Origin of the sequence: Psychrosphaera aquimarina (assembly GCF_032461525.1) — a bacterium.
GTDB classification, from domain to species: domain Bacteria; phylum Pseudomonadota; class Gammaproteobacteria; order Enterobacterales; family Alteromonadaceae; genus Psychrosphaera; species Psychrosphaera aquimarina.
Map to the genome: position 1 here is coordinate 403700 of NZ_JAWCUA010000001.1, position 115343 is coordinate 519042.

99 protein-coding genes, 3 tRNA genes, 4 pseudogenes and 1 riboswitch (2 of these 107 running past the window's edge) are annotated in these 115343 nt (G+C 36.3%); of the genes and pseudogenes, 38 read left to right on the plus strand and 68 right to left on the minus strand.

Annotated features, from left to right (window positions below; all coding sequences use genetic code 11):
* The 7 genes from RT723_RS01850 to RT723_RS01880 all read right to left on the minus strand — a co-directional run.
* Window positions 1-172, minus strand: partial view of a PDDEXK-like family protein gene (locus RT723_RS01850; protein ID WP_315945662.1) — the beginning only. 1136 nt of this gene lie to the left of the window's left edge; the window shows 172 of its 1308 coding nt (coding positions 1-172); its start codon is at window positions 170-172; its stop codon lies off the left edge, out of view.
* The gene (locus RT723_RS01855) at window positions 162-905 is read right to left on the minus strand and encodes a DUF2779 domain-containing protein (RefSeq protein WP_315945663.1); all 744 of its coding nucleotides are present in this window, start codon (window positions 903-905) and stop codon (window positions 162-164) included. Before RT723_RS01855 ends, RT723_RS01850 begins: the two co-directional genes overlap by 11 nt.
* Window positions 902-1633 carry a hypothetical protein gene (locus RT723_RS01860; RefSeq protein WP_315945664.1) on the minus strand — a complete coding sequence of 244 codons (732 nt, stop codon included), beginning with the start codon at window positions 1631-1633 and terminating at the stop codon, window positions 902-904. The genes RT723_RS01855 and RT723_RS01860 overlap by 4 nt, the downstream gene beginning before the upstream one ends.
* Before the next feature lie 14 nt (window positions 1634-1647).
* A complete protein-coding gene (locus RT723_RS01865; protein ID WP_315945665.1) occupies window positions 1648-2340 on the minus strand; it encodes a 3'-5' exonuclease in 693 nt (230 codons plus the stop codon).
* Window positions 2341-2348: 8 nt separating this feature from the next.
* Window positions 2349-3602, minus strand: a complete 1254-nt coding sequence (locus tag RT723_RS01870; RefSeq protein WP_315945666.1) for a hypothetical protein — start codon at window positions 3600-3602, stop codon at window positions 2349-2351.
* 1183 nt (window positions 3603-4785) lie between these two features.
* The gene (locus tag RT723_RS01875; RefSeq protein WP_315945667.1) at window positions 4786-5292 is read right to left on the minus strand and encodes a hypothetical protein; all 507 of its coding nucleotides are present in this window, start codon (window positions 5290-5292) and stop codon (window positions 4786-4788) included.
* Window positions 5293-5480: 188 nt separating this feature from the next.
* Complete coding sequence (locus tag RT723_RS01880) at window positions 5481-7370, minus strand: methyl-accepting chemotaxis protein (RefSeq protein ID WP_315945668.1); 1890 nt, start codon at window positions 7368-7370, stop codon at window positions 5481-5483.
* A 306-nt stretch (window positions 7371-7676) separates the two neighbouring features.
* On the opposite strand from RT723_RS01880, the gene RT723_RS01885 reads away from it, so the two are divergent.
* Together RT723_RS01885 and RT723_RS01890 are read left to right on the plus strand one after the other, a co-directional pair.
* Window positions 7677-9134, plus strand: a complete 1458-nt coding sequence (locus RT723_RS01885) for a flavin-containing monooxygenase (protein ID WP_315945669.1) — start codon at window positions 7677-7679, stop codon at window positions 9132-9134.
* A 35-nt stretch (window positions 9135-9169) separates the two neighbouring features.
* Window positions 9170-10066 (plus strand): alpha/beta fold hydrolase, encoded by an 897-nt coding sequence (locus tag RT723_RS01890; RefSeq protein ID WP_315945670.1) that lies wholly within the window; start codon window positions 9170-9172, stop codon window positions 10064-10066.
* A 9-nt stretch (window positions 10067-10075) separates the two neighbouring features.
* Here RT723_RS01890 and pyrF read toward each other — a convergent pair whose 3' ends face one another.
* The 7 genes from pyrF to RT723_RS01920 form a co-directional block, all read right to left on the minus strand.
* Window positions 10076-10774: an orotidine-5'-phosphate decarboxylase gene (pyrF, locus tag RT723_RS01895; protein WP_315945671.1), complete on the minus strand. Its 699-nt coding sequence runs from the start codon at window positions 10772-10774 to the stop codon at window positions 10076-10078.
* A 24-nt stretch (window positions 10775-10798) separates the two neighbouring features.
* Entirely contained in the window at window positions 10799-11950 is a 1152-nt protein-coding gene (locus RT723_RS01900; protein WP_315945672.1) for a hypothetical protein, read from the minus strand.
* Window positions 11943-12155 carry a LapA family protein gene (locus RT723_RS18060; RefSeq protein ID WP_371819997.1) on the minus strand — a complete coding sequence of 71 codons (213 nt, stop codon included), beginning with the start codon at window positions 12153-12155 and terminating at the stop codon, window positions 11943-11945. The genes RT723_RS01900 and RT723_RS18060 overlap by 8 nt, the downstream gene beginning before the upstream one ends.
* A gap of 54 nt (window positions 12156-12209) precedes the next feature.
* The gene (locus tag RT723_RS01905; RefSeq protein ID WP_216056001.1) at window positions 12210-12497 is read right to left on the minus strand and encodes an integration host factor subunit beta; all 288 of its coding nucleotides are present in this window, start codon (window positions 12495-12497) and stop codon (window positions 12210-12212) included.
* 261 nt (window positions 12498-12758) lie between these two features.
* Entirely contained in the window at window positions 12759-16541 is a 3783-nt protein-coding gene (putA, locus tag RT723_RS01910) for a bifunctional proline dehydrogenase/L-glutamate gamma-semialdehyde dehydrogenase PutA (protein WP_315945673.1), read from the minus strand.
* A 355-nt stretch (window positions 16542-16896) separates the two neighbouring features.
* On the minus strand, window positions 16897-17448 hold the full coding sequence (locus tag RT723_RS01915; protein ID WP_315945674.1) for an NAD(P)H nitroreductase: 552 nt from the start codon (window positions 17446-17448) through the stop codon (window positions 16897-16899).
* A gap of 68 nt (window positions 17449-17516) precedes the next feature.
* Entirely contained in the window at window positions 17517-18158 is a 642-nt protein-coding gene (locus RT723_RS01920) for an HvfX family Cu-binding RiPP maturation protein (protein WP_315945675.1), read from the minus strand.
* Window positions 18159-18235: 77 nt separating this feature from the next.
* Between RT723_RS01920 and RT723_RS01925 the strand changes: the two genes are divergently transcribed.
* Window positions 18236-18433 (plus strand): hypothetical protein, encoded by a 198-nt coding sequence (locus RT723_RS01925; RefSeq protein WP_315945676.1) that lies wholly within the window; start codon window positions 18236-18238, stop codon window positions 18431-18433.
* Here the strand turns inward: RT723_RS01925 and RT723_RS01930 are convergent.
* Window positions 18430-19561 (minus strand): annotated as a pseudogene (locus RT723_RS01930) (DUF3083 family protein). The gene RT723_RS01925 and the pseudogene RT723_RS01930 sit on opposite strands and share 4 nt — an antisense overlap.
* 94 nt (window positions 19562-19655) lie before the next feature.
* On the minus strand, window positions 19656-19922 hold the full coding sequence (locus RT723_RS01940; RefSeq protein WP_315945679.1) for an acylphosphatase: 267 nt from the start codon (window positions 19920-19922) through the stop codon (window positions 19656-19658).
* Window positions 19923-20125: 203 nt separating this feature from the next.
* Between RT723_RS01940 and RT723_RS01945 the strand changes: the two genes are divergently transcribed.
* Window positions 20126-21307, plus strand: a complete 1182-nt coding sequence (locus RT723_RS01945) for a class I SAM-dependent methyltransferase (protein WP_315945680.1) — start codon at window positions 20126-20128, stop codon at window positions 21305-21307.
* Between the two features lie 102 nt (window positions 21308-21409).
* Here the strand turns inward: RT723_RS01945 and RT723_RS01950 are convergent, their stop codons facing one another.
* The 3 genes from RT723_RS01950 to RT723_RS01960 all read right to left on the minus strand — a co-directional run bounded on the left by RT723_RS01950 (window position 21410) and on the right by RT723_RS01960 (window position 25339).
* Window positions 21410-23326, minus strand: coding sequence for a metallophosphoesterase family protein (locus RT723_RS01950; protein ID WP_315945681.1), 1917 nt, complete (start codon window positions 23324-23326; stop codon window positions 21410-21412).
* Between the two features lie 454 nt (window positions 23327-23780).
* Window positions 23781-24449: a dienelactone hydrolase family protein gene (locus tag RT723_RS01955; protein WP_315945682.1), complete on the minus strand. Its 669-nt coding sequence runs from the start codon at window positions 24447-24449 to the stop codon at window positions 23781-23783.
* Window positions 24450-24502: 53 nt separating this feature from the next.
* Window positions 24503-25339: a pirin family protein gene (locus RT723_RS01960; protein WP_315945683.1), complete on the minus strand. Its 837-nt coding sequence runs from the start codon at window positions 25337-25339 to the stop codon at window positions 24503-24505.
* A gap of 171 nt (window positions 25340-25510) precedes the next feature.
* Between RT723_RS01960 and RT723_RS01965 the strand changes: the two genes are divergently transcribed.
* Window positions 25511-26491 carry an ion channel gene (locus RT723_RS01965; RefSeq protein ID WP_315945684.1) on the plus strand — a complete coding sequence of 327 codons (981 nt, stop codon included), beginning with the start codon at window positions 25511-25513 and terminating at the stop codon, window positions 26489-26491.
* A 34-nt stretch (window positions 26492-26525) separates the two neighbouring features.
* Here RT723_RS01965 and recD read toward each other — a convergent pair whose 3' ends face one another.
* The 9 genes from recD to RT723_RS02010 all read right to left on the minus strand — a co-directional run bounded on the left by recD (window position 26526) and on the right by RT723_RS02010 (window position 40609).
* The gene (gene recD, locus RT723_RS01970; RefSeq protein WP_315945685.1) at window positions 26526-28709 is read right to left on the minus strand and encodes an exodeoxyribonuclease V subunit alpha; all 2184 of its coding nucleotides are present in this window, start codon (window positions 28707-28709) and stop codon (window positions 26526-26528) included.
* Window positions 28702-30948: a 3'-5' exonuclease gene (locus RT723_RS01975; RefSeq protein WP_315945833.1), complete on the minus strand. Its 2247-nt coding sequence runs from the start codon at window positions 30946-30948 to the stop codon at window positions 28702-28704. Before RT723_RS01975 ends, recD begins: the two co-directional genes overlap by 8 nt.
* Before the next feature lie 9 nt (window positions 30949-30957).
* The gene (locus RT723_RS01980; RefSeq protein WP_315945686.1) at window positions 30958-32811 is read right to left on the minus strand and encodes a UvrD-helicase domain-containing protein; all 1854 of its coding nucleotides are present in this window, start codon (window positions 32809-32811) and stop codon (window positions 30958-30960) included.
* Window positions 32808-36566, minus strand: coding sequence for an exodeoxyribonuclease V subunit gamma (gene recC / locus RT723_RS01985; RefSeq protein WP_315945687.1), 3759 nt, complete (start codon window positions 36564-36566; stop codon window positions 32808-32810). Before recC ends, RT723_RS01980 begins: the two co-directional genes overlap by 4 nt.
* Before the next feature lie 216 nt (window positions 36567-36782).
* Window positions 36783-37040, minus strand: coding sequence for a hypothetical protein (locus RT723_RS01990; RefSeq protein WP_315945688.1), 258 nt, complete (start codon window positions 37038-37040; stop codon window positions 36783-36785).
* A 376-nt stretch (window positions 37041-37416) separates the two neighbouring features.
* A complete protein-coding gene (locus tag RT723_RS01995; RefSeq protein ID WP_315945689.1) occupies window positions 37417-38634 on the minus strand; it encodes a multidrug effflux MFS transporter in 1218 nt (405 codons plus the stop codon).
* A 207-nt stretch (window positions 38635-38841) separates the two neighbouring features.
* A complete protein-coding gene (gene gloA2, locus RT723_RS02000; RefSeq protein ID WP_315945690.1) occupies window positions 38842-39228 on the minus strand; it encodes an SMU1112c/YaeR family gloxylase I-like metalloprotein in 387 nt (128 codons plus the stop codon).
* Window positions 39229-39275: 47 nt separating this feature from the next.
* Entirely contained in the window at window positions 39276-39950 is a 675-nt protein-coding gene (locus RT723_RS02005; protein WP_252731780.1) for a 2OG-Fe(II) oxygenase, read from the minus strand.
* A gap of 332 nt (window positions 39951-40282) precedes the next feature.
* Window positions 40283-40609 carry a hypothetical protein gene (locus tag RT723_RS02010; protein ID WP_315945691.1) on the minus strand — a complete coding sequence of 109 codons (327 nt, stop codon included), beginning with the start codon at window positions 40607-40609 and terminating at the stop codon, window positions 40283-40285.
* 166 nt (window positions 40610-40775) lie between these two features.
* On the opposite strand from RT723_RS02010, the gene RT723_RS02015 reads away from it, so the two are divergent.
* Entirely contained in the window at window positions 40776-41594 is an 819-nt protein-coding gene (locus RT723_RS02015) for a PhzF family phenazine biosynthesis protein (RefSeq protein WP_315945692.1), read from the plus strand.
* Between the two features lie 17 nt (window positions 41595-41611).
* On the opposite strand, the gene RT723_RS02020 is transcribed toward RT723_RS02015, so the two are convergent.
* Window positions 41612-41926: a DUF6122 family protein gene (locus tag RT723_RS02020; RefSeq protein WP_252731781.1), complete on the minus strand. Its 315-nt coding sequence runs from the start codon at window positions 41924-41926 to the stop codon at window positions 41612-41614.
* A 196-nt stretch (window positions 41927-42122) separates the two neighbouring features.
* On the opposite strand from RT723_RS02020, the gene dbpA reads away from it, so the two are divergent.
* Window positions 42123-43508 carry an ATP-dependent RNA helicase DbpA gene (dbpA, locus tag RT723_RS02025; RefSeq protein WP_315945693.1) on the plus strand — a complete coding sequence of 462 codons (1386 nt, stop codon included), beginning with the start codon at window positions 42123-42125 and terminating at the stop codon, window positions 43506-43508.
* Between the two features lie 44 nt (window positions 43509-43552).
* Here the strand turns inward: dbpA and RT723_RS02030 are convergent, their stop codons facing one another.
* Window positions 43553-44095 (minus strand): hypothetical protein, encoded by a 543-nt coding sequence (locus tag RT723_RS02030; RefSeq protein ID WP_315945694.1) that lies wholly within the window; start codon window positions 44093-44095, stop codon window positions 43553-43555.
* Between the two features lie 322 nt (window positions 44096-44417).
* Here RT723_RS02030 and RT723_RS02035 point away from each other — a divergent pair, with 322 nt between their 5' ends.
* Window positions 44418-46022: an ABC-F family ATPase gene (locus RT723_RS02035; RefSeq protein WP_315945695.1), complete on the plus strand. Its 1605-nt coding sequence runs from the start codon at window positions 44418-44420 to the stop codon at window positions 46020-46022.
* An 83-nt stretch (window positions 46023-46105) separates the two neighbouring features.
* Here RT723_RS02035 and murI read toward each other — a convergent pair whose 3' ends face one another.
* A complete protein-coding gene (murI, locus tag RT723_RS02040) occupies window positions 46106-46966 on the minus strand; it encodes a glutamate racemase (RefSeq protein ID WP_315945696.1) in 861 nt (286 codons plus the stop codon).
* Between the two features lie 235 nt (window positions 46967-47201).
* Between murI and xthA the strand changes: the two genes are divergently transcribed.
* Both xthA and RT723_RS02050 read left to right on the plus strand, forming a co-directional pair.
* The gene (xthA, locus tag RT723_RS02045; RefSeq protein ID WP_315945697.1) at window positions 47202-48023 is read left to right on the plus strand and encodes an exodeoxyribonuclease III; all 822 of its coding nucleotides are present in this window, start codon (window positions 47202-47204) and stop codon (window positions 48021-48023) included.
* A gap of 17 nt (window positions 48024-48040) precedes the next feature.
* Entirely contained in the window at window positions 48041-48634 is a 594-nt protein-coding gene (locus RT723_RS02050; protein WP_315945698.1) for a YceI family protein, read from the plus strand.
* 152 nt (window positions 48635-48786) lie between these two features.
* Here RT723_RS02050 and RT723_RS02055 read toward each other — a convergent pair whose 3' ends face one another.
* From RT723_RS02055 to RT723_RS02080, 6 genes are all read right to left on the minus strand, one after another.
* Window positions 48787-49101, minus strand: a complete 315-nt coding sequence (locus RT723_RS02055; RefSeq protein WP_315945699.1) for a DUF4144 domain-containing protein — start codon at window positions 49099-49101, stop codon at window positions 48787-48789.
* A gap of 193 nt (window positions 49102-49294) precedes the next feature.
* A complete protein-coding gene (locus tag RT723_RS02060; RefSeq protein ID WP_315945700.1) occupies window positions 49295-49777 on the minus strand; it encodes a hypothetical protein in 483 nt (160 codons plus the stop codon).
* Window positions 49778-49888: 111 nt separating this feature from the next.
* Window positions 49889-50803, minus strand: a complete 915-nt coding sequence (locus tag RT723_RS02065; protein WP_315945701.1) for a hypothetical protein — start codon at window positions 50801-50803, stop codon at window positions 49889-49891.
* Between the two features lie 133 nt (window positions 50804-50936).
* The gene (locus tag RT723_RS02070; RefSeq protein ID WP_315945702.1) at window positions 50937-51491 is read right to left on the minus strand and encodes a hypothetical protein; all 555 of its coding nucleotides are present in this window, start codon (window positions 51489-51491) and stop codon (window positions 50937-50939) included.
* Between the two features lie 11 nt (window positions 51492-51502).
* The gene (locus tag RT723_RS02075; protein ID WP_315945703.1) at window positions 51503-52669 is read right to left on the minus strand and encodes a hypothetical protein; all 1167 of its coding nucleotides are present in this window, start codon (window positions 52667-52669) and stop codon (window positions 51503-51505) included.
* Between the two features lie 623 nt (window positions 52670-53292).
* Window positions 53293-53733, minus strand: coding sequence for a DUF412 family protein (locus RT723_RS02080; protein WP_315945704.1), 441 nt, complete (start codon window positions 53731-53733; stop codon window positions 53293-53295).
* Between the two features lie 144 nt (window positions 53734-53877).
* Between RT723_RS02080 and RT723_RS02085 the strand changes: the two genes are divergently transcribed.
* The 9 genes from RT723_RS02085 to RT723_RS02125 all read left to right on the plus strand — a co-directional run bounded on the left by RT723_RS02085 (window position 53878) and on the right by RT723_RS02125 (window position 63464).
* The gene (locus tag RT723_RS02085) at window positions 53878-55092 is read left to right on the plus strand and encodes an acetate kinase (RefSeq protein ID WP_315945705.1); all 1215 of its coding nucleotides are present in this window, start codon (window positions 53878-53880) and stop codon (window positions 55090-55092) included.
* Between the two features lies 1 nt (window position 55093).
* Complete coding sequence (gene pta, locus RT723_RS02090; RefSeq protein ID WP_315945706.1) at window positions 55094-57229, plus strand: phosphate acetyltransferase; 2136 nt, start codon at window positions 55094-55096, stop codon at window positions 57227-57229.
* 364 nt (window positions 57230-57593) lie between these two features.
* A complete protein-coding gene (locus tag RT723_RS02095) occupies window positions 57594-57986 on the plus strand; it encodes an ACT domain-containing protein (RefSeq protein ID WP_315945707.1) in 393 nt (130 codons plus the stop codon).
* Window positions 57987-57996: 10 nt separating this feature from the next.
* Window positions 57997-58530, plus strand: coding sequence for a PTS glucose transporter subunit IIA (locus RT723_RS02100; RefSeq protein ID WP_315945708.1), 534 nt, complete (start codon window positions 57997-57999; stop codon window positions 58528-58530).
* Between the two features lie 5 nt (window positions 58531-58535).
* Entirely contained in the window at window positions 58536-58883 is a 348-nt protein-coding gene (locus RT723_RS02105; RefSeq protein WP_216055795.1) for an ArsC family reductase, read from the plus strand.
* Between the two features lie 11 nt (window positions 58884-58894).
* The gene (gene dapE, locus RT723_RS02110; protein ID WP_315945709.1) at window positions 58895-60031 is read left to right on the plus strand and encodes a succinyl-diaminopimelate desuccinylase; all 1137 of its coding nucleotides are present in this window, start codon (window positions 58895-58897) and stop codon (window positions 60029-60031) included.
* Between the two features lie 72 nt (window positions 60032-60103).
* Window positions 60104-60805 (plus strand): M15 family metallopeptidase, encoded by a 702-nt coding sequence (locus tag RT723_RS02115; RefSeq protein ID WP_315945710.1) that lies wholly within the window; start codon window positions 60104-60106, stop codon window positions 60803-60805.
* A complete protein-coding gene (locus tag RT723_RS02120) occupies window positions 60802-60969 on the plus strand; it encodes a DUF2897 family protein (RefSeq protein WP_315945711.1) in 168 nt (55 codons plus the stop codon). Before RT723_RS02115 ends, RT723_RS02120 begins: the two co-directional genes overlap by 4 nt.
* A gap of 170 nt (window positions 60970-61139) precedes the next feature.
* Window positions 61140-63464 (plus strand): methyl-accepting chemotaxis protein, encoded by a 2325-nt coding sequence (locus RT723_RS02125; protein ID WP_315945712.1) that lies wholly within the window; start codon window positions 61140-61142, stop codon window positions 63462-63464.
* A gap of 56 nt (window positions 63465-63520) precedes the next feature.
* Here RT723_RS02125 and RT723_RS02130 read toward each other — a convergent pair whose 3' ends face one another.
* The 7 genes from RT723_RS02130 to bioB all read right to left on the minus strand — a co-directional run bounded on the left by RT723_RS02130 (window position 63521) and on the right by bioB (window position 69824).
* Window positions 63521-64162 (minus strand): hypothetical protein, encoded by a 642-nt coding sequence (locus tag RT723_RS02130; protein ID WP_315945713.1) that lies wholly within the window; start codon window positions 64160-64162, stop codon window positions 63521-63523.
* Between the two features lie 133 nt (window positions 64163-64295).
* Window positions 64296-65333: a ribosome small subunit-dependent GTPase A gene (rsgA, locus tag RT723_RS02135; protein ID WP_315945714.1), complete on the minus strand. Its 1038-nt coding sequence runs from the start codon at window positions 65331-65333 to the stop codon at window positions 64296-64298.
* Window positions 65330-65866 (minus strand): YaeQ family protein, encoded by a 537-nt coding sequence (locus tag RT723_RS02140; protein WP_216055802.1) that lies wholly within the window; start codon window positions 65864-65866, stop codon window positions 65330-65332. The genes rsgA and RT723_RS02140 overlap by 4 nt, the downstream gene beginning before the upstream one ends.
* A 144-nt stretch (window positions 65867-66010) precedes the next feature.
* On the minus strand, window positions 66011-66691 hold the full coding sequence (bioD, locus tag RT723_RS02145) for a dethiobiotin synthase (protein ID WP_315945715.1): 681 nt from the start codon (window positions 66689-66691) through the stop codon (window positions 66011-66013).
* The gene (locus RT723_RS02150) at window positions 66691-67563 is read right to left on the minus strand and encodes a methyltransferase domain-containing protein (RefSeq protein ID WP_315945716.1); all 873 of its coding nucleotides are present in this window, start codon (window positions 67561-67563) and stop codon (window positions 66691-66693) included. Before RT723_RS02150 ends, bioD begins: the two co-directional genes overlap by 1 nt.
* Window positions 67560-68759, minus strand: a complete 1200-nt coding sequence (locus tag RT723_RS02155) for an aminotransferase class I/II-fold pyridoxal phosphate-dependent enzyme (protein WP_315945717.1) — start codon at window positions 68757-68759, stop codon at window positions 67560-67562. The genes RT723_RS02150 and RT723_RS02155 overlap by 4 nt, the downstream gene beginning before the upstream one ends.
* A gap of 18 nt (window positions 68760-68777) precedes the next feature.
* The gene (gene bioB / locus RT723_RS02160; protein ID WP_315945718.1) at window positions 68778-69824 is read right to left on the minus strand and encodes a biotin synthase BioB; all 1047 of its coding nucleotides are present in this window, start codon (window positions 69822-69824) and stop codon (window positions 68778-68780) included.
* 148 nt (window positions 69825-69972) lie between these two features.
* Here bioB and bioA point away from each other — a divergent pair, with 148 nt between their 5' ends.
* A complete protein-coding gene (gene bioA, locus RT723_RS02165; RefSeq protein WP_315945719.1) occupies window positions 69973-71253 on the plus strand; it encodes an adenosylmethionine--8-amino-7-oxononanoate transaminase in 1281 nt (426 codons plus the stop codon).
* Window positions 71254-71416: 163 nt separating this feature from the next.
* Here the strand turns inward: bioA and RT723_RS02170 are convergent, their stop codons facing one another.
* Entirely contained in the window at window positions 71417-71662 is a 246-nt protein-coding gene (locus tag RT723_RS02170) for a hypothetical protein (protein ID WP_315945720.1), read from the minus strand.
* A 182-nt stretch (window positions 71663-71844) separates the two neighbouring features.
* On the opposite strand from RT723_RS02170, the gene asnS reads away from it, so the two are divergent.
* On the plus strand, window positions 71845-73242 hold the full coding sequence (gene asnS / locus RT723_RS02175) for an asparagine--tRNA ligase (protein ID WP_216055809.1): 1398 nt from the start codon (window positions 71845-71847) through the stop codon (window positions 73240-73242).
* A gap of 74 nt (window positions 73243-73316) precedes the next feature.
* Window positions 73317-73745, plus strand: coding sequence for a DUF3010 family protein (locus tag RT723_RS02180; RefSeq protein ID WP_315945721.1), 429 nt, complete (start codon window positions 73317-73319; stop codon window positions 73743-73745).
* 88 nt (window positions 73746-73833) lie between these two features.
* Here RT723_RS02180 and RT723_RS02185 read toward each other — a convergent pair whose 3' ends face one another.
* From RT723_RS02185 to RT723_RS02195, 3 genes are all read right to left on the minus strand, one after another.
* On the minus strand, window positions 73834-74517 hold the full coding sequence (locus RT723_RS02185; RefSeq protein WP_315945722.1) for a substrate-binding periplasmic protein: 684 nt from the start codon (window positions 74515-74517) through the stop codon (window positions 73834-73836).
* 204 nt (window positions 74518-74721) lie between these two features.
* On the minus strand, window positions 74722-75255 hold the full coding sequence (locus RT723_RS02190; RefSeq protein WP_315945723.1) for an RNA methyltransferase: 534 nt from the start codon (window positions 75253-75255) through the stop codon (window positions 74722-74724).
* A gap of 101 nt (window positions 75256-75356) precedes the next feature.
* Entirely contained in the window at window positions 75357-77372 is a 2016-nt protein-coding gene (locus tag RT723_RS02195; protein WP_315945724.1) for an oxidoreductase, read from the minus strand.
* Window positions 77373-77528: 156 nt separating this feature from the next.
* On the opposite strand from RT723_RS02195, the gene sppA reads away from it, so the two are divergent.
* Both sppA and ansA read left to right on the plus strand, forming a co-directional pair.
* Window positions 77529-79382 (plus strand): signal peptide peptidase SppA, encoded by a 1854-nt coding sequence (sppA, locus tag RT723_RS02200; RefSeq protein ID WP_315945725.1) that lies wholly within the window; start codon window positions 77529-77531, stop codon window positions 79380-79382.
* A gap of 99 nt (window positions 79383-79481) precedes the next feature.
* Window positions 79482-80516: an asparaginase gene (gene ansA / locus RT723_RS02205; RefSeq protein WP_315945726.1), complete on the plus strand. Its 1035-nt coding sequence runs from the start codon at window positions 79482-79484 to the stop codon at window positions 80514-80516.
* A gap of 30 nt (window positions 80517-80546) precedes the next feature.
* On the opposite strand, the gene RT723_RS02210 is transcribed toward ansA, so the two are convergent.
* Window positions 80547-80798 (minus strand): hypothetical protein, encoded by a 252-nt coding sequence (locus RT723_RS02210; RefSeq protein ID WP_216055815.1) that lies wholly within the window; start codon window positions 80796-80798, stop codon window positions 80547-80549.
* A 92-nt stretch (window positions 80799-80890) separates the two neighbouring features.
* Here RT723_RS02210 and fabA point away from each other — a divergent pair, with 92 nt between their 5' ends.
* A complete protein-coding gene (gene fabA, locus RT723_RS02215) occupies window positions 80891-81406 on the plus strand; it encodes a bifunctional 3-hydroxydecanoyl-ACP dehydratase/trans-2-decenoyl-ACP isomerase (protein WP_216055816.1) in 516 nt (171 codons plus the stop codon).
* 68 nt (window positions 81407-81474) lie between these two features.
* On the opposite strand, the gene rmf is transcribed toward fabA, so the two are convergent.
* The 5 genes from rmf to rlmKL all read right to left on the minus strand — a co-directional run bounded on the left by rmf (window position 81475) and on the right by rlmKL (window position 87756).
* A complete protein-coding gene (rmf, locus tag RT723_RS02220) occupies window positions 81475-81648 on the minus strand; it encodes a ribosome modulation factor (RefSeq protein WP_216055817.1) in 174 nt (57 codons plus the stop codon).
* 166 nt (window positions 81649-81814) lie between these two features.
* On the minus strand, window positions 81815-83473 hold the full coding sequence (locus RT723_RS02225) for a DUF3466 family protein (protein WP_315945727.1): 1659 nt from the start codon (window positions 83471-83473) through the stop codon (window positions 81815-81817).
* Window positions 83474-83489: 16 nt separating this feature from the next.
* Window positions 83490-85397: an ATP-binding cassette ATPase Uup gene (gene uup, locus RT723_RS02230; protein WP_315945728.1), complete on the minus strand. Its 1908-nt coding sequence runs from the start codon at window positions 85395-85397 to the stop codon at window positions 83490-83492.
* Window positions 85384-85626, minus strand: a complete 243-nt coding sequence (locus tag RT723_RS02235) for a glutaredoxin family protein (protein ID WP_216055820.1) — start codon at window positions 85624-85626, stop codon at window positions 85384-85386. The genes uup and RT723_RS02235 overlap by 14 nt, the downstream gene beginning before the upstream one ends.
* Window positions 85627-85635: 9 nt before the next feature.
* The gene (rlmKL, locus tag RT723_RS02240) at window positions 85636-87756 is read right to left on the minus strand and encodes a bifunctional 23S rRNA (guanine(2069)-N(7))-methyltransferase RlmK/23S rRNA (guanine(2445)-N(2))-methyltransferase RlmL (protein ID WP_315945729.1); all 2121 of its coding nucleotides are present in this window, start codon (window positions 87754-87756) and stop codon (window positions 85636-85638) included.
* Between the two features lie 189 nt (window positions 87757-87945).
* Between rlmKL and RT723_RS02245 the strand changes: the two genes are divergently transcribed.
* The 3 genes from RT723_RS02245 (at window position 87946) to RT723_RS02255 (ending at window position 88590) form a co-directional block, all read left to right on the plus strand.
* Window positions 87946-88022, plus strand: a tRNA-Met gene (locus tag RT723_RS02245).
* A 64-nt stretch (window positions 88023-88086) separates the two neighbouring features.
* Window positions 88087-88163 (plus strand) — tRNA-Met (locus tag RT723_RS02250).
* 350 nt (window positions 88164-88513) lie between these two features.
* Window positions 88514-88590: transfer RNA gene (locus RT723_RS02255), tRNA-Met, on the plus strand.
* Window positions 88591-89227: 637 nt separating this feature from the next.
* On the opposite strand, the gene RT723_RS02260 is transcribed toward RT723_RS02255, so the two are convergent.
* On the minus strand, window positions 89228-89359 hold the full coding sequence (locus RT723_RS02260; RefSeq protein ID WP_315945730.1) for a hypothetical protein: 132 nt from the start codon (window positions 89357-89359) through the stop codon (window positions 89228-89230).
* Window positions 89360-89611: 252 nt separating this feature from the next.
* Between RT723_RS02260 and RT723_RS02265 the strand changes: the two genes are divergently transcribed.
* The 4 genes from RT723_RS02265 (at window position 89612) to RT723_RS02280 (ending at window position 94313) form a co-directional block, all read left to right on the plus strand.
* A complete protein-coding gene (locus RT723_RS02265) occupies window positions 89612-90055 on the plus strand; it encodes a hypothetical protein (protein WP_315945731.1) in 444 nt (147 codons plus the stop codon).
* Window positions 90056-90246: 191 nt separating this feature from the next.
* On the plus strand, window positions 90247-90966 hold the full coding sequence (locus RT723_RS02270) for a substrate-binding periplasmic protein (protein WP_315945732.1): 720 nt from the start codon (window positions 90247-90249) through the stop codon (window positions 90964-90966).
* Between the two features lie 140 nt (window positions 90967-91106).
* The gene (locus tag RT723_RS02275; RefSeq protein ID WP_315945733.1) at window positions 91107-93422 is read left to right on the plus strand and encodes a carbohydrate binding family 9 domain-containing protein; all 2316 of its coding nucleotides are present in this window, start codon (window positions 91107-91109) and stop codon (window positions 93420-93422) included.
* Between the two features lie 159 nt (window positions 93423-93581).
* Complete coding sequence (locus tag RT723_RS02280; protein WP_315945734.1) at window positions 93582-94313, plus strand: TrmH family RNA methyltransferase; 732 nt, start codon at window positions 93582-93584, stop codon at window positions 94311-94313.
* Between the two features lie 39 nt (window positions 94314-94352).
* Here the strand turns inward: RT723_RS02280 and fdxA are convergent, their stop codons facing one another.
* On the minus strand, window positions 94353-94676 hold the full coding sequence (gene fdxA, locus RT723_RS02285) for a ferredoxin FdxA (RefSeq protein WP_315945735.1): 324 nt from the start codon (window positions 94674-94676) through the stop codon (window positions 94353-94355).
* Window positions 94677-94909: 233 nt separating this feature from the next.
* Between fdxA and RT723_RS02290 the strand changes: the two genes are divergently transcribed.
* Together RT723_RS02290 and RT723_RS02295 are read left to right on the plus strand one after the other, a co-directional pair.
* Window positions 94910-96526, plus strand: a complete 1617-nt coding sequence (locus RT723_RS02290; RefSeq protein ID WP_315945736.1) for an NAD(P)/FAD-dependent oxidoreductase — start codon at window positions 94910-94912, stop codon at window positions 96524-96526.
* A gap of 141 nt (window positions 96527-96667) precedes the next feature.
* Window positions 96668-96943 (plus strand): annotated as a pseudogene (locus RT723_RS02295) (transposase); the annotation flags it as partial.
* A gap of 30 nt (window positions 96944-96973) precedes the next feature.
* Here RT723_RS02295 and RT723_RS02300 read toward each other — a convergent pair.
* From RT723_RS02300 to RT723_RS02310, 3 genes are all read right to left on the minus strand, one after another.
* Window positions 96974-97609: a hypothetical protein gene (locus RT723_RS02300; protein ID WP_315945737.1), complete on the minus strand. Its 636-nt coding sequence runs from the start codon at window positions 97607-97609 to the stop codon at window positions 96974-96976.
* A gap of 109 nt (window positions 97610-97718) precedes the next feature.
* Window positions 97719-98366, minus strand: a complete 648-nt coding sequence (locus RT723_RS02305) for a YkgJ family cysteine cluster protein (RefSeq protein WP_315945738.1) — start codon at window positions 98364-98366, stop codon at window positions 97719-97721.
* A gap of 860 nt (window positions 98367-99226) precedes the next feature.
* Window positions 99227-100099, minus strand: a complete 873-nt coding sequence (locus RT723_RS02310; protein ID WP_315945739.1) for an NAD(P)-dependent oxidoreductase — start codon at window positions 100097-100099, stop codon at window positions 99227-99229.
* A gap of 136 nt (window positions 100100-100235) precedes the next feature.
* On the opposite strand from RT723_RS02310, the gene RT723_RS02315 reads away from it, so the two are divergent.
* Both RT723_RS02315 and RT723_RS02320 read left to right on the plus strand, forming a co-directional pair.
* Window positions 100236-101225 (plus strand): 2-hydroxyacid dehydrogenase, encoded by a 990-nt coding sequence (locus RT723_RS02315; RefSeq protein ID WP_315945834.1) that lies wholly within the window; start codon window positions 100236-100238, stop codon window positions 101223-101225.
* Window positions 101226-101364: 139 nt separating this feature from the next.
* A complete protein-coding gene (locus RT723_RS02320) occupies window positions 101365-103176 on the plus strand; it encodes an acyl-CoA dehydrogenase C-terminal domain-containing protein (RefSeq protein WP_315945740.1) in 1812 nt (603 codons plus the stop codon).
* Between the two features lie 157 nt (window positions 103177-103333).
* On the opposite strand, the gene RT723_RS02325 is transcribed toward RT723_RS02320, so the two are convergent.
* The 3 genes and pseudogenes from RT723_RS02325 to RT723_RS02335 form a co-directional block, all read right to left on the minus strand.
* Window positions 103334-104494, minus strand: coding sequence for a biotin/lipoyl-containing protein (locus tag RT723_RS02325; RefSeq protein WP_315945741.1), 1161 nt, complete (start codon window positions 104492-104494; stop codon window positions 103334-103336).
* A gap of 22 nt (window positions 104495-104516) precedes the next feature.
* Window positions 104517-105890, minus strand: coding sequence for a lysine-sensitive aspartokinase 3 (gene lysC, locus RT723_RS02330; protein ID WP_315945742.1), 1374 nt, complete (start codon window positions 105888-105890; stop codon window positions 104517-104519).
* 106 nt (window positions 105891-105996) lie between these two features.
* Window positions 105997-106206: riboswitch (Lysine riboswitch) on the minus strand.
* 214 nt (window positions 106207-106420) lie between these two features.
* Window positions 106421-106671: pseudogene (locus RT723_RS02335) on the minus strand (hypothetical protein).
* Between the two features lie 284 nt (window positions 106672-106955).
* Between RT723_RS02335 and RT723_RS02340 the strand changes: the two are divergent.
* Both RT723_RS02340 and RT723_RS02345 read left to right on the plus strand, forming a co-directional pair.
* On the plus strand, window positions 106956-108416 hold the full coding sequence (locus tag RT723_RS02340; protein ID WP_315945743.1) for a bifunctional metallophosphatase/5'-nucleotidase: 1461 nt from the start codon (window positions 106956-106958) through the stop codon (window positions 108414-108416).
* A 5-nt stretch (window positions 108417-108421) separates the two neighbouring features.
* Complete coding sequence (locus RT723_RS02345; protein ID WP_315945744.1) at window positions 108422-110074, plus strand: diguanylate cyclase; 1653 nt, start codon at window positions 108422-108424, stop codon at window positions 110072-110074.
* A 59-nt stretch (window positions 110075-110133) separates the two neighbouring features.
* Here RT723_RS02345 and RT723_RS02350 read toward each other — a convergent pair.
* From RT723_RS02350 to RT723_RS02375, 6 genes and pseudogenes are all read right to left on the minus strand, one after another.
* A pseudogene (locus tag RT723_RS02350) lies at window positions 110134-111359 on the minus strand (class I SAM-dependent methyltransferase).
* A gap of 20 nt (window positions 111360-111379) precedes the next feature.
* Window positions 111380-112165, minus strand: coding sequence for a DUF1365 domain-containing protein (locus tag RT723_RS02355; RefSeq protein ID WP_315945745.1), 786 nt, complete (start codon window positions 112163-112165; stop codon window positions 111380-111382).
* Window positions 112166-112175: 10 nt separating this feature from the next.
* Entirely contained in the window at window positions 112176-113438 is a 1263-nt protein-coding gene (locus RT723_RS02360; RefSeq protein WP_315945746.1) for an NAD(P)/FAD-dependent oxidoreductase, read from the minus strand.
* The gene (locus RT723_RS02365) at window positions 113435-114178 is read right to left on the minus strand and encodes an SDR family NAD(P)-dependent oxidoreductase (protein ID WP_315945747.1); all 744 of its coding nucleotides are present in this window, start codon (window positions 114176-114178) and stop codon (window positions 113435-113437) included. Before RT723_RS02365 ends, RT723_RS02360 begins: the two co-directional genes overlap by 4 nt.
* Window positions 114171-114650 carry a nuclear transport factor 2 family protein gene (locus tag RT723_RS02370; protein ID WP_315945748.1) on the minus strand — a complete coding sequence of 160 codons (480 nt, stop codon included), beginning with the start codon at window positions 114648-114650 and terminating at the stop codon, window positions 114171-114173. The genes RT723_RS02365 and RT723_RS02370 overlap by 8 nt, the downstream gene beginning before the upstream one ends.
* 40 nt (window positions 114651-114690) lie before the next feature.
* On the minus strand, window positions 114691-115343 hold the 3' portion of the coding sequence (locus tag RT723_RS02375; protein WP_487379614.1) for a cryptochrome/photolyase family protein. It continues 559 nt past the right edge of the window; 653 of the gene's 1212 nt are visible here — the last part of the coding sequence; the start codon falls outside the window, past its right edge; the stop codon is at window positions 114691-114693.

Sequence of the window (115343 nt, forward strand, 5' to 3'; positions counted from 1 at the left end):
TAAGAGACGCGATGAACCGTCCATGAAGCCTTACCTCGTCGTTCTTTCTTAGTACAGTATTGAGTAAACAGTAATTACTTAAGCCACCTTCTATTTGTTCATTTTTTATATCTTGAAACTGTGAAAAAGCATCAACTAATGATGACCAATTTAATTCATCATTATTTAACATTTAATATTCCCGCCAATCTATGGTAAATCTTAACCATGGCCCAAGTATCTAGCTTGCAATACTCAAGTAATGACCGCCTTATTTGTGCTCTTTCTTTTTTATCTTTTAATCTTGGTAATGAAGCAAAGGTATCCATTGCCATTCCTCCGTTTTGAATTTCGAGTTGTTTGTAGTCTAAATCAGGATCATTGGGGAACATGGCTGGTAAAATGGATTTAATCGAAAATGAACCGTGAAAATCTGGATGGTAAAAACCAAGCTTTCTAAACGGTTCTATTAAGTCAACAAAACGCGGAACTAACGCTGAAAGAGCATCTCTATATTCGGGTAAAAACTCTGCTAACTCTTTGATACGACTAATTTCAAATGACTGATTAAATGCCATAATGGAACCCGTTTGTGGAATAACAGCCAACATTGCTTCAACTAGGGCCTTCCTTGGTTCAGTGTTTTCATCTGCCAGGAATTCTTTATGGCTTATATCACCGTTTTGTTCTTCAATATGCAGTGAATATTGAAATGGCATTTGTTGATACGGTCGCTGACCATCAAACCTCGGGATAGCTTCATTAAAGGTTTCAAAATCAAAATAACTGATAGGGAACTCGACCTTGTTGATAAAAGATTGAATCTTTTTCAGGTCAATATGAGTTTTGTTATCAAGGTAACTATTAACCTGTAACTTTTGCGTTTTATTTAGCCTCAAACTCTCTTTGGCCTGCTGATAGGTCACCACTCCATTTCGGTAATGCTGGTACTTTTTTCTTTTTTAAGGCGATAAAGGTTAAAAATATTCGGCTCAGTTAAATGGCGGCGACAATACTTGCTGTAATCACATGGGTATGGATTACTACAATGCAAACCAATATCGATACGAGGCTCTTCCGTATGTTTTTTTATATCATGTAATTCAGTCACTACAGGAATTAAATTTAATTCAGCCTCACGAGCAGACTCAGTAATGTCTTCAACGCAAAATAATTGCTCAATATCTAAATCGCCAAACCGAGTGTAGTTATTATTAACGTAAATAATATTGATACTGGCTATGTCTAGTCGATCTTTTACCGCTAAGTACTGGCAAGCCGAATCTTGTATATAAATTCCTTTTACTTGGGTTGAACCTTTCACTTCGTATATATGCCAACCTCGTGTGTCTTTATGCAAAATATCAATACTTGCGAAGACACCATTGCCTTTAAATGTTGCTTCATAGATAGTACCGCATCCCTGCTCAATGAGAGCTTGGGTTTGGTCACACATCAACTCTAAATTATTTTTTTGAAATTCAACCAGAGCGCCATTAGGAAACAATTTTTGAGACAGTTCCCCAATTGAAGTGCCCTGCTCAAATCGACCTTCGACTTTTTCTGGAAGCTGACGTTCTTCAGGTTTATGCGTTCTAAGCCACAATGACTTTTTACATTGTAGGCCACGCATGATTTGAGATTTACTTAACATCCTGTCTCCTTACTTTATAAATCAACAACTTCAATCTCAAAATCAAATGTTTGACCTTTCAAATCACACTCTTTGTATGTTTTGAACCATTTGTAGCTATTAGGATCCCAACGAAAGCCTTTATCTTTCGCTAATTGGCGATCATCTTTTGATACTTTGGCAATGACCGTCACCTCAGGGGATTGAGATCTCTTAGCGACTTCATTCCAGTCGTATTCACTGCAAACTTTAAGCATAGTTAACACATCGAATAAGGCGCGGTGAGAAAATGGGTTTAAAAATTTATGCTCTGCGGCTAAATGAACAAGTTGTTTTGTAGATGAATTAAATGGTACATCCACCATGCTATCAATCCATGGGATATTTAATTGAAATGAATATTTATTTAACGCCTTACAAATAAACTTCTTATCGAACTGGTTTCCGTTATGAGCCACAATAAACTCACATTTATTTGCAAGTGCCGCAAATTCTGAAATGGCTTGTTTCTCTTGAATGCCAAACTCGGTTAAATCTTTGTCAGTTATTCCAGTAATCTGAACAATTATATCCGCAAGTGGTAATTTAGTCGGTTGCTGAACTAAGTGATTTAACATCGCAACCGGTTTATTAGAATGCGTATCCCATACGACAGCGCCAATTTCAATTATTTCATCTTGTTCAAACGACAATCCTGTAGTCTCTAAATCCAGTCCTAATACGTACATATTTTCTCCTAACTATTAATAAATAATCCAATTTTTATTTCATCATTACAAGCATTTACTTTATTCAGCCAAGTTTCTAAGTAGCATATTGTTTGTTTCGCAACACTTTCGTTACAAACAGCTTTAATTTCTGAAAGCTCCCAATACCCCCTCGCAGCGGTTTCCCTAATAGAAAAAACAGAGCGTTCAGGATAAAACATTCTAAAAATTTGAGTTTCTCCGTTGAAACATCGCTCTGCAAAACTATGAAGGCAGTTGTGCATTTCTTCACTTTCTATAAACAGCTCGTCTTCTGTATCAACATATTCAATTTCTGGAAAACCATCTGGGAGGTTAAATGGCGGCCAAGGGAACACTCTATTTTGACTAGCACTTGGATGGTTTGATTCGTCAGCGTCAAAATCTTCACAATGGTTAATAAACAAATCTAAGTCTTTATTAGTGAATTTATGATTCCATTTAACAACCTTTTCAGGAAAAAAGTCAGACAGTAGTAATTTAACTCTGTGCTGTTGAATTCTCGTCTTGTTTTGATAATCAATCAAAAAATGAAAAGTAAAGTTCATCTTAAACTTCCATAACAACCTTATCAAAGAAGGCTCAATCACTGGTAAATGTCTTATCAAAATCACTTTTTGAGAGTCACTAATTACTTGTTTAAAATTCAAAAAGAAACTTACATCTATATCTTTCATATCGACCTTTCTCAACAATTTAATGACGCTTTTAGTTGATGGGTAATCTAGCCATTCAAGCATTTCAATTTGGGATTTACCCGACTCGAGTAAATTTCGAATAGAACGAAAGTGATTCTTTACTGGTTTTTGTTTAAACGCCCATGACGAAGCCAACATCCAAGCTAAAGCAGGAGTAGATTGAAATAGCTCAATTGCAGGTTTACCGCACCGAGCAAACAATGCTAATAAGTGCCATTGCCTGCTATTGATGGTTTTTATTAAATTTAATAACTCTATTGGCACTTTATCTAAAAAGCTTACTAACGGATCAGGTCGACATTCATGTTTAAAATTTTCTCCGAATAGTTCGTTTTCATAACACCTGAAGCATCTGTCTCTATTAATATCATTTGGAATACTATATTCATTAAACTGAAATTTAGGCCTAATAGCTTTCCAACTTCTTTTCGCTGTTTTTCTATATGCAAGCATTTCAGGCCAAGACTTCATAACAGTTACGCCCTGTTTATCAAACACATAGTACTTGTTGTTTTTGAATGTTTGTCCATACACAAAAGGTTTCATTACTACCTCCAATAAATGAAAGTAGTTAATCACCTTTAAGCGACAAAACATGACGTCAGTTACTTTAAGTAGCTAATAGAAAGAAATTAAATATGTTCGTTTTAATCTGCGCTCAAAAGTATTTCAAGCGAATGACTTCTATGGTGCTAAATTTGACTATTTATTTGAAAAATATACTTCTGAACTTGAACTGCTTTAAAACTGATAAAACGTTATTAATAATATATTAGCTAATAAATTTGATATAATTCAAATGGTTAAATTTAGTAGTGAGTTGGTGGGGTGTAAAGTGGGGTGTCACTTATATTCCTATGCAACTAATTCAATAAAAACAATCAGATAAGCTATGGATGGGCGGCATGATGTAGTAAATTTTTAACTCTATTACTCAATCTTCCTCTTCTTGTAAAAAATCACAATCTTGGTCATCAGGTATGCCTTCACCTGTAATCATCCAGTGAACCGATCGAAAAATATCCAATAACTTAGTCATATAGACACCCTATATAGAGTCTTTATTTTCATAAATATTAGCCAGCTCTTGATAATACCTTGTTAAGTCATTCCTTAGATCCTTTTTGACCTAGGCTTTAAGCAGTATTTTGTGTATGTCTGGTGAGCTACACCTAATTAATGAAATTCCAAAGTAATAGACTGTTGATGTCTGCCTATGCTTGGCAGAGTTCATCTAAATATTTCAAATTCATTTAGGTAATCTGTGATTTTTACTAACCAACTAAATTTATTGGGCTTTTGGTTTTATTAGCGAATAATAAAAGGGCTTGATATATTAGGTTTTAAGTATATTGTTAAATGAGAGCTAAGCTTTTAATTATACAGGTTTATTTCTGGATCAAATTCGATAACGTTTGAACTAAAAACTGTTCTATTGTACAAAATAGCAACATTATTTGGTGTGGATCCAGTCTATTTCCTGCAAGCTATTACTTAGTCCAGTAGTAAGCTTGCAAAATATTAAAAACAGTCTTTGTGACTTTCCTCTAAACCTTTGATTTATATAACCAACAGTTCCAGCCATAAAATTGGATTGTCACGTACCTACACCTATGTCAATCTGTCATTTTCATTTTAGCGTGTCTCATGTTTAACTTTAGAGCTGAGTTTTACAAGCGCTACGGCACTGATTACGATTTGGCGAGCCTTGCTTCCCGTTAATATCTAACTAAAAATGACCAAACGCTAATGCAATGTTTGCTGAATAAACAACTTTGTTTTCTAAAATCAAAAACTCTAATGAAACGTTAAAGCCGCCATATTTATATGTGTTCAATTTATTCAGCCTAATTGGTAACCCTAACTCGGATTCTTCATAAATGTAGTGGTAGTCAATTTTGGTTTCTACTAATGCTAAACCGGTTTCGAATAACCAAACATCATTGATTGCATAACCAGTTAGCACATGTAGTGAACTGATTGCGGTAATGTCATTATTTCTCTTGATTTCACAATTAAATAGACAAGGTGCACTTGTATCCTGAGTTTTGACACCTAAGCCATATACGATATTCGCATCTTGAATTTTAATATCTAAAGTTTGACCAAAAAATGGAGAACCTAATAAAAATCCACTTTGAACCCAATATCTATCCATATTAAATTTATCTTTTGAATGACAATTCAATGGTGATAACAAAGCTAATGATATCAAAAACTTAACGACGACATTCACGAATTTAGTTCCATAAACAGTATATCTATTAAATGCATCACATAAGTACTCAAAAATTGATTTAGCAATACTATACACGTTAAAATTATCGTTTAGCTTTTTGATACTAAGCCAAAACATCCAGCGTTGTATTTGGGTTGATGTATGCTTGGCTCTAATTATTTTATAGTATAACCCCTATATCGTTTTTAAACTTTAAACGTCAGCACTAGCTTTTCAAGTTCATAGAACTGGGCTCTTAAATTCGTACATTCATTTAACGCTTCGGCCAAATTCACCTGGCCTTGGTTAGCTATATCTCTAATATGATGAACGTCTGAATCGATTGTTTGAGTTACTTCATTTTGTTCTGTAGTCGCTGATGCAACCGTATGATTAACTTTATCAATTTGTCGGATTACTTTACTTACATTTTCCATCTGTTCACCAGCGTGTGTGGCTTGTTCAACTGACACCTTGGTATCTTCTAAACTTGATTTCATCGCTATAACTACAGATGAAGAACCTTGTTGTAACTGTGCAATGGTATTTTCTATTTCTCTGGTCGACTCTTGTGTTCTAAACGCAAGCTGTCTTACTTCATCGGCGACCACCGCAAATCCACGTCCAGCATCACCAGCTCGAGCAGCTTCAATGGCGGCATTCAAAGCCAGTAAATTGGTTTGTTCACTGACACTTTTGATAACTTCTAATACCTGGCCAATGCTTGCCGTATGTTGTTCTAAGTTTTCAATTTCTTGTTCAGCTTGTTCCATTTTAATAGCTAGATTTTTAATAGAACTTATATTTTTATCTAATGTTTCATGACTTAAATTTGTTTCTGTGCTGGCAGATGTTGCCAATTGTGAAGCTTCTGTTGCATTAGAGGATATATCTAAGGCGCTAGATGAAAGACTTTCTATGGCAAACGTTAATCCATCGGTGAGTTTGGTTTGATCTGTGTACATTTTTTGGGTTGCTTGGGTAGATTCAACTAGATTTTCAACACTGCGTTCCAATTCAATGGTACTGCTGCGTACTTGTTCAATTGATCCATGGATTTTTTCTATGAAGACATTAAAATGCTGACAAAGCTCACCAAATTCATCATTACTTTCAATCACTAAACGTTTAGTTAAGTCCCCTTCTCCTTGCGCTATATCTTTAATGGCATCACTTAAACGTTGCATTGGTCTCATTAAATACTTGAGCAAGGTTTGTAATAGAATAATGATAACAACCACACCTAAAATTAAATAAAGCGCAGCCATATTACGAAAACTAGAAACAGAGGAATACGCAATACTTTGGTCGATAACGACACCTAAATACCAATCAACATTTTTTATTCCTTTAATTTTAATAAACGAAACCAAATGTTCTGTGTCGTTTAATATTACTGATGCAAATTCAGTTTTTAACGGCAAAGATTCATTAAACAATTTAGACATAGGTACGTCATTAAATTTTGCATCTGGATGACTTAAAATATGACTATTACCATCGACTAAAAACGCATAGCCAAAACCTAAGAAATCGATACTACCAACAATATCAGATATTTTTGCCATATCTATGTCTCCACCGGCCACACCCGAAAACTTGCCATTTTCAAACATAGGCACAACAGCTGAAATGGTTAATTCATCTGTAGTTACATCTACATAAGGCGCTGTAAATGCTGTGGTTTTTCGTGATTTGGCTAATTTATACCAAGGTCTTTGCCTTGCATCATAATCTGCCGGTAATTGGATATTCTGATCATCTAATATAAAGGTGCCATCTACTCGGCCTATATAGACATTTTTAAACGTGCCGGCTTCATCGGCTAAATGTAATCGCTCCAACACTTCAGATTTGGTCAAGTCACTGGTAAATACATTAGCAACACCTGAAATGATGGCTAATTTACCGTTTAACCAGTTTGAAATGTTTTGAGATACGGACTCTGAGATTTCGTGTAAAACTGATGATAACTGCTCTTGAGTTTGATTTTGCATGACGACAAAGTTATTAACGGTAAATAAACCTAAAACAAATACCAATACTAAAGATGCTGCAAACGTAACTTTTGTCGTGAACTTCAATGAACGGAGCATAATTACCTCATTTAATTAATATATTAAACGTCTTTATATAGAGTTATAACTGTATCGGCCAGAATAAGGTTTCTTGCATTAATATATTTCATTTGTTTTACAATAACCTAGCGCCTGTTGTGTGACTATTTTATAGACAATAATGTTGGTGAAACCCGAGGATTTTAGCCTAACTTTTTTTGACATTAAAAACGAGTTTAGTCGATTTTATTAATTTGTCTTAACAACTGTTTAGGTTATTCACATTGGTACAATGTTTAAATTAATGTATGTTAGTCATGGTCATACATAATAAAAATCATAAATATGAATCAATACAAAGTATTAATTATTGGCAGTGGATTTGGTGGATTATGTTCCGCAATTCGGTTAATCAAAGCCAATATCAACGATTTCTTAATTCTAGAACGACGATCATTTATGGGGGGGACTTGGTCTCAAAACACTTACCCAGGTGCCGCTGTTGATGTTCAATCGCCATTATATTCCATTTCTTCTGAGCCTTATGATTGGTCGCAGATGTTTGCTACGCAAGAAGAATTAAAAACGTACACAAATTATGTCATCGATAAAAACAAACTCCGTGAAAAATGCATGGTTAACTCCAATGTAAATCAAATAAAATGGAGTGCAGACAGCGCTAATTGGCTGGTAACATTAACAGATGGAACGGTTTTACGTAGTCAATTTGTGATTAATGCTTCTGGGCCATTAAGTACACCTACAATTCCGAATTTTAAAGGACAAGACAAATTTTCAGGTGCTAGTTTTCATACCAACGATTGGCAGCATGACTTTGATTACACTGATAAAAACGTAGCTATTATTGGTAGTGGTGCCAGCGCAGCTCAGGTGATACCGGCCATAGCAGATAAGGTGAAGCAGATACATGTATTTCAACGCACACCACATTGGGTTATCCATCGACCAGACAGGAAGTTTACACCTTGGCAAAGAAAGTTACTCAAATACCCTTTTATTCAAAAAACACTCAGAACCCTTATCTATTGGGCATTAGAATATAGAGTATTAGGGTTTAAATACTCCAAAACATTGCTTGATTTAATCGCTGGAAGTGAGGCTAAACGATATATCAAACAACAAGTTAAAGATAAATCATTGCAACAGAAATTAACGCCGGATTTTACCATCGGTTGTAAAAGAGTCATCTTATCCAACACTTATTATCCAGCGTTGTGTAGAGAGAATGTATTTCTGCACGACAAATCGGATGGCATTACACAGCTTAATCAAACTGGGATCCATACCACAAAAGGTGAACAAATCGATTTAGATTTAATTGTTTATGCTACAGGTTATGATGCTACAGATGGGGTGATTTCATATCCAGTGATTGGTAAAAACAACAAAGTGTTACAAGAATATTGGCACCCCTTTCCACGCGCATATTTAGGTACAAGTATTCCAAACTTCCCCAATTTGTTTATCGTAACTGGTCCCAATACCGGTATTGGTCATACTTCAGCTATTTTCATTATTGAGTCACAGATAAATTACATCATTAATGCGATACAACAAGTGAATGAATTGGATAAACAAGTGGTTGAAGTAACTGAAATTGCAGAACAAAATTATACTGATTTAATTCATCAAGAAATGGAAAAAACAGTATGGAAAACAGGAGGATGTAGTAGCTGGTATCAGAGTAAAAGTGGTCATGTCATCGCTATGTTTCCTGGTTTTAGTTTTACCTATAAACGTTGGGCTAAAAAATTAAAAATAAATGACCATTTATTTTATTAATCCTCAGTCGTTTCCATTAATTAAAGAAGTTAAATATGACAGATTATCGAAATACGTTAGGTTATAAAATTGCGCACTTAGTTGAAAGTATAGAAGCATCAATATACGGTCTTAAAGACGTCACAGTTAATGTGAAGGGTTTAGAAATTGCGGTGTATCAAAGTAAAAGGATTGACCCTAACAAACCCACTATTGTTATGCTGCATGGCTTTAGTGCTGATAAAAAAGTATGGATCCGATTTGCTAAACACTTTGTAAATGATTTTAATGTCATTATTCCTGACTTAGCGGGGCACGGTAAAACCCCCTATTCTGTTAATAATTCACATTCAATCAGTGCCCAAGCAATTAGAGTTATCGAATTACTTGCCGTTTATGGTATTAACCAGTTTCATCTGCTTGGCAACTCTATGGGTGGATTTATCACCGCACATTCAAGTATCTATTTTGCTGAACATATCCTAAGTAGCTGTTTAGTTGATCCCGCCGGTATAATTCCTGTGTCATTAAGTAAAATGGACAGACTCGTTATAGCGGGTCAAAATCCATTTTTAATAAAAACGAAACAAAACTTCTATGACTTTTATGCCATGACAATGGCCAAACCGCCTTATATACCTAAATTTATACTGGATTGTTTTGCGCTTGAATATCAAAGTAAATATGACCGGTTAGAAAGCATATTTTCTGAATTTTTAAGTGAAGATGGTTTGTTAGATAAAGAGTTAACTAAAGTGAATTGTCCTACATTAATTTTGTGGGGAGCAAGCGATGAATTGTTACATGTTGATAATGCTAAGTTGTGGCATGAAAATATTAAAGACTCTGAATTAACCGTATGGCCTGACGTTGGTCATATGCCAATGATGGAAATAGCTAAAACATCGGCTAACCGTTATCGATTATTTTTATCTGATAACGGTTTTTGCTGATGTAGCTGATCAGTCATTTAATGACGAATAAATATCTTTCATCGTCTGAATTGGGTTTTCAGATTTCGTGATTGCTCGGCCTATTACAAGGTAATCTGAACCGGCTTCAACCGCTCTTTGTGGTGTCATTATTCGTTTTTGATCATCTACAGATGCATCGGCTGTTCTTATTCCAGGGGTAATTAGTTTAAAGTCAGTACCATAGTTTTGCTTTAACATAACCGCTTCTTGCGCAGAACAGACAACACCATCCATACCCGCTTTATGTGCTAAACCAGCTAAGAAATTGACTTGTTGTTCAGGTGATTGAGTAATACCTAAGTCCAACAGATCTTCTTCTGACATTGAGGTTAACACGGTTACCGCTATTAATATTGGTGCTTTATCACCATAGGGTTTTAATATATCTCTGGCTGCTTGCATCATTTTACTGCCACCGGATGCATGAACATTTACCATCCAAACGCCAAGATCAGCGGCCGCTTTTACTGCTTTGGCTACTGTGTTTGGAATATCATGGAATTTTAAATCTAAAAATACGTCAAAGCCTTTGTTTTGTACTTGGGTAACAAAATCAGGACCAAAGTGAGTAAACATTTCTTTGCCAATTTTTAATCGACAAAGATTTGGATCTAATCGGTCAATTAACTCCAAAGCATCCGATTTACGTTCAAAGTCTAATGCTACAACAATATTTTTATTATCCACTTTTTAACTCTCACTAACTATTTGTTAAATACCATCTAATCCGGTTAACGGTTTCATTGTTTGCCAGCTATTACATGCTGAGCAACGCCAAGTAAAATGATTGGATGAAAATCCACAACTTTTACATTCGTAATTTGGTTTTAATTCTATATATCGGTTTATCAAGCTCAGTAATTGGTCAAAGTGAGAATTAGACATAAACTCTCGCTCCAGCTCAATTAACTTAGCAAAGCCTCGTACACTCGGCACATGTTGTAAATGTTCGATAATATATTTACGGCCAGACTCTAGGCCCTTTTCTTTTACTATGTATTCCGCCATCTGATTGTGCGCGGTAACACTGGTGATGTTTTTATCTTTAATTAACCAATATAACCATGCTGTTTGCTCAAATTCATCAACAAAACATTCTGGCGCTATGTTAAACAATGCAGGGGCGAAGCTAGGTTCATTATCCAAAATGCTAATAATGTATTCACGTGACTTATGTTTATGATTACTCGACATATATAATTTAGCTAACGACACTAAACTGCGAGTACAGCCAGAATTTACTTTAAGGGCTTTTTTGTATAATTGTTTTTTGGTTTTTAAACTTTCACTCTTATCTGCAATTTCACAATAAAAGTGACTAACAAGCTGACGATTATCTGCGCTGATCTTGCCATTAGGAATGGTGGTAAATAATTCAACACCTTCATCCCATTCACGTGTTTGTTCGTAAATATGCAATGCCAGTGTGAGCGCATCATTTGCTCTATCATTTTTAAATAATGGTTCTAGATTAAACAGTGCTCTTTCTAACATTCCTGCAGACAAGAAATCTTGGGCTAATTCTAATTGAATGGTTTCTTGTTTTGGTTTGGGGATATCTAGATGTTCGGTTTTTAATAAACCTTCGTGGATTGAAATGGCTTTATCAATTTCGCCTTTTTTACGAAATAGTTGTGCCATTGTAAGATAGTTATCAATACTTGAAGGTGTACCATCTAGGTATTTAATTAACTGATCAAAAGCTTGTTCTTCTTTATTGTTTAATAACAAACTTACACTAGAAGTAAGTGCGCTGTTCATTGTAGCCTGTTGCTGCTTTAATTCCTTTTTGGCACTGTGTTTGCCCATTACCCAACCATAAGCTACGGATACAGGTAATAATAAAAATAACAGCTCAAGCATTAGGTTTTATTTTCTTTAATAGGAGCATGATAAAAGAGGAAACTAAGCCAAACAAAAATGCACTGTAAATAACAGTGGCTAAACTCATTTCTAATTTTACGAACAGCAAATTAACAGACACAAGTTGGCTATTCTCACTACCTAGCGCCAACGCTAAGATAACAAGAAAAATAAAAAAGATGTAAGACAAGATTTTCAATAGCAAATACCCCAGTTACTCAAGGGTATAAGGCTATTGTAACTAACAAGTAGAGTCAATCTAGGATTGAGAAAAATCCACTCTTTCTCTTAATTCTTTACCAGGTTTAAAATGAGGAACGTATTTAGCGTCTAAATTTACCGATTCGCCTGTCTTAGGATTACGCCCTACTCGAGGTGCTCGGTAATGTAATGAAAAGCTACCAAAGCCACGTATTTCAATACGCTCACCAGAGGCTAACGTTTCGGCCATATTATCAATGATGGTTTTAACGCCCGCTTCCACTTCTTTAATGGGTAAATGAGGATGTTTTTCTGCCAACGCTTCTATTAATTCAGACTTTGTCATTTTTTCACCTAAGTAACTTAATCATTGCCCATTTAGATGTGGGTCAATTGTTGCCATACGTTCTAACAAATTGAGTTTAGCATTAAAATATATTTATGCACTTCAATAAGTTACATTTTAATTACTTTTTTATTTAAGTCCATTTAAAACAAAAAGCAAATTTACTAACTTCTCTTTTTATAAATTAGCTGATTTTAATAATTCACGATCAAAAAAGGTGAACCTAAGTTCACCTTTTTTCTAACTTACACAACTAAATGATTAATCATCATCCGTTAAAGTCATTAACGATGTATTACCACCTGACGCTGTTGTATCAATACTTACCGTTTTCTCAGTCACTAAACGCTGGATTAAGTTATCGTTATATTCGGCAGTTATTGTTGGCAAAATAGCGCCAACACGTTGAGCTAATTTATGTGCAACATAAGCACTACGTCGACATTCCGAGTCAATAACAACACCTGCCAATGTTTCATGTTCTAACAAAGGTTGTAAGTGTTTTAGTCTTGCTACTTGTAAAACACCTTTATCTGCACCGGTTTTATTGAATTTATTCATAAATTCAATCGCTTCTTCATAGAACACATCGGAAACAACAGCAATAACAGTATTACCAGTAGACAGTGCTGTAACAATAGACATAACCCAATAATGGAACGTTGCGTCTTTATCGGCAAAACAAACTAACGTGCCTCTTGGCTCCAAATATAAAATATTTGACTCACCAGTTGGACCTGGCAATACCGTTGGTTTTTTAAGTTTACGTTCTACATCAATTAACTGTGAACGAGCTGTTGCTAATGTTTTATCTAAATCGTCTGCAAACTCATTGGTGTGTTCTACGGTTGCAATGTCAGCTAACAACTGACGAACATGTGAAGTACGTGTATTTAAATCAGCCAAACGCCAATAATTTTCACCAACCAATGCTCGTTCCATTAATTTGTTGGCTTCTTTAATAGAGGAATCCGTTGGCTCTAATGCGTCATCATCAAGTACTAATTCATCTTCACTTGGCGTTGATTTCTCTTGCAATAAACGAGGCAAATAATTTGGTCCACCGGCTTTAGGTCCAGTACCAGAAAGACCACGGCCACCAAATGGCTGAACACCAACAACTGCACCAATCATATTACGATTAATATATACGTTACCGGCTCTTGATTTTTTAGCTAACTCTATAGCACGGGTTTCAATACGCGAATGAATACCCATGGTTAACCCAAAGCCTGTAGAGTTAATTTGCTCAATAACGTTATCTACGTCATTGCCTTTAAAACGAATGATATGAACACAAGGGCCAAATACTTCTTTTTGTAATTGGTTTATATGTTCGATTTCGTATAAACGTGGTGCAAAGAAGTAACCATTATTTGTCTCATCACTCATTTCACATTGGTATAACAACTTGCCGTGACTTTGCATATATTCGGCATGTTCATTTAATGCAGATAAAGCTTTAGTGTCTATTACAGGACCAACGTCAGTGGATAACATGGCGGGGTCACCAACGTGTAATTCTTTCATTGCCCCCTTAATCATACGAATTACATTATCAGCTATGTCATCTTGGACAAACAACACACGTAATGCTGAACAGCGCTGCCCTGCACTTTGGAAACCAGATGCAATGACATCATCAATAACTTGTTCCGGTAATGCTGTCGAGTCTACGATCATGCAGTTCTGGCCACCAGTTTCAGCAATCAACGGGACTTGCTCACCACCACGTTGAGCTAATATTTGTGATATTAATGTGCCGGTTTGTGTTGATCCGGTAAACATAACCGCAGAAATTCTTGCATCCGGTAACAAGACTTTACCTACTTCAGAACCTTGTGCGATAACCGCTTGTACTACATGTTGCGGTAAACCACACTCATGTAAAATTTCTATTGCTCTTAAGGCTATTAAGCTGGTTTGCTCTGCAGGTTTAGCGATAACCGCATTACCGGTTACAATTGCAGCCGCAACTTGGCCTAAGAAGATAGCCAGTGGGAAATTCCAAGGACTAATACATAAGATCACGCCACGCGGTTCTAATCGAGGGTCTTTTGCTATCTTTTCAGCTTCATTTGCATAATAACGACAGAAATCAACAGCTTCTCTAACTTCGTCAATGCCATCTTGAGCTATCTTACCCGCCTCTTTAATACAAAGCGCAATCAGCTCATCCATATTGTGCTCTAAGGCATCGGCGGTTTTTCTTAATATGTCAGCTCGAACGTTTACTGGAGTAGTAGACCAAGATTGAAATGCAGCTTCACCTTGCTCTAACATCGTCAACATATCAGCTTCTGTTGCAACAGGTAAACGTCCAATAACTTCGTCTAAATTAGCTGGATTCACCACAGGCAATTCGTTACTGGCTATAGTTGAGATGTCAATTTTGTTATTAGCAAACCACTTATCAAGGTTGTCCCTCAATGGTGTGATTTTAGTGATATCCGTTAAATCTAACCCTTTTGAGTTAGCTCTTTCTTCACCAAACATTTGAATTGGCATTTTTATTTGTTCGTTGTATATCTGCTCAACTCTATGAGTACGCTCAACTGGATCTTCTAATAAAGATTCAACCGGTCGATCAACATCAACAATGGCATTAACAAACGACGAGTTAGCGCCATTTTCTAATAAACGCCTAACTAAATAAGCCAATAGATCTTCATGAACCCCAACAGGTGCATAAACTCGACATTGAATTTTTTCTTTGCTCACAATTTGATCGTATAAGGTGTCACCCATGCCATGTAGGCATTGGAACTCAAATCCATCTTTATCATCACCAGCTAACTCTAGAATCACCGATGCGGTATAGCCATTATGAGTAGCAAACTGTGGGTAAATAGTATCGCGATACTCTAATAACTTATTTGCACATGCATGGTAAGACACGTCAGTAGAGGCTTTGCGAGTAAATACAGGGAAATGCTCTAAACCATCTTTTTGAGCGTTTTTAATTTCTGTATCCCAATAAGCACCTTTAACTAAACGTACCATAATCTTACGACCAACTTTTAAAGTAAGTTGACGTAACCATTCAATAACAAAAAATGAACGTTTTTGGTACGCCTGAACCGCAAGGCCAAATCCATTCCATTCACCTAAATCTGGATCAGAAAAAACGATTTCAATAATGTCTAAAGAGATATCTAAACGCTCTGATTCTTCAGCATCAACAGTTAAACTGATATTGTATTCTTTAGCTAAAAGACACAGTGCTTTTAACCTAGGCACTAATTCATTGATTACACGGTCACGGTGGCTAAATTCATATCGAGAATGAATTGCGGATAATTTAATTGAGATCCCTGGGCTAGTACGAGGCCCACGACCTTGTGCTGCTTTACCAATTACATGGATAGCTTTTACATATGCATCGTAATAACGGTCAGCATCGTCCATGTTACGAGCACCTTCCCCTAACATGTCATAAGAATATACGTAACCATTACGTTCTTTCTCAATGGCACGTTCGGTTGCAGCTTCAATAGTTTCACCCATAACAAACTGCTTGCCCATAATTTTCATGGCAACGTTCATTGCTTTACGAATAACAGGCTCTGAAACTTTACCTAATGTACGTTTTACCACACCATGTTTAAGTGTTTTATCAGAATACTTAACCATACTACCGGTTAATAACAGCCCCCAAGAAGATGCGTTTACAAACATAGAGTCGCTAGACCCTAAGTGTGAACTCCATTTTCCTTGTGCTAACTTATCGCGTATTAATGCATCTTGCGTTTTTTTATCTGGTACACGTAATAGCGCTTCAGCAAGACACATAAGCACAATGCCTTCTTCTGAAGATAAAGAATATTCACTTAACAGTGCGTCTATACCACCTTCCCCCTCTGCTTCAGAACGAATTTGCAACACCATTTTACGAGCACGTTCCCAAGCACGACTTCGTGCGGCCATACTTATTTCAGCTTCTGGCAATAAATGTTTTATCGCAATCTTTTCATCGATACGATAATAATTACGGATTTTCTGACGAATTGGACAATCTGTCATCAAGCTGCCATTAAACAACATAAGCGTAAACCTTTATAATTAGTGGTGTGTGGGTATGTATAACATGGCGGCATTTTAGTTCACAGACTCAGTTTTGTGCTAATCAATTATTTTGAAACAGATGCATAAACAAAACTAATGCTTAACCCTAATTTTCTCGATTACAATTTTGTTGATTTTATTGATAATAATGACGGGGAAATTAAAGATTTAACTATTAATATTATTGAATTTCAGAAAGATAGGTGGGTTTATGAAGGTATATATTAGATGTTTAGTATTCTAAGTGAATCAGCCAATATAGGAGAATATATTGGCTCGCATAAGGCAAACTAATCTTAAAACTATTAAATTTTTTTGAAAAACTGAAAATTTATTAGTTCCAAAATAAGACGGTATCTGTTTGCTTTTTGGCTTTTTTAATAATGGTTTTATCCATAGGGGTTCCTAAATACATAAAACCAATAACTTCATCTGATTTGTTCAAGCCTAAAGCTGTATTCACAAATTGATTTTGTGAATAACTGCCAGTACGCCATATTCCGTTATAACCTTGAGCTTGAGCAGCCATTTGCATATTTTGTAATGCGCAAGCGGTTGTTGCTATCTGCTCTACTCTTGGCACTTTATCGTGAGGTTTGTATTTACAAATACCTATGATCACCATAGGTGCACGAAAAGGTAATGTTTTTGCCTTTTCAATTGCTGCAGGTTCAAAATCGGAATGTATTGCTGCTTGATGGTAAATGTCAGCTAATTTAGCAAGTCCATCACCTTGGCAAACAATAAATTGATACGGGGTTAAATGAGCATGGTCCGGTGCCCGATGCGCTGCCGCAAGAATATTGTCAAGCGCGACTCCACTCGGGGCTGGTGTCGTTAATTTATTATCTGAAGAACGTGTTAACAAGATATCTAATGCATTCATAACAAAACTTACAATCTATTTTAATAATATATTATGAATGCAATACTATCTTAAAAGCACAATGACCTTCAGCTTTTATTTGTGATCTTTTCATTAGTATAAAACCGTTTAGCTAGGTAATGATCAACACTAGTAAAGTGTCCTGCACCGTAGAAAAATAACACCAACAACATAATAAAGTACGTAATGGAAAACTCCATTCCATTATTTAGTATGGTAAAACTGCCACTGCTAGATAACCAATCGTAGTTACCGTGTTGTTGTAAAATCGCGACAGCCGCTTCTTTTTTCTCAGCTGCCGCCATAATAGATTCATTAAAGAATATGGTGCCATCAGCTAACCAACTGCTTGAGTCTGCTAACGCAAGCCAACCATTCTTTCCATGTACACCAAATGCGGCGACTAACATAGTGATCATCAAAGGAATCGCAGTTAAACGAGTAAATAAACCGAGTAACAATAACCAGCCACCAATAAATTCAGAACCGGCAGCTAATGCGGCCAATAAGTCAGGAAAAGGTAATCCTAATCCCCACTGAGCATTGCCAAACCACTGAACGGTAGAATCAAAATTTGCTAATTTGTTCCACCCCGCTTGAATGAATATAGGGGCTAAATATAAACGTAATAACAGAGGGGCAATGCCATCTAAATTTGACAACATTTGTAGACTTTTTTCATAACGACTTGTTATGGCATCAATAATCATAGAAGTTTCCTAAAAACGAACGTATTCTTATTAGAACAGAGTTAATCGTTTCTTATTTCAACTATAGACAGAAAAGTATGAAATCTTCCATTAATGAATTAGAAAAACAAGAGCGTATCCAACGAGCTAAGAATAAATTCCAACTGATCAGGCGTCAACTAAATAATAAACAGGCCAATAAGCATAAACTATTGGCCTTAGTGCAGGAGCTTGTAGCTCAAAGACCTGAAGTAACGGTTCAAATCTTAGCTAAGTGGATAGACACAAAACGTTAATCTAGGTGAGGTAACTTGTAGGCTATGTTTTGATGAAAGCGCACGACTAATTGATTCATCTCTGGAGCTATGTTCAATCTTGCCGCAATCTGTTTTAAAGCAATATGTATTTGATTTACAAAGCGGCCATAACCTTTGTTGTTGATATCAGCGTCATTAGCAACAAACACTAACGTGAACTTATTGGTTAGTATGGTGCTATTCCACTTAGCTATACAATTTTGATCTTCTACACCATTAAATCCTAAATATATTAACTCCCCTTCGTTATATACAAAACCTTGTTTACTTGATGTCACAATTGGATGACGTCCATTAGCAATCATAACGGCATTTTTTAATTCCATTTCAGAGGTAACTTCTGCTACGACCTTAGAGATGCTTGTATATAACTCATTGTAAGGTGCGGTATGAGTGGCTTTTTGATCCATCGTTTCTATCAAAGTTTCAGCAATAGGTAACTCAGCAACGACATAACCCATTTGGTTATTTAACTGAGGTATTAATACCGACTGTTGTTGATACCTATGTTTTACTTGACGAAATTCATGAGTTGACGTTTTTTTATCGCCTTTTTCAGGACTAAATAAATCATAGGTTACATGCTGATGATCTTTAATTTTAAACAAGCTAGGAGAAAAACCTAATGTATCAGCAAGTTCTGACGCCATTTCAACCGTGTTTTGATGTAATTCAAACGCAGAATGACGTATTTCTTCGTTGTTGGTTAATACAACTAAGCTGATTTTTTGCTTTAATGGTTCTATCGTAATAACTTTGAAAACCCTTATGGCTAGTTGGATCATAAAATACAATTAGCTGTTCTAAGGTTTCTATAACTTGAGACTCTTCACCATAACGAAGGCGAACTAATTTATCATTAGCGACAAACAACCCACTGCTGATGCCATTTCGTTTACTGATTGAAATAAAGGCTTGTTTAACCTGCATATAGAAATCTGACAGCAAAAATTCATTTATCTGAGCTTCACCAGAAACTAACTGTAACAATTCAGTCGTAATTGGCAGTTCAACGATTAGATAATGATTTTCACGGTTTGTGGCTGGCACATAAACCTTATTATTAAACTTCTTACTGCTATTACTTTGAATCATTTTATTCAACATAACTTAATATCCCTTAGTTAATTTGCGTGTAAATTAACAAGGAGTTATGACTGATATATGTATTATTTATTACTGTTAAATGACGGCGATTAACTTAACCTGTCGTGAAATCTTCAAAACTAGTTTGTGGCATCTCTTCAGTGTCAACCGTCTGCACTTCGGCGTTTTCAGAACCAACATGTAAAAATGCCTTAAGCTCTTTATGTTGTTCATCGGTTCCAGTTGCCATCACTTTAACTTGCCCTGTAACTAAGTTATTGGCATAACCTGTCATGCCTAATTGTGTAGCAATCTGCTTAGTGTTTTTCCTAAACCAAACACCTTGTACTTTTCCTGTCACTATATATTTGTATGTTTTCATATCGATTCTTTACTTAATGAGTTTTAATGAAAGTCTATTTATTGACCAACATAACTTAATATAAGCCTAATTATCCAGTTCAATCTATATTAACGCTTATACTTTTAAATCCAGAAGATAGCCGGATTAAGTGTAATAATATTGGTATTACCTTGTTAGCTAGATTAAAATTGCGGTCTTGCTCCTATTTAAAAGTTAATAACATGCCATCTATATCTATTCTTCCAGATCGTGAAAAAAACCTTAAACGTAAACACCCATGGATCTTCTCCAAAGGGGTTAGCAAAGTTGAAGGTGAACCAAGTGATGGCGAAACGGTTGATGTATTATCTGAAAATGGCACTTGGTTAGCCAAAGGTGCCTACTCCCCTCATTCTCAAATAAGAGTTCGTATATGGAGTTTTGAAAAGCGCCCTATTAATAAACAGTTTTTCATCGAAAAAATTAATCGTGCAAAATTAATACGTAAACCTATTATTCAGCGCGGTGGCTTAACCGGCTACCGTTTGTTATGTGCAGAATCTGATGGTCTTCCAGGTGTAACAGCTGATGTATATAACGACACGATAGTTATTCAGTTATTAAGTTGTGGCGCAGAGTATCAGCGTGACAATATCTTTGAAGCATTAAAACAATGTTTTCCCGACTTTAATATATTCGAACGTTCTGATGCTGACGTACGTAGTAAAGAAGGGTTAAAAAAATCAGCGGGCTTAGTGCATGGCAAAATGCCAAAACAAGTGATCATTGAAGAAAATGGCATCAAAGCTATTGTAGATATAGCACAAGGTCACAAAACAGGATATTACGTAGACCAACGTGACAGCCGAGCCGCTTTAGAAAAATATGTGAAAGGGAAATCCGTATTAAACTGTTTTTGTTATACAGGCACATTTGGTTTATATGCGTTACGTGGTGGCGCTAAAAAAGTGGTGCAAGTCGATGCCTCTGAAGATGCATTAAATATAGCTGCTAAAAACGTAGAGCTTAATAAGCTTGATATGAACAAGATGTCGTTACTCAAAAAAGACGTCTTTAAATTATTAAGAGAATACCGCGATAACGGCACTAAGTTTGACGTTATTGTTATGGATCCGCCTAAATTTGCAGAGTCAAAAGCGAAACTAAAAGACGCTTGTCGTGGCTACAAAGACATTAATATGTTGGCCATGAAGTTACTAAATCCTGGTGGTTATTTATTAACATTCTCATGTTCTGGTCTAATGGAAACCCCTTTATTCCAAAAGATCATTGCAGACGCAGCACTTGATGCAGGCAGAGACATGGTATTTGTTGAACGTTTAAGCCAAGCACAAGATCATGTTGTCGGCAGTGCTTATCCGGAAGGTTTTTACTTAAAAGGCTTTGTTTGCCAAGTGTTTTAATTTGCAGGTAAATATCACAAAAGTATCATGCGTGAGATTAATCACTATTGTCTCACGCATTTATTTGAATTTTAAACATGAATCACAAAATTGCTTATAACCTTACTGTTCATTTAAATCAAACAAATGTGTTTCACCTTGACCACTGATCAATCTATATTCTGCCAACAAACCTTTTTCATTTAATGTCACTAAACCTGCTGCGGATTGGCTGTGTAAATGCCGTTCATGTTTGCCTTTTCTGGATAATAATGGGTGGTGTTCAATTTCCATTTTTCTTCGTTTAGTAAACAAGTTCAAAATACTGTGTTCTGAGTATAAAAAACGATCTATAAAATCAAAGAATTTTAACAAACCTTGAGGGAATTCATTTTTAAACCCACTACAGGTTAACTGCCATATTTTGTCGGTATCAGAACTAAAGCGACGCATGGCAGAAAAGCAAAATGAGTAATGCACATCACCAGATAATATAATGACTTCATCAGGTGCTGAGTCGTGACGTAACATTTCCATTAGTTTTTTTGCTGACCCTTGATGTGCCATCCAGTTTTCTACATCAACTAACAGTTCTTTGCCTAAAAGTTCACACGCCTTTTGTATTACTTCAATAGATTTAACACCAAAAACCGGTGCAGCAGACACGACTAATACTGAATTTTGAGGTTTAAATAAATGTTTTTCAAACTGCTCTAAACGTTCCCAATCCATCAATCCACTTGGGTTTTTAGTAGAGGTCTCGCTACGCCATCTGTGCGTGCGAGTATCTAAGACCACGATTGCTGGTTCTGTTTTTATCGAATAATGCCACTGATTATGTAAATGAATTACTTCAGTGAACTCTTCACTGGCGAAGTCTTTTGATTTTGATAACTCACAGATCTGCTCAATAAGATCTTCTACCTTTTCGGGACAATTGCCCCACCCCTGAAATAAAGTGTAAGACAATAAACCGTCGCGGATCATATTATTAGTAATGGTATTACCGTATATATGCTCTTCCCAATCCGCCGTTAAATTCCAGTCATCGGTTATATCGTGATCATCAAATATCATTACTGTAGGTATGTTTGCGACAACTTGGGCAAACAATGGCAAACTTTCAATAAACCCTGTTAAGTGATCCAGTTCATTTTGATAGATAGTTTGTTGATTTGCCTTTAATTGTACTTTTGCTTCTAGGGTTTGTTCATAAACTAACGACCAACACTGACTTGACCAGGTTAATAAATAACAAGCAAAAAACTCATCTAATCCAATTAAATGGTTTTCGTGATGGCGAGCTGAAACTATGTTATCGCCATGCCAAAATTTGGCAAACCACGACTGGTCTTGTTTTTTAGGAAATAAGGTACTGCGATTAAATAATGAATAACGCCAGTCTAATTGTTGTTTGGAAACCGCACCCAATTCATGGGTTGCTGAATACAGACCTAATTTTTTGCTCAAATACTGACAAGCCACCAGCATTGGTGCCGCAACGTCATCTGCGTATATTTGATCCCCTGCCATGATCAAATAATCAGGCCTAGTTAAAGAACCATCATTTAGTTGTTTACCGATAGTGGAAAATGCATCAGGAGCTGGATGATCTGGTTTTCTACAAGAGCCTTGGATAACCGAGGATAACTTGTCTTTAACAATAAATGCTGGGCTGCTCTCACCATTTAAGGTTGCTGAAGTTAAATCTAACTTATGTTTTTTACCATTAACTACTTTCTCAATCTGATAACCAATGTTTTGATTTAATGGCCAACTATCTTCTACTTTACAATGAATCTGATTGATAAAACATTGAGAGCCAATCTGAATGTTTTGTAAGGTTTGTTGAAAACTAAGTTTATGCGACTGTTGTTTAAGTTGAACACTGTACTTATGTTCGGCACTGGTAACAAACCAGATAATCGCTTGAGTTTTATCGACTTTTCTTAAAAAAGGTCCACATAATAACTCGGGTATCGTTTTTGTCTTGTGTTTTTTTTCTAATGAATCTGCCGATGTTAAGTTGGTGTCAGCCATAACTTAAGGGTTATCCTTTGGTGAAAGTAAAAGAAATATTATACCAATTCTAATAAATATTCAGTCTCTCAGTGGGAACTAAAAGGTATTAAGACAAGGAACAAGATAGTAGGCATAGTTATTCTCGGCTTTGTCTCCTGAGTCGCCCTACCTTTCTCATCCATGGTGTCGTACGTCAAAATCTTGTGAAGCCGTATTAATACCTTTTAGACCCATCGAAGACGTAATTCAGAGCTTCTATTTCTTTGTTGCTCGAATTTGAAAGACGTCCAGTATTACTGTATTCGAGCGCCTCGAACTAAAAGCCCTGATATGACGCTGAGTGATTGAATACTTATTAGAATTGGTATAATTGCCAATGGCCCAAAAAGTAAACCTAAGATAAACCACGTTGACGTTACTTTATTTCTGTTGGACGCCATATTCAAACAAATTATGCCGCAAATAATACTAATTATGATGGTAATGAACATGTTCGTTCCTCATGCATTTTATTTTGCTGTATCAAGCTTGGTATGAAAACGGACGGCTGATTGATACATTCAACGTTAACTAACATATCCGTTACCTGATCGCTTGCCGTCATATCGTAGTTAACCGATTGTGGATTAACATACCCATGTTTTAACGGAACTTGAACAATTCTAAGATTCTGTTTTGTAACAAGATGTTGAATAACCTTTGGCAAATCAAAGTGATCCTCTTCTTTTGGAAACACAATCGTAAACGGACAACTTGGGGTTAAATCTAATGAATGCCTAATTTGTCCCGGATAAAAGCCAATACAATGATTTATACATAAGTGACTGTTGGTGTTCAATTTAGTAGATACCACCTGCCACAATGCCGCAGCACCTGCACTAAAACCAATACAATTGATAGCTTGTTCATTAGAAATGTTAAGTTGAGCCAAACATAACTTTAATTTGTTCACATAAGCTTGCAAATCACCTGCATCTTGAAACGCTTGGTAAGCTTGTTGCTCATTGTTGAACGTATTTGTATTAGTTAATGACTCATAAGGGCTAATACATAAAGCATCATGCCCTTGTGAGTTCCAAGCTTGTATTAAAGATTGGCACCAAGACGTTTCACCAAAAATATCAGTGACTAATATTAACAATACGTTCTCCTTCACCTTGGTTACTAACTTTTTAATCCTCTCTGCTCAAGGGATTACCCTAATCGGCCCGCATCCAAATCAACAAATGCTTGCTGAATTTCTTCATTAGTATTCATAACAAAAGGACCATATTGCACAATTGGCTCTCCGATTGGATCCCCCATTACGACTAATGCACCAGAATCAGGAAACAAGGTCAAATCTACGGTGCAGCCTTCACCAAATGTGACAACGTGAGACGATGTTATCTGCTTTTGATTTACTTGGATTTCCCCTTTATAAACATAAATGTAACCTCTGGCATTATGATTAAATATGAGTGACTGTTGATGTTCGATTTCTGAACTTATATCGTAAATTTGTAGCTGGATATCATCCCTAACTACAGGGCCTGTTTTATCAAAGTTTGATACTTGACCAGCAATCAACTTTAGTCGTGTTTTATCTTGCTTAAGAGGTAAAACCGGAATTTGTTCTTTTGCAATATCAACATAGGAAGCGTCAACCATCTTATGTTTAGCTGGAAGATTTATCCATAATTGAAATCCCCATAATAAACCTTGATCCTGTTTAGGCGTTTCCGAATGAATGATACCTTTGCCAGCAGTCATATATTGTACCCCGCCGGAATTAATTAAGCCGTGTCCTCCGGTAGAGTCATTATGCTCCATACTGCCATGCATAAGATAAGTTAAGGTTTCAAACCCTCGATGTGGGTGTGGAGGAAATCCAGCAATATAGTCATTTGGATCATCTGAACGAATTTCATCAATCATTAAAAATGGGTCTAAGTTAGGCAATTTAGGCTGACCAATCGCTCTTGTCAGCTTTACACCAGCACCATCTGTCGCTGGCATTCCTTTTAAAATATGGATTATTTGCTTATTCATACTCATGTTGCCCCATCTAAGTTTAAAGAAATGTTATATGTTCGAATTGGTTAATCATAAAGCGATAAAAGTTAAATAACATAAAAAACCAAAATATTTATAGTCAAATACCCATTATTCTATTATTTTTATTAGGAAGAACATATTGTTAACTCATTATCAAGGTGATAAATGTCAGACCAAAAAACTTGTAAATACCATAACCTTGAAGGCAAGCGCTGTGAAGAAAAAGATATGGGTGCAGGTCATTGTTTCTGGCATGATAAAACCATTGATAAAACGGGTATGGACTTAAGTGAACGATTAGAAAACTACGCAAAAAGTGGCGGTATGTTACAAGGGCTCCAACTTAAACAAGCTAACCTTAAAGACATCCGTCTTGTTCGTCGAGGTTGCTCTAGTGGTTACGATATGCGTAATTGTGATCTCTATCGTGCTGACATGGAAAATGCTCATCTGTTTAACATAAACCTAGAAGGTTCTTCTTTAATGAAGACCCGTCTTAATGATTCCAAATTAAATTGTGCAAATTTACATAATACTAATCTATTAGGCGTCAAACTGCAGAATGCACGTATCGATAATATCAAAGTGGGCGAATATGTTCAGCAAGAAGCTATCGCGATACAAGCTGATAAAGATAAAGATAGAAGCAAAGCGATTGATTATTATGAACAGTCAGAAGAAATATATCGAAATTTAAGAAAAACCGCTGAAAGTGACGGAATACATGTTTTAGCTGGTCATTTTGCCCATAAAGAATTGATTATGCGCCGCAAACAACACCCACAATATTCTCAAAAAAGAGTTGTTTCTAAAGCCGTCGATTTATTTTGTGGTTACGGTGAAAAACCTATAAATGTGATCTTATTCTCATTAATATTGATTTTATTTTGCGCCGTTTTGTATTTTATTCTTGGCATCAAAAGTGATACCGGAATCATTCAATTATCTTTCAACAACTCATTTGTTGAGAATTTATATAACTTTTTCTCTAGCATTTATTTTAGTGTGGTAACTTTTACTACCTTAGGTTATGGCGATATTAACCCTGTTGGATATTCCAGATTGGTCGCCACTATAGAGGCCTTTATTGGCAGCTTTGCATTGGCCTTATTTGTTGTAGTTTTTGTGCAAAAAACCACAAGATAAAACCCCTTCCCCATATTGACGATATTAAGACATCTTATGTTGATGACATATTATGTCTTAATAACAAACTCAAACCTGACTGCCTAACCGTTGCTTTGTTAATAGCTTGTTGAATTTCTTGAGCTTGGCCAAAGATAGTGAACTGTTTTTTAGCGCGAGTTAATCCTGTGTACAGGATCTCTCTGGATAAAATCTTATTGTTAAGGTTGGCATCGGGTAAAACTAATGCCACATGCTTAAACTCTGATCCTTGGCTTTTATGCACTGTCATAGCGTAAACGGTTTCGTGTTTAGGTAAGCGTTGGCAAGACACCTTCATCACTTGGCCATCAGGCTGCAAAAAATAAGTCATTAATTGTTTATCACTACCAATAAGCTGTAAGCCAATATCCCCATTGTATAAACCCAAATGATACGCGTTTTCTGAGATCATAACTGGGCGACAATGATAATGTTGCTCATGGTGATTAACCAACTTACGAGAAATTAACCTCTGTTTGATATGCCTATTGATCCCTTCAACACCAAATTCTCCTTCTTTTACGCATGTCAGGATTTGGAACTGCAATAAGTGGTCGAATAACCTTGTTAAAAAAGCATAACTTAGCTCTGTAGGTTGATGGATAAACTCTTTTGCCTGTTGGATTAACAATAGTTGGTGTTTAAAACTGAATTCTATCAACGAGTGATAACTATCTAGGTCTGGTTTTATCCAATTGAGTTCAGCATCAAGTATATTATGCGCATCCTGGTTTGCTTGATCTGATAATAAAGAGATTACTTTGGCGCTGTTCCCTTGATTAATAAACCTAGCTAATCGGCCAATTAAACCGGCAGCACTAAAACGATAACTTTTTTGTAATTCAACCACCAAATTCAGTGATTGTGTTTCAACACGGCATATTTCTGCTAATACGTTGCCAGTTTCCACCGACGATAATTGCTGCCTGTCCCCTAACAATATAACTTGAGCATGTTTAGGGACTGCGGCTAACAATTTGCTCATCAAACTTAAGTCCACCATTGAGGCTTCGTCGACGATCAATACATCAACAAATAATTTATTGTTTTCGTTATACGTAAACTCGTTTAACCCTTGTGGTTTTAATAATCTATGAATAGTAACCGCAGTATTAGGAAGCCTATCTTTAATAGTTGAGTTTAATTGCAAACTCCCTAATGAATGCGTTATTGATTCAGCTAATCGTTGAGCCGCTTTACCTGTTGGAGCCGCAAGTTGTATGTTTAACCCTAATACTTGAGTTGTATTTGGTGACGTGTATTGTTGAGTTTGTTCATATTGATCATGTAACTGTAATAATGTCGCTAATAGTTTTACTACAGTTGTTGTTTTACCAGTACCTGGTCCACCAGATATCACTGAAAATGGTTTAGTAATGGAGTTAATCACGGCTTGTTTTTGCCAGTCAATCTCTTGGCTAGGTTCAAATAAGGTATTAACTACATTCTCTATCTGTTGTTTATCAAGGGTGTTAAACCAATACGCTTTATCATTGGCCTCTCCTTTAATAAAGCTCACTACTGCTTTTTCATAATTGAAATACCGACGCATATATAAGCAGTTGTGAAACAGAACTAATGGCATTCCATCCGTTTCTATCGAGTACTCATCTTCATCCAAGGTAAATTGGCTAGTCAAGCCACTGTTAAGTAGAATATCTTGCCACTGTGACTGTATTGGCAGCTGCTCTAGTACTTGTTTGGTTAAATTATGCTGCTGTAATTCTGGTGGTAACCAAGTAAATGGTTGGCTCAAGTTGACTTGATCTAAATGTAAACACGCATCTTGTAAACTCATGTCATAGCTAAGTTTCGCAGTCAGTAACAGCACAAAGTTAATTTCTGATCGGGTTAACTTAATCGTGTTACCCAACTCATTGTTTACGATCATTTCACCGTAGATAAAACAAGCAAAGTGGTAATCCATTGATTGAATGATCTTGTGCTGTTTTAGTAACAACAGCCATTGTAACGTTTCGGGTAACTCTCTATTCGCTAGATTAGTGCTGTCATTTGCTTTATCCAATTTGCAGTTTATGTCATCCGAGAGCTCTATAGTGTGTTCATTCTCAATGCCTTGTACAAAAACTGACGTGTTTTTAAACCACTGTTTTATTGGCTTTTCTACCATAGCGTTGTCTAAATCCGTGTTCGTAGAATTAGTATTGCTAGAATTGGTTTTATTTGTATCAGTCAAAGTCAAACCCCATCTGTGAAACTGTGCTTGTTACGTCTTGATGACTAAAATCATCCGTTGCTGAGTCTGAGTCAGTTTGGCTTTGTTGTGATAAAACAGGTTCACTATTTTCAGCATAAGTGGACTGTGATTGCTCAAACTTACCTTCTAATGCCGCGTCTAAGTACTCAATAACATCTTGTTTTATATTCATAACATAAACACCAGATGTTGAAATATTGTTCATTGTTTGCATGCCGCGCAAAAATAAATAAAGAGCACCTCCAACATGTACGTTGTAATCGTAATGAGGTAAACGCGACTTTAGCCAGCGATGAAGTGCCAAAGTGTAAATCAGTGCTTGTATTTGATAATGGTGATCGGACATGGAAACCTCTAAATTAGCATGATTATAAAACAATAAATCATCGCCTAAATAATTGGATTTATAGTCTAATACGTAATACTTACCTTTATGATGTATCGTTAAATCAATAAAACCTTTTACAATTCCTGACAGGCCATCTTGATTGGCACTTGCAGATAAAAAATTATCAAAATGCACCGGTTTTAAACCCATCATTTGTAACGCGTTACTTAAAATTGATTGGTTCAAGCTGTTGAAATTAAAGTAGAATTCCATTTCAACCAATCTATCTTTGTTTTCTATGTCAGCAAGGGAGTAACTCGGTGTTTGATCTGGGGTATTTACGTTTTCATCTATAGATTTGGTATCAGAACCCGCCAATAAATTACAATTAATAATGTCTTTCATCCAGTCTATCGTTACTGAGACCCATGACAGTTCTATCCCATATCGCGTTAATCCAGATTCAATAACATCAACCTGTTCAACCACTGGCTGTTGAAAATCTAAGTTCTCCATAATCCAATGTAAACATGTTCCTGCATTCGCACCTTTGGGAAATGAAAATCTATCTTTTACCATTATTGGCTCAGATGTTATCTGAACATTTGATTGGTCTGGCTCAATATTGTTTTGTTCATCCGATAAACCAGACACCCAAATATCATTTAATTGTTCTTGGGCAAAACTATCCGTAGTTTTATGCCCTGGGGACTCCACGAATTTATTTTCGCTGTGATGCGCGCCGGCCACTAATGATGAATAACTTATCATTTTCCAATTATCGTTTACGTTACCACTAAATTGAGAAAATCTAAGTACCGGCGTTTTATTACTGTGTAAGCTTAGCCCTGCAGATTTACGTTGATTAAACTCATCGACCACCAAATCTTCAGCTTGGCTTTGATATTGGAAACAGTCCTTAAATTCAATGTCATTATTGCAGTCTAGCTGTAACAAACGGTTACAGGCTTGTTCTATTAATTCATTATTTGGTTTTTGATTGGTGGCTAACTCACCTAACAACACTTGCCCTAAACCTGAATTATCTAATACAGGTCGTTTATATGCATCTAATAAATTATATACACCGATCACTAAATTGAATATTGGACGGGTCATCGCAACATATAATAAACGTAAATCTTCCGCTAAACGTTCAGCTTCAGCTTGTTGTAACTCTTGAGTGCGATTATCAACACGGTAAGTTAACCCTTTAGATTCTTGATTTGAGGTATAAATAGCGGTTTTAGCCGCTTTAAAATCACAAACAAAAGGTAAATATACAATTGGATATTCTAACCCTTTTGAAGCATGTAAAGTGGCGATTTGCACTAAGTTACTGTCGGATTCTAAACGTAATTGTTGGTCGTCCGTTGCGTCACTCCAGTTATCATCGGCAATCACTTGCTGCTCAAACCAATGTAGCAGTTTTTCAACACCTGCATGTTTAACCGATTGTTGTTGGATAAGTTCAGACAAATGGCGTTGGTCTGTGATCAATCGTTCATATTCAGTTGGCTCTAACAATTGCCATTTATTCAAAGTATCTGCTTGTAGCAAAATAGTGTCAATGGCACTTGAGATTTGACCATAAACCCAACGTTGATTAGCGTTATAAAACCAATCTAAATGCTGCTGCCATAATACAGGATCATGTTGCAGCTTAAATAATGTGTCGATGTCATAAGCAAAAAAACAAGTGGCGCAGGCGGCCCTCACTTTTTGCTCATTAAACGGTGAATTAATTGCCATCAATAACCGCAGTAAATCTTTGGCGACTGCGGTATTAAATATATTGTCACGACTGATAAATACCGAGCGTATATTCAACTGAGCTAGGGTCTTTTTAATTACGCTGGCTTGATTACGGTTTCTTACTAAAATACAAATATCGTTTGCTTATACCGGTAATACTTTACCCTGTTTATCGATATACGTACTGGGATCGTCACTGGTGGCTGATAACAAGGTTTGCTGTATTTGACTGGCACACCATTTAGCTAATATACCTTCAGCATCTGATTGTTTAAATCCAACTTTATCAGGGGCTTGGGTATCTGGTAATAAATGGCAAAATGTTAATTGATTTGCATCTTTGCCATTATCTATCAGTTTAAATGTATCTGATTTGCCCGCTAACACGGATTCAAAGGGAATCTCTTTTTGTTTAAATCCTTCAACACTTTGTTTGAATACTTGGTTAACGGCATTCACTAGCTTGGGGTGAGAACGCCAATTGGTGTCTAAGGTATAATGTTGTGAGTCGGCTAAATCTTGTTTTGCTTTGATATAAGTAAATATATCGGCACCACGGAACTTGTAAATGGCCTGTTTAGGATCACCAATTAAAATCATATTAGCAGTGGTTGTTTCACTATCTTGCGACCTGTTATATATGGCATTAAATATACCGTACTGAACAGGATCGGTATCTTGGAACTCGTCAATAAAGGCCAAAGGATATTTAGTTCTAATGGCGTGCAATAACAAATTATTGTCCTCAACCACATCCCAATTTTCCACTGTAGACGTTGCATTTATAGCGTTAAGTAACTGAGTTAACAAATCATCAGGGTTAATGATCTGTTGTTCGTTTTTAATTTGTTGTGCGCGGTTTTCTATATAATCTTTCGCCAGTCTTAACCAATGACTTTGAAAACCTCCATTTTTAAGTTGGTGTACTACCTCAGCCAATTTATCAATGGTTTGGCTAATTGGGTGGTTAAGAGGTTCTGATTTAGCTTTGTAATTACTGGCATTGTTTAATGAATCTGAGCCCCATAATCCCCACTCTTCGCCCTTCTCAAATTCTGGAAACCAATTATCTGATTGAACAAACTCCGTCAACACACCAATACGTTTGTATATCTTGCCAGTTTTTTTAAGATCTGATTCAGCCAATAACTTGGAAAAGTCCGATTTTTTCCATTCTTGTTTTAAGTTGATAATCAATGATTGATAATCGTTGATCAACTCATTATAACGGCTTGTATCAAGCGCTGGCGTAATATCTATGTTTTTACCTAATACCGATGCAATCGCTTTGTATAATCCTTCAGGGTTGCGCCAGTTTTGTTCAAACCAACCAAACTCAACACCATCTAATGGAACAACATGTTTACGCCAAAAATCATATAACGCACCTTGTAAAATAGGTTTATTATCCATTTCAAATGTTTGTTCAAAACTTGAGTTAGTTTCAAATGCAAATTGCTTAATGCAACGATGGCAAAAGCCATGAATTGTAAAGATTGAAGCTTCATCTATTAAGGTTATGGCATTTTGTAACCTGTGATACCCCTGCAAAACTGCTTTTTTGATATCTTGTTCATTGTGGACTTTAGACGCAGGTTCATTGCCCTTTTGTATTTCAGCTGATGAAGTTAACAAACGGTGAATATACGTATTGAGAAGTTGAACTAGATTTGAATCAAAACTATCACCAGTATTTGTCGTTTGTTGCAAGACACTTTGGTTAGGGTCACCTGTTAATTCATCCGTTAATAAAACTTGTTGAGCTTCAAGTAGTTTTTTTCTTACTCTGTCTCTGATCTCTTGCGTTGCGGCTTCTGTAAAAGTAACCACTAAGATCTGCTCAATAGATTTAGGGGTTAATGTCGTTTTTGTATCTACAAGTCCCAATAATGCGCGTAAATATAACGTGGTAATCGTGTATGTTTTACCAGTACCGGCACTGGCTTCAATAAGCGCATTCTGATCAAGTGGTAATGTAAGTGGATTTAATTTATTCATTTTAGATTCACCAACTCCTTGATCTGCTTAATGACTTTTTTCGTCTTTCCACTTTGGTATTGTTCTGCCATGTCTGATAATTGATTTACCGTAATACGTTCAAACTCATCGTCAAACTGCTCCAATTTAAACAAATGTTTAGAAGCGTAATCGTCACTGGCTAAATTTCTTGCACTTAGATTAAACGTATTAGGGGTTATATGTTTTGTTAAAACCGCATTTAATCCCAACTTAGAAGCGCCCTTTTGTTTTTCTGCTAACCAATCTACCGCGGGGTCTATATGCCAAGTTAACATTTGGTTTTGATTTTTATAACGAACAAACTCTGTAGCCCATAATGACAATTGTTCATTAGCATGTTCAGGCTGTAACGGTTCAAACCAGCCTATAGTGTCATCATTACCAATTAATATTGTCATAGATGCGTTAAATGCTGCACATTTACTTAAATGTATTAACCAAGCAGATAAAGTATCAGATTTTCTAATTTTACCGCTACGGACAAATAAGCTCACCTGTTGGTTATGAGTAATAAACGTTTCTACAGTTGATTGCACTGATATTTGTTCCAAGCCCAATTTCGAAGTCAAGCTGCTTGGTAGATCTAAACTGACTAAATGTTGGTGTTTAGTTAATTGCAGTTGTTCCATGTGATCGATACTGAGTATCTCTTTTATCAGGTTGACCATATTAAGACTTTGTTTTTGGTATGAATCCAACACTTTTTCACCCCATTTTTTTGCAGGGTAATTTCCAGATCGTAAATACTTTTGGTTTAACTGTTTATTGGTTTTCTGTGTTGTGACGTTTTGATCGTCGGCTAATGGATTGTTAAATAAAAATAAGTCTAATAACGCCGATTGATTTTTATATTTCTGTAATCCGTCATGCTGGAATACTTCATGATCTGATAAAACATCCTTGTTTAGATCCAGTTTGATATCTAATACTCGACGATAAAAATACTTAATTGGATGCGTCCAAAACTCAATCAATTCGCTAAGATCAATTTGATCCTTTTGTAATTTGATAGGATCAAACTGCTCAATATTTTGATCCCCCCGATCCAAATTAGGATCCTGATGGTTATTGGAATGATCGTGTTCACTTGACCTATGGACAAAGTGGTCACTTACTGCACTATTACTTTGTACAGAATTTTGTGTCTTACAAACTTGATACCAACGCTCAGAGTATGATTTATATAGGCTTAAGCCGCCTTCATTTAAAAAATAGCCCGAATTAAATGGTTGCAGTTTATGTTTGATCACGACGCGATCATAAATTGATTCTTTCTCATTAGGATTGTCGACAATAAAAGACTGTTGCATATAATCGATCAATTCCGACAAAATAACCGAAGGCATTAACTCTTTATTATTTTTAGCTGATTGGCCAATAAAACTTAAATGCAACTTTTCTCTAGCAGAGCTGATGGCTTCTAAAAATAAATAACGTTCGTCTAATTTGCGAGAGCGGTCCCCTTTTCTAGTAGAATTTAATCCCACCAGATCAAAACTAATTGGGTCAACATGACGAGGGTAATCACCATCATTTAACCCTAAAATACAGATAACTTTAAATGGCACTGAACGCATTGGCATTAAAGTACAAAAATTCATACGTCCTGCCAAAAATCTTTGAGCTACCCCACTCTCACTTAAATGCTGTGCAAAAAAGTGATGAATTAAATGGTAATTAATATCACCAGTATAATCACGCTCATCCAAATAAACGTGTAACTGCGCGATTGAATTTCGTATCTTTTGAATGGTGATCACATCAATTTTGTTTTGATATTCCGTTTGTTGTTCATTTTCACCTAAAGTAAATAAGTGCGTAACAAACTGTTCTAATAACTCACACCACTGCTCAATTGTTTTATCACCATTTAAGATCTGCTCTAATTCCGCTAAGAAGCTAAAGTAGTTTAATAATTTACCTAATATGGCTTGGTTAAGCCCTTCAATTTTTTCATAGGCTAAAATGTTGTTCCATAAACCTTCTTCACCTAACGACACCCCCAACACCATACGTTTTAATCCATATACCCAGGTATTAAGGTCGATTTCTGGTAATTGCCACTTGGCTTTATGTTTAGCGTCAATTGCCCATTTAATTTGACTCTGTTCAATCCATTGTTTTAATAAATTAATGTCGGACAAACTTAAATTAAACGTGGACATTACCGCAGGCACTTCTAAATGATCTAATAACTCTGATACTGTAAAACGAGAAGATGGCAGCAGTAATAAGTCGATAAATGTGTTTAATAATGGATTTTCTTCCAAACCGCCTCGGTCAGAAATCGTGAATGGGATAGTTTGATTATGGCTTGAGTTGTTTCCACTAGTTATGGCACTAGACTCAGATTTAAAGATAGATTCAATAAAAGGTGCATATTGATTCACGTCCGGCACCATAACCAAAATATCTTTAGGTAATAAAGTGGGATCTTGTTCAAACCAACCTAATAACTGGTCTTTTAGTACCTCAAGTTCACGAATTCGACTGTGGCAGTTATGCACTAATATAGAGTCATCGTCATTGGTTAATAAGACTTTACCGTGATCAGAGTTAATTTGTTTAGGCGTCAATGGAGTTTGTTCACCCCGATATTGTAAATTTAGTATGTCGTTTTGAATTTTTTCTAAACTTGAAAATGAATCTAACTCTGCGATAGGTTCAATAAAGACATCGGTGATATTAATATTGGCGTTTGTTAATACGTCCAGATAATCACGCCCTACTTTGCCCCAACTTGCCAATAACGGATTACCCGTCACAAAGTAATCCTCTTTATGATTAACATTAAGCTCAGCAATTTGTTTTTGTTTACTGTCTAATCGCGCAATGGTTTTATCACTTAATATATCGCCCCAATATTGGCTACACGGATTTAACCATAAAATCTGTACGTCGATATGTTGAGATAACGCTTCCAATACTTCTAACTGATGAGTAGGTAAAGTAGAAATACCAAATATAAATAAACGGTCAAGAGACGTTGGCAATGCGACTTTTAATTCTTCAGTACTGATAGTAGATAATTTATCTAACAATAACTTATGCATACTGGCACGGTGCAATGGGCTTTGGTTTTGTTGATCCGTGAAAGTCACTAATGCTTGCCATAAAATGCACTGCCATTGTTGCCCTTTAATATCATCACCTTTGACAATATCTTCTTTAGGCAAATCTAAATGGCCTTGTTGCCAGTGTTCTAACCACTCGGGTCTGTACATTAAATAGTTATCAAATACGTCTGCTATTTTTTCAGCTAATTGGAATAACCTGAGTTGTTCATAACTACCGATCTGTTCTGACGATGATTTTCCATTTTGGTTTGCAAAATGATTTTCGTTGGAATGGTGATCTATACATTCAACAGCAATGGGTTTGTCACTGTTTAGATAATCGGCTATGGACTTAAATTCAGGTTTGTTTAAATGCTCTGGTAATAATTGATATAACTTCCACGTCATTCGGTCTTTATTAAATGGACTTTGTGCAGGAACATCAGGCAATAAGTTTTGATATAGACGCCAAATAAAACTACTTGGTAACGGAAAGTCTATGTTAGCCGCTATGCCATTGGCCTCAGCTATTTGCAGTTTTAACCATTGAGACATACCAGGACTGTGCACCAAGATAGTTTCTGGAGTTAGTGCATTATCACTGATTGGGAATTTAATTTGAGTCGACAAAAGCGTAACTAAAGCTTCGAGTCTATTAGATTGATATAGGTTTAACATTGGATGCTAAAAATTCCATTTGTTAGTGCTGTTTTCTATAGTAAGGGATCTTTAATCTATAAGGGAGTATTTAAAGGAATTAATTAGTCAACGACATATAAATTGTTTAACTCATTCTTGCTAATTATAAAGGGAATGTACCTATACATTGGCAATAAAAAAGGACAATTGTTGTGCAATTGTCCTTTTTTAAAATGATTTATGACTGCTGTGATATTAAACAGTACCCGACTTACACTGCTCTATGCGTATTTTATTATCGACTACTTTCGGTATTTTCAGTTCTGTTGTTACAACTTCTGAAACCACTTTAGCAGTATCTGTTTCTTCTATCCAAATAGCAGCTTTGTTATCAGTCACTTGTCTTTTTAATGCGTAACGTTGACCTGCATCTAACGTTACATCAAAATTAACATAACCTTCACCACCGATATCAAATTGAGCTTTAACCCAAAGATTATGACGACCCGCCATCAATTCTCTTGATTCAGAATAATCTGACTGTCTGTTTCGGTAACACGCTAAATAAACGTATTCTTTTGGTGTAGATATATCTTGTCGGTAGTTCTCAATTACAAAGTGGTTATCTTTAACTTTTTTTCAAAAGGAAAAACACCACAACCGAAAACCAAAGAACTTAACGCAACGACAGTAACTAATTTAACTATTTTCATACAATATATTCCTTTATTAGACCAAATTTACGATAGCCATGATTTAATAAAATAGCAAATTATCTAATAAAATTAATAAGTAACAATTTGTTATTGTTTGTAACTGAAAATTGAATAATTAGTTTTTAACTTTTATTTAAGATTATCCCCCTTGTCTGTGTCTCTTATTTAAGAGCCTATATTGCAGTTACTAATTTGCTTTTTTTCTTTGCTCTTAATATCAAAACAATGGAGAGCAAAGCACAAACAAAAAAGCCAACAGTCAGCGGTATAGCAGATTCATTATATAAATATCCGATTACACCACCGATAAATACGGAGATTAACGTTTGTATGGAACTGATCACCGAATTAGCTACGCCAGCAATATGACCTAAAGGTTGAACAGCTAATGAGTTTAAGTTGCCAAATAAAAGGCCAAAAAAGAAAAAGCTAATGGATAAATACATCATCAACATGAATATTGTTGGTTCATTTTGTAAAACAAAACAATATATTAGAAATAAACTACTGCTTATTAACAAACCTAGTAACGCTGTTAAACATAAGTTAACCATTTTATAACGCATTACTAATTTAGAATTACTAAATGACGACAATCCAAGCGCTAGGGCTAATACACCAAAATACAGAGCAAACTGCTCCCCTAATTTATAATGGATTTGTAATAATTGCTGTGACGTACTTAAGTACCCAATAAAAGATCCAAATATTACGCCACTGGCTAACATGTAATTGCGGCTAACTTTATTGGTTAATGTTTCCTTTATACCGTTAAAAATCGCGGTTAACGTAAAAGGTAAACGTTTATCAAGGTCTAATGTTTCTTCTTGCCTGAAGTGAAACCACAATAAAGATGACATACTAAACAACAATACAAATCCAAAAATTGCACGCCAATCTCCAATCCATAATATGCCTTGACCGACCGAAGGAGCCAACGCCGGTACAATTATGAAAGACATAACAATTAACGACATAACTCGACCCATTTCTGGACCTTCAAATTTATCCCTGATCATTGCTAAACTCACAACTCTGCAAGCGGCCGCGCCAAAGCCTTGTATTACACGACCAATGATCATCATATTAAAATCAACGGCAAACAAAGAAATAAGATCGCCAATAATAAAAATACTGACACCTAGATAGATTGAATTTTTCCTACCAAAAGAATCAGATATAGGCCCGTATATCATCAGCCCAAATGCCATGCCAAAAAATACCGAAGATAACACTAATTGAGTGTCATTTTCATTGGCGACTTTCAGGTCAGTACCTAGTTGAGATAGCGCGGGTAAAACCGCATCAATGGTTAACGCCACTAAAGACATTAATAAGGCCATTAAACAGATAAATTCAAAATTGCTAATAGCTTTAGCTTGAGATTTCATTTTTATTCTTAATGTTAATAAATAAACGGGGTTAATTGGTTTTATTCACGTTGGTTGAATGTGGGACAAACTGGGAATATAACTTAGTAGGATTTTATCATAGGAACACGTTTATAAGTATGCGCTTTTATGAACTAAGGTGACATTAATCAACTGTACCTCATTAAATAACATATTCACTAAATATAAGAAATGACCAAGCTCTGTTTAACTGCACTGATATAGCTCTAACGGCAAGCCATCTGGATCGTTAAAAAAGGTGAACTTTTTATCGGTAAATTCATCTACTCTAACCGGCTCGACCTCAATCCCATTATCTAACAGGTATTGTCGAACCTTTTCCACTGAATCAACACAAAATGCTAGGTGTCTCAAACCTAGCGCTTCTGGATAACTGGGTCTGGGAGGTGAATTGGTAAAAGAGAACAATTCAATTTGACCACCTTTGGGCAATTTTAAGTCAAGTTTAAATGAATCTCTATCCGCTCTATAGTTTTCAGCGATTATTTCAAGTTGTAACACTTCAGTATAAAAATGTTTTGAAACTGGGTAATCAGAACATATTATCGCGGCATGATGAATAGACTTAAACAATGTTTAACCTTAATTTATTTTGGTTATTGACCTAGTTATATTATGAGTTATAACGGAGGATCAATCTTATCCGCTATAGAGGTATTAACTCGAAACCAACCAGCAATAGAATAACGATCACGGTTCGCTTTTAATACTTCATGAGGGAATTCTTCACTTAAAAAAGCGACGATGGTTCCCATCAAAGGGATCACTTTAGTGCCCTCTTTGTCTTTATCATCCTTGTATATGACTAACTCACCACCATCTGTACTTACCCAACCAGAATTGAAATAAGCAACAATGGATAATACTCGGTTTGCCTCACCTCTAAATGCATCATAATGGCGTTTATAATAGTTACCTGGACCATAATGAGCAAAATGGCTTTCAAATGAAAATAAGCCTAAAAATAAACGTCGATTTAGATAACTTTGTAATTGCGCATTCCAATCTAACCATTGTTTTCCCGCATTACTTTCACCTGTTATCCAACAAATTTCATCGGTACGAACAAACTCATTTTTTAAATATTCGCCACCTCGGCCAATACCTGCATCTTTGAATTTTTCAGTTTCCATGGTTTGCTGGTGGATATACAAAGCATTTGTTAATTCTACCGGTAAGGCGCCAGGACGAATACTGTAACCTTGTTGCTCAATATCTTGTGCTATTAAGTTAAATAAACCGTCATCACTCGTACTGTTACCATCAAAAGATGAGATCTTTTTTATCGCGACCAAGTTATTTTCTCTTTATATAAAGTAGACAATTGTTATCTTAATTTAAGTGATGCGCATCATACTTAAAAAATTGGAAAGGACACGCTTTTTTATATACGTTAACAACATAAAAAACGGCTATCGTTTAGAAAACCATATACCTATCTTTACCGGCCTTTTTAGCTTGATACATCGCATTATCGCGTCATTAATTTGTACCAAAATGGAAAACTCATAAGCGGGAGCTAAAAGTGAATTTGATGATCATTATGACTAATATCATAGCGAATATTAATGATTTAGTTATGCACAAAAACGACTGAAACATATCCTAAAGATAATAAATTTTACTATTAATATTTATGACCTAAAAATCGGTCTATTAATTTTGAAATCCGCTCCATAACTTCTTCTTCTATCAGTTCAAACGTTAAATTTAGTTTATCCAAAACCAGTACAGCCCTTTGCTGTGGTAGTGGTGCTCGATTCATGAGTAACTCTAACTCTGGTAGTTTTTTATCGTAACGCGGTACTATCTTAAATGTTAAATTAGCAAATTCGACTTTGGAAAATACCTTTTCAGCGACCATACAAAATGACTCTACGTGGTCAAGTCCATCTGGGCCTAAAGAACCGGGTTCAACTCTTACCACTAACTTTAAATCTAACTCTTGACTCATACCGAGGGTAAACCTACTGAATGTTTATTTAACTATCTAAGCACAGTAATCACATTACGGCTAACTTAATTGATATTTATTAACTGGTTATATGTTGGTGACAAAAGTAATGCACCGCGTTAATTTATATATCGACAATAATATCCAAATAATAAGTTATCCATTTATGAAATTAACAATGAGAGTGGTTGATGCATTTACTGACACTTTGTTCAAAGGTAATTCTGCAGCAGTCATAATACATAACGATTGGCTACCAGTAGTAACGATGGCAAATATAGCAGCTGAAAATAACCTGTCTGAAACTGCCTATATAAAACCAATTAACGACAATCAATTCGCGATTCGTTGGTTTTCACCGATAACTGAAATTGATTTTTGTGGTCATGCTACCTTAGCGTCAGCGTTTGTATTATTTACTGAAAATCCACATCTAAACACAATAGTATTTCATACTGACAAAGTGGGCATATTAGAAGTCAATAAAGGTGAAAATGGCATTATCGTAATGCAATTTCCTAATTTAAAACCAACGATTGCAGAGCATATTCCTCAAGCTTTGCTAGATGCTATTTCTATTGCACCCAAACAAGTTTTAAAAAACCAACAAGCTTATTTTGTAATATGTGAAACAGAACACGAAGTACTCAATATTACACGCAATAACGACTTATTAAAGACATTAGCCCCTTATGATTTAGTTGTCACAGCACAAGCTAAGTCCAATAATTTTGCTGACTATGATTTTGTTTCTCGCTACTTTTGGCCAGCCAATGGCGGTGATGAAGATCCCGTAACCGGTTCTATTCACGCTGGACTAGCGCCTTATTGGGCTGCGGAATTGGGTAAAAGCAAACTGGTCGCTCTACAAGCCTCAAAACGCCAAGGTGTTTTACATTGTGAAATTGATAATTCAAACGGCAAAGATGTTGTGATCATATCTGGTCAAGCTGTGTTGTATATGCAAGGTGAGATACAAGTTTAGTATTTTCATTGACCAATTTACATAAACCAAACACCAAGGTTTACCTTACAATCTATGCTGTCCAATGCCATATGAATGACCAAGCCGATACCGATTAAACGCATCGGCTTAACAAAACACATTGCAATGTACGCAAATACTAAAGGCAATTGGTGTAAGGGATGAAATCCAATACTGCAGCGTAGTGGGTCATATATTGGCGTTGCTAATAAATGGTCAACATCCACCAGCATAGTTAACATCATTATTAACAATGCTTTTTGCCAATCATCTCTGAAAAATACCCAAGCAATAACCAATGGAACTAAAAAGTGTAAAAAAAGGTGGAACATAAAAGAGGCTCTTCCATTAATAATTTGTCGTCTGAGTTAATAGTGATGATACACATACATAGGCTGCTAGATTAATTTGTCATTTTGAAATGTAAACAAAAGAAATAACAATTAAGGTTATCTCTCATATTTAGTTAACCATTAAGCTGTTATAATCGCGCCAATTTTATTGTTCGCATACATCTAGGGTACTACTTTGACACAAACATCATTTTCATCATTGGCACTTAAACCAGACTTGGTAAGTAATTTAGCCACTCTTGATTATAACGAAATGACTCCAATTCAAGCGCAAAGTTTACCTTTGATCATTGACGGTAAAGACGTTATTGCCCAAGGCAAAACCGGTTCTGGTAAAACGGCTGCCTTTGGTTTGGGTCTGTTACAAAACTTAGATGTAAAACGTTTTCGTATTCAGTCATTGGTATTATGCCCTACCCGTGAACTTGCTGACCAAGTAGCAAAAGAAATTAGAAAGTTAGCCCGTGGTATCCACAACATTAAAGTATTAACCCTTTGTGGTGGCGTACCTATGGGACCTCAAATTGGATCATTAGAGCACGGTGCACATATCATAGTTGGTACACCAGGACGCATACTTGACCATTTAGATCGTGGTCGTTTAAACCTAGATAACTTAAATACATTAGTGTTAGACGAAGCCGACAAAATGTTGGAAATGGGTTTTCAAGATGCCGTTGATGCCATTATCGACTTAGCGCCTAAAAACAGACAGTCTCTGTTATTTAGTGCCACCTTCCCAGATCAAATTAAAGGCATTGCAGGTAAGTTACTTAAAGACCCAATAATGGTTAAAGTAGAATCTACTCACTCTGGTACTAGCATAGATCAACAATTCTTTAATGTTGATAACAATGACGCACGTAAACAAGCAATTCAGCTTTTGTTAATGCAATACCAGCCTGAGTCATGTGTGATCTTCTGTAATACCAAAATAGAAACCGTTGAAGTAACAGACTTTTTGTTAGATTCAGGTTTTAGTGCAATTGAGCTTAACGGTGATTTAGAACAAAGAGACAGAGATCAAACCTTAGTGCGTTTTGCTAATAAGAGTATTTCAATCTTGGTGGCAACTGATGTTGCATCACGTGGATTGGACATAGACAACTTAGATGCCGTTATCAACTATCAATTAGCCCATGACGCTGATACCCATGTCCACCGTATTGGTAGAACGGGTCGTGCTGGTAGTAAAGGGGTTGCTTGTAGTTTGTTTACTAATAAAGATTCATACAAGGTAGTCGAAATCGAGGACTATATGGATATCCGTATAAAAGAGTCTGAATTACCTGATGCGTCTGTTTTAGAAAAAGAAATCTTTGAACCGCAAATGGCGACCCTTCGCATTGATGGCGGTAAAAAGCATAAAGTACGTCCAGGCGATATTCTTGGTGCACTTACAGGTAAAGACGGTATTGCGGGTAAAGACGTTGGTAAAATCAACGTTTTGGATTTTTGCGCCTATGTTGCCGTGCATAAGTCGGTAGCTAAAGACGCCCTACACAAGTTAGAGAAAGGTAAATTAAAAGGCCGTAGTTTCAGAGCTTGGCGGATTCGTTAAGACTAGGATATATATCTACCCCACTATATAGAAGTGCCTGAATATCAACGGCACTCTCTATATACTTCTGTAGTTGATACTTTAGTGAAGTCATTACCTTCCATTTCAAAAATATCTTCTGTAACCCGCTGGCAATTTTCTTCTAAATGACTATCTCTTGTTGTCACTATTAAATTCCCACTAGGCGTTTTTGATACAACAATATAGGCCATTGAAGAACTAAAGGTTACATCGAAATCAGGTGTGAATTGGCTCTGCCCATATTGATTTGCTAGTAGTCTGACAATTGTTGTATGCCCCCCAGCTTTAGTGGTTATTTTGACAATTTCATTTAAGTCTTGATGCCAGAAACTTTCGATACCAACTACAAAGCCATTTAACAATACACGAGAGTCGGGATTACCTTTAAATTGTATTTTTGACTTGTCAGTCGCCAAGCATTTTGAAAAATGATTATTGACACTATATTCTCTATAAATCTCATATTTACCTATGAAAGCATCGAGTTTAGTAGAACAAGTATTCGCAGCTTCAGAAGCATGAGTGAATGTTGATAATAAAGAAATGACGATGATGAAATATTGCATTTTGTAGAAATTCTCTCGTGTCGGTTATAAAGCGTTTTTAATCTTGATAATCATAAAAACTTGATAATTCATTGAATAACTTAACAATACTTAAATCACCTCATAACTACAACTAATCATTTACCCCGTATAAATATTCCAGAAAAGTTAATGCACTTATAACTCATTAATAAATTCATTGAGAGACTAATTTGTTTAATTAATCGACAGTGAAGGTCGACTTTAGAGTTAATGCTCTGTATAATGCGCGCGCTCTAGTTGGCAATAACTGGCATTCAGATCAGTTATGGTTCTGCAAGCCCCACATATCAGGAAATACCCTTTGATCACTACCGCAAATATCACCATGCAATTTGGCGCTGTGCCATTATTTGAAAACATCTCGGCTCAGTTTGGCCATGGCAACCGTTACGGTTTAATAGGTGCCAATGGTTGTGGCAAATCAACCTTTATGAAGATCTTAAGTGGTGCGCTATCGCCATCTTCAGGCAATGTTTCCATTACACCAGGTAATAAATTAGGGGTATTAAGTCAGGATCAGTTCGCGTTTGAACAATATTCAGTGGTTGATGCCGTTATTATGGGTGACACTAAATTATGGGAAATCAAACAAGAACGTGACCGTATCTATTCTTTACCAGAAATGTCTGAAGAAGATGGCATGAAAGTCGCCAACCTTGAAACTGAATTTGCTGAAATGGACGGTTACACGGCAGAGTCTCGTGCCGGTGATATCCTATTAGAAGCTGGTATAGATGAAGAATTTCATTTTGGCTTAATGAGCCAAGTGGCACCGGGTTATAAAGTCCGTGTGTTATTAGCTCAAGCCCTATTCTCAAATCCCGATATCTTATTATTAGACGAACCGACTAATAACTTGGATATACATTCAATCAATTGGTTAGCAGACGTGTTAAACCAACGTAAATGCACTATGATCATCATTTCCCATGACCGTCACTTTCTTAATTCTGTATGTACACATATGGCTGACATTGATTATGGTGAATTACGTATATATCCAGGTAATTACGAATACTTTGTTGAAGCGTCATCGTTAATTCGTGAACAGCTGTTAACAGAAAACGACAAAAAAAGTGCTGAAATTGCTGAGTTAACGGCCTTTGTTGCCCGTTTTGGTGCTAATGCGTCAAAAGCAAAACAAGCCAGTTCTCGTGCTAAAAAGCTAGATAAAATTGAATTATCAGAAGTTAAGTCTTCTAGTCGTCGTACCCCTTCAATCGCGATTAAACAAGATCGTAAGTTACACCGCCAAGTGCTTATTTTAGAAGAGTTAGGACATGGTTATGATGAAGGTCCATTATTTAAAAACGGTAACTTAATTCTTGAAGCTGGTGCAAAGTTAGCGGTTATTGGTGAAAATGGCGCTGGTAAAACGACGTTCTTACGTTGTTTGATTGACGAGATCAAAGCTAATAACGGTGTGGTTAAATGGTCTGAAAATGCCACGATTGGTTACTGCCCGCAAGATAGCACAACAGATTTTGATTGTGATTTGAGCTTGTTTGATTGGTTAAGCCAATGGCGCACCAAAAAACATGACGATCTTCAAGTACGTGCCATGTTAGGTCGTTTGTTATTTACTGCCGATGACTTTGAAAAGAAAGTGAAAGTCTGTTCTGGTGGTGAGAAAAACAGACTCTTATTTGGTAAATTAATGATGATGGACTTAAACGTGTTAGTCATGGATGAACCTACCAATCACTTAGATATGGAATCTATTGAAGCACTTAACCATGCATTAAAAGAGTTTGACGGTACGCTTATATTTGTCAGCCATGACACTCAATTTGTATCCTCTTTGGCCACGCATGTTATTGAGATCAAAGACAGCAGCATGGACATATTCCACGGTTCATATCGTGAATACCGCGCAAGTCAAAAGCTAAAAAATAAAGCTGCTTAGTTTTATACGAATTAACCATAAATAAGCCATCGTACGATGGCTTTTTTTATACGTGACATTAAATAGTAATATTAACTAGTGCATTAGTGAGCTAACTCAATAGTGTTGACGTCTATGGGTGTTCCCCATAACAAACTAAATAGACCATTAAACTTGATGCCGGCAGGTAAGTCCGCGCTTTCTACTTTAGTACTAAAAAACTCTAATTTACTTTGATCATTTACGTCTTCACATGAACTAACATAAATACCTTTATTTAATATCCCTCTTGTTTCCAACTGACGTTTTAATTCTAAACAAACAGGCATAGACGGCTCTATAATAGTCACAGGCTTAGACGTTAACTCGTTTATGCATTGGCTAATACTGGGAATTAAAAATGCATAATGGGTACAACCTAATACCAAATGATCTATCCCCTTTTCAATTAAAGGTTTGATATAAGACTTTACCGCTTGTCGAGTGTATTCTGTGTTAAGTTGACCTTGTTCCACCAAGTCCACAAACAAAGGACAAGGGACAAGCTCCACCTGAACTTTATCTTCAAACCGAGCCTTTAATCGTAATAATGAATCACTGTTAATCGTCTGCTGCGTTGCTAACAATCCAACTAAGCCTGTGTTACTCATTTGAGATGCCGGTTTTAACGCAGGCTCTACTCCAATAATTGGTATGTCGGTTAATGTGCGTAGATAAGAGATGGTATGCACCGTAGCCGTATTACAAGCGACAACGATAGCTTTACAGCCACGTTTAATAAAATATTCCACAATTAAACTAGTTCGTTGCTTAAGAATGTCTGTGGCTTTATTGCCATAAGGGCTAAATTGATGATCGGCTATGTAAATGAGCTGTTCGCCCGGCATTATATTTTGAATCGTTTTTGCGATGGACAAGCCACCCACTCCCGAATCAAAGATCCCTATAGGGGATTGTTGTGTCATTAATTGTATTTCCTGCAACTTCATTTAGCTTAATTCAAAATACGCCGTATTTTTGAATTAACCCTCATTGTCGTATATTTCCCATTGTTAACCTTAACCATGTTACTTGTTGATGTTTAAAATTGATATTGTATAAATAGTTAATTTTAAATTTCTCGTTGTTTTCCTTTGCTATCAAATTTAGATAAAGGCATGATCACACCATATAAGTATTTAACATCTAATAAGAATTATTATGAAAATCATCTCTTTTAATATCAATGGCATTCGCGCCCGTATCCATCAACTAGCTGCTTTAATAGAAAAGCACAATCCAGACATTATTGGCTTACAAGAGACCAAAGCACACGATGACGTATTCCCATTTGCTGATATTGAAGCATTAGGTTACACCCCTATCATTCACGGACAAAAAGCCCATTATGGGGTCGCTATGTTGGTTCGTAATGACGTTGCCGCTCGTATGAGTCATACTCAAAAAGGTTTCCCTACCGATAACGACGAACATCAAAAACGTATGGTCATGGTCACAGTAACAACTGAATCAGGTAATAAAATCACCGTACTTAACGGCTATTTCCCGCAAGGAGAAGCCATTGATCACCCGGTAAAGTTTCCATACAAAAGACAGTTTTACTCAGATTTAATGAATTACTTAAATAGCCACGAAGATGCCAGTGAGAATGTCGTAGTCATGGGTGATATAAATATATCTCCAACTGACTTAGACATTGGTATTGGTGAGCCTAACCGTAAACGTTGGTTAAAAACCGGAAAATGTTCTTTCCAACCAGAAGAACGCGAATGGTTGAAAACATTAATGGACTGGGGATTTAAAGATACCTTCAGAGAACAACACCCTACTACGGATGATAGATATTCATGGTTTGATTATCGCTCTAAAGGTTTCGACGATAACCGTGGATTACGAATAGATGTTGTATTAGCCACGAACGGTTTAAACGATAAATGTACTGAAACGGGAATAGATTACGAATTACGTGGCATTGAAAAACCGTCTGATCATGCGCCAATTTGGTCAGTATTTGATATTTAATAAAACAAGGAATTTACATGAACTTTACAAAGAGATTACCCTTACTGTTTCTGCCGTTATTAACTTTAGTGTCAGCTCCAAGTTTTGCAGATTGGACGTTAAACAACGACAAGTCTAACTTAAACTTCATCTCGGTGAAAAAATCGAGCATTGTTGAAGTACACCACTTTACACAGCTTTCTGGCTCGGTAGCTGAAACAGCTGGCAAAGCCAACATAGAGATCAACTTAACCAGTGTTGATACCATGATCCCTATCCGTAACGAACGTATTCAATCGTTATTATTCCAAACCAATATGTACCCTAAAGCAAACATTAGCGCTGACATTAATGTTGCAGAATTTAAGCAATTAAAAGCTGGTGAGTCGTTCAAAACTAAACAAACTTTAGTATTAGATTTACATGGTGTGAAAAATGAAATGACTGCGGATATTTTAGTGACTAAGTTAGTTGGTAATAAAATCAACGTAAGCTCATTAAAACCAGTTGTGCTAAAAGCAAGTGACTTTAAATTAGTGCAAGGCATAAATGACTTAAGAGACATAGCCAGCCTACCGTCCATTACAACTGAAGTACCAGTAACCTTTAACTTGGTATTTGACGCTAATTAAATAGTAAAACCACTTGCACCAAAGTGTAAGGTTTAGAGTTAGAGTTTACTTTCTTTAGCAAATAAAAAGGCTGTGGTTAAATCCAAACACAGCCTTTTTTTATTCATAAATTATATGTACCAATAATTAATTATGGTGAGTCACTTTGGTTTTTAATTAGTTAATGAACTGATAGCTTCAGACACTGTAAAGAAATGAATTTTAGTAAGACAAACTGAAGCTTTATTAAATTCATGGGCTCGTATCAATTGAATGACTTCATCCGTTGACAACGTCTTGTCTACTTTAGTTAATCCAAGTTTCCCTGAAATAAGCTCTATTAGGTAACAATAACCTAACGAGTCAACAACATAATCATCATCACTAAAAATAAAGTCATTACATTGTGAATTGAAGTCTGGTAGGGAATCTAAGTAAATAAGCTCATCATCACCATCGAGTTTCAACATGCATGGCCAAGAAATCATAACAACTACCTCGATAAATAGAACGCTTCGTTAATAGTGAATAAACTAAAAGATGACTCTATTTTAATTGCACAACTGCGATATCACTTCGGCACTAACGCCTTGCTAAGCGCGCAAAAAATTGTTGGCTAAAATAAGCGAGGCACGAGCAAAAGCCAACTGTTTTTTGTCCGTTTAAGCAACTTGTTATATTTCATTTGCTATAAACGACAAGCGGTCTCCCTAAATCAGACCACATACCTTTGATTACAGTTTGCCACTCTTCCTTTTCTTTAAAGTTTGAAGTGCTTAAATTTTGTTCTACTTGCTCTAGATCCATAAATGTTGAACAACCACCAGTCGCGTAAAGACCATCTTTAGTTACGTGTGCGAACACAAGAAATGTATTTCCAATTGTTGGAGCGGGACCACCACAAGAATTGTTTTCAATATTTGTTTTAATAAAAACAGAGTTAAGTACAGCCTTATTTTTCCATACTTGCTGGACTTTCAATTCTGTCTTGTAAAACGAAGTGTCCCAATCTCCTGATATTTTAACTGTTTTAAGTGCTACACCAGTGAAAATTGCGTCATATTCGTTCGTTTCGTCTTTAAAGCTTTTTGCTTCGCTGAAACAAGAACATCCGAATACCGTCAGCGGAGAAAGCATAAGAGCAAATAAAATAATCCTCAACATATACAAACTCCTTTGAAATATAACGCTCGCATACGCGGCGCATAAATACTTGGCTAAAATTGCGAGGAACGAGCGCAGCTAAGTGTTTTTCGTCCGTTCTTGATGCCCTTGTTAGCTAGCCTTTCTCTCTGCTAGTTGCCACTTTATTATTTCTTGAGCTTTTATAAAGCTCTTGCCATGCCACTTTTCATAGTTTTCTGCTATTGGGTAACCATGATTTATATCTGTTAAATCATCCCACCAAGGATCTTCCGAAAAGCCATTATCTAAATGCGAGCCAGGGAAAACATTACCATTTAAGAGGGCTGAGAACTCTTTTTTGTCCAATGTTAATCCCCAACATTTAGTATGTAGGCGCAGCTTATCTCTCAGCTCTTTAACTAGCTTATAGAAACTATAAAGTTGACGTTGGCCACCTGCTCCAACTTCGTCACTTATATGCCACGTTCTATCGAAAATAACGTACTTCCATTTAGTTAATTTTAATAAAATGAATGCTGCTGATGTATCTGTATTTTCCCGAATAAAATATATTCCTTCGGGGTTCAATTCAGTTATTTCTGATAGGTAACCAATCGGATCGCTGTGTATACGAAAGTCGTTAGAATAAGGAGAACTCTTCCCTTCAGTTAACCACTTCTTGTTTACACCAAAAGTATTTGAATAGTGCTCTATAAAATCAAACGTAGGCTCTTCTTGACCAGTAAATACATTTTCAAGTTCACTAATTTTGTGAAGCTTCATAATCTGAGCTAATTGAGGAATAGTAAACTTAGAATAATCTCTGCCTTCGTTCATGAGTTCTAACGTTTTTTTAAATCTCTTGGCTACTTTTTCAACTTCGGTATCTTCTTTTATTTCTTTAACATGGGGAGTGCTTTGAGGTGGAATAGCTGAAACATCAATAGAGTCAGTCTTTTTATCTTGGCTCTTACTTCTAAATAAAGTGGATAATATAAATGTGACTATAACCACACCTACTCCAGAAAATAACCATTCTTTGTTCTCAATAATATAATCTAGCATCAATACTCCTTTGGATAGCTAACGCCTTGCTAAGCGGAAATTAATGCTTGGCTATAATCGCGAAGCGATGGCCAACTATTAATTTTCCGTTTAAGCAACTTGTTAGCTTTTGATGTGGAATAAGTGCAGAGCATTACTTTTCAATGATTTCATTACTTGACTCTTCAAGCCATTTAATAAGCTCAGCTTGAGACATATGGGTATATAAACCTTTTATATCTAGTTCAGCATAAAAACTAGTCCCTATATAAAAAATAGTGGGTGTGAGTACTATCCCTAAAATATCGTCAAAGGAGCTGAAGTCATAGTTATCACCTTTTTTATTTTCATTAACTAATTTTATTTTGGTTTTCCAATCATCCATATAGCCTTCTATAGATGAGGTGACATTTCGAATTGACTTAAAGTCTCCTTTATCATAAATATCAGTTTGCAGAATACTTTTACAAGAGATAGCAACTAAAGTTGTACCAACCTGAAGAATTGCATCAAAATCCGTAATCGCTTTATTATTTAATTTTAAAGTTTTTGAAATATACTTATATGCTAGCTTTGATGGTTTATATTTTGTTTTATCAATAACGTCTTGAATCTGCTTTTCAAAGAAAAACCCTCTAGTGTTAGCTATCTTTCCTTGCTTTTTTGTATACTCCAAACTTTTATCAAGGACACGATGTGCTGAAGCCATATCAATACCTATCATGGTTCCCGCTTCAAAAAAATCGCTGCATTACCAGGATAAATATCACTGGATAATGCTTTAGAAAACTTATTTATAATTTGGATACTGTTAAGCGTAATATACTTGTTAAACTTTTCTTTAAATTCACTATTGAGTTGATCTATTGCAGAAGATAATGCCCCCTCAACAAAAGTTCTATCTAAAAGGAAGTATCCTAAAGCGTATATATCAGGTCCGTATACCCAACCCTTCTTAATACAGTATGATGAAAAGTTTAAAATCATAATAATTTCAAGTAATTCTTCATTCCATGGGAATTCAACAGAACTTTTATTAAAGTTTTCATAAATAGTACTTAGATCATAAGGAATTAAATCATATTTGATTAAAGTACGTTTTTTATTTTTTGTTTTTTTGAAAGATTTGGGAATATAATCCCATTTTTCTTCCATAGATTCACTAGCGACTAATATTACATTACCCTTAGCAGATTTATACTGCTCTAATGAAAAGCCACTGCGGGAAGGAATGTAATCTGAACTAGAGAGCTTTGATGAATTTATAAATCGAGAATCATACAAGTTTATAGCTTTAATTGTATCCGGGTCATCAATACGATCTAGTACAGGGCTATTTGGTGAAATTCGATAGTTTACACCCTTTGAAGAAGTTCTTAATAAAACATATAAATCTTTTAAAAATGTTGAATAACCAGCCAATTTAAAATAATTAGCTTTCACTTCTTCTGTGATGGGAATCAAAACTTGATGACCATTGAGATACAATTCTTTATCAATAATTTTTTTATCACTAAAAGAAATGCAAGATTTAAACATTGATAAAGAAAAAATATATGTAGATGCTAAATCACCCTCAAAAAATTCTCTTGGGAAGCGCGCCGTAAAGTATTTCCAATAGTAGACAGGATAAAGATTAACGATATCTTTTATTTTATTCTCAATTATTGGAATTAATTCAATTACTCGTTTATTTACATCGAAAGCTGAGCATACTCCTTTATTATCAGCAAGAGGTTCAAAGCTGGAAGTTTCAGTAGCTAATGCGAGATAGTTTTCATGGACAATTTTCTTTAAATCACCTCCCAAATCTACAGAGCCACTTTTTCTTTTCGATTGATTATTCATCCTCTTGAAAAATTGGTCAAGAGCCTTAGTTTTTACCACGATATTTCCCTAAATTTAAAATCCATTTTGAATAAAACTTTAAGTCTTATTTAGAATATTGTTGATAGTGTAAAAAAGCTAACAACTTAATCAGAGGACGATTGCCTAAGTTTCTGACAACGCGGTTCCTCTTATTTATTTTCACTATTAATATCAAACCTCTACAGCATTTACCACACCTTTGTTACGTAACAACTCGGTTTTTTGTGATCCCCCAAGGATGGGCATTGTTCCTGTTTTCTTGACTTGGTAGGAAACTCACCAATACTGTGTATAAGAACAGTTTAAAGGTGTAAATGAAAACAAGACCACCATTTTTAAACAGCATTTTATAACGTGGACAACCACTCTAATTTGCTCAAACATGTAAGTTAATGGGTAGCAGAGAACCGTAGGTTCGCGCTTTTGCTTTTAGTCTCCATTACAAAATCACGTGGTTAAATATTATTTAGTATAAAATTCGAAGCATGGATGCTGAGAAAGGACTGTTTGTTCACATCATGGATGATGGGATGTCATCAATACCGGGGTGTTTATTTGATAACTGCCGAAAGGCGAAACCTTAAAGTTCATATGAATATTTTTAGCCTACACTTATAGCTTATACCTTACTAGCCTTTACCCTATTTCCTCTCAAACCTCACTTTCAACAACTTAGCCAAATCCATATACGTCAGCTTATGTGCTTTAGATTTATTAAGGTTAACGCCCTGCTTCATTTCAACGTCACTGTTTTGTAGTTGCTGTTCAATTTCACGATACCAACTTTTTAAGCCAATCGGTAAATCAGCTTCTGCTTGTTTACCCAATAAAAAGTAACCATGTATCGGTAACGACAAGATCAATAATGACATCGCGATGGTGGTATTTATATTATCCATACCATTATAGGACAACTGTAAATATGCAGTTATAAACGCAATAATAGGCGCAACAGTCATTGCCAAATCAGCTAACTTTACATAGCCAGTTTGTGGAAATGATAATAAATAAGGTTCTTTTTTTGGCCATGTTTGGCTGAATTTATAACCTGAATTTAATGTGGCAACTAAAATGATTTTCACCTTTTATACAATTGTATTTCCATCGAACAGATGTTAACAATAACCTAATAACATTCAATTTTGCAGTACTATAACAATTTCTTAATTAGAGTATATGTACTAGAATACAACTTTAATTATTAAGTTCAAAAACTTAAGGTAACTATGAGCACTGAAAAAAATATTCTGGTTTTAAACTGTGGTAGCTCTTCATTGAAGTTTGCCGTCATTAATAGCACAACGGGTGACACAAAAATCACCGGTTTGGCCGAACGTTTAGGTTCTAAAGAAGCCACCATTACTGTCAAATACAAGGGCAATAAACAGGTTACTGAATTAACCAAAAACAATCAGCACTTAGGTGCCATAGAATATTTAGTCAGTGAGTTACATGCTAATGATTTAAGCGACTCATTAACAGCAGTTGGTCATCGTGTGGTCCACGGCGGTGAAGTCTTTACTTCTTCAGCCGTTATTACAGATGATGTCATAGCAGCGATTGAAGAAACCAGTGGCCTTGCGCCTCTGCATAACCCAGCTAATTTAGTCGGTATAAAAGCGGCACAGGCAACCTTTCCGTCTTTACCACAAGTTGCAGTTTTTGATACCGCCTTTCATCAGACCATGCCACAAAAAGCATTTATGTATGCGGTAGATAACGATCTTTATAATGAAAAAGGCATTCGTCGATATGGATTCCATGGTACTAGTCACTATTTTGTTAGCCGCGAAGCTGCTAAACATTTACAACAACAAGACGATCAAACTTCCGTGATCACTGTGCATTTAGGCAATGGCTGTTCTATTTGTGCCATTGAAAATGGGAATAGTGTTGATACGTCAATGGGATTGACCCCTGCTGAGGGGTTAGTGATGGGTACTCGAAGTGGTGATGTAGACCCTGGTCTTATTATTTACTTAATGAATCAACATAATTACAGTGCACAACAAATTGATAACTTGTTAAATAAACAAAGTGGTTTGTTAGGTTTATCAAAATTAAGCAATGATTGCCGTACTTTAGAAGATGCCGTTTTTGGTAATGATGAAGCACAACAACAACAAGCCAAATTAGCACTGGATGTATTTTGTTATCGTGTCGCTAAATACATCGCGTCTTATACCGTTGCCCTTTCACACTTAGATGCTATTGTCTTTACTGGTGGTATAGGTGAGAACTCAAACTATATACGCTCACAAGTTATTAGCCAATTGTCGATATTAAAAATATCACTTGATGAGCAACAAAACGAATTAGCTCGTTTTGGTAATGCCGGTGAAATTCAAGCGACTGATTCACAATTTAGAGTGTTAGTGATCCCAACCAATGAAGAGTGGGTTATTGCCAGAGACGCTGCACAACTATCTGAGAGTAAATAATATGTCACATAGAATTATGTTAGTGCCAGTTGGATCTGGCGTTGGTTTAACGTCTATTACTATGGGTTTAGTACGTTCAATGGAACGCCAAGCGGTGAATGTTAATTTCTTCAAACCAATTTCCCAACCTATGCATGGTGATGTTGGCCCAGAGAGAAGTACTGAAATATTCAGAAACTTATCGCACCTTAATCCACCAGAACCATTTGATTTAACTTACGCTGAAACCTTAATTGGTGATGGTAATGTTGATGTCTTACTAGAAGAGATCGTAGGTCGTTTTGAGTCAAAAATAGACCCTAATGAAGCTGTAGTAATTGAAGGTTTAGTGCCAACCAAACATCAAGCTTATGCCAATAAGATTAACCGTCAAATTGCGTCTGCCCTTGGTGCCGATGTCGTGTTTGTTATCGCCCCAGGTAGCGAGCCTATTGACTCGTTAGAAGACCAACTTGAAATTGCAGCAAATAACTATGGCGGCTTTAATAAAGACCAAGTTATTGGTTGTATCTTTAATAAAGTAAACGCGCCTCGTGATGTTCAGGGTAATTTAGCCAACGACTTTACTGAGCAACTAGCTGAGCCAGAGTTAGAAAATGTCGCTAATAAATACCAGCAAATGTCTATCTTTAGACACAAGTTTAAAATGTTAGGTTGTGTGCCATGGAACCCTGAACTTATTGCTCCAAGAGTTAAAGACTTACAACATTACCTTAACGCCAAAATATTAAACAAAGGTGATATGGAGTTTAGACGCTTACGTAGCATTACCTTTTGTGCTCGAACCGTTGGCAATATTTTAGGCCGCGTAAGACCCGGTGTATTGTTAGTAACCCCAGGTGATCGTTCTGACGTATTAGTGGCAGCAGCCCTAGCGGCAATGAATGGAACTAAACTAGGCGCAATTTTGTTAACCGGTGGCTTTATGCCAGAACCAACAATATTAAAATTATGTAAACAAGCTTTTGAAACCGGTGTTCCTGTTCTATCTACCGAGTCAGATACATGGGAAACGTCATTATTATTGCAACGCTTTAATATGGAAGTCCCTACCGATGACGAACAACGAATTGAACGTGTAAAAGAACATACCGCTAATCATATCTCTAAAGACTGGATCACCGATATGATCCAAAACGTGGCGAAATCACGCAAGTTATCCCCTGCTGCATTTAGGTATTTATTAGTTGATAAAGCTAAAAAAATCCAACGCACCATAGTCTTACCTGAGGGGAATGAACCTAGAACCATAAAAGCTGCTGCAATATGTGGTGAACGTGGCATTGCTAAGTGTGTGTTGTTAGGTGACGCAGAAGAGATCAAATTAGTGGCCTCTCAACAAGGTGTTGAACTTAACGAAAATGTGATCATTGAAAATCCAGCAAAGATCCGTAATCGTTACATTGACCCTATGGTGGAGCTGCGAAAACATAAAGGCTTAACCGAAGTGGTTGCTGAAGAACAACTGCAAGACAATGTTGTTTTGGCCTCTATGATGTTAGCACTGGATGAAGTAGATGGACTAGTGTCCGGCGCGGTAAGTACGACCGCTAATACAATTCGTCCACCGTTGCAGTTAGTTAAAACGGCACCTAATTCAAATTTAGTCTCGTCAATATTCTTTATGCTGCTGCCTGATCAAGTATTAGTTTATGGCGACTGTGCCATTAATCCAGACCCAGACGCCGAACAATTAGCCGATATCGCTATTCAGTCAGCCGATTCTGCTAAAGCATTTGGTATAGAGCCAAAAGTTGCCATGATCAGTTACTCAACGGGAACTTCAGGTGTTGGTGCTGACGTAGATAAAGTTAGAAAAGCCACTGAGATAGCTAAGAACTTACGTCCAGATCTACTTATCGATGGCCCACTTCAATATGATGCGGCTGTAATGGAAAATGTTGCTAAGAAAAAAGCACCAAATAGTCCTGTAGCAGGACAAGCAACCGTGTTTATTTTCCCAGATTTAAATACCGGAAATACAACCTATAAAGCCGTACAACGAAGTGCCGATGTAATAAGTATTGGCCCTATGTTGCAAGGTATGAGAAAACCCGTAAATGACTTATCTCGTGGTGCATTGGTTGACGATATCGTTTACACAATTGCATTAACTGCAATTCAAGCCGGTGAGTAAACTTTAAATTTAATGAGTAAAACATGATAAAAAGAGACCTTAACGTCTCTTTTTGTTTATTAACCTTAATATATTTGGTTAATAAGTGGGAGTTAATTGTACGACTGTTCAAAATGTAACACTTTTTAACCCTTTATTTTATCCGTTTAAAAACAATAGGATACAGACTTACAAATTGGTACTTAACAAAGTTATCCACAGATATTGTGGAAAACATTGGAGTTAATTTTAAAAGCATCATTAAGTAGACATAACTTATAGTTTTACTCTTATTAATTTAGCCAATTGATCACTGTTATTTTTGACTAAACATAGTATATTCAACAGATAACGTTTTTAGACTTTTCAAAAGGATTGTTCATTTATGCCAAAACAAACTCTACAAGTATTAACAGAAACGTTTTCCGTACATAGTTTTGATCATGAACAGACCGTCCCACCTGAAGTATTTGCTTGTCCCATCTATTTTATTAGTAAGACCTACGATGAATTATCAATAGTGTGCCCTAAATCGTTAAAATTAGACAGCATTGAACATGAAGATAATTGGATAGCTTTAGAGGTATTGGGCCCGTTAGGTTTTTCTTTAACCGGAATATTATCAAATATTTCAGGCGTGTTAGCCGCTGCTAATGTCAGTATTTTTGCTATTTCTACTTTTGATACCGACTATATATTAGTAAAAAAAGACTCAGTAGCCACCGCTATCAAAGTATTAAGAAAAGACGGTTATAAAGTGTTAACTGACGCGGCTTAACCTCACCAATATGTTATTACACTCTATAGTTAACTTTACCACTCCTGACTTGGCTAAGGGCATCAAAATTACCGCCCCAGCTACGGGTAAAGTATTAAATATTGCGGAGTTGGATGGTGAGCAGTCTGCTTATTTAAGATGTGGAGAAGGTATAGTAATAAAAATGGAGGGGCATCAGGTAAATTCGCCCATTAGCGGTACAGTAATAGATATCGTACCTAGTCACGGTAAAATCATCATTCAAGCGAAAAACAAGTTACGCTTCTTATTACAGTTTCCGTTTGAATACACGAAATTTCATGGCATCGGCATCCAAAACCTGACTTCAATCGGTCAAACGGTTGGGATTAATCAACCTCTTTTACACCTTGATTTATTTCGAATGAATCAATATATCAAACCTGTTTATTTATATTTTATTTTACTCGATGTAACAGCATTTAAGTCGATTGAAGTTTTTCATAAACATGTGCAAATAGGTGCGGATCCTATTTTTTCCTTAGTACCAAAACCTGTAACACCTAAAACTATTAAGAAGACGTAATTATTATGATCACTATGTATGGCATTAAAAACTGCGACACCATTAAAAAAGCAAAAAAATGGTTAGATAATCAGCAAATTGAATACACATTTCATGATTATCGTGTGGATGGTCTTGATGAACAGTGGTTGCAGAGTGCCTGTCAAACATTGGGATGGGAACTAGTATTGAACAAACGTGGAACCACGTTTCGTCAATTAGACAGTGAAATCAAAGAGAACTTAACTGAGTCCAGCGCCATAGAACAAATGCTATTGGCTCCAGCTATGATCAAACGCCCTATTTTAATCGTTGACAACCAATTACACATTGGCTTTAAAGACACTCAATACGCAGAAATATTTAACCGATAGGATCGATTAAGATGCAACCATTATCAGAAACCGTAGAATTAGCTAAAGCCCTAATTAGTAAAGAATCTGTGACCCCAGAAGACGCCGGATGCCAACAATTAATGGCTTCACGTCTTGAAAAACTTGGGTTTAATATTGAATCGCTATTTTATGTCGATACATTAAACATGTGGGCACGCAAAGGTACACAAGACCCAGTATTTTGTTTTGCAGGTCATACAGATGTAGTACCAACAGGTGATGTGGCTAAATGGACAACGCCTCCGTTTGAACCCACTATTAAAGACGGTATGCTATATGGTCGTGGTGCTGCGGATATGAAAGGCAGTTTAGCGGCTATGGTAGTGGCCACTGAAAATTTTGTAAAAAAACACCCAGATCACAAAGGCTCTATTGCATATTTAATTACCAGTGATGAAGAAGGTCCATTCATTAATGGCACCATGAAAGTGATAGACACTTTAGAAAAACGAAATGAAAAAATAACATGGTGTTTAGTGGGTGAACCATCCAGTACTAATTATTGTGGTGATATCGTTAAAAATGGACGTCGTGGTTCATTAACCGGTGACTTAACCATCAATGGTGTGCAAGGTCATGTGGCCTACCCTCATTTAGCGGATAATCCAGTTCACAATGTTGCTCATGCATTGTTTGAATTAACCGAAATAAAGTGGGATGAAGGTAATGATTATTTCCCACCAACCAGTTTTCAGATCTCAAATATAAATGGTGGCACTGGTGCTGGTAATGTTATCCCTGGGGAATTAGACATAATGTTTAATTTCCGTTATTCCACTGAGGTTACAGCAGAACAACTAGTAGAAACTGTTGAAAATTTGTTTGATAAACATGAACTCAACTATAAGTTAGATTGGACCTTTAATGGACTGCCATTTTTAACCGATACAGGTACATTTATTGATGCGGTCAGTGGTGCAATTAAAGACGTTACTGGGAAAGATCCTATTCTATCCACTTCTGGAGGCACATCGGATGGTCGCTTTATCGCACCAACGGGAGCACAAGTAATAGAATTGGGACCATGTAACGCAACTATTCATAAGTTAAATGAATGTGTAGGAGTTGATGAACTTGACCAACTAACATTAATGTATGAAAAGATATTAGAACGCACGTTATTATAATAGCCTGTTGTTGATCCCTATTTTATAACAACCTTTTAAGTAAGATCACGGTTGCACGTCTTTGGAATATAAATGTCATTTAAGCTAAATACTGCAGAGATACTAGGTACAAGTTCAGATCATGTTGTTGATATTGGTCATGGTATTTTTATCAATACACAAATGGTTGATAGTTTTCAACAATTAAAACATGAAGCTGATGTTGCTGGTTTTGATATTTGTATCGCATCTGGTTTCAGAAACTTTGAACGACAATTACACATTTGGAATGCCAAATTTAATGGTCTCAGACCCATTTTAGATAGACATCAACGGTCGATAGACACCTCGTCATTATCTGAATGGGAAATTGTTCAGGCGATTTTAACTTACTCTGCACTTCCGGGAACCAGTCGACATCATTGGGGTACTGATATAGATATTTATGATAAGAATGCAGTTCCTAGTGATTATCAATTACAACTGGTACCCAGTGAGTATCACCAGGGACCATTTAATGCCCTTTCAAATTGGATAATAAAAAACAGCCATAAATTCGGGTTTTATTTGCCATATCAGAGTAATAACGCTGGGGTTGCCCCAGAACCTTGGCATATATCTTACCAGCCACTATCATCAATGTATCAAGATAGGTTAAAACAAGATCCTCAATGCCTTATCGACTGTTTAAGTCAGAGTAATATTGCAGGTAAACAATCTATTCTTGAAAACCTAGAATATATATTAACGCATTATGTCTTTAATATAAGTTCACCTAATGGGATAACTTTATGAATATACTCGCAATAATTATTATCGTATTAGTTCTTGGAATGGTGGTTGGTAATATCATGCTGCTCAAGCATACCGCTAAGTTTTCAATGAAACGTTTAAACCAAGATCCTATCGAAAAAGCAAAAGAAACATTAGCCCAACGTAAACAAGATCAAGACAAATAATTCCGCCCATAAAGTAAAATATTCAAGTTACTATGGTTATCGCCGTTAACTAAGTATATATTGCAAATAAAACGATTGTTTTAGGCATAAATAACAATAACAGCCTAAACTTGTATTGTTTTAAACAATTACATGCAATTAAAGACTTTTACAATCACAGGGGTTGTTTTGTGGCGCTTCATTTTACAGTAAAACAAAGGTTATTAGCATTATCCATTGGCTTATCACTTATTCCATTGTCATTAGGTGTTTGGTTCACTGGGCAAATTTCTCTCGACTTAATTCAACAGTCACTCAATACATCTAACCAAAACTTGCTTGTCTCTATCCGGGAAAATAAAAAACAACAAATAAGTAATTATTTAGAAAATATAAAAGGCCAGATCTCAACTTACGCCAGTAATGAGATGGTGGTAGCAGCGTTAGATGAATTTGCATTTTCGTTTGAAGATTATGTCAGTGAATATAAAGCGCCCAACGATGATTTAACTCAGTTTTATAACACTGAGTTTAAAAACAAATACACTAGTATTAATAAAACCGACATTAATGTTTCATCTATCATACCGGATCCAGACAGCACAGCTTACAGTATTCAAACCTCTTACTTAGCGCACAATGACAACCCTATTGGCAGTAAAGATCAACTGGAACTTGCCAAAGACAGCAGCACCTACAGTAAAGTCCATCAGACTTACCATCCTAGTATTCGTAAATACTTAGAGGAGTTTGGATTTTACGATATTTTTATTGTAAGTATCGATACAGGTGATGTGTTGTACTCCGTGGCCAAAGAAATAGATTTTGCCACTAACTTAAATGATGGTGCATTTGCACAAAGTGGGTTAGGTAAAGCGTTTCATGGAGCAAAAGATTTAGCAGAAGGTGAAATATATACCACCCGATTTGAAGCCTACCAGCCGTCATATAATGCCCAAGCTGCATTTATGGCTAGCCCTATCTATGATCAGGGCCAAAGTTTAGGCGTATTAATATTTCAACTTCCGGTTGATCGTATTTCCAATATCATGACCAACGACAAACAATGGGAAACCGTAGGACTTGGTGCTACAGGTGAGACTTATTTAGTTGGTGCTGACAAAACGCTTCGTAGTGAAAGTCGGTTATTATTAGAACAGCCATCCCATTATTTTGACGTATTAAAACATACTAACCAAAGCGCCCAAGCCGACTTAATTAAGAAACTAGGCAGTGCCGTTGGTATACACACAATAGATACTGAAGGTGTGGAGTTAGCATTAGATAAACAATCTGGTTTCACCCAATATACAGGTTATAAAAACACCCCAGTCCTTTCGGCTTACACATATATTAACTCTGGTGGTGAAACTTGGGCTTTAATTGCTGAGATTGAAAATAAAGAAGCCTTTTCTACCTTTAATAATTTAAAAGCCGAATTGTCTTATATGTCGGTTATTACCGTGATCATATTTTTAATTGTTGGCAGTGTTCTGGGTTATTTAGTGGCAAAACAAATTAGCAAACACTTAAATAATTTATCCGCCATCATGAACGACATTGCTAAAGGAAATGGCGATTTAACAGCAAAAATAGATTATAACGGCATCAATGAATTTGGTGATATATCACGGGCATTTAACGAGATAATCAGTAAGTTCCATTCCATCATTTATGACATTAGAAACACGTCAAAACAGATCTTGGTTGAGTCTGACGTCGTTTTAGGTGGCGCAAAAGAAAGCCAAGATATTATTTTGTCGCAAAGCGATGCAACCCGAAATACCGTCACGGCTTTAGAACAATTTGAAGCATCTATTGCAACGGTTTCTCAAATCAGTGACGAAAGTCAATCTATCAGTATTGAAGTAGTTAAAGAATGTGAAAGTAGCAGTGAAAATGCTGCACTCGCTACTGATGATATCCGGTTATTAATGACCACTCTGCAAGAGGCTTCACAAGTCGTAAATGAATTAAATATTGAAGTGCAAGATATTACTTCAGTGCTTGATGTAATTACCTCTATTGCGGATCAAACCAATTTACTTGCGTTAAACGCCGCTATTGAAGCCGCGCGCGCTGGCGAACATGGCCGTGGATTTAGTGTTGTGGCTGATGAAGTAAGAAGCTTAGCGAAACGAACGCAAGAGTCGACCGTTGAGATCCAGAAAAAATTAGAGGTGTTGGACAACACTACAAGTGGCGTGGTATCAAGTATGGATAATGCAACCAATATTGCAGATAAAGGCGTTAAACGTGTATTAGACCTGAAGGATACTATTGATGGACTTACTGACAGAATTCATCAAATGGAGCAACTGATAGCTTCCGTTGCGACTGCAACCGATGAACAAACTCAAACCATCGGCGAGATTAATCGAAATATGAGTTTGATTGATACTCAATCTAAAGAAGTTGCACAAAAATCAGTTGAAAACGAACAAGCCTCCATGAAATTAACTGAAGTTTCTAAGAATATAAATCGACAAGTATCGACTTTTAAATTGCACGATTAATTCAGTCACCTTGTTCAAGTGGATATTAATTACGATATCCACATTTTATTATTAAGTTAGTCCTTTAACTTTTTAATTAACTGTTTTTGCACTTTCTCTTCAAGCTCTTTATGTTTGATATTTAATACATGAAAGCCTTTCTCTTCATATAAAAAGAAACGCTCTGCTTTAGCAAATACAAGATTTACATCATTCCTTTCACTAGAAAATGGATAGATCATGTATTTAATACGGTTATGAGTAAATAGCTTTTCCAAAACCGTAATAGAGGTCATTGTTTCTATACTGGCTTTAATTTCTAAATTTTGTGACTTCTTCACTACTGAAGCCATAAATATAGTGTTCTCAGGATCTTCTAAAACACTAGGTGTACAATCAAGCCCTTGTTGGCACAACAGATATTGTTTAACGGTAATAAGTGGAGGCTCTACGACAATCATGTTTTCAACACTGGCTAAATTAGCCTCTGAATATGCTAATGCCCCATCAATTAAACCGCTCTGTAATGATACTTCTGAACGTTCTCCAGAAATGTATACAAAATCTAAATTTATGCCTAGTTCTGCATAAATACTACGTAATAACGGTTCGTAATAATCAATAACGGTTGGATGGTTTATAGAAGCAAAGACTAAGTTTTTTTGTGTTAAAGCAGAAGTACTTACAGTAAATAATAATAAAATTAACAACCAACGCATAAATATATACCTTTAACTTTATCTATTAGAGATTATTACTAAGTATGATGAATAAGAATATAATTTCCATCTTAAATTCAGATATTTAGATGTAAAATTACATATCAGTTTTGTTTTTTATTCAGATATCAACTTATTTTCCTTTAAACGACCTACTGGCGTTTTGCACCGATTTAATTAATTTGCCAAAAGACTTATCTTTGAGTCTAGTCTCAGCGATAGAAGCGCCATTACGTTCTTGTTCTTTTAATAACTTATAATAGTTATCTAATCGTCGTTGATCTAAACTTTCATTTTCTAAAGCGTTAATAACCGCACAGTGTGGCTCAGTTATATGTTTGCAGTCAGAAAAGCGACATTGTTTGGTTAAGGCTACGATATCTGAGAAGGTCTCTTCTACCCCGGCTTCACAATCTGCAATTTGTAACTCTCTCACCCCTGGTGTATCAAGTAATAAGGCACCCGTTGGCATAATGTGTAACGAACGAGCTGTCGTGGTGTGACGCCCTTTACTGTCATCTTCACGAATACCAGCTGTGTCTTGTGTTTGCTGTTGCATCAAGGTGTTCACCAAAGTGGATTTACCTACGCCAGAACTCCCCACAAAAGCAACAGTTTTACCTAACGTTAACCAAGGACTTAAGGAGACAACACTATCAGTATCTAACGCATTAACTGTTTCAACCATTAAAAATGGGTCGATACTATTTACTTGTGATCTGTATTCATCCAAATCCTTACATTGATCGGCTTTGGTTAGAACAATCACAGGTTCACAGCCACTTTCGTGGGCTATGGCTAAATATCGTTCAATTCGATTTAAATTAAAGTCGTCATTTAATGAATTTACGATGAATAACGTATCCACATTGGCAGCTATCAGTTGTTCTTCAACTTTAGAACCTGCAGCCTTACGAGAAAGCACAGTACTTCGTTCTAACAGTCTGACAAATTCGTGATGTTCTGACATTACTAACCAATCACCAACGGTCATGGTTGGCATATTAGGCCTTATTTCTAAAGGCATATCCAGACTTTCAGTTTGAATAAGGTAGTGTGTTCTATGATGTTCAAATACACGGGCAAACAGACAAGTCTCAAGTTCTTCAAGACTGATCTGTTGTTGGAACGTCCCCTGCCACCCCAATTGATTTAGCGTGTACTGGCTCATAAAAGCGCTTCTGAACTCACTTCAATGTTTTGATTATTGATATTTAACCACATTTGACCGTCTTGGATAGTCACTTGAATCTGCATATTACGTTCAGTTAAACCAGATAATTCACTCGCTAACTCAGGAGGTAATGTCACAACGGATAAGTTATTACGTTGGGATAGTTTATTCTGCTCCTTTTTCCACCAAACATTAAAGCTATTGTCGGCATAGGAATAAATCATCATTTTTTTAGATTGGTTACAGCCCTTTTTTATACGTTGTTCAGACGGTTGTCCTAGTTCAATCCATAACTCAATCTCGTCAGTATAATTTTTTTGCCATAAGTCTGGCTCTTCATCATCACTAATGCCTTTACTAAAACTTAAAAACTCGTGAGCATTATGGATAAAGGCAATTAAACGCAACATCATTCTTTCGTCTGTTTCTGACGGATGTCTGGCTAAGGTTAAGTTATGATCTTGATAATAGTTTCTGTCCATATCTGAAATAGATATTTCAGCTTTGAAAATGGTAGCTTTTTGCGCCATTAGGTTTCTTCTTTTGATAAATTATTGTTACAACGTCATATAAACCAATGATAACACCCAGATGGCGAACAATATAATGACAATATGATTAATTAATTCATTAGATGATTGGTTAACTGGCTAAATACAGCAGTCAATCATTTGTTAGACAAGTTCTGTTTGGCCTTGTTGTACCGAATGGATCAAAGGAGCATTGAGCTTTTGTTTTATAAAAGCCACATTTTGTTTGGCAATATCGGAATCGCCCTCAATGTAATTCGCTATCCAACCTATCAAGTTACAACCACTTTGCTCAATAGCTTGCGCCGTTAATAACGCATGGTTTAAACAGCCTAACTTTACGCCAACTACCATGATCACAGGGAGTTGATGCTGTGCTACCCACTCACTTAATAACTCAGAATCATTAAGCGGTAAATGCCAACCGCCAGCACCTTCAATAAGCTGTACCTCACCTAAATCTTTAATGCCTTTATAAGCTATATCCAAACGGTTAAAGTCTAGAGCTTGCTGTGCCATTTTCGCTGCGATATGAGGCGCTATCGGTTGGTCAAATACGATTGGGTTTATCTGATCTAAGCTGTAACGTCTTTGCACTGCGTTATATAAACAAACGGCATCTTCGTTTGCCATAGTGTTATTACTAGCTTCTAACTCTGGATAATATTGTGTACCGGCTGATATTGGTTTAAATGGAAAAATATCAAGGTTATCTTTTAACAGCGCCTTAACCATTAAGCTGGCACAAAAGGTTTTGCCAACTTCGGTATCTGTACCTGTGATAAAGATGGTTTTATGTTGATTAAACAGAGTAGAAATATTCATTATTTGGTGAGCTCTAAATACATAACTTGATAGGTTGCCGGTATGCCTTGTTGCTGGGGATTATAAAATGCATCTTTATAAGCACTTTCCATTTGTTGCCATGTATTTTTAGTGACTAATCCTTTGTTCTGACGATTTTGTACAAAATTAGCCCCTAAACTTTTTAATTCTTTGGCTAACATTCTGGCATTACTAAACCAAAATACTTCAGCCTGCTGAGTTAATTGTATTTGGCGCCAAGGTCTGTTTTGTACAGTGGATGTTAATTGTTCAACGCTTAGGTACTCATGTATGTGTTTATCACTGTCTACCTTTGACCACGCTTGTTCTAATTCAAACAAGGTGCCATCAAGCAAAGTGGCAATAACGGCTTTTCCGTTCGGTTTTAACGCATTATAAACTTGATCTAGTACTTGATGTAGGTCGCACCACTGCACCATCAAACTGGAATAAAATACATCGATACTTTGTGGTAAAAACGGTAAGGCATGGGAGTTTGCTTGAACTTTAGCTTTAGCGACGTCATTAACTTTTAACATGTCATTGGCTAGATCCAAGGCGATTACGGTTTCAAATTCTTGATTTAACAAAGCGCTAAATAAACCAGGTCCACAACCTAAGTCGACACAAATATTACCTTTGTTGTCACGGTTTATTAACGTGGTTGCTGCTTTCCCCTGCTTCAATTTATTAAATAGTGTTTGCCCAACTCTGTGCTGTAACTGTGCCCTTTTAACGTAGGTTTGAGCAGAGTCTGAAAAATGTTTTTGAATTTGTGAAAATGGAATGTCGAGTGACACTTGTTTATCAGGTATTTGCATAGAGTCTGCGTTAATACTATTCACAGGCTGTAAATCTAACAATGCGCTCATTGCGTTACCTGCTTTATCAATTGATCCAATTGCTGTTTAGTGTGAGACGCGGTAATTGTTACCCTTAATCTAGCTTGTTGTTTTGCCACTGTTGGATAACGCATCGCTGATGCCCAAATTCCATTTGCTTTTAATTGCTGTGAAAGCCCGATAGCTTCAGACTCATCACCGATAACAATAGGTTGAATAGGAGACAAGCTATCAAGTGTCTGATATTTAGAACCTCGCAAATTGGATTTAAAATACTCTATGTTTTCAGCCAGCTTTTCCCGACGCCATCCATCCTTTTGAATGGCTTTAATATTGACGATGGCCGCAGCAGTTTGTAGAGGTGATAGGTGGGTAGAATATATATAATCACGACTGAAGTTAGTTAAATACTCTATGGTTTGTTTACTGGCAATAACAGCCGCACCTTGTGCGCCAATTGCTTTACCAAAGGTAACAACTAATACATCACAATTATCTAAGGTCAGTTGTTGAGCAGATAAACTTCCTGCACCGTTTTTGCCATGTATGCCAATTCCGTGTGCATCATCTAACATAAACCATGCATTATTAGCTTTAGTAATTTTCATTAATCTTTGCAAGTCTGGTTGATCACCATCCATGCTAAACACCCCTTCTGTCACCACTAATTTATTAGTAATTTCATCGGAGTTTTTATTGTTAGATTTAGCCAAAACGGTCTGTAAACTAGATAAGTCGTTATGCAGATACCGTACTTGTTTACAATGACCTAACGCTTGGCTATTTCGACCAACATCCATTAACGACGCGTGATTAAGCTTATCCTGCACAAGTAACGCGTTATCACCCTTGATGTTAAACAAAGCACTTATGACGCCTGTATTAGCACTATAACCAGAACCAAACAGCAGACAGTTAAAGTTTTGAGGAGCACCGACCCAATCTAATAATAATTGTTCTAATTCTAAGTGTATTTTGTGTCGACCAACGACTAATGGACTGGCCATTGCACCTGCAGATAAGTGTGTATATTTATCAATGGAAAGTAATTTTGCAGATGTATGGTCGGATGCGATACCAAGGTAATCGTTACTTGAAAAGTTAAGATATGAGTGACCCTCAACCGTCAAATTTGTAGTAGAAATATCATCTACTACCATCCGACTACGCAACAAACCTAAATCAGTTTGTTGTTTTAATCTGCTCGCTAATCTTGATTCAAACATAATTAACTGAATACTTAATTATGCTGGGTAAAACATTTCTTTTTCTTTCGGCTTTGTTTGTTCATTTATCTGTTCAAACAATGCGGCTTCTTTGGTTTCGTCTGAGTAATCACGACCTTTCTCAGCGTTAATCCCTAATTTTTTAAATAGCTTTTGGTCAAAGTGTTCGTCCGGGTTCCCTGTGGTTAATAACTTACATCCATAAAAGATTGAATTCGCGCCTGCTAAGAAACACATAGCTTGCATTTGTTCATTCATACCTTCACGCCCTGCCGATAAACGTACATGTGATTTAGGCATCATAATACGAGCAATGGCAATAGTACGGATAAAATCAAAAGACTCTAAATCTTCAACGTTATCCAGCGGTGTCCCCTCCACTTTAACTAACATGTTAATAGGCACACTTTCAGGGTGGCGCGGTAAATTTGCTAGCGCAATCAATAAACCAGAGCGGTCTTTAGCGCTCTCACCTAAACCAACGATACCGCCAGAGCATACGTTCATACCTGCATCACGCACGTTTTGCAGGGTATTTAAACGGTCTTCATAAGTACGGGTTGTAATAATGTCACCGTAGTATTCAGGAGATGTATCTAAGTTGTGATTGTAATAATCTAAACCAGCTTCGTTAAGCGCTAATGCTTGCTCTTTAGTTAACATGCCAAGCGTCATACAGGTTTCTAAACCTAACTCTTTAACCCCTTTGATCATTTCAATTACATACGGCATGTCACGGTCTTTAGGATTACGCCAAGCTGCGCCCATACAAAATCGGGTAGAACCTATTTCTTTGGCTTCTTTTGCTCTGGTAAGTACTTTTTCTACTTCCATTAAACGTTCTTTTTCAAGACCTGTTGAGTAACGTGCGCTTTGTGGACAATATTTACAATCTTCTGGACATGCGCCAGTTTTGATAGATAACAAAGTACTGACTTGAACTTGGTTTGGATCAAAATGCTCTCGGTGAGTGACTTGAGCTTTAAACATCAAGTCATTAAAAGGCATGTTAAATAATTCGTTAACTTGGTCTAACGTCCAGTTATTTCTGATTTCAGCAGTCATGTTTCCAGCCATATTCTTATAATTAATGTGTCACCTGGCCAATTATTTACAAACTATGATTGAGCCCGTGACATTTTTTGGCTAGTCTAGCGACCCAACGGCGATTGTCAATTTACAAATCACAACAAACTTTACATCAGGCTAATTTATGAACAAACTTATTGACGTTAAATTTGATGAACAACATATTTGGCACCCGTATACGTCGATGAAAACACCATTGCCCTCTTATCCAGTTCAAAGTGCTGATGGTGTTCGGATTAAATTAGAGAGTGGTCAAGAATTAATAGATGGCATGTCTTCTTGGTGGTCTGTTATTCACGGATATAATCATCCTGTGATCAACCAAGCAATTACCGATCAATTATCTAAAATGAGTCACGTTATGTTTGGCGGCTTAACGCATAATCCAGCAATTGAGTTATGTAAAAAATTAGTAGAAATTACACCTGTAGGATTAGAAAAGGTCTTTTTAGCAGATAGTGGTTCTGTCAGTGTTGAAGTGGCACTTAAAATGGCGATTCAGTGTCAATTGGGACGTGGATATACCAGTAGAAACAAGTTTGTCACTATTAAACATGGCTATCATGGCGATACCTTTGGTGCGATGGCCGTGTGCGATCCAGTAAACTCCATGCATTCATTATATTCAGATATTTTACCTAAAAATTACTTTATTGAAGCACCTAAAAGCAAACCAGATCAGGACTTTGACCATAAAGAACTAGATGAATTAAAGATGTTGTTACAACAAGATTCAGACAATATAGCTGCATTGATTTTAGAGCCGGTAGTACAAGGTGCTGGCGGTATGCGCTTTTATCACCCTGAATTTATCAGTGCGGCTAAGTCCATATGTGAACAATATAAAATCTTGTTAATTGCTGACGAAATTGCCACTGGATTCGGCCGTACCGGCAAAATGTTTGCGTGTGAACATGCTCAAATTACACCAGATATCATGTGTTTAGGTAAGGCTATTACTGGTGGTTACATGACGTTAGCCGCTACATTGTGTACTGAACAGGTGGCATTAGATATTAGCCAATGTGACGCTGGAGTATTAATGCATGGTCCTACGTTTATGGCGAATCCATTAGCCTGTGCAGCAGCCAATGCCAGTTTAGATTTGTTAAGGACGGGTGATTGGTTTGAACAAGTTAAGCATATTGAAGCTGGACTAAAACAAGGTTTGCAGCCTTGTGAAGAATTAGACTGTGTGACAGAAGTTCGTGTATTTGGCGCAATTGGTGTCATTGAGATGAAACAAGTTGTTAACGTTGCTGAGATTCAAAAACAGTTTATACAACATGATTTATGGATCCGACCTTTTGGTAAATTGGTTTACGTAATGCCGCAATACATTATATCCACTCAAGATTTAGCCTTGTTAACCAGTGGTATCGTCAAAACATTATCAGCCATGTAACGCCAAATTGTATAAGTTCATGTAATCAAAGTAGTCTTGAACCTATTAAATTATGACAGGCTTACCAAGGTGATGAACACCACACTTATCACGACTAACATATACATACTGTATCGTTGACCATCACTATGACGTCTTGATCTAAATTGATTTAACACCAAGGTTAATATCGATAATGATAAACAAAAATATAAGGTGATCTGTAACCATTTTTTAATTCTAATAACCAACCGGTTCTTACATCGACGGGTTCATCGACCAACTGATAGACAAAATACTCCACTTCGGGTCGAGCGTAATGAAAAATAATTAAGGCAACCAAAAAAACAACCCAGGAAAATATATTTAAGAAATTAACGGTTATATGGATCAGATCCGAACTTTTTCGCCTTTCTACCACTCGTTTCATTTTTTTAACCTTATAAGTTTAACGAATCAACCGTCAAATTGAGCATTAATTGTTCAACCAATTGAAAAATGTTTAATTACTTATGCTTACGCTGTTTTAGTACTTGTATATAGGGCGCAAGCCAGTAATATTGCACTTTATATATTTAAAATTTTTAATACAATATTTAGACCGAAACTATCATGGCTCATCAATCAGTAAAATCATTATTAGCGGGCGAATTTGCCGCCGGCGACACAGTAACAGTTAAAGGTTGGATCCGTACTAAACGTGATTCAAAAGCAGGCATATCATTTTTGGCCGTTCACGACGGTTCATGTTTTGATCCTATTCAAGCCGTTGCACCTAATTCATTAAGTAATTACGAAGACATTACCAAATTAACAACAAGTTGTTCAGTTGAAGTAACGGGTGAACTTGTTCAATCTGAAGGTCAAGGCCAAGCGTTAGAAATTCAAGCTCAAGACGTTAAGATCGTTGGTTGGGTAGAAAATCCAGACACATATCCAATGTCTGCAAAACGCCATTCAATTGAATATTTAAGAGAACATGCACATTTGCGCCCTCGTACCAATATTATTGGTGCGGTTGCACGTGTACGTAACTGTTTATCTCAAGCAATTCATCGTTTTTTCCACGAGCAAGGTTATTACTGGATCAGTACGCCAATCATCACAGCATCTGACTGTGAAGGTGCCGGTGAAATGTTCAGAGTATCAACTTTAGATATGGTTAATACTCCAATGAATGACAAAGGCGAAGTTGATTACAGCCAAGACTTTTTTGGTAAAGAAGCGTATTTAACAGTTTCTGGTCAATTAAATGGTGAAACCTATGCTTGTGCGTTAAGCAAAATATATACGTTCGGCCCTACTTTCCGTGCTGAGAATTCAAATACTAGCCGTCATTTAGCTGAATTTTGGATGATTGAACCAGAAGTTGCTTTTGCTGACTTAGCGGATATTGCTCAATTATCTGAAGATTTATTAAAGTACGTATTTAAAGCCGTATTAACTGAATTACCAGATGACATGGCCTTTTTCGCACAACGTGTTGAAAAAACGGCTATTTCTCGTTTAGAGCAAGTAATTAACTCTCCGTTTGTTCGTATGGACTACACTGACGCTATCGACATATTGTTGAAGTGCGATAAAGAGTTTGAATTTCCGGTTTCATGGGGAATCGATTTATCATCTGAACATGAACGTTACCTTGCTGAAGAACATGTTGGCGCACCAATTATTATGCAAAACTATCCTCGCGATATTAAAGCATTCTACATGCGTCAAAATGACGATGGTAAAACCGTTGCGGCGATGGATGTATTAGCACCAGGTATTGGCGAAATCATTGGTGGTTCTCAACGTGAAGAAAGACTAGACGTTTTTGATGCACGACTTGAAGAAATGGGTCTGAGCAAAGAAGATTACAGCTGGTATCGTGACTTACGTCGATATGGTTCTGTACCACACGCTGGATTTGGTTTAGGTTTTGAACGCTTAGTTGCTTATGTTACAGGTATGCAAAACGTACGTGATGTTATCGCATTCCCACGTGCACCAGGCACAGCTAACTACTAAAGTTAGCTGTTATAACATTAATATTAAAGGGCTAATTCCAGCCCTTTTTTAGTGAAAGATAACATGAGGTCATCATGAAGATATTAGGTATCGAATTAAACGCTAAAGAAGCCGTTGTGTGTTTAATGGCGTCAGAAGCAGGTTTATTTAATGTAATGGAATGTCGTACTAGAGGCATTGAATTACGTGATGCTGATACAGCTGAAGGCATCCGCGGTTTTCAATTTCAAATGATTAAGTTGATAGATGATTACTCAATTGACAAAGTAGTGATCAAACAACGTCATTCAAAAGGTAAATTTGCTGGTAGTAGTAATAGTTTCAAAATGGAAGCGGCTCTGCAACTTATTGATTCGGTATCTGTAGAAATGATCAACCCAACTGAAATCAAAGAAACATTAAAAAAATACCCTTTAGATTACAACATGAAAGATTTAGAATTACGTAAATTCCAAGAAGATGCATTTTACACTGCATATACGTTTGCATTAAGAAGTCTTTAAATCTAAATAGCTTGTTTACATAATAAAAAACCACTTTATCTAGTGGTTTTTTATTTTCTGCAAACTTAAATAAAAAGAAACAATAACATCATTGCATCGCATTATTTATACGTTTCATCACATCATCTGCATTTGCAGCTTTTTTATTAAGGTACAAATAAACCGGAAACTCATCCATTGGGAAAAAATGTAAATTAAGCTTACTTTGGTCATACTCTTCAGCTTGAAAAGGCCCTTTGTAGCCTAATGCACAATCTCCTCGATCATACTCTAGCGCTCTGAGTGCTTGAAAGTGGTTTTCGGCTTTTAGTACAACATTAAAACCATTCTGTTCATTAAGTTCAAAGTCAAGACCATATGAATAACCAGTTAACAATATCAGTCTGATACCTTTTAAATCGTCAACACTTTGTATGTTATAGTTTTTATTACGACAAACAGCTCCAAGTTTGATTAAGTAAAAGGGAAGTTTGCTCTTTAAATAGTTATTTGGTTGGTTTACATAACTCTCTATAACAATTGTGAAATCAACTCGTCCTTGCTCCAAATATAATTTGGCTCTTTTATTTGGGAGTTGTATAGGGGTATATCTTAATTGTGCTTTTTTGAATATTTGCTCAACTACATCTGCTATTTCGCCCTCAACTTTATCGTTATCATTGAAATGATAAGGGTTAAAATTAATGTAACCCCAATTTAGAGGCATAATTTGAGTAGCAAAGAGAGGCGTTGTTAATAAAACGCAAAGAATTGATATTATCAATAAACGCATCTATCCATAACCTTAATTATCTAAATCCCGATTGTAATATTCACACAAGCCTTAAATAAAGCAAGTATTTCTAATAATAGCCACTAACGCATTAAAAAATAAATAATTTTAGATTCAAATTCTGAATTTATAACCTGAAAATATGTATGAATAAAATTATTTTTATAACCCTAAATTAACTGTTTAACTAAAATGACAAAACATCTATCTTTTTTTAAACCGTTTATTCACTGTTAGTCGATTATTAACATCCCTACTCGTCTTAATTAACTCATCATTCTCAATAGTATGATCCGCTTTGGCAACTCGGTCATATAACACGACATTGACTGATGCGGCTAAATTTAAACTGCCTTTGGTTGGCATAAACACAACATGATCAGCTTTGTTTATTACCTCTTGTTTAATTGATCCATCTTCAGGGCCAAAGACATAAAAAGCACTTTCAGGATGTTCAAACTCCGGTAACGGTGTTGCCCCTTCGACTAAATCAACACATATTAATGGTACATCGTCCGGTTTCTCAGCCAGAAAATCCTCCACGTGCACAATACCTATCTCATCATTGATATTCTGGGTGTCAGTCGAGAACTTTTTAGCTTTGTTATAGCGGTTACCTGTATATAAAATTTCGTGGGCGCCAAAGCAACCTGATGCTCTTAATACACCACCAACATTGGTTGGGCTTTTAGGGTTTGTTAAACAAATTGTTACTTTTGCAGAATTAGACACGGTCATAGATAGCTTTCATTATTTTATTGCAAGAAAAAGCCAAGCGATTGCTTGGCTTTAAATTGTATTTAATTTTTAGCTTATTACCTAACAATAAATACGTTTATTTAGATAATAGCGGCTAAATCAGCACCTTGACGAATTGCACGTTTAGCGTCTAACTCTGCAGCTATGCTGGCACCACCAATCAAGTGAACGGTTGCACCACTTTGTTTTAATTCTTCATATAATGTGTTGTTTGATGTTTGTCCTGCACAAACAATGACATTATCAACATCTAAAAACTGCTGTACGCCATCAACTAACACTTCAAGTCCTTGATCTGAGAAGCTTTTGTATTCAACCTTATTCATCATTTTAACACCAGCACGGTTAAGTTCGGCTCTGTGAACCCAACCTGATGTTTTACCAAGTCCCGCCCCTACTTTAGTGTCTTTTCGTTGCATTAGGTAAATAGTTTTATCCACTTTGTCTTCTGTAATTGGTTTAACCGCGCCACGGTTTTGATAGCTTTTATCAACACCCCAGTAATTTAACCAATGATCAAGATCGAGTGTATGAGATTTAGGTTGAATTAAACTGCATGCAACATCAAAACCAATACCTCCGGCTCCAATAATGGCAACTTTGTCACCTACTGGTTTTTTATGCTTTAACACATCTAAATACCCCAGCACTTTATCTGAATCAAATCCCGGTAGATCTAATGTTCTTGGAGTAATACCTGTAGCAACTATGATTTCATCAAAATCCATTGCCTTTAAGCTTTCGACAGACTGATGTTGGCCCAAATGTAAGGAAACGTTTTGATCTTTTAACTTATGTTCAAAAAAGCGGATAGTTTCGTAAAACTCTTCTTTGCCTGGAATAGTTTTGGCTATATTAAACTGACCACCGATCTCATCTGCCGCATCAAATAAATGAACTTCATGGCCTTTTTCAGCAGCATAACTAGAGAATGCCATGCCTGCAGGACCTGCACCTATTACCGCTAATTTCTTTGAATTAGTTGCCGTTTTAAATACTAATTCAGTTTCATAACAGGCCACTGGGTTAACTAAACAAGTTGCACGTTTTCTGGCAAACACATGGTCCAAACACCCCTGATTACATGCAATACAAGTATTGATTTTATCACTTTGGTTGGCTGCAGCTTTTGCTACAAATTCAGCATCAGCTAATAAAGGACGGGCCATGGAGACCATGTCGGCTTGACCTTCAGCTAATATCTCTTCGGCTATTTCAGGTGTATTAATTCGGTTAGTTGTCACAACAGGGATAGAAACTTCTTTTTTAAGACGTTCTGAAATCCAAGTAAATGCTTTTCTAGGCACCGAAGTCACTATGGTTGGTATTCTTGCTTCATGCCAGCCAATGCCAGTATTCAAGATAGTCACACCCGCCTGCTCTAATAATTTAGCCAGTTGTACTACTTCTTCAAACGTAGAACCATCATCAACAAGATCTAACATAGAGAGTCTAAAGATGATGATAAAATCATTGCCTACTTTTTCTCTCGTTTGTTTAACAATTTCTAATGCTAGACGGATTCTATTTTCAAAACTACCGCCCCACTTATCAGTACGTTTATTGGTTTTTGGCGCTATGAATTGATTAATTAAATACCCTTCAGAGCCCATAATTTCAACACCGTCGTATCCCGCTTTTTGAGCTAGACCAGCACATTTAGCAAAATCACGAATGGTTTTATTTATGCCGCGTTCAGACAGCGCTTTTGGTTTAAATGGATTGATTGGTGCTTTAATAGCAGAACTACTGACATTAAATGGATGATAAGCGTAACGGCCTGTATGTAGAATCTGTAAACAAATCTTAGTGTCATACTTATGGACTGCATTAGTGATCGTTTTGTGTTTATTAACATGCCAAAAACGACTTAATTCTGAACCTAATGGTTCAACTCTGCCGGCAAAATTCGGCGCAATGCCGCCAGTGACAATAAGACCAACCCCACCTTTTGCTCTCTCTTCATAAAAAGCAGCCAGTTTTTCAAACCCTTTTTTCTCTTCTTCCAAACCTGTGTGCATTGACCCCATTAGTACACGGTTTGATAATTGAGTGAATCCAAGATCTAATGGTTTTAATAAATGCGGATAAGACATATTCAACTCTTCTAATTATTATTATTTCTTATAGGGATACTCTAACCAACTACTGGTCGGACTTCAATTAAATAAATTAGTTACAAAGGATTCTGGCAATGTATTCTAAATTATTGAACAATAAGTTTAAGTCATTTAATAAATTTAGAGAGAAAAATGGAACATCAGTTAAAGAAAAATAAAAACTGGATAAAGGATTTGTTTAAAGCGTGTTGGGGAGTACTTAATTTTACTCGAAGCGCTATTTTAAATATTTTATTTTTAATTGTCGTCGTTTTAGTTATTGGTGCCATTGCTGCAAGTGGTGAACAACCAATTATCGTAGAAGCAAATTCTGTTTTAAAACTGAATTTAGTCGGTGAAGTGGTTGAAGAGAAAACCTACATAGACCCTTATAGTGAGTTCATGGCAGATGCGATGGGCAACAATAATGACAGTCCTGAGGTTTTGCTAACTGATATTTTAGCTAGCATTAAATCAGCAGCTAATGATAATCGAATTAATGCACTGCTTTTGGATGTAAGCAGATTAAGAGGAACAGGCTTAAGCAAATTACAAGAAATTGGACACGCGTTAAAACAATTTAAGCAAATATCTGATAAGCCTATATTAGTTTATGGTGATTATTATTCACAAACTCAATATTACTTAGCCGCACATGCAGATGAGATCATTCTTCATCCTATGGGCGCAGTCGCTATCGACGGTTTTGGCCGTTACCGTATGTACTTAAAATCAGCGTTAGAGAAATTAAAAGTTAATACTCATATATTCAGAGTTGGTACCTATAAATCCGCTGTTGAACCATTTTTACGAGATGATATGTCAGAAGCTGCAAAGACGGCAAATCAACAATGGTTAGGTGACTTATGGTCAGAGTATAAGTCAGATGTGAGTACAGCAAGACAGTTTGAACAGAGTAACTTTGATGAACAATTAACAGGTCTTTTAGCTAAATTAAAGAATGTTAACGGTGATTTAGCTCAATTTGCACTTGCTAACTCTTGGGTAGATAAACTTATGACACATCAAGAGTTTGAGCAATATGTTGATAATCAGTGGTTAAATCAAAAAAATAAAACGATTAATTTTAACGACTATTTATCTGTAACCTCTCAACAATTTAATCCGATTGAATTAGACAAAATTGGTATTGTAGTGGCTAAAGGTACGATTTATAACGGAACTCGTACCCCTGGCGATATTGGTGGGGACTCAACCGCTAAATTATTAAAACAAGCACGTGAAGATGATCAAATTAAAGCCATTGTTCTACGAGTGGATAGTCCGGGCGGCAGTGCATTTGCATCTGAAGTGATCCGTAACGAAATAGAAGCTATCAAACAGGCTGGTAAACCTATCATTGTTTCCATGAGTTCAATGGCTGCATCTGGTGGCTATTGGATTTCTGCATCCACTGACGAAATTTGGGCATCCACAACCACAATCACGGGTTCTATAGGCATATTCGGAATGTTAACTACATTTGAAGACACGTTAACTACATTAGGTGTAACAACAGACGGTGTGGGCACAACTGAAATGGCTGGATTCTCCCCGACTCGTGCACTTAACCCAGCAATGGGACAGGTTATTCAAACAGCTATCGAACATGGATATGATCAATTCATTGGTTTAGTTGCACAAGAAAGAAATATGTCAAAATCTGAGGTTGATAATATTGCACAAGGCCGTGTCTGGTCAGGTAAAAAAGCTTTTGAGTTAGGATTAGTTGATAAATTAGGCTTCTACCAAGATGCTATTGAGTCAGCTGCTGACCATGCCGGTCTAAGTGACTACCAAGTTACTGTCGTTAAAAAACAACTTACGCCTTATCAAGTGTTTATTAATGATTTATTCGCAACCTATGCACCACAGATAACGGTGAATAAAAATAACTCACCAATGATGGATGTATTCAACTCAATCATGAAAGAAACCAAAACATGGGCTCAATTAAATGACCCAGTTGGTATGTATCTTTATTGTTACGAATGTGACATCAATTAAACGTCAAGGCTGTTGGTTTCCTTAACGTTTATATTTAGAATAAGCCCACTAATTTAGTGGGCTTATTTTTTTGCCCATAACGCTATATTGAGACAATTAATGACATCTGCTAAAAAACGAATATATATCGCCTATACTGGCGGCACAATTGGGATGAAAAAGTCACCTAACGGTTATATACCAGTTGAGGGTTATGTCACTGATGTTTTAAATTCGATGACGGAACTAAATCGTCCTGAAATGCCAGAGTTTACAATCTCAGAATTTTGCCCAGTATTAGATTCGAGCAACATGTCACCTAATGATTGGCAGAATATTGCTAATGATATAAAACAAAACTATCAAGACTATGATGGCTTTGTCGTGTTACACGGCACTGATACTATGGCTTACACAGCCTCTGCTTTATCTTTTATGTTAGATAACTTAGATAAGCCAGTGATTGTCACCGGAAGTCAAATTCCCTTATCTCAGATCCGCTCAGATGGCTTACATAATTTATTAAATGCCTTGTATATCGCGGCTAACTACCCGATTAACGAAGTCACTTTATTCTTTAATAACCGCTTATACCGTGGGAACCGAGCGACCAAAGCGGATGCTGATGGCTTTAATGCGTTTGACAGTCCAAATTTCCCCCCACTCATTGATGCTGGTATTCAAATAGAAGTAAATGCCGAAGCAATTAATGCTCACCAATCTTTCACAAACATTAATACAAGCTTTAATATCATTAACATTACGGACCAACCTATTGGAGTGGTCAGTTTATACCCTGGCATCTCACACTTAGTGATCAAAAACATTTTGGCACAACCCGTTAACGCATTAATAATACAGAGTTATGGCGTAGGTAACGCACCAGAAAATAAATCGTTATTAACCGAAATAGAAAGTGCTAACGACAGAGGTATATTAGTGGTCAACAGAACTCAATGCCATCGAGGTAGTGTTGATATGGAAGGTTACGCAACAGGGAAAGCCCTACAAAGTGCTGGCGTATTGTCTGCACACGATATGACATTAGAAGCCTGCTTAACTAAAATACATCACTTACTAAGCCAAGACCTTAGTTTTGAGCAAGTTAGGCAGTTGTTTAGCCAAAATCTAAAAGGTGAGATGACCATAGATTAATCTGGCTGTTGATAAGATTACTTTATGATTTTACTTTTTATTTTTGACTAACCACCCATTCAATAATTTTACTTGCCCACATTGCTGAGCAGCATAAGTTAATCGGATGGCATTACTTAATATAGTACTGTCATCCCAATCAGTAATGTTACGAATTTCTGCTAAACAATCTTGTGCTTGTTCAGTTAAATATCCGCGAACTTCTTTTTTTCCAAGAGATTCTTTCTTTTCTCGGTAACGTTTTTGCTTCTCAGCGTTAGTTAATGGTGCTTTTTTAGCCATAATATCAAATATATCACTGTTCAGAGTTGTTTAGCGTACAAGTGTTCGCTAAGATTTGCGCCCTACTTCTTGTAACTAGTATAAGTTTATTTATGTCACAAAAAAACAGCTTTGATAAAAACGATTTAATCGCATGTGGAAACGGCGAGTTATTTGGTGAAGGTAATGCACGTTTACCATCAGATAATATGTTAATGATGGACCGCATTGTTAAGATCACAGACGAAGGTGGTAAATACGGAAAAGGTGAAATCATTGCCGAATTAGATATCACATCTGATCTATGGTTCTTTGATTGTCATTTTAAAGGTGACCCAGTAATGCCTGGTTGCCTTGGACTAGATGCTATGTGGCAACTTATTGGGTTTTTCTTAGGTTGGTCTGGTGGACCTGGTAGAGGCCGAGCTTTGGGTGTTGGTGAAGTTAAATTTACGGGTCAGGTTTTACCTACTGCAAAAAAAGTTACTTACCGTATAGATTTAAAACGTGTAATTAAACGTAAATTATTTATGGGTTTGGGTGATGGTGTTGTAGAAGTAGATGGTAAAAAAATCTACGAAGCTAACGATTTAAAAGTTGGTTTGTTCACGGATACATCATCGTTCTAACATCTTGTTTGTTTAAGATACAAAAAAGCCCGTTTAATACGGGCTTTTTTGTTAATAATTAATTGAGGTTATTTAAATAACCCATCGTTTTTATCGCCTATGGCTTCGCGCCATCCTCCTAACCACTGCGATTTACTTTCCATCTGCTGATATGGGCATGCCTCGCGGGAGCGTCCTGTAATGCCAGCTTTATATCCTTGTGAATGAGCTCTGTCTAACCGATCACGTTTCTGTCTTTTCATTGGCAGTTCCTTAATATATTTATTTTTGGAATTTTCAAGATGTGCTTAAAACACTTGTATATGAATAGACAAATTTTAAAGTTTGATCAATGACTTTTTTTACAATTTTATGACAGATAAAAGTAAGCCCATGAATGACATGGGCTTTTTCATATAGAATGCTTAGTTATATAGAACGGCGTCTAATATACAAAAGTGAACTGAGGAATAAAATAAAGGCAGGCGCGGTAGATAACCCCTTTCTTTCGTATTTTGGATTCTCAATATCACTACAATCTTCTATCTCACCTGAATCAATTGGTGATAACAAAACAGATACGGCAACTTGCTCAGTGTAAGTTGCGCCAGCTGAATCATAATAAACGTCACCATTAGAATCTCTCAACTCAACACGTTTTAAAGCAGTAGCTGCAATTTGATTATTGTTATTAATGCTTTTCATTTCAACAATTTCAAATTCAGAATTACATTCGGTTAAATCATTAATATCAAAAAATGATTTAGTATTGATGTTATAAATAAAACCGTGTTTTCTACGAACCGATTCAGTTGTGATCTCGTATTCAGCTTCACCAACCACAATACCTAAATCATTAATAGAATTAGCAGTACTTTCTGCCGTTGGATAAAACGTGGTTGGTGTCTCAAACGTATCGTTATTTATGTCATAGATAAAAAACTCATCATTCAGTTCATTGTTATAAACGGTTTGAACTTTACCGATGACAATATTAGAACTGTTAATGTCCGTTGCATAACCGGCATCATATAAATCCACACCGATTAAAGGTTTAGTCCCTTCGCTTCCGAATAAAAGTGGTTGTTGATAATATTGAACAACTTGATCTTCATTATGAACATGTCCATACCCAACCCCTACACCAAACTCATTAACTGCAGCGATGGTAGCACTGTAATTTGCCGTCTGTGTTTCTGTTGGCGTGAATGCCAAATCAAATTCAGAGCTACTTAATACTTCACCTGAATCATCAATTTGCCAAATATATGGTTTCGTTTTATAAATATCGCCAGATATTTGTTTTGACCAAACACACACTAATAAAGGTGCGCTTTCGCCGTCACAATCCGTTTCGATTGAAGTTTGTGCAGACTCAATCAATTCAGTCGATGAAAAACCAGCAATATAACCAGTATTACTAATGTCGACTGCTGATGTAACGCCACCGTACTCACTAAATACAGGCTCAATCAGTTTGGTTACACCATTTAAATAAATTGCCGCACGGGTTTTGTAATCACGTTGCCAATATTTATATTCTGTTTCTACACCTTCATCACTGGTTATAACAAAATCGACTGGCTTAAATGAACCTGACGCGGTACCAACCGCGATTTCACTTGAATTTATTGCGTTTAATTGTTCAACATTACTACCAGTATATTCACCTAACTCATTATCAACATAATCAGTTAATGCAACCAAATTAGTTTCATTCCCTGAGTTAATGAAAGATTTAGAGTCACCTATTCTTTGAAATAGAGGGCTTGATAAAGATGCTAATGTAGATTTAAGGCAATACGTAGAAGTCGCATCAAAATCACCAGATGACAATTCTGCATCCGATAAATCACAAGCAGTTTTGTAACTGTCTTCTAAATAGGATTCTAAATAAAAAGGGAATTTGAAACTATCTCTTACGACTCCAACCACGGTACCCGAGTCATTTAATCCCATTGAAAAATGTTGTCTATATTTTTCTAAAGGTGCAATTTCTTTTACTTCATATTGTGCTGCAAAGGTTTGACCTGAATGAGCAATGATTGCTGTTGCCAGCAAAGATGTTTTAAACAATTTTGATTTCAAAATAATACTACCTAATTCAATTTTGTTGTTTTTGTTCTAGCTCTTCCCAGCGAGAATAAGCAACTTCGAGCTTCGACTCAGTTTCAGCTAATTGGTTCAATTTGGCTGAAGTAAAATCGCTATCTTGTTTGAAAAAGTCTGAGGAATTAACGATTTCCTGGATTTCAGAAAGTGTGGACTCTAAGTCTTCTAACAATTTTGGCAGTGATTCTAACTCTGTCGACTCCTTGTATGAAAGCTTTTTCTTTGTTTTGTTAGGAGTAACGTCACTTTTGTTTTTTGATTTATCAGCAACTGATGTTTTTTCAACAGACTTGGATTGTTTCGGAGCTATACGCTTTAAATAATCTTCGTAGTCCTGATAACCACCCACGACTTTATTAATGACGGCATTACCTTCAAAAGCCCAAATTGAAGTGGCGGTATTATCAATAAATTCACGGTCATGGCTTACAAGTAAAACCGTACCTTCATAGTTAGCAACTAACTCTTCTAATAATTCTAATGTTTCCACATCTAAATCATTAGTCGGTTCGTCTAGAATCAACAGATTTGATGGTTTTACGAATAGCTTAGCAAGTAACAAACGGTTTTTCTCACCGCCAGACAGAGCCTTTACTGGGGTTCTTGAACGCTCAGGTGGAAATAAAAAGTCTTGAAGATAACTTAATACATGACGAGTTCCGCCATTAAATTCGACTTCTTGTTTACCTTCTGCAACATTATCTTGAACACTTTGCTCTTCATTAAGTGCTAATCGGTGTTGATCAAAATACGCAACTTTTAAGTTTTCACCTATTTTAACTATGCCTTCATCTGGTTCAATTTGCCCCATCATCAGTTTTATTAAGGTAGATTTACCAATCCCGTTTGGTCCAACCAAGGCTATTCTATCGCCACGTGCGACTAATGCATCAAAATCACTAATAAGCGTTCTAGATTTAATAGAAAATGAGATATTGATTGTTTCAAAGACTTTCTTGGCAGACTTATCACCCGCTTGTATAGACATTTTCGCATTTTTAGGAGCATCAATTCTGGCACCACGTTCATTACGTAATGCTTTTAACGCTCTCACACGGCCTTCATTACGAGTACGTCTAGCTTTTATACCTTGTCTTATCCATACTTCTTCTTGGGCAAGTTTTTTATCAAACAGTGCATTCTGCTGCTCTTCAACTTCTAACAAGCGTTGCTTTTCTTCAAGGTAATATTCATAAGTACCTTCAAACGACACTAAATTACCACGGTCTAAATCGATAATACGTGTTGCTAAACTTCTTATAAACGCCCTGTCATGCGAAATAAATACAATCGCGCCAGTGAATTCTTTTAAGAACGTTTCTAACCATTGAATAGCGTCTATATCTAAATGATTGGTAGGTTCATCTAATAACAATACATCGGGTTGTTTAACCAAAGCTCTTGCTAGCGCTAATTTCCTTAACCAGCCCCCTGACAATTTATTAATGTCTTGTTCAGGCTCTAAACCTAATTTTGTCAATGTTTGGCTTATCGTTGTTTCTAATGTCCAACCATGGGCTTGTTCAATTTTGTTTTGAACTTGCTCTAATTTATCCATAAGGTTTGGTTCATCAGCAACTTTCATTGCTAATTCATTGTATTCATCCATTAACTGCTTAACTTCTTGCAGTCCTTCTGAAACAAATTCAAACACAGTACCATGCTGCCCACGTGGTGGATCTTGTTCTAATCTGGCAACAATAACGTCACTAACAATTTGTACTTTGCCATCATCTAACGATAAGTCTTTGTTAATGATCTTCAATAAAGAAGATTTGCCTGCGCCATTACGTCCAACAATACATACACGCTCACCTGTATTTAATTGAAAGTCGGCTTTATCTAATATTGGGTTGGTACCAAAGGCAAGTTGTGCCTTTGAAAGTCTAACTAATTCCATAAAATTTCAAATACTGCTTAATTTGTTCTGCGTCAAATGGCCAAAACAGGCCTTGTTCTTCGCGTTCCACCAATAACACTGGGATATATGTACCATATAAATGTACTAAATTATCATCTTCAACAATATCTACGATAGTTGGAGACAACCCCACGGATTGGCATAAAGTAAGGGCGTCATTACATAAATGACACCCATCGGTTGAATATAAAAAAACTTGTTTAGGCATCACAAAACTCTAGTTTAATGACAACTTCCAACAATGATGGATTTTACTATTACGTTGAAAATCTTCTGGTAACGTTTGTTTGGTCATATCTTTTATCACAAAACCTAGCGCTTCAATGGCACTTGAGTCCAATTTAAAGTTACGTAAGTTGTTTGAAAATAAAATTTCACCACCTTGTTGTAAACGATGTTTTACTAGTTCAATAATTTCAACATGGTCACGTTGTACATCCCAAGTTCTATCCATTTTCTTTGAATTAGAAAAACTAGGTGGATCTAAAAACACTAAATCAAATTTATCTTGAGACTTAGACAACCAATCTAAACAATCAGCACGTTGGAAAAAATGATTCTTGGTATCAATTTTATTTAATCTGAAGTTATCTTCACACCAATCAATATAAGTGTTCGACATATCCACGCTAGTCACGCGACTTGCACCACCCAACGCAGCATGAACTGACACACTACCAGTATAAGAAAATAGATTAAGTACGCTTTTACCATTACACCAAGACGCAAACTCTTTACGAGTTGAACGGTGATCTAAGAATAAACCCGTGTCTAAGTAGTCATGGATATTAACGTAAAATTGAGCATTAAACTCGTTCACTGTAAATCGATGAAACTTACTGTCTTCTTTTTGATATTGATCTTTGCCCTTTTGCGATTTACGTACTTTTAAAGCAAACGTACTTTCATCCAAATCAAATTTTTGTTGCAAAATACTTAATACATCTAATAAACGTTGCTCGGCCAAATTAGCGTTTACTGTTTTAGGTGCTTGGTATTCGTATACCACAATTTTACCCGCGTAATAATCTACCGCTACATTGTATTCAGGAATGTCTGCGTCGTATATTCGGTAACATTCAATATTTTCTTTTTTAGCCCATTTAGTTAAGCGTTTTAAGTTCTTTTCTAAACGCCCTTCAAATGCTTGACCGTCTTTACTTAAATAGTATTTGCCGTTTTTAGCACTTTCAGATAATTCACATTGCTGCGGCGTTAAATGATAGTTAGTTAAAATCGTCTCAATCTGGCCATTTTTTAACTTAAACTCTTTACTTTTTTGTAAGCGTAATAGTTTTATTAACATAGGTTGGCTAGATAATAAGGACACATGCCAATTTTCATAATTCTGTTTAAAGTTAAGTCCCAAACGTTTGAATAATGACAACAATACGATGGACTCACCAAGTCGTTCACCATATGGTGGATTAGAAACAATCCAACCTGGTTCTAATGATTTAGACACGGTTGCTTTGGAAGCGTCTTGTTGAGCAATAGTGATCACATCTTCTAAACCCGCGTTTTCTACATTAAGCATTGCTTTATCGACGACGTATTTTGAAATCTCAAAACCAATGAATGTGGTTGATGCTGAAACTTCTTGTGCAATAGTTTCATCTCTCAACGCTTCATACTTAAACACACTAAATTCAGGATGTTTAACAAATGGGAAACTGCGTTTATTTAAACCCGGTGCGCGCTTCATGTGTATATTAGCGGCTTCAATTAAAATAGTGCCTGAACCTGCAAACATATCAACAAATGGACTTTTTTCATCCCAACCACTTCGTTTTATAATGGCTGCGGCCAAATGTTCTTTTAACGGTGCAGCACCTTGTTCAGTTCTAAAGCCGCGCTGATGTAAAGATGGACCAGAAAAGTCTACATAAATCTTACATTTACCTTTGAACAAACGGGCTTGAATTCTAATGTCTGGGTTTTCTTTATCTATATCTGGACGACGACCTGACTCTTCTCTTAAATTGTCTACGATAGCGTCTTTGACGATTAATGCACCAAACTGTGTATTTCTTATACTTTTGTCAGTCCCTACAAACTCAACCGAAAAAGAACGACATTTTGTAAAGTATGGGTGCCAATCAAAGCCTAAGACGCCATTATAGATGTCATCTTTCTCACTTCCGCGTACTTCTGTAACGTGTCTTAACACGCGAGTTGCTAATCGAGACCACAAACATATTTTTTGTGCGACCTCGAAAGTGGCAGTAAAATACACAGACTGCATTTTATGGTTTACGTCAGTTGCCCCCAACTCAGTAAGTTCGGTGGCTAAAAGAGGTTCAATTCCGGCGGATGTAAGAGCTATAAAATTAGGCATAAGATCAAAAGTTAGTAAATTTGGCATCATTATAGCAAATTTACGTAAAAGACCTATTTATTACAGTTTTTTAATTTATCTCTTGCATAAATATTTTTAAACATTATTATACGCACCTCGTTGAGGCAGAGAGTCTTAAACGAAAAAAAAGGTCAAATTGCAAAGACCATAAAATAGCAAAAATAGTGTCGCGGGATGGAGCAGTCTGGTAGCTCGTCGGGCTCATAACCCGAAGGTCGTAGGTTCAAATCCTGCTCCCGCAACCAATTCTTACAATATGAATTAAAACTATTGTGGCTTGTTTAACTTTTATTAGTTAAACCATTCGGACGCGGGATGGAGCAGTCTGGTAGCTCGTCGGGCTCATAACCCGAAGGTCGTAGGTTCAAATCCTGCTCCCGCAACCAATTCTTTAGTTAGAATTAAAACAACTAAGGTCGTAGGTTCGCTCTTCACAAAAGATGCTGCTCCCGCAACCAATTCTTTATATTAGAATTCAAACAACTAAGGTCGTAGGTTCACTCTTCACAAAAGATGCTGCTCCCGCAATCAATTCTTTAGTTAGAATTAAATACTAAAGGTCGTAGGTTCGCTTCTTACAAAAGACGCTGCTCCCGCAACCAATTCTTTAGTTAGAATTAAAACAACTAAGGTCGTAGGTTCGCTCTTCACAAAAGATGCTGCTCCCACAACCAATTCTTACAATATGAATTAAAACTATTGTGGCTTGTTTAACTGTTCAGTTAAACCATTCGGACGCGGGATGGAGCAGTCTGGTAGCTCGTCGGGCTCATAACCCGAAGGTCGTAGGTTCAAATCCTGCTCCCGCAACCAATTCTTATTTCTTATTTCTTATTTCTTATTTCATTATGCCGTAGGTTCGCTATTCACAAGAGATGCTGCTCCCGTAACCAATTTAATACTATTAAAACTTCATACAATATTCATACGAACCCATAATCCGAAAGTCGTAGGTTCACTCTTTACAAAAGATGCTGCTCCTGCAACCAATTTTATATTTCAGTCTTTAAGTAGTAATTTCGTTCTTATAAAAAGATTCTAATCGCACAACCAATTCCAAACTATTTAAAAATTCTGTCGTACTTTTGTTTTTGTAATAGTCTCTCACTTATTAAGAGATCTATTTCTTACCATTTCTCACTCATTTAAATAATCAAACTATATATGCATACTGATATTCAGTGCTTTAGCCAACAACATCTACAAAACCTAACCTAAATTGCAGGTTAGGTCTTAGTAAAACTTAAAAAAATTAATACGCGACTGTGCCTCAGATTAGATAATCACTTTGACTTCGAACAAAAGTGATCCCTCTTACAACAACGTCAAGTTCAGGTCGTAAAAATGGTGTATAAGAAATATTCACAGCTTGTAACTCCCCTACTTCGTTAATAACAAACAACCCAGGTTCTGCAAAGTTATGATCGTTTTCTTGTTCTGGGCGTTGCGCTTAAATATATAAACCTAATTGCTTCATTTGTTGTTCAGTTAAACCATAAGCAATTGGATAGGTGATTGTTAGCTTTTCCAATGTCGCTTCAAGTTGTTGTTTTGAGTCGGGTGACACAGCAGAAGTAAGCACACCTATTTCCATTAATGCCGTTTTATATTGTTCTAATAGGTTTAAATAACGTACACAAATGAAATTGCTTTTGTAATAGGAAAAACAAGTTTGTTGAATATCAAATCAATATTTATTACTGTGCCCAACAATACTTATATTAATCAGTCATATCACATACAACACTCAATAACCTTTATAGGAAACGATATTAATGAAACCAATTACCATGCGTATTTTACACCGTTATTTGGGCTTTTTTTAGCGGGTATAATGACCGTGTATGCGCTAAGTGGAATTGTACTAATTTATCGGGATACAAATACCTTTAAACTTGCTCAAACAATTGAATCTCAATTATCGCCAGGTCTGAGTCAAACCGAATTAGGTAAGGCGTTAAAGTTTAGACGTTTTAACGCTGAGTCTGAAGATAAACAGTCAATCAATTTCAAAAATGGTTCATACAATAAAGAGTCTGGTTTTGTTTCTTACACTCGATATGAATTGCCTGTGGTTCTAGATAAAATGACACATTTACATAAGGCGACCACTGACTCTCCAGCATATTGGTTGAATATATTTTTTGGCAGCGCGTTACTATTTTTTGCCATATCTTCTTTTTGGATGTTCATTCCAAAAAGTAAAACATTTAAAACAGGTGTTAAATACAGTTTAGCCGGTGCAGTTTTAGCATTTATATTAATTTCAATAAGTTAATTCAATGTTTAAGTAAACTATTAGGGCACTGGCATCTTAAATGATGCCTAAGCCCTTATTAAACCTCAATGAAGTTTACAATCTCCCCCATTTAGCTTAATTAAACTTCAGTTAAAAGTTGTTATCTGGCTGTTAAAAAGTTACCTTTCCGTTATATAACTTTTGTCCCATTTCAATTCAGAGTTTACTTAGTGCTTAGATATTTATTACTTTTTGTTTTCATTCCATTTTCTAGTCAAACACAATCTACAGAAATCACTGTTGCGGCACCTGAAATATTCCCTTTTGTTTACCTAGACAACGAACACAAACCTACGGGTCTATTTGTTGATTGTCTTAAAAGTAATGTAAATACAGATTACTCATACAAAGTTTTAGTCTTACCTTGGGCAAGGGCCCTAGAAGAAGTTAAAAACAATCGCATCAATGCATTAATGCCAACCATGTATACAGAACAACGAGCTGAATACCTTTCATACCCAACCGAACCATTGGTTTATTTTCTAGATGATGTATTAGTGCAGAGAAAAACGTCCTCTTTTGTTAGTTTCAAACAGGCTGTGGCGAATAAAAAAATTATCGCGAAAGTTCGCTCCACGACATTAACTGAAAATTTAAAATATGAAGTAAACCTTGGAAATGTAGATCTATTTTTAGTCAAAGATATTGCCAGCGGTTTAGCTATGTTAGAACAAGGCCGAATTGACTATCTGGTTGGCGATTACCACATTATTAAATACACGGCTCAACAGTCACAATTAGCCGATCAATTTACATTTGTTTCTTTTTCTGATGAAAAAATTCCGTCTTATTTATCTTTTTCTAAAAACTTCAGTAAAAACAACGATATAAATAAAATCATGAGCGGAGTAAACTGCGGTGCAAATTTGGCAGGTAAATTTAAGCATTAAATAAATTCACTTATCTCTTTATCAAAGCAATCTATCTTATTTTCCCAATAAAATTTATTTGACTAATTATAATGCGAACAACTTTTTGGGTATTAGCTTGACCTAATTTTTCCTATTAGAATTAACTATTTAAGATAATTATGAAAATTCGTATTAAATCTATTTTGTTTTCGCTTTTAACCTTGCCTTTTATGGCTATTTCTTCCGAAATTATCACGACAAACACCACCCACCTTTCCAATTTGCAAGTGCCCAAAACCGATAAAAAAATTAAGGTTGATGCGCATATCGATGAAGCCATTTGGCAAAAAGCATTAAAAATTGAGTTGAATAATGTAACTTGGCCATACGAAAATACTCGGGCTCCGGTAAAAACAGAAGCCTATGTTATCGAAAATGGCGATACCCTTTATGTTGCTTTTAAAGCATTTGATCCTAAACCACACGAAATTAGAGCTCGTTTAACTGACCGAGACAAAAACTGGGGGGACGACCGAGTTGCAATAAAGATAGATACCTATAACGATCATGCCCTAGCCTACCAGTTTTTTATTAACCCTCTTGGAACACAATCAGACGTTTTAGAGAACGAACTCACCAAAAGCGAATCTTCTTCTTGGGATGTTATTTGGGACTCTGCCGGACGGATCACTAAATTTGGTTATATTGTTGAAGTGGCCATTCCATTAAGAACGTTAAACTTTAATGATCAATTAGATATTCAACAATGGGGGATGGAATTTGTTCGGTTCTACCCTAGAGATACTCAACTGAGGATTTCCCATATGGAAATAGATCATGATAACTCATGTTTTATTTGCCAAATGCCGACTCTTCAGGGTTTTAAAGGTGCCAAACAAGGTAAGAACTTATCATTCGTGCCCACCTTTGTCAGCGGTAGTTCTGAGTATCGTGACTTATCTGAAACCAATGATTGGGATACTGAAACAAATACAGATGTAGGTTTAGACATAAAGTGGGGAATAACACCAGATACCACATTAAATGCGACGTTTAATCCAGATTTCTCCCAAGTTGAAGCCGATTCAGGCCAATTAAATGTCAATAATACCTTCGCTCTATTTACACCAGAAAAACGCTCATTCTTTTTGGCTAACGAAGACGCTTTCTCTACTCCTGTTGATCTTATCTACACCAGAAATATCAACAACCCTGATTTTGGTGCGAAGTTAGCAGGCAAAGTAGACCAACACTCTTTTGCGGGTTTTATTGCTAATGATAAATCCACCACTTTTATCTTGCCGGGTAACTTAGGTTCTAGTTTGTATGAGTTGGATGAAGAAAGTACAAATGGTGCGTTCAGGTATCGTTATGCCGTCGACAAAGAAACCTTAATAGGAGCGACATCCACGTTACGTAATTCAGACAGTTACAGCAACATTATCACCAGTATTGATGGTAAATATAAATTAACAGACAGCGACACCTTCAATGTTCAAATAATGAATTCTACGACTGACATAGACAGCTATATCATTGATGATATGAAGACTGGTGATTACGGTGACGAACAAGCCCTAAGAGCTGAAACCTTAAATAACAGTGATACGTCATATGAAATCGATTACCGACACGAAAACAAAGATTGGTTTGTTCGACTTACTCGTCAAGATATAGGCAAAGATTTTAGAGCCGACTTAGCGTTTTTTAATAATACCGATTACATCAAAAACATTGTTGGCGGTGGATATAATTGGCATGGCAATACAGACGATTGGTGGAGCCGAATTCAAGTTAATGGTGATTGGGATATAAGTACTAACCAAGATGGCGATAAAATTGAAGAAGAGTTTGAAATTTATTTCAGTGTCAACGGCCCGAAACAATCTTATGTCCGTCCTGGCATAGTAATACGAGAAAATACGTCAAGTAGAATAGATACGTCTGTTTTATCACTAAAAGATAACACGTATGTTTTTGATGAAAAAATGTTCACCTTCTGGGGTGAGTTTCAAGCGACAGCTGATATTTGGTTTGGTAATTATTTTGAAACAGGTAAAAGAATAGATTACGCCAACAATCAACTTGTTGATTCATTCTCTATGGAACCGGGTTTTAATTGGAATATTAATACTAGAACCCAATCTAACTTAACCTTTAACTACCGTACCCTTTCAAAGGGTGGTTCTAATTTGTTAGTCGCAAAATTAACTGATTATCGTCTTAGTTATCAGTTTTCTATTCGTAGTTTCTTACGTTTATCAATTGTGTATGCGGACATCAGTCGAAATTTAGATTTATATAATAACCCTGATGACTACAACGCCACCTATAAAAGCTTATCTACTCAGTTGTTATATTCTTATAAGGTAAATCCACAAACGTTATTTTTTGTTGGTTACTCAGACGGCGGTTATCAAGACGATGCCCTTGAAGACATTACCAAAGACAGCAGAAGTGTATTTTTAAAAATGAGTTATGCTTGGTTAAGATAATAAGCCGTAAATAAATTGTTTATAAGCCGCTACTAAGCGGCTTTTTTATTACTTAATTTTACAGTCTAAAGTGATTTATCAATTAATAATTCCACTTACTTGATGTTAGAATGTTTCCTGTTTTATTACTTTTCATCTCACAATATTTATTAGGCTTTCATGATCTCTAAAAACCAACTCAAGCACATCAGGGCGTTAGGCCAAAAAAAGCAGCGTAAAGCGCTGGGTGAGTTTTTAGTGCAAGGTGAAAAAAATGTAATTGAGCTATTAAAGTCTGATTTAACTATAAAACAAATCTTTGCCACCGCTGAGTTTATTCAAACCAACTCAGCCATGCTGAATAAAGTAGACGTTATTGAGTCTGATATAGAGTCGTTAACTAAAGTCAGCACTTTAGTGTCTAACAATAGTGTTATTGCCGTTGTTAGTATTCCACAAATGGCCGTGCCACCAAGTTCAGGCCTGACTCTCGCATTAGATGGCGTGTCAGACCCCGGTAACTTGGGCACTATTATTCGAGTAGCTGATTGGTACGGCATTAAACATATTGTTTGCAGTAACGATTGTGCTGACCCTTTTAATCCTAAGACCATCAGTTCCACTATGGGTTCTTTTGCCCGCGTGAATGTGTACTTAACCGATTTACCTGAATATTTAAATAACGACAGTCGTGTGATTTATGGTGCCTATTTAGGGGGTGAAAACGTACATAAGGTGAGTTTTAAACACGATGCTATTTTAATGATGGGTAGCGAATCTCATGGTATACGCGAAACTGCAGGACAATACGTAAACGCACCAATTACCATTCCTAATTTTGGTCAAGCTGAGTCGTTAAATGTGGCAATGGCAACGGGCATTATCTTAGATAATATGTTTAGGGCTCAATAATTATTTAATAGTCTGGTTTATGGCTTGGTAAATAAATTATTAACGTTGTAACAATGCCAGTTTATTAGGCACTCCATTCCATTTATCTGCATCGGCGGGCGCCGGCTTTACTTCCGTGATCACAGGCCAGTTATGTGCGAGTTCTGCGTTTAATTCTATAAACTCAATTTGATCTTCAGGTACAGCGTCTTCTTGAAAGATAGCATTGGCAGGACATTCAGGCTCACATAAACTGCAATCGATACAAATCACAGGATCAATAGCTAAAAAATTTGGACCTTCAAAAAATGCGTCTACAGGACAAACCGCAACACAGTCTGTGTATTTACATTTAATACAATTATCACCAACGATAAATGCCATAAAACTCCCCTAATGTCACAAAACCAATGAGCCTTTAATTCTCAAGATTGCGGATCATACTGAATCGTTTTCAAACTACAATAGAAAATCACGACTAACATGAACAAGACCATAACCTGATAAAATTGCGATCTATAAAAGTTGTTATCAATAGGATAAATAATTATTCGCTTATTTTTACCAGTACCAGTAAAATGCGCGACTATTTTCTACACTAGTTATATGGGTAACCAATGATACGTTTAACTGAAATTAAATTGCCGTTAAATCATGAAGCAGAAGCACTAAGTACTGCAATAACGACAAAACTAAAAATTTCTCCTGAGCAAATGGCATCATTTGTTGTGTTTAAACGTGGTTACGATGCTCGTAATAAAAGAAATATCCAATTAATTTATACCTTAGACGTGACACTAAATGACGCTGAATTAACCAAGCAGTTACTCATTCAGTTTGAAACCGATCAACACGTTAAGGCCACGCCAGATACCAGTTACAAATATGTTGGCAATGCACCAAAAGACTTAACTGAGCGCCCTATTGTTATAGGTTTTGGTCCTTGTGGACTCATGGCGGGTCTTACTTTAGCGCAAATGGGTTTTAAACCGATTATCATTGAACGTGGCAACGAAGTAAGACAAAGAACCAAAGATACTTTTGGTTTTTGGCGTCAACGTAAACTTAACACAGAATCTAACGTGCAATTTGGTGAAGGTGGTGCAGGCACATTTTCAGATGGAAAGTTATACAGCCAAGTAAAAGATCCTAATCATTATGGCCGTAAAGTCATGACTGAATTTGTTAAAGCTGGCGCGCCAGATGAGATATTATTTGTCAGTAAACCGCACATTGGTACTTATAAATTAGTAAGTATGGTTGAAAAAATGCGTGCTGAGATCATCGAACTTGGTGGTGAGATTCGTTTTGGTACTCGTGTAGACGACATACATATTACTAACGAACAGATCACCGGCGTTACTTTAAATACCGGTGAAACCCTTAATAGTAACCATGTTGTGTTAGCTGTTGGCCACAGCGCTCGTGATACTTTTCAAATGATATTTGATAAAGGCATATATGTTGAAGCCAAGCCCTTCTCTATTGGTTTTAGAATTGAACATAAACAATCCACAATTGACCAAGCCCGATTTGGTGATAACGCAGGTAACGAAATATTAGGCGCTGCAGATTATAAACTCGTTCATCATTGTAACAATGGCCGTTCAGTTTATAGCTTTTGTATGTGTCCCGGCGGCACCGTAGTAGCCGCAAGTTCAGAAGAAAATCGTGTTGTAACCAATGGTATGAGTCAATACTCAAGAAACGAACGTAACGCCAACAGCGCTATTGTCGTAGGTATTGACCCAGAGCGAGATTACCCAAACCACCCTCTTGCCGGCATAGACTTGCAAAGAGAATTAGAGAGCTTAGCATTTGAACTTGGTGGCAGAGATTACAACGCTCCAGCACAGACTATTGGTGATTTCTTAAAAGGTAAACCAGATTCAGAATTAGGTGATGTTAAACCATCATTCACACCGGGCATTACCTTAACCGACTTAAGCAAAGCATTACCTGACTTTGCCGTAGACGCAATTCGTGAAGCAATCCCAGCGTTTAATAAAAAAATTCAAGGTTTTGCCTCTGAAGATGGTTTATTAACCGGTGTAGAAACCAGAACGTCATCACCAATCAGCATAAAACGTAATAAAGAATTCCAAAGCATGAACACTAAAGGATTGTTCCCAGCAGGCGAAGGCGCTGGGTATGCAGGTGGAATATTGTCTGCCGGTATCGATGGTATTAAAGTGGCAGAGGCTGTGGCTAAGTCTATTTTAAAGATAGATTAAAAGCAGCTTTAGGGCTTTAGGGCTTTAGGGCTTTAGGGCTTTAGGGCTTTAGGGCAAGAATAACAGAGCCACCCACTTTAAATACAATCACATGAGTTTAAACATCTGTCAAATTAAGGTGGGTGGCCCTTTTATTTCCCTTTAGTCGGAGTTGCAGCAATGAACCGAGAAAGTGTAAGGTACAAAGGACACAGAAAAATACAAGGTGGGAGTCATCAAGTGAGAACGGTTTTATACATGGCAATGATGTCAGCGATACAAAGTAACCCTGTATTTAAAGAAACTTATCAACGGTTAGTCGCGGCTGGAAAACCCAAAAAAGTAGCAATTATTGCCTGTATTAGAAAGATGATTGTGATCTTAAATTCGATGTTAAGGGATGGTGTTTTATGGGAGGCGCCAGTCATTAAAAATTAACTATTGATGCCATAGTCTCTTGTTAAAAGCTTATTCTCCAAGCTGTAATGACTTTCTAAACTGAGATTTAACTGAAGAAATAGATGGCTCAATTACTGTTTGAAATGCTTTGACTTGCTGACGCCAAAAATCATCAGCACCTTCAGAAGATTTATCTAGATTGTTAATTCGATTTAACTCTCCCATGATCTCTCCCATCGAGCTACCAAGCTGATCATCACTATCGAAGAATATTGCATTGGACATATGATATTTCCGAAGCTCTTCAAACTGAAGGCATGCATCCTTCATTTTTTCAGGGTCACCAGATTTAGAATGCTCGGTATATGGCGTCAAATAACTTTCCACTAAGAATTTAATTGACCCTAAAAGGTTGTACGCCGAACTTAGAACTTCAAGCTTCTTAGAATATGTACTGTTTGCTTTGTGCACAGCTTGTTCAAGCCTTGAATTAAGCATTGATAGGCTTCTCTCATGCTGTTCTGATGATTCTCTGGCTATACGGGATATCTCTTTGTTTGCATGCTCTGATGCTTTAGCATTCTCTGCTGTTTTTCGGTGGACATAAATTGCCCCAAATAGGGTTACAAGAGCAGCAATTATTGTTGCTGCGGCCGCAATATATTCTTTTTCCATATTTGAATTTACTCCATTGTTGCTGGGCATTTAACGCCCATGTAACCGGCAGTTTTTTGTGAAGCACTTTTGTGCAAAAATGTAGCGAAGCGAAATGTGCAAAAGAGCGTAGCAAAAATCTGTCCGGTTGACATGCTTGTTAGAGTAGGATTTTCTCTGGTAATAATTCAAAAACCTGCTCTCCTTTTGCCCATTTAGTCTCTATTTCTTTATTTTCTAAGGTGGTGAGTACTCCTTGCCCAAGCTCTATAGGGTGCATAATTAGTTTTTTTGACTTGTAAATTTGTACGCTATCATTCGCTAATTGACTTGTTGCCATTCTAAGTTTTTGATCTTCGTCTGCGTCTCGGTCTGAATTACAAGCAGAAACACTTTTAGATAGGTATGCCCTACACTTATGAGGGCGAACACTATAAATCCCACACGATCCCTCACTAGTAAGGAATGGGCATGGTTTATTATACTCAACGAACTTTTTCCCTACGGCATACTCACTATGATCTTTAAGCTTTATTAGGTAATCTTTTTGAACATTCTCAGGCAAAGACCTTATATGCGTGGCGATATTAAAGGCTTCAGGGGGTAAGACCTCTACTCTGAGATTGCAGCAAATATTGCAGCCTTTTTTGCAATCAAACGACACCTCTTTACTTGAGGTTCTATCGCTGACTAAAAGATCAGTATTTTTTTCGAAGTCATTTATCGCATGTATGAGAAGCCTTGGATTTTTACTGACACCAAGTTTTTTCTTGAGTGATGCTTTGTTTTTATACAGTATCTTATTCATTGCGATGCATTACTCTAACAGCGTATTAACGCGAATTCCTGTTTAAGGAAATTATCCACAGACGGTGTGATTACGCTAATAAACATTTTTATTTCTATTATTTATAAGAACAGTAATAACTTAGCAATTGATTTAACCATAAACAATCTATTTTTAGCTGGTATAAAACTAGCCATTTACATAACGTGCCGTTCGTTGCTCGATATGTAAACAGTATTCTGTTTTATTTAGTTTATAAATCAAAACTCTATTAAAAGCCGCTACTTATTCGAGCCATATTTACATATTGCAAAACGAGCCAAACTCCGACTGATTCAGACGTTTTTACTTAAACCTATGTTTAACTGTTTTGCAAACATTTAGATTTTTAACAATTTACTTAGAATTTATCTAAAGCGTGGAACTGCTTTTGCTTTTGCTTTTTCCTCCCGATTTAAATATCTGTGTTAAATATAACTTTTCCAAATCGGTCGGGCATGGATGCCCGATTGAGGAAAATGTTCAGGGATGAATATTTTTCCGTATTTGATGATAAAAGTTAGTATTTAATACAAATTGATATTTGGTTACGGGCGGCCTTTTGGCCTACCTTTTTGGCTGTTGAAAAAGGTATGGTCGCCGCAGGTGAAACAGTCTTTTATTTTTTTAAAATATAAAACAAAGCCCCTGCTTTTTTGGGCTGTTGCAAAAAGGTAACTCGCCGAGGGGCGAAACCTTAAAGCACAGATCAAACATCATAAAAAACCACAACTTAGCAATAGGTGTATAAAACTTATTAGCTTTTAAAGGCTTCAGCCCTTTTAATTTAGATATTTAAGTTGTGTCGGAAACTGACAATCTACACCATCAAACTCCCCTCACTACTTTCTATTCTTCTCTAATCTCGCCAACAACCCAGATGTATCCCAACGATTACCACCAAGAGCTTGTACTTCTGAGTAAAACTGATCAACCAAAGCCGTAAGTGATAAATGTGAGCCGTTTCTTCTGGCTTCATCTAAAGCGATACCTAAGTCTTTACGCATCCAATCTATAGCAAAACCGTGCTCGTATTCACCTTGCCACATAGTTTGGTTACGGTTTTCCATTTGCCAGCTACCTGCTGCGCCTTTAGAAATAGTTTCAATCACTTCTGGACCGTCTAATCCTGCTGAACGAGCAAAGTGTAAACCTTCTGCTAAACCTTGCACCACGCCTGCTATGCATATTTGATTAACCATTTTGGTTAATTGCCCTGCACCTACCTCACCTAAACGTTTTGAGAATTTAGCAAAGGCCGACATTATAGGCTCTGCTTTTTCATAGTCAGCAAGATCACCGCCAACCATTACGGTTAAAACGCCATTCTCAGCCCCCGCTTGACCACCTGAAACCGGTGCATCAATAAAACTCACGTTTTGTTGTTTGGCTTTTGCGTATATTTCACGGGCCACATCGGCGGAGGTTGTTGTGTGATCTACAATTAACGTATTCGATTTAACACCTGCCAAAATACCAGTTTCACCATACATAACTTGGCGTAAATCATCGTCGTTACCAACACAAACAAAAACAATTTCGCTATCTTGTACTGCTTCTTTAGGGGTGTTCGCAAAATTGCCATTAAATTCTGTTCGCCACTTTTCAGCTTTAGCTAAAGTACGGTTATAAACGGTAACTTGATGACCAGCCTTAACTAAATGGCCAGCCATCGGATAACCCATAACGCCTAAACCAATAAAACTCACTTTCATTTTACTTTCCTAAATAATCAAACAATTAACGCGATTATTACACTGACATTGATTTAAATCTAATGGCTTCTGCTAAATTCAAATACACTAATGATAATGCTATAAGTTAAAACAAGGATTGATGTGAATGAAACCAATTAAATTAGCGGTATTTAGTACTAAGAGTTACGACAAAAGCAGTTTGATGGCTTCTGCCACTAACAACATATCCATTACTTTTTTTGAAAACAGGTTAACGTCTCTCACCGCAAAACTAGCCGCTGGATTTGATGCTGTTTGTGTATTTGTAAATGACGAACTTAACCAAGATGTATTATCTGAGTTAAAAGCAAATGGCGTGAAATTTATTGTTTTACGATGCGCAGGTTTTAATAACTTAGACTTGGAGGCATGCAAAGCACTTGGCATTCAATGTGCCCGTGTTCCAGCTTATAGTCCAGAAGCCGTTGCAGAACATACAGTTGCGCTTATGATGACTCTGAATAGGCACATACATAAAGCGTTTAACAGAACCAAAGAAGGCAATTTTAGTTTAGCTGGCTTATTGGGTTTTAATATTCATGGAAAAACCATAGGTATTATTGGAACAGGTAATATTGGTTTGGCCACAACCAAGATAATGAAAGGCTTTGGCGCTAACGTCATTGCTTTTGATCCTGTTCAAAATACGTCAAAACAGCAAGACATTGACTTTACTTATACCGATTTAGATACCTTACTGACAACAGCAGATATCGTTTCATTACACTGTCCTTTAAATCAATCAACTCATCATTTGCTTAATGATAAAAGTATTAGTTCAATGAAAGATGGAGTGATGATCATCAATACAAGTCGCGGTGGACTGGTAGATACAGCGAGTTTAATAAAACATTTGAAATCTGGCAAAATCGGCCATTTGGCTTTAGATGTGTACGAACAGGAAAGTGAGTTATTTTTTGAAGATCATTCCGAGTCCATTATTCAAGATGACATTTTTCAACGTTTGCTTACTTTCCCTAATGTGATCATTACTGGTCATCAAGGATTCTTCACTGGTGAAGCATTAACACAAATCGCTAAAACGACCATTACTAACCTGACCTTGTTTGCTGAATCGAAGATAAATCACAATGAAATAACTTAATAACATGTTGAAGATATAAAATTATTCTCGCGTTATTGGTGAACATTAACGCATTAAGATTAAAACTATCCTAAACTAAAAAAAGTTGCACTATAGACTAATCCGACCACTTGATTCACTAAATGAGTAAATTCAAATCATGCATCAATATAAAGCCCCTATCGATAACATTAAATTCTTGATCGACGACGTATTCAAATTTGAAAAACATTATGCCTCATTCCCTTCTTACGAAGATGCTTCTCCAGATATGGTCGACGCCATATTACAGGAGTGTGCTAAGTATTGTGAAAACGAGCTATCTCCTATCAACCAGTCAGGTGATAAAGAAGGTTGTAAATTTAAAGATGGTGATGTCACCACACCAAGTGGATTTAAAGAAGCCTACAACATGTATGTGGAAGGTGGTTGGCAAGGTCTTTCTTTTGATACCGAATACGGTGGTCAAGGTCTCCCTCAATCATTAGGGCTTATCAAGTCTGAAATGATGGGCTCAGCTAACTGGTCGTTTGGCATGTACCCAGGCTTAAGTTTAGGGGCAATGAATACCATCATTACTCATGGTACTGAACAACAAAAACAAACTTATTTACCTAAATTAACCGAAGGCACTTGGTCAGGCACTATGTGTTTAACCGAGGCTCAATGTGGCACTGATTTAGGTCAAGTAAGAACTAAAGCTGTCCCTAATGATGACGGTAGTTTTGCCATTACTGGCAGTAAAATATTCATCTCTGCCGGTGAACATGACTTAACAGAAAACATCATTCATATCGTATTAGCACGTTTACCCAACGCACCAAGTGGTACGCGCGGTATTTCATTGTTTATCGTTCCTAAATTTAATGTTGGCGAAAACAACGAACTATTAGAACGTAACCCAGTTTTATGTGGTTCGATTGAAGACAAAATGGGCATCAAAGCTTCCGCCACTGCCGTACTAAACTTTGATGGCGCTAAAGGCTTTTTGATTGGGCCTGAAAATAAAGGCCTTGAATGCATGTTCACCTTTATGAATACAGCAAGATTGGGTACTGCATTACAAGGCGTATGTGCCGCTGAAAACGCTTATCAATCAAGTTTGGCTTATGCCAAAGACAGATTATCTATGCGTTCATTGTCTGGTAAAAAATACCCAGAAAAAGTCGCAGATCCAATCATAGTACACCCAGATGTTAGACGTATGTTGTTAACACAAAAAGCCATTGTTGAAGGTGGTAGAGCAATGATCTATTACACTGGATTATTTGCCGACCAATTTATCAATGGCGCAACAGAAGAAGTTAGACAAAAAGGAGATGATAAACTTGGTTTATTAACCCCTATTGCCAAAGCCTTTTTAACTGAGCTTGGTTTTGAGTCTTCTAATCTTGGTATGCAAATATTTGGCGGTCACGGTTATATTAAAGAATGGGGCATGGAGCAAAATTTACGTGATGTTCGTATATCCAGCTTGTATGAAGGTACTACCGGTATTCAAGCTCTGGACTTATTAGGCCGTAAAGTGATGTTAGACCGTGGGAAGCAGCTTTCCTTGTTTATAAAAGAGATCTTATCTTATTGCAAAGATAAAAGTGTTGTTTCAAACAATCCGCATAAAAAACAAATGAACAAATTTATTGTTCCGTTAGCCAAAGAAGCCGCAAAGTGGCAGTTATATATTTATAGGATCATGTTAAAAGTGCGTAAAGACCGGGATATGGTTGGCGCTGCTTCTGTTGATTTCTTAATGTATTCTGGTTACATCACTATGGCTTATATGTGGGCAAAAATGGCACAGACCGCCTATGAGAAAATTGAACAAGGTGAAGGTGACTTAGAGTTTTATCGTTCTAAAATTAAAACCGCTCGTTTTTATTACGAACGAATCCTGCCAAGAATCGACACTCACAGTAAATTAATGATGACTAGTCCCGCCTCGTTAATGAGAATCAACGAAGATCAGTTTTAATCGTTAGCTTATCCACTTTGTTTTAAGCTAAAATTCATAAAACAAAAAGGTCATTAACTAAAAGTTAATGACCTTTTTTATTTTACAGTTAAAGACTATCTACTCGAAACACGTTTCTCGTTTTTACGTTTCTATTAACCAAATAACCAATTAACCGCTATCCATGCACTGCTATTTTAAATAACTGAGTGCCTACCTGCACAGCAGCGGAGGGATAATGCAATATAACCGTTCCCGTATCTGGCGCTTTTACGTCCACAATAGCGTGCTTAGTATCAAATTCTAACGAGTTTAATACTCTTGCTATCACTTGGCCTTTGGCTACTTTGTCACCCGCTTTTACTAAATATTCCACCATACCGGCATGTTTGGAAAACAAAGTTTTATAGTTCTTTAACAAGGTTGTTGTGATATCTACAGGTTCAACACCAACAAAACCTTCAACTAAATGATGTTGTTGTAAATAATTTAATATGCCTGCGCTGTCACTTAACGCTTGGGTTAAACAGATATTTTCCTGCGATCCTAGTTCAATGGTAAAAGCACTGACTTTGTATTTAAGCTCAATACCTCTGTCCGCAAATAACTCAGTTAAATGTACCCAAGGGGTAAAACTCGCTTCGTCTAATGCGCCTGCAAATTTAGGTGGGATAGATATTATGTTTTCAATGTTAAACGCAGTGGCTTGTCCTGCCAAAAACTCTGGACTGTAGATATGCCTTGTTGATGATGGACCTGTATGTAAGTCCAAAACAATATCCGCATCCACTGCAATTTCTTGTAATGTTGTATTTAAAAACTGAGCTGTATTAACCCCCCAGTCTTTATCTAATTTTGAACCTAGTTTATGTTTTAAAAATGACTTAAACGAACGAACTAATTTTGTTTCTGAACCACTTTTGATTAAATCAATTTCCGCTTGCTCTAGGGATTCCACAAAACTAACAACGTCTGTTTCATCGTAATGATAAAAACGATTCCAGTTATTGCCTGTTGTCGCGTCATATCTACCTTGTAGATATTCACCCGCACGCTGCGTTCGGCCAAATGGATTACAATTTGGTACAAGTGTGAATTCGGCAAATAAGGTTAGTTTTTTAAGTTGTTCTATTAAACGAAAGATCACCGCACTACCCTGCATTTCTGCAGCGTGTACGGCGCTCTGTATATAGACTTTAGGCACAGGCTTGTTACCAGATCCCGCCGCCTTGGTTTTGTTAACAATGCTTTTATCAAAAATGCGGTAAACTGGTATGCCTATTTCTTGTCCTGCAATATCTTGATTTAACGTGACTAAGTCTTTTTCTACGACAACCATATTAAGTCCTTACTTATTTAAATTAAGCTGGAAATAAATAGTCGTGTATCTGACGAACAATATCCTTGGCATTTTCTTGTTTAACCAAGAAACAAACATTGTGTTCACTAGCACCATGACAAATAAGACGTAGTTTATCTTCCCCAATGGATGAGAAAATTCGACCTGCGCCCCCTTTGTTATCATCATGTTCAACGTGATTACCAATCACGGCGACTAACGCCAGATCAGACTCAACGTTTACATCACAAAATGAACGTAAATCGTTTACACAAGCGTCCAATAATGCGGCAACAGGTGTATTGGGTGGGTTATCAATTGTTAACGCTACTGATATTTCTGAGGTAGTGATCAAATCAACCGACAATTTATGTTTTGCTAAAATAGCAAATACCCGCGCTAAGAAACCCGTAGCGTGTAACATTTCAGGGCTTTTTACAGTTAATAAGGTTTGTTCGTTTCTAAGAGCTACCGCTCTATATGCTGGACGATAATCAACATCTTTGGAAATCCAAGTGCCGCCCGCATCCGGTTCTAAACTTGAACCAACAAATACTTTTACACCACTTCTAATCGCTGGAATAAGCGTTGCTGGGTGCAAAATTTTAGCGCCAAAGGTTGCCATTTCGGCAGCTTCATCAAAACTAATTTCACTGATTGGACGTGCCTTATCTGTGATCCTAGGATCCGTTGTATAAATGCCGGTAACATCTGTCCAAATTTGCAATGCAAACGCATCAACTGCTTCAGCAAATAATGCGGCACTGTAGTCTGAGCCACCACGACCTAAAGTTGTGGTATTTCCAAAGTTATCTTGACCAATAAAGCCTTGAGTTATAACAACTTTAGTATCTAATAAAGGTTTCAATATTTGTTCGGCTTGTTTTTTTGTTGCCTCTAATTGCGGCTCAGCTTTAGCAAATGACGAGTCTGTTTTTAATACCTGACGTCCATCAAATGCCGTCGCAAGTGATTCACCAGAGACTTGGTTAATTACTTCTGCAAACAGTACGCTAGACATACGCTCACCAAAAGACAATAACTCATCTTTAAGTTTGGTTGAGGTAACTAATAATGGATGTAATGCAATTTCAGCTAATTGCTCAAGTAGTTGACTGATCACAGCTTCCACTTTAATAGGACGGCCTAAATCATTTAAAATGGCATTTTCAATATTCCGTATTTGTTGTAAAACACTTTCTTTTTCATTACTGCTTAATACTTCATTACCAAGTTTAACTAATAAATTAGTGACACCTGCTGAGGCTGAGACAACAACTAAACGAATATCGGGATTATTAATGATGATTTTTGCGCATCGGCTCATTGCTGCGAAGTTAGCAACGCTAGTACCGCCAAATTTGGCAACGATGGTAGAATTATTTGTTTGAGACATTTAAGTCTTTCCTTAATATATTTTTAGTAACTATTAAGGGGAACGCGGCATACATAGGACTGACTTATTACTCTATCTATGGAGATAAATTAAAAGAAAACTTTTACATGCCAGAAGCTCTCCACCTTAATAACATGCACCTAATATGGTGCGGGCTATTAAATCTTAGGTGACAACTGCAGGGATTCAGCCCAAGCAGCCGGAACGTCTAATACTCAAAATTAGAAATTCCTCGGCGTTAGTTCCCATCATTAATCGTCATTGAAATTTGAGTTTCTCGGATTAACTACCTGACTAACGCTCCTCTTCCGGTACAGACCAATTAAGGCCTGTGGTTATACGTTTTGTATATAAAACAATATAACTAGGTAACAACTTAACAAAATTGCTACGGGCGCTATTAAACAAGAAATTAGAGTAAAAAGTCAATAAATCATTTCATACAGAGTAAAAAAATTAACTTATCGTATTTTTATGTTATAAAACCGATAGATATATTGGTAAATGATTATAGGTATTTGAGCTAATCATTACTTAACCAGTACCTTTCCGCCTATAATTTTAATGGCCGGTACACCACGGATCATAGTTTCTCGGCCAAACTGACTTTCACAACTAGGACATATTCCTAATTGTTCAGTAAAGTTTTTGGTTATGCGTTCAATAAAACATTTCACTAACGCGCCCGTCCCCCCTTTTTATACTGTAATAATTTATAGCGGCATCTATTACAATAAACAGATACCGATTGACTCGGTGCTTTTTTTCTTGGTTTGGCCATAGATTACTAATTAATGTGATTAAAAAGGTGTGTTTTTACAATATTTACAAACAATATCGGTCTCTTTAAACACTTGCAAATAATACGTGGATGCCTATTATTAAAACAATTGTTAACTCTGTATTTATTAGTAATTCTGCTTACTTAAGTTTGTCATCAAACTTAGGCTAATATAATGCAACTGATGTCAGCATAACTGTTACCCTTTAAGTGGATATTTCTTGATGTTGTATATACAAAGAAACTTATTACTATGTTTATTCTTGACTTTCAGCTTCTTCAACTTGAATGCAAGCACACGCCCCCTTGATCAAAAACAAGATAAAATCACTATTTTATTTGCCAGCGATATGAATGAAATAAGTTCAGAAACAAAAGGCGGATTTGCCTCTATCGCGTATATGCTTAAACAACAACGAGAGAAAAACACGCCCGTATTTTTCTTTTTTGGTGGTGGGAGTATTGGCCCCAGTTTATTGTCATCATTTGATAGAGGTTCACACATCATCGATATACTAAATGCGATTGAACCTGACGTAATGTCTATTTCAAAAAGAGACTTTAGTTTTTTTGAAGATGAGTTATCACTCAGGTCCTATGAAGCTGCGTTTCCATTGATAGCGTCAAACATTATAGAAACCGAAACAAAACAGCCACTAGACGGTCTGTATAAATCTGTAATTACACAACAAGGTGATTATAAGATTGGGGTATTAAGCACACTATCAGTAAATATTATTGAAGAATATAATTTAAGACGAATTTCAGTAATTGACAAATTTAAAGCCGTTAGCAACGAAGCTAAAATATTAAGAGAGCAAAATGTTGATTTAGTTATATTAATTAATTCAAGTCGTGAAAATGACGTGTTGCCTTTATTAGTTGATAACACTGTAGATCTTATTTTGCAAAAAGACAGCCACGCCACTGTTATTAACAACCGTATTATTCCTGAACATCCTCGTTACATTTTTGTTAAAGAAATAGATGAGTTTGCCTTAGTTCATATCGAAGGTGTAAAAAACAAACTAAAAGTAAATTCTGAGTTTTATAAATACAGTCAAGTGGATAAAGAAGCCAACACTCAACGACTTATTCAACAATACCAAAGTCGATTATCTAACTTATTGGATGAGGTGATTGGCACCACAAAAACACCGTTCAACACAAAAAGGAGCATTGTCCGTACAGAAGAAAGTGAGTTTGGCAATATTGTCACCGATGCTTTAAAAAGTTACACAGATGCTGATATCGCAATTATTAATGGCGGCTCGATTAGAGGGGAACAAATTTATACTAAAAATCAGAATATTAGTAGACGAGATATTATTTCAGAATTGCCTTTTCGTAGTCATATTCTCGTTTTAGAATTAACTGGTCAAAAAATAATACAAGCCATTGAGCATGGCTTAACTGGTATTGATGCGTCTTTAGGTCGGTTTTTACAAATGTCTGGCCTAACTATTACTTACAACAGTAAATTACCTATAAATGAGAGACTCATTTCAATAAAAAATAACGGTAAAGAAATTGTGAAAACTCAGATTTACAAAGTTGCCATGTCAAACTATCTAGCAAGCGGCGGTGATGACTTTACAATGTTAAAAAGTACTACCAATGTGAATGTTAAAAAACAACAAGGATTATTGATATCTGAAATTGTTATCAATTTTATTAGAAATAAAGGCGATATATTCCCCAAAATTGAAAAACGTATCATCAACTTAAATTCTGAAAGCAATTAATTATTATGAATATTATCCGTAGAAGAAACTCACTTTCTTTTTTAATATCGACTGGTTTTATCATAATAATCATTATTACGGCTTTTAGCTCTATCTTAGGTTATGAACGATTAAATAATTTTAATAATATTTTAAAAGAAATCACAGGAAACTCGCTACCTCAAGCGGCTAAAGTAGGTGAGTTAAATAGCGCGCTTAAAGAGATATTATATCTAGCTGAGAGATTAACTATCACGACAAACTTAGCTTCAAGAAGGATTACAGTAGAAAAATTACAAAATCAGGAAGAGAAGCTTTTAAATTTAATGGATAACTTTGTAGGCACTACCCACTTAAACAATCAACTAAAAACAGTCAAAAAAGAATTGGCAGATTTAGACAAGTTAGTTTCCCAAAGGCTTCAAAATCAACAAAGAATCCAAGATTTAAATGAAGAAGTCTATAACCTTAATGACAAGATTGTTACGCACTTAAATCAACAAAGAACATCAAAAATAATTGAACAAAGTTTAATGCTACTGTTTAAAGCGTCTTCATTAAAGCACAAGGCTGAAAGTAGCGATAGATTGCAAACTGTAAGGCAAATTGAAAAGGAATTGGGGAATAATCTGCACAATATTTTAGCTAATTCAAGAATATTGGAACCTAAAATAGGTAAAGCCGCCTTAGAACAAATAAGCCAGCTAAAAAGCATATTACTTGATAAACCTGGTTGGTTTAGTTTGAAGATTGAACAACTTCAAATCGCGGGTCGAGTCAGAGGAAGAGGTAATTTTTTACATAACTTAATAGTAGATACCAACACGCTATCAGAAGCTAAATTTGACAATATTAATAAAAAAATTATTCATAATGCCCAACATGCAGCCAACCAAATATCTCAACAAGTGATTTGGGTTATCGGGTTAAGTATTACCTTGTTAATTTTAATGTCCGCAACTATCTATCTTATTAAAGTTAAAATTGTTGCTCGGATATTAAACTTGAATAACAGTGTAATAAAACGCATTAAATCGCAAGAAGCGCCCATCAATACTTCTGGGAAAGACGAAATAAGCCATTTAGCACAGTCGTTTGTTTATTTTTCTGAAAAAGTTGAAGAACAAAAGCAGCAATTACAAACCTTATCCTTAACCGATGTATTAACCAACTTACCGAACAGAAGAGCCTTAGACGAACGGTTAGAACACGATGTGCATACCGCCAAAAGAAGCCAAACGTCACTTTCTGTCATCATATTAGATATTGACTATTTTAAACTTTATAACGATTTTTATGGCCATATAGCGGGCGATGAATGTTTACAAAATGTAGCTGACGCACTTAAAAACATCCAACAGCGTGATAGTGATTTTATTGCTAGGTATGGGGGTGAAGAATTTGTAATGTTGCTACCTCAAACCGATAAAGATGGTGCGATTAAAGTAGCCAAAAGAGTCAAAGAGTTATTGGATATTTTGAACATTCCTCATCAAAAAAGTCTGGTTGCCGATCATGTTACGGTTAGCTTGGGCATAGCCACTTTCTCAAATAAAAATATTTCTACTGTCTATAAGATACTCAACAGAGCAGATGAAGCCTTATATAAAGCGAAAGATAGTGGTAGAAACACCTACTTTCACACCGATGATATAATGAATATCGACGTGAATATTTAGACATGTCCCTAAGATATCTTCGGATACCTTAGGGTGTATATTTTGTTATAAAGTGTTAACTATTTTCTAGCAACTAAATGAACCGCGCTAGTGGAACGCTCTAAAAACGCCCCTTCACAATAACCTAAATAATATAACCATAAACGTTTAAACTTTTCGTCATACCCTAAGGTTTGTAATTCATTCCACGAACTTAAAAAACTATCTCGCCAATGCGCTAATGTCTTCGCGTAATCAAGACCAATATCATCAATAGACTCAATCACCATATTGCTATGCTTAGTCATATGTCCACTTAAAGTATTAATTGAAGGTAAAAAACCGCCAGGAAATATATAGCGCTGGATAAAATCCACATTATTTTTGTAATAATCAAAACGTTGATCTGAAATGGTAATGGATTGGATCAATAACTTGCCACCCTTTTTTAATCTGTCATTGCATATCTGGAAGAAGCTAGGCAGATACTCATAACCAACCGCTTCAATCATTTCAACAGAAACAACCTTGTCATATTCACCTTCCAGTTCACGATAGTCTTTTTTCAGTAACGTTATTTGTTCTGTTAAGCCTAAAGACTCAATACGTGCTTTAGCATATTTGTGTTGCTCTTCTGATATGGTGGTGGTGGTTACATGACAACCATAATTCTGGGCCGCAAATATAGCCAATCCCCCCACCCTGAACCAATTTCTAATAAAGTATCTGATTCATTCAAATCTAAACGTTGACATATAGTGTGTAGTTTATGGATTTGAGCATCAGACAAACTTGCTCCTTGATCTGGGTAAATAGCTGATGAATACATCATTTCAGGATCTAAAAAACGGGTGTATAACTCATTACCTAAATCATAATGTGCCAAAATATTTTTCTTGGATCCTGACTGGTTATTGCGGTTTAACTTATGGATGATTGAGTTTTTAATTTTAGACAACCAAGACTTTTTGCTTTCAATTTCATCGGTCTGTTCTTGTGCTTTGGCAAAAATTCGTATCAGGTTGGTAAGGTCAGGTATACTCCATTTACCTTCAATAAATGCCTCTGCAGCACCAATACTGCCACCTTTAATGAAATCTCGGAACACACTTATATCATGAACATACATTTTAGCTTTGGGGCCTGTACCTTCATGATTTTGAGGGAAGAAGCTATGCTGGCCTGACTCAATTACTTCAATTTGCCCGTAGTCTATTTTGTCAAAAACAGATAAAACCATTTTTCGACATTTTTGGTCAAACCAAGTCATTAGTTTTTTATTCTTAACCGTTACAACTTGTTCCATAGGATATTCCTTACTTCCAACTAATTTTTATTATTCTGATAACTGACAAAAGGGACTCGTTTTACAAACAGTTTTAATGCTTGCCAATAGATTAAAACAACAATTTTTAACGTCATTACTGGAAAAGCTAAAAATACCTTTACTAACTCAGTTTTCGTCATTTTCTTCTTTTTCAATGACAAGGTTGCATCAAAAATTTTGCTGCTCGTATCGTCTTTTTTATCATCATTCGTTTTATGGTTTTCTATATGAACCAGCAAACCATCACTGTTTGAATTTGGCGCTTTCACTTTCCAAATATAATTCATATCAAGATCCATAAATGGCGATACATGAAACACTTTTTCTGTTATCTGCTTTTTATTTAACCCGCTATCTAAGTTTACCAGGTAGTAATGGCGTTGATTCCAAGGTGTGTTACTTACCTCAGCTAACATATATTTAATGTCGCCATTAGTGTGATAACAAAAGTAAAAATTGGCCGGACTAAAATACAATCCTAAACAACGTACCTGCGTTAACATCACTACCTTTTCAAATGGCTCATGGCCATTAAGTAATTTAACTTTATCAGTAATACGTTGTTTTAATGGAATAAGATCAGTTTTATTTGTATTTTTTAAGTAATCTTTTTGATTAAACCTTAATGGGTAATACCAACGTGTACCCAAAACACCGGTTTTAAAGTCAGGTTTAGACACTTCATCTACATCTAACGCCATCATATACAATGAATAACCAAACCGATTTATCGATGGTTGGTAACGTTGATGTCTAATTTGACCTACATAAATACAACTTTGCATAATTTAATGGCTATTTTTCATTTAAATAACAATCAAACCGAGCCGCAACTTCAACGGCACTGCGAACGCCATCTTCGTGGAAACCGTTATACCAATAAGCTCCAGCAAAATGGGTATGTTGCTGGCCACAAATCTTATTTCTTTGTTGCTGGGCCTTTATTGAAGCAATGGTGAATACAGGATGTTGGTAAGTAAACTCTCTTAATACTTTGGTAGGATCAATCTCATATTTTTGATTAAGCGTGACGCAAAAAGTATGTTCGGTATCTAGCCCTTGTAAAATGTTCATATTGTAAGTCACACTTGCCGGTTTTGACCTGTTATTTGTGAGCTGGTAATTCCAACTCGCCCATGCCTTTTTACGTTTTGGTAATAGATTAATGTCGGTATGTAATATGACGGAATTATCGCTATAAGTCATAGCTGATAAAATTTCCTTTTCGTCTTTGCTTGCATCGCCTAATAAATTCAACGCATGATCAGAATGACAGGCAATAACAACGTCATCAAACGTCTGAATGGTATTATCCAAGAAATGAAGTTGCACAACACCGCTGTCACGTGTGATGGATTCAATCTCAGCGTTGACCACTATGTTGTCTTTAAAAGGTTCGCACAATGGCGCTAAATAGCTTCGAGATCCATTAGGTATAACAAACCACTGAGGTCGGTCAGCAATATTTAATAAGCCATGATTATTAAAAAACTGAACAAAAAACCTAAATTGAAAACGTGACATTTGTTCCAATGAACTTGACCAAATTGCTGCGCCCATAGGTAAAATATAATGTTCTGAAAAGTAACCACTAAAATTATTGTCTTGTAAAAACTCACCTAGAGTGTATTCCTCAACAAAACTTTGGTGTTTATATATTGATTTACATAACTTGTTAAAACGTAATATTTCTTTAATTAATAACCAAAATCTAGGGTTAAATATATTTCGACGTTGTGCAAACAAGGTGTTTAGATTATGACCATTATATTCAAGTTTGGTTTGACAATTATGGACTGAAAAACTCATTTCAGTTTCTTGCTTTTTGATGCCTATCTCATCCAATAAAGCCAAAAAGTTAGGATACGTTCTGTCATTAAAAACGATAAATCCAGTATCAATAGCAAACGGTTCACCTGCGACTTCAACATCTACGGTTGCAGTATGCCCACCAATTTGCGGTGCTTTTTCAAATACGGTGACTTTATGTTTTTTTGATAACAAATACGCAGCAGTTAAACCGGATACCCCAGAACCTATAATGGCAATATTCTTCATTTTATTGTTTCTCTCGAATTAGTGTCTTTCAAAATAATGTGTTGCCAAACTTTTCTAGGTAAAAGCGACATGAATTTTAATGTCAAAGTTAAGCGTTTTGGAAAATGCAGATAAGCCTTGCGAGCTTTAATGCCATTAAATATTCTGGCAGCCGCATCGTCCGCATCAATGATAAATGGCATATTGAAATGGTTAACCGCCGTTAATGGAGTACGGACGAAACCTGGATGCACTAAAGTCACGTCTATTTGATGATCAACTAGATCCAATCTAAGACTATTGGCTAAATAATCCATCCCTGCTTTAGAGGCACCATAAGCCTCCGCTTGTGGAAATGGTACTATGGTGGCACTTGAGCTTATAAATACGACTTGCCCGCCCTTTTTAACTTTAGGTAAAAAGTGCTTAATTAACTTCCCTAAGGAGACTAAGTTGGTATTGATAATGTCTTCAAAAAGATTTGAATCAAACGCCATTGGATTGGTGATGTAACGACAATCCCCCGCGTTTAAGATTAGTATATCTATATAGTCGACCTGCGCGGCTGCCAATCCGATATCTTTTTCATTGTTAACATCAAACGCTAACCCTAATTGAGTAATATTTTGTAACTGGGATAACTTTTCTTGATTTCGCCCGCATGCGGTAACACGGTAGTTCTCATTTGCGTAATGATTAACTAAAGCTTCACCAATTCCTGAGGTCGCCCCCGTGATTAATACATTAAGAGAATTATGCATTAGCCGCTCGATTTTTTATCCATGTGATTAGACGTCCAATGACCGGCAGCCTTTGGTATAACATCTCACCAAGGTCTATATAATCTCTGTGATAAATAACCTTGTTATCAAATGACTTTAATTGTGAGCTACCCGACACCGTAATTTTTTTACCACTATTTAAGTGTTTGTGTTGGTAAACCATTTGCCAGTAAATTGCAGCTTCGGTCTGTTTTTCAATGACATGATTAATACGAAACTGACACGAGCTAACATTTTGATATAAACCGCCAAAATATTTACTTAATTCTGAAAATCCATGTAATTCATGCATAGGATCTTTAAAGTTAATGTTATTGTGATAAATAGTTCTAAGTAAATGCAGGTTATTAGTGGACAACTGTTGGTAAACATCAACAAAGTTAGCCAACCACTCAGAATGTATATTTAGAGACGGTTCACTGTCAAAACCTGTTTTAATATCGTTAGTCATACTTTAACCACCTCTTTTCCAATTTAGTCAGCAACATTAATTATTTATAAAAAGTTAATGCTGCTTCCCTAGCCTCTTTATGATCAACGATTGCTGGCCAATACACATCTAAATTATGTTTGTTAATATAGTTATGCGGAAAGTGAAGTTCTTTCACAGGGACTTCGCTTAACTCTGGTATATATTTACGTATGAACTCGCCATTGGGATCAAATCTTTTACTTTGTAATATTGGATTAAATATCCTGAAATAAGGTTGAGCATCGCAGCCTGTGCTGGCAGCCCACTGCCAACCACCATTGTTGGCAGCTAAATCCCCATCTATTAAGTGTTGCATAAAGTATTTTTCGCCTTCACGCCAATCAATTAATAAATGTTTGGTTAAAAAGCTCGCTACTACCATACGTAAACGGTTATGCATCCAGCCTGTTTGATTTAATTGTCTCATTGCCGCATCGACAAGAGGATAGCCCGTTTTACCTTCGCACCATGCAATAAATAACGTCTGTTTAAATGGCCATTTTGTGGTTTGATACTTCTCACTAAAACATTGATGTTTGCATAACCTTGGATTATGAAAAATCAAATGCCGATAGAAATCACGCCAAATAAGCTCGTTGACCCAAGTAAACAATGGCAAGTCTGGAGACATTAAAATATCTGGATGTTTGTTTAATATTAATCGTAATAAAT

Bases quoted from the DNA above. Each gene is read 5' to 3' on its own strand.
- RT723_RS01860 (WP_315945664.1), bottom strand. From the start codon at position 1,633: ATGTTAAGTAAATCTCAAATCATGCGTGGCCTACAATGTAAAAAGTCA.
- RT723_RS01865 (WP_315945665.1), bottom strand. From the start codon at position 2,340: ATGTACGTATTAGGACTGGATTTAGAGACTACAGGATTGTCGTTTGAA.
- RT723_RS01870 (WP_315945666.1), bottom strand. From the start codon at position 3,602: ATGAAACCTTTTGTGTATGGACAAACATTCAAAAACAACAAGTACTAT.
- RT723_RS01880 (WP_315945668.1), bottom strand. From the start codon at position 7,370: ATGCTCCGTTCATTGAAGTTCACGACAAAAGTTACGTTTGCAGCATCT.
- RT723_RS01885 (WP_315945669.1), top strand. From the start codon at position 7,677: ATGAATCAATACAAAGTATTAATTATTGGCAGTGGATTTGGTGGATTA.
- RT723_RS01890 (WP_315945670.1), top strand. From the start codon at position 9,170: ATGACAGATTATCGAAATACGTTAGGTTATAAAATTGCGCACTTAGTT.
- RT723_RS01900 (WP_315945672.1), bottom strand. From the start codon at position 11,950: ATGCTTGAGCTGTTATTTTTATTATTACCTGTATCCGTAGCTTATGGT.
- RT723_RS01905 (WP_216056001.1), bottom strand. From the start codon at position 12,497: ATGACAAAGTCTGAATTAATAGAAGCGTTGGCAGAAAAACATCCTCAT.
- putA (WP_315945673.1), bottom strand. From the start codon at position 16,541: ATGTTGTTTAATGGCAGCTTGATGACAGATTGTCCAATTCGTCAGAAA.
- RT723_RS01915 (WP_315945674.1), bottom strand. From the start codon at position 17,448: ATGAATGCATTAGATATCTTGTTAACACGTTCTTCAGATAATAAATTA.
- RT723_RS01920 (WP_315945675.1), bottom strand. From the start codon at position 18,158: ATGATTATTGATGCCATAACAAGTCGTTATGAAAAAAGTCTACAAATG.
- RT723_RS01925 (WP_315945676.1), top strand. From the start codon at position 18,236: ATGAAATCTTCCATTAATGAATTAGAAAAACAAGAGCGTATCCAACGA.
- RT723_RS01940 (WP_315945679.1), bottom strand. From the start codon at position 19,922: ATGAAAACATACAAATATATAGTGACAGGAAAAGTACAAGGTGTTTGG.
- RT723_RS01945 (WP_315945680.1), top strand. From the start codon at position 20,126: ATGCCATCTATATCTATTCTTCCAGATCGTGAAAAAAACCTTAAACGT.
- RT723_RS01950 (WP_315945681.1), bottom strand. From the start codon at position 23,326: ATGGCTGACACCAACTTAACATCGGCAGATTCATTAGAAAAAAAACAC.
- RT723_RS01960 (WP_315945683.1), bottom strand. From the start codon at position 25,339: ATGAATAAGCAAATAATCCATATTTTAAAAGGAATGCCAGCGACAGAT.
- RT723_RS01965 (WP_315945684.1), top strand. From the start codon at position 25,511: ATGTCAGACCAAAAAACTTGTAAATACCATAACCTTGAAGGCAAGCGC.
- RT723_RS01980 (WP_315945686.1), bottom strand. From the start codon at position 32,811: ATGAATAAATTAAATCCACTTACATTACCACTTGATCAGAATGCGCTT.
- recC (WP_315945687.1), bottom strand. From the start codon at position 36,566: ATGTTAAACCTATATCAATCTAATAGACTCGAAGCTTTAGTTACGCTT.
- RT723_RS01990 (WP_315945688.1), bottom strand. From the start codon at position 37,040: ATGGCGGGTCGTCATAATCTTTGGGTTAAAGCTCAATTTGATATCGGT.
- RT723_RS01995 (WP_315945689.1), bottom strand. From the start codon at position 38,634: ATGAAATCTCAAGCTAAAGCTATTAGCAATTTTGAATTTATCTGTTTA.
- RT723_RS02010 (WP_315945691.1), bottom strand. From the start codon at position 40,609: ATGAGTCAAGAGTTAGATTTAAAGTTAGTGGTAAGAGTTGAACCCGGT.
- RT723_RS02015 (WP_315945692.1), top strand. From the start codon at position 40,776: ATGAAATTAACAATGAGAGTGGTTGATGCATTTACTGACACTTTGTTC.
- RT723_RS02020 (WP_252731781.1), bottom strand. From the start codon at position 41,926: ATGTTCCACCTTTTTTTACACTTTTTAGTTCCATTGGTTATTGCTTGG.
- RT723_RS02030 (WP_315945694.1), bottom strand. From the start codon at position 44,095: ATGCAATATTTCATCATCGTCATTTCTTTATTATCAACATTCACTCAT.
- murI (WP_315945696.1), bottom strand. From the start codon at position 46,966: ATGACACAACAATCCCCTATAGGGATCTTTGATTCGGGAGTGGGTGGC.
- xthA (WP_315945697.1), top strand. From the start codon at position 47,202: ATGAAAATCATCTCTTTTAATATCAATGGCATTCGCGCCCGTATCCAT.
- RT723_RS02050 (WP_315945698.1), top strand. From the start codon at position 48,041: ATGAACTTTACAAAGAGATTACCCTTACTGTTTCTGCCGTTATTAACT.
- RT723_RS02055 (WP_315945699.1), bottom strand. From the start codon at position 49,101: ATGATTTCTTGGCCATGCATGTTGAAACTCGATGGTGATGATGAGCTT.
- RT723_RS02060 (WP_315945700.1), bottom strand. From the start codon at position 49,777: ATGTTGAGGATTATTTTATTTGCTCTTATGCTTTCTCCGCTGACGGTA.
- RT723_RS02065 (WP_315945701.1), bottom strand. From the start codon at position 50,803: ATGCTAGATTATATTATTGAGAACAAAGAATGGTTATTTTCTGGAGTA.
- RT723_RS02070 (WP_315945702.1), bottom strand. From the start codon at position 51,491: ATGGCTTCAGCACATCGTGTCCTTGATAAAAGTTTGGAGTATACAAAA.
- RT723_RS02085 (WP_315945705.1), top strand. From the start codon at position 53,878: ATGAGCACTGAAAAAAATATTCTGGTTTTAAACTGTGGTAGCTCTTCA.
- pta (WP_315945706.1), top strand. From the start codon at position 55,094: ATGTCACATAGAATTATGTTAGTGCCAGTTGGATCTGGCGTTGGTTTA.
- RT723_RS02095 (WP_315945707.1), top strand. From the start codon at position 57,594: ATGCCAAAACAAACTCTACAAGTATTAACAGAAACGTTTTCCGTACAT.
- RT723_RS02100 (WP_315945708.1), top strand. From the start codon at position 57,997: ATGTTATTACACTCTATAGTTAACTTTACCACTCCTGACTTGGCTAAG.
- RT723_RS02105 (WP_216055795.1), top strand. From the start codon at position 58,536: ATGATCACTATGTATGGCATTAAAAACTGCGACACCATTAAAAAAGCA.
- dapE (WP_315945709.1), top strand. From the start codon at position 58,895: ATGCAACCATTATCAGAAACCGTAGAATTAGCTAAAGCCCTAATTAGT.
- RT723_RS02115 (WP_315945710.1), top strand. From the start codon at position 60,104: ATGTCATTTAAGCTAAATACTGCAGAGATACTAGGTACAAGTTCAGAT.
- RT723_RS02120 (WP_315945711.1), top strand. From the start codon at position 60,802: ATGAATATACTCGCAATAATTATTATCGTATTAGTTCTTGGAATGGTG.
- RT723_RS02130 (WP_315945713.1), bottom strand. From the start codon at position 64,162: ATGCGTTGGTTGTTAATTTTATTATTATTTACTGTAAGTACTTCTGCT.
- rsgA (WP_315945714.1), bottom strand. From the start codon at position 65,333: ATGAGCCAGTACACGCTAAATCAATTGGGGTGGCAGGGGACGTTCCAA.
- RT723_RS02140 (WP_216055802.1), bottom strand. From the start codon at position 65,866: ATGGCGCAAAAAGCTACCATTTTCAAAGCTGAAATATCTATTTCAGAT.
- bioD (WP_315945715.1), bottom strand. From the start codon at position 66,691: ATGAATATTTCTACTCTGTTTAATCAACATAAAACCATCTTTATCACA.
- RT723_RS02150 (WP_315945716.1), bottom strand. From the start codon at position 67,563: ATGAGCGCATTGTTAGATTTACAGCCTGTGAATAGTATTAACGCAGAC.
- RT723_RS02155 (WP_315945717.1), bottom strand. From the start codon at position 68,759: ATGTTTGAATCAAGATTAGCGAGCAGATTAAAACAACAAACTGATTTA.
- bioB (WP_315945718.1), bottom strand. From the start codon at position 69,824: ATGACTGCTGAAATCAGAAATAACTGGACGTTAGACCAAGTTAACGAA.
- bioA (WP_315945719.1), top strand. From the start codon at position 69,973: ATGAACAAACTTATTGACGTTAAATTTGATGAACAACATATTTGGCAC.
- RT723_RS02170 (WP_315945720.1), bottom strand. From the start codon at position 71,662: ATGAAACGAGTGGTAGAAAGGCGAAAAAGTTCGGATCTGATCCATATA.
- asnS (WP_216055809.1), top strand. From the start codon at position 71,845: ATGGCTCATCAATCAGTAAAATCATTATTAGCGGGCGAATTTGCCGCC.
- RT723_RS02180 (WP_315945721.1), top strand. From the start codon at position 73,317: ATGAAGATATTAGGTATCGAATTAAACGCTAAAGAAGCCGTTGTGTGT.
- RT723_RS02185 (WP_315945722.1), bottom strand. From the start codon at position 74,517: ATGCGTTTATTGATAATATCAATTCTTTGCGTTTTATTAACAACGCCT.
- RT723_RS02190 (WP_315945723.1), bottom strand. From the start codon at position 75,255: ATGACCGTGTCTAATTCTGCAAAAGTAACAATTTGTTTAACAAACCCT.
- RT723_RS02195 (WP_315945724.1), bottom strand. From the start codon at position 77,372: ATGTCTTATCCGCATTTATTAAAACCATTAGATCTTGGATTCACTCAA.
- sppA (WP_315945725.1), top strand. From the start codon at position 77,529: ATGGAACATCAGTTAAAGAAAAATAAAAACTGGATAAAGGATTTGTTT.
- ansA (WP_315945726.1), top strand. From the start codon at position 79,482: ATGACATCTGCTAAAAAACGAATATATATCGCCTATACTGGCGGCACA.
- RT723_RS02210 (WP_216055815.1), bottom strand. From the start codon at position 80,798: ATGGCTAAAAAAGCACCATTAACTAACGCTGAGAAGCAAAAACGTTAC.
- fabA (WP_216055816.1), top strand. From the start codon at position 80,891: ATGTCACAAAAAAACAGCTTTGATAAAAACGATTTAATCGCATGTGGA.
- rmf (WP_216055817.1), bottom strand. From the start codon at position 81,648: ATGAAAAGACAGAAACGTGATCGGTTAGACAGAGCTCATTCACAAGGA.
- uup (WP_315945728.1), bottom strand. From the start codon at position 85,397: ATGGAATTAGTTAGACTTTCAAAGGCACAACTTGCCTTTGGTACCAAC.
- RT723_RS02235 (WP_216055820.1), bottom strand. From the start codon at position 85,626: ATGCCTAAACAAGTTTTTTTATATTCAACCGATGGGTGTCATTTATGT.
- rlmKL (WP_315945729.1), bottom strand. From the start codon at position 87,756: ATGCCTAATTTTATAGCTCTTACATCCGCCGGAATTGAACCTCTTTTA.
- RT723_RS02265 (WP_315945731.1), top strand. From the start codon at position 89,612: ATGACCGTGTATGCGCTAAGTGGAATTGTACTAATTTATCGGGATACA.
- RT723_RS02275 (WP_315945733.1), top strand. From the start codon at position 91,107: ATGAAAATTCGTATTAAATCTATTTTGTTTTCGCTTTTAACCTTGCCT.
- RT723_RS02280 (WP_315945734.1), top strand. From the start codon at position 93,582: ATGATCTCTAAAAACCAACTCAAGCACATCAGGGCGTTAGGCCAAAAA.
- fdxA (WP_315945735.1), bottom strand. From the start codon at position 94,676: ATGGCATTTATCGTTGGTGATAATTGTATTAAATGTAAATACACAGAC.
- RT723_RS02290 (WP_315945736.1), top strand. From the start codon at position 94,910: ATGATACGTTTAACTGAAATTAAATTGCCGTTAAATCATGAAGCAGAA.
- RT723_RS02300 (WP_315945737.1), bottom strand. From the start codon at position 97,609: ATGCCCAGCAACAATGGAGTAAATTCAAATATGGAAAAAGAATATATT.
- RT723_RS02305 (WP_315945738.1), bottom strand. From the start codon at position 98,366: ATGAATAAGATACTGTATAAAAACAAAGCATCACTCAAGAAAAAACTT.
- RT723_RS02310 (WP_315945739.1), bottom strand. From the start codon at position 100,099: ATGAAAGTGAGTTTTATTGGTTTAGGCGTTATGGGTTATCCGATGGCT.
- RT723_RS02320 (WP_315945740.1), top strand. From the start codon at position 101,365: ATGCATCAATATAAAGCCCCTATCGATAACATTAAATTCTTGATCGAC.
- RT723_RS02325 (WP_315945741.1), bottom strand. From the start codon at position 104,494: ATGGTTGTCGTAGAAAAAGACTTAGTCACGTTAAATCAAGATATTGCA.
- lysC (WP_315945742.1), bottom strand. From the start codon at position 105,890: ATGTCTCAAACAAATAATTCTACCATCGTTGCCAAATTTGGCGGTACT.
- RT723_RS02345 (WP_315945744.1), top strand. From the start codon at position 108,422: ATGAATATTATCCGTAGAAGAAACTCACTTTCTTTTTTAATATCGACT.
- RT723_RS02355 (WP_315945745.1), bottom strand. From the start codon at position 112,165: ATGCAAAGTTGTATTTATGTAGGTCAAATTAGACATCAACGTTACCAA.
- RT723_RS02360 (WP_315945746.1), bottom strand. From the start codon at position 113,438: ATGAAGAATATTGCCATTATAGGTTCTGGGGTATCCGGTTTAACTGCT.
- RT723_RS02365 (WP_315945747.1), bottom strand. From the start codon at position 114,178: ATGCATAATTCTCTTAATGTATTAATCACGGGGGCGACCTCAGGAATT.
- RT723_RS02370 (WP_315945748.1), bottom strand. From the start codon at position 114,650: ATGACTAACGATATTAAAACAGGTTTTGACAGTGAACCGTCTCTAAAT.